This is a genomic window from Paenibacillus sp. NPDC056933 (assembly GCF_042674385.1).
GTDB lineage: Bacteria > Bacillota > Bacilli > Paenibacillales > Paenibacillaceae > Paenibacillus.
Genome location: NZ_JBHUQN010000001.1, coordinates 1,164,098 through 1,279,440 on the forward strand (window position 1 = coordinate 1,164,098; position 115,343 = coordinate 1,279,440).

Consider the following 115,343-nt stretch of genomic DNA (forward strand, 5'->3'; position numbering starts at 1 on the left):
AACATGCAGATTGAACCGTCCATACTGGCGTATCTGATCGCAGCAGGCACCTTTATAGCATTGGGATTGACCTTGTTCGGTATATTTATTAATCAGCGCCTGTCTCAGAAAGATCGGCGTATTCGTGAAAATGAACAGTGGTATCAGGCTCTGTACGACAACCATTCGGACGCTATCATTTCGGTGGACAAGCAGGGTGCTATCAAGGGAATTAATGCTGCTGTCACACGAATTACGGGCTACCAGGAGAAAGAGGTTATTCATCGTTCGATCGATGAGATTACACAGCATGTGGAAATATATTGGACAAGTGAAACGCATGGTGTGTTATGGGATGATGATAGCCGCGACCAGCAGCATTTTATGGGGAAGATGAAAAATGTCCAGGGTAATGATCTTGATCTGAGTATTACCGTTGTACCCGTACTAATCGATGGCAAACATCAGGGCAGCCACATTCTGATTAAAGATGTTACCGAGGAGAAGCAGGCTCAGGAAAGCATACGTCACCAGGCTCTGCACGATCCGCTCACGGGCTTGCCGAACCGTCGCAAGCTGGACGAGGTATTGGAAGAAACAATCCATGCTTCCGCGGCAACAGGTAGCTCATTTGCTGTTATGGTAATGGATATCGACCGTTTCAAAATGATTAATGACTCATTGGGGCATTCCGTAGGTGATTTGTTCCTAAAAGAAGTGAGTGGCAGAATTATGGGTGCCATACAGGAATTCGGTCCCCAAGCAGCAGATAATGTCATGCTTGCTCGTATGGGAGGCGACGAGTTCACATTGGTTGTAACCAATGAGCAAGGATCGGAAGAACGGGTAGCTGAGCTTGCGAAACAGATTGTCGGAGCCATTCAGTTGCCCTATCGTTTAAAGGAAAATGATTTTTACGTTACAGCCAGTATTGGAATGGCCATGTATCCTGTTCATGGAACAGAACCAGACGCTCTGATGAAACATGCGGATTCTGCCATGTATGAAGTCAAGAAAAACGGTAAAAACGGTTATCAGTTCTATACCGCCCAACTAGATTCGGAATTATATGAACGAATTGAACTGGAGGGTTATTTGCGTAAAGCACTGGAACGAGATGAGATGGTCCTGTACTACCAGCCCCAGATTCGGACAGAAGACAGCCAGATGATCGGTGTAGAGGCTTTGATACGCTGGAATCATCCACTTAAGGGTGTTCTGGCTCCGAATGTGTTCATTCCGATTGCAGAAGAGACCGGCATGATTTACGAAATCGGGAATTGGACGCTGCGCGAAGCATGCCGACAGATGAAGCTTTGGCACGCCAGTGGCGGACCACTGATTCCGGTATCGGTTAACTTGTCCAGCCAGCAGTTTCATCAGTCGAACCTGGTGGAGCAGGTCAAAAATGCACTCGCGGAGACGGGACTTGATGCCACTTATCTGGAACTGGAGATTACCGAGAGTATGATGATGGACGCATCCGTATCTACGAGTATTCTAAATGAGCTTACAGCGCTCGGGGTCAAAATCAGCCTGGATGATTTCGGGACGGGGTACAGCTCGCTGAGTTATTTGAAGCATTTCCCCATTCACAAGCTGAAGATTGACCGTTCATTCGTGACAGACATTACCGATAGTCGGAGTGATCAGGCCATTGTGGCGACAATCATATCGATGGCTCAGCATTTGAAGATGGACGTGATTGCCGAAGGGATCGAAACCAAAGGACAGCTCGATATTCTAATGCAAAATGATTGCCGCGAAATCCAGGGATATTATTTCAGTCGTCCATTGCCAGCCCATGAAGTGGAACATGACTTTTTCGTGCCGCTTAGGATGCTCGGAACTCCGTCCGTTCTCTAATATGCATGAAATGCCAAGCGGCAAGTCCCCGCCAATGCCAGGGACTTGCCGCTTTTTTTGTGTTCTTATAATGATGAGAAGATGTCTGTATGGCGTAGGCGTAGTAAAGGATGATTATAGAAACTTGCGATGGTGCTTCTTGCCATCATATGTGAACCAGATCGGCTTATCTTCGACCCTTGTTTCCACATGGACGGTACGCCCCCAAAGGCGATACAGATAGGGAAGGGTCCGTTCCATATATTTCAGATCCAGCTCGATGCCTTCATATTGATGTTTGAGCACGAGTTCTCCTGTCCGCAGATAGTCGGCATCCTGAACGACCAGATATGGAGAACCACCGTTGATGCGTGAAAATACAAGTTGATCCCGTATGTTTTCCCAGGACTTGTCGGTAATTTTCCAGTCCGGGCCTTTTTTCTCGAATACATATAGGTCGAGGTCTTCGGTTAATTGCTTGGTCATGTAATTGCGGATAAACGAGGTATCGGAATCGAATTCGCGCACCTCGAACATTTTGGCACGACCTTGGCCTGGTATGCGGCCCCAACGTTCCTGTTCCTCCCGGGAGGGGTTATCCCAACGACGTTCAATATCCTCGAAAATTTTCAGTCCCAAATAATAGGGATTCAGACTTTGCTTGGATGGCTGCACGACGGAGGAGTTCAGTTTGGCGAATTCAATCGTATCCTCACTGTTCAGATCGAGTTCGCGTATAATGCGTTGATGCCAGTAGGAGGCCCAGCCTTCATTCATGATCTTGGTTTCCATCTGCGGCCAGAAGTATAACATTTCCTCACGCATCATGCTCATAATATCCCGCTGCCAATCCGTTAACACTTCGGAAAATTCCTGAATAAACCACATGACGTCTTTTTCCGGTTCAGGCGGGAAGTGATGCACCTGAATTCCTTCTGCAGGTGTTTCTTCGGTCCGTACATCATCCAGTGACCACAGATCATCATAGCGACCTTCCGGTCGTGGTGCTTTCTCCCCGCGCTGTTCCCGCATTTTCATCTCCATATATCGTTGTTTGTCCAAATGGCGGGGTTTAATCAGTTGGGGATCGACATGTTCCTGAATGGCGATGACCGCATCGATAAACGCTTCAACGGCCTCTGTTCCATATTCCATCTCATAGTTGCTGATCCGATCAGCGGTGGCGGCCATGCTTTCGACCATATTGCGATTGGATTTGGAGAACCGGGCATTGTTTTTGAAAAAATCACAGTGCGCGAGCACGTGTGCGACAATCAGTTTGTTCTGGATCAGCGAGTTGCCATCCAGCAGGAAGGCGTAACAAGGATTCGAATTGATGACAAGCTCATAGATTTTACTGAGTCCAAAATCATATTGCATTTTCATTTTATGAAAAGTTTTCCCGAAGCTCCAGTGACTGAACCGGGTTGGCATCCCGTAAGCCCCAAAGGTGTAAATAATGTCTGCCGGGCATATTTCATAACGCATTGGATAATAATCGAGGCCAAATCCATCGGCAATCTCCATAATTTCAGCAATGGCGTATTCAAGATCGCGGATTTCATCTGTCATCCTACGCTGCCTCCTTCCCGTTTTTGGAAAAAGCTGCGCAAAGCTTTGTACACTTCGCCTTTTTCTTTGATCACATAATACATGAACTGGTCGATCTTGATATGGCGATAGGCGGACATCAGTGTACTGCTGCGATTGTACTGGTTCACCTCGCCATATCCAAACATGTTGCTGCGCTTCATCAACTCACCAATCAGTTTGACACACCGCTCATTATCCGAGGTCAGGTTATCCCCGTCGGAGAAGTGGAAAGGGTAAATGTTGTAGCTGGAAGGGGGATAACGACTGTCAATAATATCCAATGCTTTCATATATACAGAGGAGCAGATGGTACCCCCGCTTTCGCCGCGAGTGAAAAATTCCTCTTCAGTCACTTCTTTGGCCTCGGTATGATGAGCGAGGAAAACAATCTCCACTTTCTCATACTGGCGGCGCAGGAAACGGGTCATCCAGAAGAAAAAGCTGCGGGCGCAATATTTTTCAAAAGAACCCATGGACCCGGAAGTGTCCATCATGGCGATGATGACCGCATTGGACTGTGGAATGATTTTGTCTTCCCACGTCTTGTAACGCAGATCATCCGGACTGATATGGTGAATGCCTGGATTGCCCGTTGTAGCATTGCGACGCAGATTCTCCAGAATGGTACGTTTCTTGTCAATATTGGACTGCATGCCTTTTTTGCGGATATCGTTGAAAACAACAGTATGAGTCTCGATCTGATCCTTGTCTTTTTGTTTCAGATCCGGAAGTTCCAGTTCGGAGAAAAGCATATCTTCCAATTCCTCGATACTCACCTCGGCTTCGACGATGTCATGCCCAGGCTGGTCTCCGGCCTTTTCACCTTTTCCTGGTTTCTGTGAAGCGGGATCACGTCCGATGACATCTCCGACCTGACTGTCACCATCTCCTTGACCCACATGTTTTTGCTTTTGGTAATTATACACAAAACGGTACTCATCCAGACTGCGGATTGGTACCTTAATGATTTGTTTTCCATCAGACATAATGATGTTCTCTTCGGTAATCAGATCAGGCAGATTCTGTTTGATGACATCTCTAACCTTTTGCTGATGGCGTTGCTGGTCCTGGTACCCTTTGCGGTGAAGCGACCAATCTTCCCTAGATACGACGAACGAGTAAGGCTGGTTTGAATTTGACATGTAGGCACCCCCCATTGATTACGCGGCACAGTTTGGCCTGTCGGTAATTAAGTATATTCACGGGCGGGGACGATATGTGATGCATGAGTAGATAAAATGATACAATTACGCGAGTTTTCCTTTCAGGGCCATCTGAATTGTAGAGATTGTCGTGAACTTTTTTTACAGAAATAATGAACAGGTGTGACGAACTTCCTTTACAATAGGGAAAGGCATTCACTCTGACATCCTTCGGAAGGATGTGTGCAAAAGGAAGGATACCATTTGGATAATCGGGCAGTTAAGGCATGGATTATGTATGATTGGGCCAACTCGGCCTATGCGACGACGGTTCTTGCAGCCGTTCTTCCCGTCTTCTATGCTTCAGTGGCTGCAGCCACACTGGATGCAGATACTGCCGCATCTTATCTGGCGTATACGCATTCCATGGGCATGTTATGCGTAGCGCTGTTAACACCTTTGCTGGGAACATTAGCAGATTTATCGGGACGCAAGGGAGACTTTTTGCGAGTGTTCTCCATCATAGGCATCATCGCTACACTCGGGTTCAGCTTTATCGGAGAGGGCGACTATATACTGGCTTCTGCTCTGCTGGTCATTTCAACGATCGGTTTTGCGGGCGGCAATACCTTCTACGATGCGATGCTGCCTGATCTGGTATCTCCAGACCGAAGGGACATGATCTCATCCAAAGGGTATGCCTATGGTTATATTGGGGGCGGGTTGCTGCTTGCGGTCAATCTGCTGATGATTCAACAGCCCGGTTGGTTTGGAATGGGCAGTACACTTGCTGGAACAAGACTTGCTTTTATCTCCGTAGCGCTGTGGTGGCTGGTATTCTCCATTCCTATATTTCGCTATGCTCCAAGTCGGCCTGCAGCATCGGATATACCTACGTCCTGGAGAGGATATGCCTCGGTGGGCGTGCGCAGACTTCGCCAAACTTTTCGCCAGATACGGCGATTTCCCCAATTGATGCGTATGTTGGTCGCTTTCTGGTTTTTTAACGACGGAATCAATACGATTATCCTGATGGCAACGATCTATGGCACAAGCATTGGGATCGGGACAACGGACCTGATGTTGGCCTTGCTGCTTACCCAGTTTATCGGTTTCCCTTGTACGTTACTGCTGGGTTCATGGGCACAACGCTCGGGAGCAAAGCGGGTGTTGATGGTGAGTTTGTCTATCTACATATGTATTGTGATCTTGGGCTATTTCATGACGGAAGCTATCCATTTCTATCTGCTCGCCGGACTGGTAGGTGTAGTACAGGGCATAAGTCAATCGACGGCACGTTCCATATTCAGTAATTTGATGCCTGCCGGCAGAACAGGAGAATATTTCGGGTTCGTCAATATTACCGGCAAATTTTCTTCGATTTTTGGACCGTTTGTATTTGGTTGGGTAGGCCAAATCACAGGTTCAACCCGGTGGGGAATTCTGTCTCTGATCTTCTTTTTCGTAGCAGGAATTACAGTATTGTTGACCGTTAAGGTTCAGCAGGGAATGTCCGATGCCACTCAGGCAGATGACGAGGATCGGAAGCATCGTATTTCATCAAAAGGCTCAGAAGTAAGTTCAATTGGATAAGTGTTAACACAGAGGTGCAGCTAATGTTCCTCATTAATAATAGAAGCTCCGTGGGCCTGTTAAGTACAAACAGTTCTCGGGGCTTTTTCCTGTTTATGCAACTGTCATAAATCGAAAGAGCAATCGAATATGTTTATAGTGCTGAAACGACAGAGAGCCGAATAGAGTATAAAGAAAAATATTATGAAAAGGTGAAAATAAAAGATTGACATGATACATTTTGTATCATAGAGTAAAACTATGAATACATATCGTATCTAGAAGTTGTCGAAAGTATATAATCCATTTCAACTGATATATAGCTTAATCAAGTGTCACGCTTATTTTAATTTTCAGAGGAGAGGCTGCCATTGGTAGATGTTCAAGGTAACGGACTTGTCTTTTTACTCTGTGTACCTCGTAGTGGAAGTTCGCTATCCACCGTGATGCTACAAAATCACAGCCGGATTTTTGCTACACAGGAAATGTGGTTTCTGATGAATCTTGTAGATTTGCAAAAGGCTGATTCCCGCCCCTATGGCGGAAGCGCGATCATCCGTCAATTTTACAGCGCTATGGTATCTGACGAAGGTTTTGAGAAGGCCTGCCGAAGCTTTGCTCTTGAAATTTATAACGGATTTCTGGAAGGAAGCGGTGCTGACTTCATCGTAGATAAATCTCCTCGTTACTATTATATGTTGGAGTGGTTGGATCGCCTGTTTCCACAATCCAAACGTATTCATCTCCAGCGTAATCCCCTAGCCATAGCTGCATCTTACAAAAAGGTAAATCGTCATACAGGAGAAGGGTTTGAACTGATTTATAGTTTGCAGAGTCCGAATCTCAATATGAAAGCAGTCGATCTCACGCTGGGTTTGCTCCGATTGAATGATTATTTTGCAGAAAAACATGAGCATGCCTATGAAATGCAGTATGAACAGCTTGTCTCCAGCCCTCAAGAAGAAATGGAGAAACTGTGCGGATTTCTTGGCATCGAATATGAACAAGGTATAGAGCAATATGGACAGTTTCTGGATAGTGCAAAATCCAACATGTTTTACAGTATGGGGGTCGGTGACCCGTTCCTGTCTTCACATCAGGAAGCTCATAAAGGTTCTGTTAACAACTGGAAAAACATATTGGTTCCGAAGGAAGTGGAACTGTACTGCCGTGTAGTTGGTGCAGATCTGTTCCATCGGTTGGGATACAGTGAACAGTTAGAGGAGGCAGAGCAATGGACCGGTGTCCGTTACGAAGCGAGCCCGGATAAGGATGTCATACAGCGGCTCACCCGTCAATTGTCTGAAGCAACCGGATGTAATTGGCAGGAAGGTTACCGGATAAAGCCTGTAGACGTCATAGGGAACGAGCATCCCGGAAACAGGAATGATCGAACAACGATTGAACCGGAAGCACCAGACCCGACACTGGCAGCACTGGCAACGATCAGGCAGCTGGAAGCTGCATTGCGGGCAGCTGATAATCGGCTGGAGCGAGGGTACAATGAGCGTGAACGATTGAAAGTACAGCTGGCATCTGCTCACAGCAAGATTCAGCGTATCAAATCCTTGATTCCGTTTGGTAACCAGATAAGCGCCTGGGCATCACAGCGCAAGATACTCCGGGGGGGAAAGTCATGAGCGCTATAGCAGGAATTGTTCATACCGATGGTCAGCAAGCGTTATGGGAGGACAGTTGGCGCCTATATGCCAGTCTGGGCCACGTTCCAGCGGATACAACAGGGGTCTGGAAAGGCAATGAAGCCTTTCTGAGCTGCCATGCCCAATGGATTACCCCGGAGTCGGTCAGCGAGCAATTGCCTTTGTATGATGAAGTGAGCGGTCTGACCATCACGGCGGATGCCATTTTGGATAATCGGGAACAGCTGGCAGATCAACTGTCCATTTCGAGAGCGGAGTTAGCAGGATTGTCGGATAGTGAACTGATCCTGCGAGCCTATCAGCGGTGGGATGAACATATGGCCGAGAAGCTGCTCGGTGATTTTGCCTTCGCAATCTGGGATGATCGCAAACGCAGACTCTTCGCTGCCAGAGATATTACGGGCATGAGATCCTTTTATTTTCGGCATGATGGTGAGCGGTTTGCCTTCTGTACCTTAATGAATCCGTTGCTGCAATTGGAAGGTGTACATAAAGAACTGGATGAAATCTGGTTGTCCGAATTTCTTGCCATTCCCGATATGCATGACTCGGCAGATATCCATTCTACCGTCTATCGCGGAGTGAGCCAGCTGCCCCCTGCTCATACGCTTAGCTTCAGGGATGGAAGGCTGGAACGAAAACAATACCATCGTTGGGACGAAGTGGAGCCGTTAAGGCTTAAGTCCGATGGGGAGTATGTGGAGGCTTTCCGTGAGGTATTTGGTCAAGCTGTCGGATCGCGTTTGCGGACACATAGACAGGTATCTGCGGCGTTAAGTGGGGGACTGGACTCTGGAGCCGTTGTCGGATTTGCCTCAGGAACATTGCGAAGCCAGGGGAAGAGGTTAAATGCGTACAGTTACGTTCCAGTAGCTGATTTTACGGATTATACATCAAAAACACTGTTAGCGGATGAACGCCCGTTTATCCAATCCACGGTTAATCATGTCGGTAATATTGCAGAGAACTATCTTGATTTTGAGGGAAGAAGCCCTCTTAGTGAAGTGGATACCTGGCTTGATATTATGGAAATGCCCTATAAGTACTTTGAAAACTCATTCTGGATTCGCGGTTTCTATGAAAAAGCAAGCCAGCAGGATGTTGGTGTTCTATTGACTGGAGCACGTGGTAACTTCACCGTTTCCTGGGGACCTGCATTGGACTATTATGCCAGTTTGCTGAAAAGCGGACGCTGGTTCCGGTGGCTTCGGGAAATGCAACAATACAGTGAGCGTACCGGGATGAAATTCTCGCGTATTGCTAAAATTACGGGACGAAAAGCGTATCCGGAATGGTTTAAATCGATGTCCAAAGGGGCTGCCCAGGCCGCATCTGTACAATTAATCCACCCGGATTTTGCAAGGCGGACGGGTGTATTGGAACGGCTCAAATCAATTATCGTGTTACAAGGCGGTGCTCAGGCAGATGCGCTCAAAGTGCGAGCAGAGAAGTTCAACAATCTGGCCATTGCAAACAAAAACGGCGCAGTAGCTACCAAATGCTCGCTTCGTTATCGAGCATGGGAGCGAGACCCTACCAGTGATGCGAGAGTGATTCGCTTCTGTCTGTCCGTGCCGATAGAACAATACGTTAATCAGGGGACGGACCGGTCCTTAATTCGTCGGGCTACCTCACCCGAGCTGCCTGACAAAGTAAGATTAAATCAGCGAGTACGCGGTGTCCAGCCGGCAGATTGGTTACATCGCATGATTCCGAATTGGAATGCCTTTACAGATGAATTGCGCACGTTATGTTCTGACAGCCGGGTCGCTGGCATATTGAACACAGAGCGTATCCAATCGGCACTGTCCAAATTTCCTAATCCCCGCCCTGAGCTTGCTTCCCACCCGGACTTGCGTTTGATGATGCATAGCCTGATCGTATATCGATTCATACAAAAGTTTTGATCTTGCCAGTGGATGATTGATGTGAACTGGAGTAAAGGTTCGTTATTCCGTTGAATCATGAAGGGAGGTGAATACGATGCAAATGCAAAAGAAAGAATGGCAAGCACCAGCACTGGAAGTGTTGGAAGTGAACCAAACCATGGCGGGAACAGGGTACAGACAAATTGACTGGGTAACTGTTCACGATGCTGACATGTACGATCCGCCTACTTCCTAAGTTATTAAGCTTTAACCTGTGCCATTATACTTAAAGGGCGGAAAGGCAACAAATCCATCTTTTCGCCTCCGCCCTTATATTTGAGCAATATGAATATAAGGGCTTTTTTATTTACATGAAGAATTGCAAAGGAGGAGTCATTCATTGTTGCCTGTGCAGTATGAAGCTTATGGCTTGCGTTGGCTGAGCCAAATTCCATTGCCCGAACTCCAAATCGTGCAGGGTGGTGCAGATTTAGATACCGCCACTGTTGATGTACACATCCAGATAGCTGATTTAAAAACACGTTGGAACGAGTGGGACGTGGGGAGAGACAACTTTGTTGCCAGGGATGGAAGTCTTTTTTTTAGAATTGAAGATAGCGGTCTTTTTTTTATGGAACAGGGAAATAGAATCATAGTATCTCCTGAACCGGGAGCTGACATTAAAAAGGTACGATTATTTATCCTAGGCACATGTATGGCCATCATTATGATGCAACGCAGCATTTTGCCTCTACATGGAAGCGCAGTGGTCATTGATGGATGGGCGTATGCATTTGTTGGGCATTCCGGTGCAGGAAAGTCCACATTATCCGCAGCACTTGCTTCGCGTGGTTATCCGCTTTTGACGGATGATGTTGTGGCACTGACGTGGGATGCAGGCGGTAGAGCGATTGTATCGCCAGGGTATCCGCAGCAAAAGTTGTGGCAGCCCAGCCTGGACGGATTCGGCATGAAGGAACAGGATTATGCAACCGTGCATGCGGAGATTACGAAATACGCGATTCCTGTCCAGCACTATTTTCATGATAGATCTGTTCCGCTTGCTGCTGTATTTGAGCTTGATCCAAAGCCGGAGGAAGTACAAATACCCGTTCAATTGATGGAAGTCGCCGGATTGGAACGCCTGCATATGTTGTGTTCTCATACCTTCCGTAGTGGGCTTGTCTCCAGACAAGGTCTGGCGCAGTGGTTATTTGAGACGGTTTCACGTTTGTCCGCAAGTATCGAAGTCTTCAGAATCACAAGATCAGGACCTGATTTTACTGCCTTTGAGATGGCAGACCGGATTATCGATCAAGTACGTAAAGGAGTGTATACAGGACAATGACAACAACTAAACCAATGAATGGCGAAGATCGTGTAATGCGCAAGGAAGGCAACCTGGTCAGTGATATGGGCGGAGAGAAAGTCATGATGAGCATTCATACCGGAAAGTACTATAACCTGGGCAGCACCGGTGGACGCATCTGGGATCTGCTGAGTGAAGAACAAACTTTGGCTGCGTTGGTAGAGGTGTTAGCCTCAGAATATGATATTGAACCAGCAGTATGCCAGGATCAGGTTGTACAATTTCTTGAGCATCTGACGCAAGAAGGTTTAATTGAAGTTACCCGCGGAGAATAGAGTCATGTTACGTAAAATAAAAGCTTATTTCTCGTTGCCACGTGAAATTCGTGGATTGGTGTGGGAGGCTTACATCCATCTTGGATGGGCACGAATCCTGAAGGCGATGCCCTTTGCCAAGATTGCTCCAGGTTTGGGTACACCAATGTACGAAACGCCGATGAGTGGACTTCAAAGAAATGAAGTGAAGACGATACGAAATATCTCCAAAGCCATACTGGTAGCCAGCAAATACACATTATGGGAAAGCCGTTGTCTGGTGATGGCTATTGCTGCGATGAAGATGCTGGAACGTCGTAATATTGACAGTACTTTATATATGGGAACTGCACGGAATGAACAAGGGCAAATGATGGCTCATGCCTGGCTGCGAAGTGGGAAATTGATCGTGACCGGAGCTGATACTATGGACCAATATACGGTTGTCGGCGTGTTTGGCAAGCGGTGTCCTGAGAAGGGAGCTGGGGAGATTGTCTACGATACATGAGTGGGAACAATATACAGCGGATTTTCCGCAGGAGCTTAAGCTGATTTTGAGCATGATTAAAGGCGATCTAACAGCAATAACCTCTGAGGACGCCCAAATACGAATGAAGGGTATGGACTGGCAGCTCTTTTTGCAGCTCGCCCATCATCATCGACTGTACTCTGTTCTCTATCTGAAAATAAAAGAGTTGGACTTAGCGCTTATTCCCGCTTTTGTTGTGGAAAACCTGAGGCAGCAATATACGGCGAATACATTCCGCATGTTACATCTGACTGCCGAGATGGAGCAGGTTTGTGGTGCATTCCGCGAACGGGGCATTCGCAATATTACGCTCAAAGGCCCTGCACTGGCTCATGATCTATACGGGGATATCTCATTGCGGACATCGAAAGATCTGGATATTCTCATTCCTTTTAATGACGTGGAGTCCGCTGAAGAGATCCTTGAATCACTTGGTTATGAATCAAAGGAAGGCAAACGAACACCCACTGTATCCAGCTGGAAATGGCGGGAACATCACATTTGTTACAAACATCCGGTCAAAAGAACCCAAGTAGAGATTCATTGGCGGCTTAACCCGGATTCCGGCAGGGAAACCGATTTTGAAATATTGTGGAAACGAAGCCGATTCAGCACCTATACCCAAACGCCTGTCCGTATGCTGGAAAGAGAAGATCTGTGGGCATACTTGGTGACGCATGGCGCAAGACATGGATGGTTCAGGCTGCGCTGGTTACTGGACATTGATCAGATGATTCGCAGCATGCCCCTGGACGTGAACAAAGTGGAACGGCGCCTGAAAGCAGAAGGAAGGTTACCCATCGGTTCACAGGCTCTTCGTCTTGCCTCGGTATTGCTGAACACCCCTCTGGATGCCAATTATCTTGCTTTGTTGTCTTCTCACGAACGTGCGGGAGAGAAATTAGCCAGACGCGGCGTATTGTTCATGAATGAGATGATTGAAAGTCCGGCCGATGTGAAGAGTTATCGTTCCTATTTGTTTGCACTGCGCAGCACAAGGCAGAAACTCTTTTTCTTTATAGAACGGTTATATCCAAGTACCTGGGACGTAGATCAATTGCCGCTTCCACGTTCAATGCATTTTCTGTATTTTCCGTTACGTCCGTTTCTCTGGTTCTGGCGGCGAATAAAAAGGAACACGATGACGGAGAGGGGACAAGGATAACGCATGATTTCGGAACTTCAATTTTTTATGCGGAAGCTGCATCGGGTAACGGGTCCAGTGTTATATTGGAACCTTCTAGGCATGATCTGCATCAGTCTTATGGAGGGAATCGGCATTTATATGCTTGTTCCAATGTTAAGTCTCATTGGTGTTTTTGAGATGGGTTCTACAAGTCTGCGCTTACCCTGGGTTTCAGAACTATTAAATCGTTTTCCCGAAAACGGTAGACTGTTGTTAGTGCTGCTGACCTTTGTAGTTATTGTCTCCGGACAGGCGTGGCTTCAACGCCTTCAGACGATTCGAAACACTCGGATCCAGCAGCAATTTGTTCGAACGTTACGTATGGAAACCTACCGAGCCATCATTATGGCGCAGTGGTCTTTTTTTCTCCAAAAACGAAAATCCGACTTTAATCATATATTAACAACCGAGCTTGCACGAGTCAGTCAGGGAACGAACATTTTGCTGCAAATGGCGGCTTCCTTGATCTTCACGGGCATTCAAATTGGTCTGGCTTTCTGGTTGTCTGCCAAGTTAACCACTCTTGTACTGGTCTGCGGGTTGGTATTGTTTATTTTCCTGAGAAAGTTTGTGAGGCGGGCAAAACAAATCGGGGATCAGACGTCCGAATATTCCCAAAGTTACTATAATGGCATTACGGAGCACTTTAATGGTATCAAGGATATCAAAAGTAACATGCTCGAAAAATCACATATTAGCTGGTTTGAGCGAATTTGTGGGCGGATTGAACGTAACGTGATACAGTTCAGCCAGTTAAACAGTGGTACACAGCTGATTCACCGGGTATCGGCCGCTGTCATTATTGCCGCTTTTATCTACTTATCCCTGCATGTGCTCGCTGTTCCTCCGGCAAGTTTGTTGCTCATTATCCTTATTTTTTCCCGATTGTGGCCACGATTTACGTCCATTCAATCCAATCTGGAGTATATGAGTTCCATGCTGCCCGCGTTTCGGATTGTGAGGCAGCTGCAAATGGAGACCGAGAAAAGCCGTGAAATTGGTGGTAACGTCGCTGCTTCCGGTGAAATAAAGGATCAGGACTTGACGGTACCTGGTTCCCGTACATTCAGAAATAAGGCTAATACAGAGTTGAATGGACAAGATGAGGCTCGCCCATTTGAACCGCTGGTTCTTAAGGAATCCATTGAGTGTCAACGTGTCAATTATCGATACGAAGGCAGTGAAACCTATTCGTTGCGCGAAGTATATGCATCCATCCCTGCGAAAGGCATGACAGCCATTGTAGGTAAGTCCGGTGCCGGAAAGAGTACGATGATCGATCTGATTATGGGACTTGTTCGTCCAGAGAGTGGACAGATTTTAATTGATGGGGTGCCTTTGACTGAAGATAGATTGCTTGCCTGGAGAAGTTCAATCGGTTATGTCTCTCAAGACCCTTTTCTGTTCCATACAAGCATTCGTGAAAATTTGCGCCTGGTGGATCCGGATGCCAGTGAAGAACAGATGTGGCAGGCATTACAGTTTTCTTCCTCAGCAACGTTTGTCCGCAAGTTGCCACAAGGACTGGATACCATGATTGGTGATCGGGGAATCCGGTTATCTGGAGGCGAACGTCAGCGTTTGGTGCTTGCCCGTGCCATGCTCCGGAATCCTTCTGTACTGGTATTGGATGAAGCGACGAGTGCGCTGGACAGTGAGAACGAACAGCACATCCAAGAGGCCTTGGAGCGTCTGAAAGGGCAAGTAACCATTATTGTCATAGCCCATCGACTCTCAACCATTCGTACAGCCGACCGGGTGATTGTTCTGGATGAAGGGCGGGTTATTCAACAAGGGGGATATCAGCAGTTGGCCACTGATCCGGTAGGCACCTTCAGCAAACTGTTGAATATGCAGGCAGAGGTAGTAGGGCACTAAAACATCACCGTTAATCCGGGAGTGTAAACTGCATTGCACAAATGAAAAAGGCGCACCATTGAGGCTGCGCCTTTTATGTCTCTTTTTAGTAACAGGAATCCATATTTTTAACCAACGATTTAATGAACCATTGCATTACTGACAGGATTCGTTAGCTTAAGGGCCCCGATCCGTTCCAGATGCTGCACGATTTCATGCACAGCTTCATCTATGGACAACTCCTCGGTATCGATGATAAGTGAAGGGTCCTCCGGAATGTCATAGGGAGCAGATATTCCTGTGAAATGCGGAATGTCACCGCTGCGGGCTTTTTTGTAAAGACCTTTCGGATCCCGCCGCTCACACTCTTCAATGGAGCAACGAACATAGATTTCAATGAAATCACCCGCTTCAAAGAGTTGTTTAACCATCTCCCGATCCTGTGCATGAGGTGAGATAAAGGCAGAAAGAACGAATAACCCGGCATCCACCATCAGCTTGGATACTTCACCGATTCGGCGCAGATTTTCCTGTCGATCCTCGGCCGTGAAGCCCAGATCCCGGTTCAGTCCATGTCGAATGTTATCTCCATCAAGAACATAACTATGAACTCCTTTTTCGTACAGGTACTGCTCCAGAGCAAATGCTAGAGAGGATTTTCCTGCACCAGATAACCCGGTGAACCATAAGGCACGACTTCGATGTCCGTTATGTTTCTCCCGATCCTGTCTGTTTAAGCTGGATTGCTGCCAGGTAATGTTACGTTCTTCCTTCGACATGGATACCCGCCTCTTCCTACACATATTATGTATAATATTTTAACATATTTACAAGATTATAGCACCTTGTGATTTTGAAGAATTTTAGCGTGAGTCATCGACATTTAGGGTATAGATGTAGTACATACATAGCAGGAGGAAGACCAACATGAACGATAACATACACAACATACAGGTTTATTTCCAGTGCGCGGATTGCGGTGAGGACATCCGGGCGAGCTTTGCTGAAGAGCAAGTGAGTGCGGTTCGTTGCTCCGGATGTGGCAGGGCATATACATTGATGAAGCCTACCATTGGTGATGAGATCTTGCTGGATTGGGAGCAGGAAGCCTTGTACCATAAACTGCGGGCAGATCGATCTGAACACGATAACCATAACATGTCTGCCCTGATTATTAAGGTTATTGAACTGCTTACCTGGCGTGATAGCGGAGACGGGCAGACGCGCGCCATTGAAATGGTTAGAGAGTGGCTCGCTTCCAGCGGGAAACCTCAGACATTACTTGAATTGTTTCATCATCCTGAACGAGACCATAAGCGCTTTTAAATGAAGAAATAGGGGAGTGGGAGCCCACGGTTCTTGATGTGGAGTGATTTGTGTTTCAAAATTACATACATTAGCTGTTCCTGTGGCATATTACCTGAAGGTGTTCGTGATGGAAACGACAAACCAAATTTTCAGGAACAGGAGCGGATAGCCATGAAGCGAATGGTTCTTTACATGTTGCTGGCGATATTGACTTTCGGTATATTACCGGCACAGACTGAAGCATCGCCAATAAACGGAGCGTATCACTTTGGCTTCAAAAAAAGTCAAAACGGCCAGTTGCCTTCCATTGACCAGGAAGGGTTTAAACAGATTTTACAAAATAATGATGCCATCTTCCTGGGGGATACAAAACAGAAAGAATTGTACCTTACGTTTGATAACGGTTATGAGAACGGGTTTACCCCGGCCATTCTGGATGTTCTGCGTGACAAGAAAGTACCCGCTGCTTTTTTTGTTACCGGACATTATCTGAAGGATCAGCCCGAACTGGTAAAACGAATGGCAGCAGAAGGGCATATTGTCGGTAACCATTCCTGGAGTCATCCCGATATGACCCGGGTATCCAATGAGAAATTGAGAACGGAGCTTGATCAGGTTCGGTCAGAGGTTAATCGGTTGACGGGTCAGCAAGCGACTTTTTTGCGGCCACCACGCGGAATTTTCAATAACCGTACGCTCGCGGAGAGCCACGCCCAGGGTTATGTCAATGTATTCTGGTCCGTTGCGTATAAAGACTGGGATACCAATGTGCAAAAAGGGGCAGACTACGCGCGTCAGCAAGTTTTGAAACAGCTGCATCCGGGTGCAGTCATCCTGCTTCATTCTGTGTCAAAAGACAATACGGAGGCTCTGGGCTCCATTATTGATGAGGCTCGCAAACAAGGATATGCGTTCAAAAACTTGAATGATCTAAAAACAAAAAGTTACTAATGTTCTGTTAAAAATATAAAAAAGGGTATCCTAGGCTCTTGTAGCCCGGGATGCCCTTTTGCAGGTTTCTTGCATGTACAGAAAGTGTCATTCAGAAACTTAGGGGAAACTTGCTGTATTCTTGAGGAACGTATTTTATAGTAGAGTGTTATAAATGATACCGATGGTTTTGGGACCACAGTGACTGCATATTACGCAACCGGCTGTAGTTAACTCCACCCGTGCTCCTGTCTGCTCCTGCAGTGACTTCTGTAAACCAAGTGCATCATCCTCCGCCATGGTATGGACGACAATAACGAGATCGGGATCGATCTGTTCCTTGTGGCTAAGTGTGTTTTGGAGCATTTGTTCGAGTGCTTTTTCACGTTTGCCACGGACTTTGTACGCAGGTGACATTTTGCCATCAGCTACCCGAATGACTGGCCTTATTTTCAGCAGGCTGCCAATGAGATTTTGCATACCAGAGCAGCGTCCGCCCTTGTAAAGATACTCCAGTGTATCGATGACAAATTCAGTTCGGACATTTGGTTTAATCGCTTCAACGAGATGGGTGATCTCCCTGAGACTCTGTCCTTTTTCTGCTGCATGTACAGCTTTCATTACCATCAAAGCAATTCCGGAAGACAGATTCAGAGAATCCACGACAGAAATGCGGCCTTCCGGAAATTCAGAACTGGCCAATCTTGCATTTTGGTAAGTTGACGAAAGTTCAGAAGACAAGCTGATATATAAAATATCATGTCCTTGTTCTATGTAAGGTTGAAATGCTGTCAGGAAATCAGCAGGTGAAGGTGCTGCCGTTTTGGGAAGACGCCCATCCCTGCTTACACGTTCATAGAGCTGCTCTGGCTTGATTTCAACACCGTCCTTCAGTGATTCCTCACCAAACACGACATATAAAGGGATGATACCAATATCGTGCTGCTGGATCCATGCTGGGGCCAGATCACTTGTGCTGTCCGTGAAAATTTTGATTCGTGACATGTCATTCTCCTTTGGATACGAAAATTTGTATAAGCTTTTATATCATATAGATGCCTGCAATAACAAGTCCTACAAAGGCCAGAATCATGATCCCACTAAGGATCGTTCCGATAATGGCAAAGACCTTCTTCCGGTTTTTCAAAACAAGACCGATCACGCCTAGTATGAGTCCGGCCAGGTTAAGCACGAGACATACAAGAATGGACAGTAAAGCCAGAACGACTGCTGGATGCAACGCAATTTCTTCCACTTGAATCGGTGTGGTTACAACGCCAATGGCGTTGTTTATAGCCAATGTGGCAATAAAGATAGTTAATATGTAGCCAATGATCGAAACCAATCCAATCACAAAGCTTGCAATGCCAGGGCCGGAATGCTTTAGTCGATCCAAGGAACGATCTTCCGGAGTTGGTGGATAAGGCGTAAAGGAATGGTTGGGATCAGAATGATCCGGGCCCGAGCCCGAGGGATAAGAATTATAGTTATTCTGGTTATTCTGGTTATTCTGGTTATGATGATTATCCATAAATGTTTTTCCCCCCTTAATCGTCGTTATGAATGTAATTAACCCAATCGGGACGTTGTGATTCTCATCAGAGAATGAAGACACACCTTTTTACTTTTCCATAATTATCGATAAAAATCAAGGTTTTACGCCAGTTGTCACCGAATTCGTAGAAAAAAATGAACTGAGTATATATAAGCTGACATATGCTTGCTCTCACACACGGTAGCTCGCTGGTAAACACGTCAAGGATTCGCTAAAATAATAGTGAGAGATTGAATTGAGGGAGAGAAGCACATGCAACGGAAATGGATGATGTTTGGTGCGGTACTGACAATGCTGTCTGTCGCTATAGGTGCATTTGGTGCACATATGCTCAAGGATAAAATTGGAGCAGATGCCATAGCAGTGTATGAAACTGGAGTACAGTATCACATGATACATGCAATCGCACTGCTCATTATTGGTCTGACCGCCGGTCAGCTGGGACCGTCCGCCAAGCTTAAATGGGCAGCGCGCTTACTGTTCGTCGGAATTATCATCTTCTCGGGCAGTCTGTATGTACTGAGTATTTCAGGTATTAAAATGTTGGGAGCAATCACACCAATCGGCGGGGTAGCCTTTATTGTCGGATGGTTGTTATTGGCAATGGACGTATGGCAACGGGGCAAAGATCGCTCCTGATCATCTCCAATGCCTATGTACCTGTAGAATTTGTGAATGTGCCAGTTAGTTGTTACAAGAATGAGAATCAGAAAAAGCAACTTCCGTGGGAAATGTGTGAAATTCCCTCGTAAGTTGCTTTTAGATTAAATGATCATTAACTTAGAGAAACTCATCAATTTCATTGGTTCGGAACGAATATACTTGTTTTTCGTCCACATGGTAGACGCTCACAATACTGTTTTCCCGATCAAAATTCAAAATACGACAGGGAATGCTCTGATGTTTGCCGTTCTTGTTGTTCACAACAATCCGCGTAAGCCGGTTCTCTTTGATAAGGGTATCAATCCACACGTCGAATGAATTTCCGCTGGTGGTGTTGAGTGCTTCAATTGAAGGAGTTTTCTGGGAAGCAGGTGTTTCTGTCTGGTTCTGCGGTGCGGCAGGAACAGTTAAAGCCGTCGTTTGTGTTGGAGAAGACGTTTTCTGTTCTTCAGTGGCTTGTGATTTTTTTCGTCCTTTATGAAGTGAGGCAAAGGCGTCCTTCTTGGACTGGAGTGTCACTTCGATAATTTTGCCAAGCTCTATGCCCGATTGAATCCGAAAGTCTGCAATTTGTTCCTCTTTGTTAATGAACTCCAACAGGGACTGCAGTGCCAATGCATTCGAGCGGCTCTTAATAAGAATATCGACATTAAATAAAAAGCCGATTTCTTCTTTGTTGGATATGGTTTCTTTCATTCATCCCAGCCCCGTTAAAAGATATGTCAGCTTATAAAACGCTTCAATACACTATATCATTAAAATGCCAATAATCATAGTGCTAGAGACATAGAAAATGGATTGCCGAATCGGTGACTTGAAGCAAAATATAAGCATTTCCCTCCATTTTCCGCAGGTGTCCACACGACAATCTGGAATGAGGCATACAATTATCGTGAACTGTGGAAGAGGAGGTGTATCGGGAAATTATGGTGACGATGGAGCCGATTGTGGTTGGAGAGCATGTCTTGGTCGGGGTAGAAGTGAAGCTGCCCAAAACGACATTACTGACGATTAATACATCCAAAGGATATATCATGTGCGGAGCACTCGACGTGGGATTACTTAATGAGAAGCTCGGGGATCGCAAAATTATTGCAGCTCGGGCGGTTGGCGTGCGCACATTGGAACAGTTGCTGCATGCACCTATGGAGTCGGTGACAACGGAAGCCGAAGCGATGGGTATTACAGTTGGCATGACGGGTGTAGAAGCATTACTCAAGATGATCTAATCCATGAATAATTGATGATGAAAAAGGGCTCCCCCATTGGGAAGCCCTTTTTAACTTTCATTACATAAAATGAAATCTAACTGTACAACCGTGACTTCATCCCTGTGACTTTTGCTTCCGTAAATTAAGCTTCATCCTTGGCGAACAAGGCAGCCAGATTCTCTTGGAAAGGAGCTCGAACGACCCCTTTTTCCGTAATAATGGCCGTTACATATTCATTAGGAGTGACGTCAAATGCCGGGTTGAATACTTTCACACCTTGCGGAGCAGTACGTTTGCCAAATCCTTCGGTTACTTCTTCCGCAGCACGTTCCTCAATCGGAATGAGATCTCCGGATGGCGTAGACAAATCAATGGTTGACAGTGGGCTGGCTACATAAAACGGAATGTTGTGCGCTTTGGCAAGGACCGCTACGCTGTATGTTCCGATTTTATTAGCTACATCCCCATTGGCAGCGACGCGGTCTGTACCGACGATAACGGCCTGAATCCAGCCTTTGGACATGACCATGCCTGCCATGTTGTCACAGATCAGAGTGACGTCAATGCCGGCTTGCTGGAGTTCGAATGCCGTAAGGCGTGCGCCCTGAAGGACAGGACGCGTTTCGTCTGCAAAAACTTTAAGGTTGATGCCGCGCTCATGAGCGAGGTACATCGGTGCAGTCGCCGTTCCGTATTTCGCCGTTGCAAGTCCGCCTGCATTACAGTGCGTAAGCACACCCATTCCGTCTGTGAACAAAGGAAGAGCGTTTTCACCAATCAAGCGGCAAACTTCTTCGTCTTCTTTTTGAATCAAGAGAGCTTCCGCTTCAAGAGCGGCATTGCTTTCTTCGATGCTTGTACTGGATTCAGCGAGGTCACTTGCTTTTTGCATCATGCGATCCAGCGCCCAGAATAGGTTCACTGCAGTGGGACGGGAAGTGGCAAGATGAGCACAGGTGGATTTTACATGATCCAACCAGCCTTGAATGGCAAGTCCGTCATATGCCTTGGCGCTTAGTACGACGCCGAAAGCAGCAGCAATTCCGATGGCGGGAGCGCCACGTACTTTCATGGAGTGGATGGATTCCCAAACTTCCTCAGGCGTATACAGTTTCAGCATCAGAATCGTTTCAGGCAGCAGACGCTGGTCAAGCATTTCGAGCTTGTCCTTTTTCCATATAAGGGAGGACAGAGGCTGATGTTCAGGGGTTGTCATGGATGTTCCTCCGTTCCTAGAGTTAAGCTAAGCTTTATGAGTTCTTTAAATTAGACTTTGATGGTAGTAACCGCAGTAGCTACAGTATCGAGAAGTTCACCAATCGTATTCAGATTGCGATTACGCTTGATAAGTGCTTTACCGATCGCCAGCGCTTTGCGCTGAGCACGTTCACGTTCTGTTGCATCTTCAATCGTATCGATATCTGCGACATGCGCGAGTCCGACAATACGGCGAACCATTTTGGCACCAGCAAAGCCAGCAGAATCTCTGAATAATTGTTGTACATAAAGGTCTTCGTACCCAGGCGCTTTAGCCATAGGATCAACCAGGTCGGAAGTCCACAGAGCGCGGAAGCGGGATTCGAATTCAGTCCATACGTCATGAACCATATCCAGCAAAATCGTTTCACGCTCACGAAGAGCCGTCTGATCCTGAATGCGACCTGGCAAGGAAGCGTAATGGAGAAGTAGGTTAGCAAGCACAGCGCCTACATCGAATCCCATCGGGCCGAAATAGGCAAATTCGGGATCAATAACTTTTGTGGATTCAGGTGTGACAAAAATACTGCCTGTGTGCAAGTCACCATGAATTAGAGCTTGTCCATGGGTGAGAAATTTCTCACGCAGTAAAGCTACTTCAAGATGAAGTTCTCCATCTGTACGAAGTGCTTCAGCTTCGTCTTCAATGGAAGCCTCATAATTATTTTTCTCTGCAATTCGATAGGGTTCATCAAAGATCAAATCTTCGGTTATTTTACATTGATCCGGGTTAACAAATCTGCCTTGTTTTTCCTTTTTCAGTTGCTGATTCATGCCAAGGTCTGATGTGAAAAATAACGTTCTTGCCATGAACTCCCCAATATGTTGTGCAAAAAGAGGATAGGTCTCACCATCAATGAGACCTTTGCGCATAATCACATGATCGCTCAAATCTTCCATCACAGTTAACGCAAGATCGTCATCATAATGGTACACTTCAGGCACCATTCCCGGACATAGACGATACTCTTCCTGTAGGATTTCCCTTTCGATTCTGGCACGTACCAGAGACAGAGGCCAAGATTCTCCGACCACTTTCGCATAAGGAAGCGCCTGTTTGATAATGATACTTTTATCGGAGTTCTGATCCGTGATATGGAAGACCAAATTCAGATTGCCGTCGCCAATCTCACGACATGCGAGATTTGCATCTGCCGCAAATGGACCCGGTAATGTTTTGGCCAGTTCAATTGCTTCCTGGGGGGTTAAAGGGTGATATTGGGACAAAGAATGCCACCTCCATATATATGAAGAAACAGGAATACCCACTTCTTTGCTTGGTATATGTCAGTATATCGGAAATAGTTGTGGAATTGTACCCTTTTTTTGAGACAGTCTATACGGGACTTGTTTCGAACATCCGGTGTACGGGTAAAAACAAATAGGCCGGACGGTTGACAGAAATACCGCCGACAAGGTTCCCCACCATCAGGTGGTGCCGAAATGTTAAATCTCTGTCATTTACAGCAGAATAACCTGCTTATAGTGAATGTCAGACTAATTTATAATAAAAGGATGGGATTAAGATGGCTACAAAAAACAAAACAGATCAAGCAAAATCGGTGGAACAAGTACTTAATCGTCAGGTAGCAAACCTGAACGTCCTGTATGTTAAAATCCATAACTATCACTGGTATGTAAAAGGACCTAACTTTTTCACACTGCACGTGAAATTCGAAGAATTCTACAATGAAGTGACTGTACAAATGGATGAGATCGCTGAGCGTATTCTTACCCTCAAAGGCAGCCCTGCGGCTACAATGAAAGAGTATCTTGAATTGTCTTCCATCCAGGAAGCAGCGGGTGGCGAAGACGCAAAAACAATGGTGCAGAACCTGATCGAGGACTTTGCTACATTGTCGAATGAGTATCAGGAGGGTATTGAAGTAGCAGAAGCTGCGGAAGACCAACCAACATCCGATATGCTAACCGGCTTCAAAGCTGATCTTGAGAAACATATGTGGATGCTTCGGTCTTTCCTGGGCTAATACCAGCGTTACCAGCCGTTTAGTTCGTCGCCTTGCAAATAGAGATTTGCTATTATCCCTTTCACATTGTCAGGATATCGTCAAGCGTCTATACTGCTGACAAGACTGATTTCGGGAGGACAACTTTATGATAGGCACAACGATACCGGCATTAAAAGAATGGGCCTCCGCAATCCGTGCATTGGAAACGGGTCGCCAGATTATGGTGATGCGCAAAGGCGGGATTGTGGAGGAAACCAAACGTTTTGAGTTGAAAAGTCCAGCGTTCTACCTGTATCCGACTTATGAACATCAGCGTAAAGAACTGATAAAGTCTTCTGATCATTCCTTTGTTGAGGAATCACTGGCCGAATGGGTGCCTGAAGCTTCGACGATCCGTCTCACGGCATATGCGGAAGTGATACAGGATTTGGAGATCAGAGATCAGGAGATGCTGGATCGACTTCTTGACTTTCATATGTGGACTGCGGATTTTGCTGAAGACCGCCTAAAGTGGAAACGCAAAGATCCACTCCACGTATTGATACTCCGAGTGTACCGTTTGAAGGAACCGATGGAGATTCCCGTATTATCTGAATACAACGGATGCCGTTCCTGGATTTCCATTCCGAATGGTCCGGTGCCGCGCGAAATGACGCCGGTGGTGGACGTTGCGGATTTTGACGAACAGGTACAGAAGATTAACGAGACGCTCAAAATGTAATGTTATTTATCGAAAGGACTTGTCCATGATATGGATAGGTCCTTTTTCGGTTGAGAGGAGCAGATTTGATAAAAGATTGATTCCTGTGATTTTTCTCACTGTCTATTTACGACGAAGAAGTTTTGTCATTTGATTCAATCTGGCTTTTATTATAGAATCAGATAGAATAATGTTTCCTGTAAGGGACAAGAGTTCTTAGGAAATGACTTGATAATCATTGAGAATCAGTTTAGAATTATTCTAAAGTGATTCTTGCTTTGGAGATTGGAGTACAGGAGAAATTCAGGGGAAGCCCTGTTCAGATATTAATAGGTGCTTTTTCGTTTTCGACAGTAAACATCAATTTAATCAATGGAGGGAAACAATACACATGGCTACGAATTTCGTCATTGAAGGTCTGAAAGCGACGATCGAAGGTAAGGAAATCCTGAAAGGCATTAACCTGGAAATGAAAGGTGGAGAAATCCACGCGATCATGGGTCCGAACGGAACTGGTAAATCCACACTGGCTTCTGCACTGATGGGGCACCCTAAATATGAAGTAACAGAAGGTACGATTACACTTGACGGTGAAGATGTACTGGACATGGCTGTCGATGAGCGCGCTCGTGCAGGTCTGTTCCTGGCTATGCAATACCCGAGTGAAATCGCTGGTGTAACGAATTCTGACTTCCTGCGTAGCGCAATCAACGCACGTCGTGGTGAAGGCAACGAGATCTCCCTGATCAAGTTCATTCGCCAAATGGAAGGTAAAATGAAAGAACTGGACATGAATCCTGAATTTGCTCACCGTTACCTGAATGAAGGTTTCTCCGGTGGTGAGAAAAAACGGAACGAGATTCTGCAAATGATGCTGCTGGATCCAAAAATCGTAGTACTCGATGAAATCGACTCCGGTCTGGATATCGATGCACTGAAAATCGTTGCAAACGGTGTAAACGCAATGAAGAGCGAAGATCGCGGATTCCTCATCATCACTCACTACCAACGCCTGTTGAACTATATTACTCCTGACTATGTACACGTAATGATGCAAGGTCGTATCGTGAAGTCTGGCGGACCTGAGTTGGCTCACCGTCTGGAAGCTGAAGGATATGACTGGGTTAAGGAAGAGCTGGGAATCACGGACGAAACAGTAGGTCAAGCGTAAAGACAAAACGGAGGAGGATAATCAATGACTACACAAACAATTCTTCCGGTTGAATCTGAAGCGCTTCGCGCCTTGTCGGAAAGCAACAACGAACCCGGCTGGTTGACCGAGCAGCGACTCGAAGCCCTTAAACTTGCAAGCGGGCTTGCGCTTCCCAAACTGGAAAAACAAAAAATCGAACGCTGGAATGTCAGCGAGTACGGCACATACAAAACTAACGAAGCCATTGCTTCCCTTGAGGAAGTACCAGCTTCCATTAAAGATCTGGTTCAAGACCAAGCCGAAGGCAGTCTGGTTATCCAGCGTAATTCCGGTACAGTATATTCCAAGTTGTCTGCAGATCTTGCAGCAAAAGGAGTTATCTTCACGGATCTGGCTACAGCCGTTCGCGAACACAGCGATCTGGTAAAACCATATCTGAATACGGCTGTGAAAGCAGATGAGCATTCTCTTGCAGCTCTGCACGCAGCACTATGGAACGGCGGGGTATTCCTCTATGTTCCAAAAAACGTTGAGATTGAAGTTCCGCTTCAAGCGGTATTGCTCACAGATGATGCGTCTGCAACATTTGCACCGCACGTGCTTGTAATTGCTGAGTCCAACAGCTCCGTTACTTATGTGGATAACTATGTATCCGGCGAACTGTCTTCACCTGTATTCCATAACGGTGTTGTGGAAGTATTCGTGAAAGCTGGTGCCAAAGTCCGCTTCGCTTCGGTTCACCAACTGAGTACAAATGTTACGGACGTATCTTTCCGCCGTGCAGTAGTGGACAACGACGGTTCGATTGAGTGGATCGTTGGCGAGATGAACAATGGTGATACCGCGAGCAACACGATGACGGTTCTCAAAGGGAATGGCTCAAGCTCCGATTCCAAAGTAATCGCAGTGGGCTCCGGTTCCCAAAAAATCAACTACACAACAGAAGCTCGTCACTTCGGCAAAAACACGCCAAGCCAGATGATTACACGTGCAGTTATGCGTGAAGAAGCTTCTGCCATCATTAACGGAATTACGAAGATTGAGAAGGGCGCTACCAAAGCGGACGGACAGCAAACAGAGAAAGTACTGATGCTGAGCCCGAAAGCTCGTGGAGACGCCAACCCAATCCTTCTCATTGATGAGGATGATGTAACAGCAGGTCACGCTGCTTCTGTAGGTCAAGTCAATGTAGAGCAGATTCACTACTTGATGTCGCGCGGGATTAACCGTACGGATGCGGAACGCCTGATCATTTACGGCTTCTTGGCTCCGGTGGTGGCGGATATTCCTCTGGAAGCACTGCGTACCCAATTGCAGTCTCTCATCGAACGGAAACTGGGACAATGAACCCTGCCATTCGCGAGCAGTTCCCGATCCTCCACCAGGAAATCAACGGACACCCGCTCGTATATCTAGATAACGCAGCGACTTCCCAGAAGCCGCTGGCTGTAATTGAAGCAATTAAGCATTATTATGAATATGAGAACTCCAATGTGCATCGTGGTGTTCACACGCTTGGAAGCCGCGCAACGGACGCTTATGAAGGCGCACGCGAGAAGGTCGCCAAGTTTATCAACGCACGGCGCACACAGGAGATTATTTTCACTCGTGGGACAACGACTGCTTTGAATTTGGTGGCTTCGTCTTACGGACGCGCAGTTTGCAAAGAAGGCGACGAAATTGTTATTACGCAGATGGAACACCATAGCAACTTGATTCCATGGCAGCAGGTTGCCAAGGAAACAGGTGCTACATTGAAATATATCCCGCTTCAGCCGGATGGAAACATTGATTTGGCTGACGTGGAAAAGACGATTACGAATCATACCAAAATTGTAGCAATCGCGTATGTATCCAATGTTATGGGTGTTGTTCATCCGGTAAAACAAATCGCTGAAATTGCACACCGCAATGGTGCTGTCATCGTTGTGGATGGCGCACAGAGCACACCGCATATGAAGGTGGATGTGCAGGATCTGGACTGTGATTTCTACGCATTATCCGGCCATAAAATGTGCGGACCAACTGGGATCGGTGCACTTTACGGCAAAAAGGCGCTGCTGGAGTCCATGGAACCGGTTGAGTTCGGCGGTGAAATGATTGATGAGGTTGGCCTCTACGATTCCAATTGGAAAGAGCTTCCCTGGAAGTTCGAAGGTGGAACCCCGATTATCGCAGGAGCGGTTGGATTGGGTGCTGCTATCGATTTCCTGGAGCAGATTGGCATGGATGAGATCGCTCATCATGAAAGTGTGCTGGCAGCTTATGCAACGCAGCGTATGGCCGAGATTGACGGACTGACCATTTATGGACCAGCCAAGCGTCATGTCGGAGTGGTTACATTTAACCTGGGTGATGTACACCCGCATGATGTGGCAACCGTGCTGGATGCGAGTGGCGTAGCCATTCGTGCCGGGCACCACTGCTGCCAACCGCTGATGCGCTGGCTGGAAGTCAGTTCAACAGCTCGTGCCAGTTTCTATCTATATAACAACGAACAAGATGTGGACCGACTTGTCAGCGCCTTAATCCAGACAAAGGAGTATTTTGGCGATGCAACTTGATGATCTGTACCGGCGTGTCATAATGGACCACTACAAAAACCCGCGCAACCGCGGAACGTTTGATAATGAAGCTGTCACGGTGAATTTGAATAATCCAACGTGCGGCGACCGGATTTCACTGCAACTTTTGCTGAAAGACGGAATCGTTCAGGAAGCCAAGTATACGGGGGAAGGTTGTTCCATCAGCATGTCTTCGGCATCGATGATGACGGAGGCAGTCAAAGGCAAAACGATGGATCAGGCACTCGACATGGCTAACCGTTTTTCCTCACTGATGAAAGGGGAAGAAGTCGATTTCGACGATTATGAAGATCTCGAAGCCCTATCCGGTGTGAACAAGTTCCCTGCACGCATCAAATGTGCCACATTGGCCTGGAATGCATTACGCAAAGGAATTGACGAAGAGGACAAAGTACAATAACGATAGGGAGGTAGAGCAAGATGGCTAAAAAAGCACCAGAAATGGAAGAGTATAAATATGGTTTTCGCGACGAACACAAATCCATCTTTCAAACCGGTAAAGGTCTGACTGCAGAAGTCGTTACCGAGATTTCCAAGATTAAGAACGAACCGGAATGGATGTTGGAGTTCCGTTTGAAATCCCTGAAACAATTCGAAAAGATGCCGATGCCAAAATGGGGCGGAGATCTCGACGGTTTGGATTTCAACGAGATCCAGTACTATGTTCGTCCTTCTGAAAAACAAGGGAAAACATGGGAAGAGGTACCTTCCGAAATCAAGGAAACTTTCGATAAATTGGGTATCCCTGAAGCGGAGCAAAAGTTCCTCGCAGGTGTATCGGCTCAGTATGAGTCCGAGGTTGTATACCACAACATGCAAAAAGAATTGGAAGATCAGGGCGTAATCTTCATGGATACGGATACTGCACTTAGAGAGCATCCGGAAATCCTGCGTGAATATTTCGCAACCGTTATTCCACCAGCAGATAACAAATTCGCTGCATTGAACAGTGCCGTTTGGTCCGGAGGAAGCTTCATCTACGTACCTAAAGGCGTAAAATGTGAAGTGCCTCTGCAAGCCTATTTCCGGATTAACTCCGAAAACATGGGACAGTTCGAACGTACACTCATCATTGCGGACGAAGATAGCTTCGTTCACTACGTAGAGGGTTGTACAGCTCCGATCTACAGCACGAACTCACTGCATAGTGCGGTTGTTGAGATCATCTGTAAGAAAAATGCCCGTGTTCGTTACACAACGATTCAAAACTGGGCACCAAACATCTACAACCTGGTTACTAAACGTGCCGTTGCTGAAGAAAATGCAACGATGGAATGGGTCGATGGCAACATCGGTTCCAAACTGACGATGAAATATCCAGCCGTTGTACTGAAAGGCCGCGGAGCTAAAGGTTCAGTTCTGTCCATCGCTGTAGCTGGTAAAAATCAGCATCAGGATGCAGGTGCGAAAATGATTCACTTGGCTCCAGATACAACATCAACGATTGTATCCAAGTCGATCAGTAAACATGGCGGTAAAGTAACCTACCGTGGTCTGGCTTCCTTTGGTCGCCAAGCGGAGGGTGCGAAATCCAATATCAAATGTGATACGCTCATTCTGGATAATGAGTCCACATCCGATACGATTCCTTACAATGAAATCATGAATGATAACATCATGCTTGAGCATGAAGCTACCGTATCCAAAGTGTCCGAGGATCAACTCTTCTACCTGATGAGCCGCGGTCTGACCGATGCAGAAGCAACACAGATGATCATCATGGGCTTCATTGAACCGTTCACGAAGGAACTGCCGATGGAATATGCGGTAGAGATGAACAGATTGATCAAATTCGAGATGGAAGGCTCCATCGGTTAATCCGACTGTCATAGCCCGTTTCGGAAACGTAGATTCTGATTACGCTGTTTCTATGCCCAATCCGTTTCACGTAATCTTATACAGAGTCAAGGAAAGATCGAGGGAGTTATTCCCCTCGATCTTTTTTTATGATCATTAACTCCCATGTCACTCTGGCTGGAAGGTGCCATTTTGAACGGTTGGTTGAAAGGAGGAATAAAGGTAAACTTTACAGAACATTTGGTTTTAGTGTAACTGCACCGTATAGAAGAGATTGGAGAGGCCAGAGGTTTCCCTTGCGATTCTGGGCAGTGCTTTTTAGTAATAAAATATGATCAATAGCACAAACTATTTACTAGACTTGCGCATCTAATGATAGAAAAGGATGTGAATGTATGAGCTTAAATCCATTTGAAGGCTACCGCATTACCAGTTCATTCGGCTATCGTATTCATCCTATTTCTGGCGGGCAGACGTTCCATCGCGGCGTTGATCTGGTCACAGAGCCATGGAATGGCCCTGTACATGCATTTATGGATGGGACTGTACGTTTTGCCTCGGAAGGTGCTACAGGCTCAGGATTCGGCGGTTACGGGCTTACGGTTGCGGTACAGGATCACCGAGGCTACTTGCATTGTTATGCTCACCTTTCCCGAATTGCAGTGCAAGTTGGACAGCAGGTGAGGCAAGGGCAGCTCCTTGGCAACCAGGGCAGCACAGGCGAAAGCACCGGTCCGCATGTGCATTACGAGGTACGCATATCCAGCACCCCTTCGTATGGATATACGGCGAGTGAGAACGGTGTTGTTGATCCAGGAAACTATTTGCAAAAAGAATATAGTTCAGCTGACGGAGAAACGAAGGAGATGCTTATGACAGCGGACGAGAAGAAGCGCTTTACCGCGATGGAAAAGACACTGGAAGTCCAATCAGCATGGATTCAGCAGCAGAAAAAGACATCCAATATGGCTTGCCCGCCTTGGGCAGAGGAAGCATACCATTACTACCAGACGTTTATGATGAACGATACAGGTAGTTATGATTTTTGGAGAATACTTGTCATTATGTACCGCAAGGAAAAGGGAATTGAGGTCTCACCCCAATCGGAAAGTTAACTAACGGATCAGGAGTAACCACTTCACAATGCTTCAATCCAGGCAGACAACCATTTATTGAATGTTGCCGATTCGCCCGGTTCATCGAAACTGCCAACGTCATATGTTAGGGTATACCTGATGAAGAGGAGGCAATCACATGAGCGAAGTAGGATATGGCTGTGGGGGCAACGTAGGCGGTGTAGGTGGATACAATATGTTCACAAGCACTGGCGCGATCTTGGTACTGTTCATTCTGTTGGTTATCATTACGAAAGCATTCTGCGTGTAATCCAGCATGCACGAATGGGAAGACACAAAAGGGAAGCCTTCACGGCTCCCCTTTTTTCTGTGTATCCAAACGCATTATGTTCCTGGTGTTGACTTGCTCTGACGACTACTTCGCATAACCGTGCAGTTCATGCTACTGTACATAAATTTCAACGATAGCGATGTCTCTTTCCTTCGCTAGATCAATAAAGGCTGTAGAAGTCTGTACGAGTGGTCGGAAGTAATCCGCAGGATTATTCATCACAATCAGGCCGGTTTCGCCAGTAGTAAGCAGAACCCGTTTGCCGATAAAATTGGGCAGCATATGTTTGATGAGTTCCTGAGTAGCTTCACCGTTCAGTTGACCGAAGCTGAGGCTGTACAACTCACACAGAACGGAGATTAGCTCCTGTTTGGTCTGATATACCCGGTTGGTTGTCATGGCACTGTAAACGTCTGCTACGGCTGTTATACGGGCATAAGGATGAATCTCATCTCCTTTGAGTCCATGAGGATAACCGCTTCCATCTTCTCGCTCATGATGCTGGAGCGCGACTGTGGCAAGAAGTTCATCCTGAGTGGATTCCATAATAATATCATACCCGTAGAATGTATGTTTCTTCATCTCTTCGAACTCTTCCGGGGTCAATTTACCCGGCTTATGTAACATTTCATGAGGAATCTTGGACTTGCCAATATCATGAAGATACCCTGCTTTCGCCACAATGAGACATTCTTCAGGATTGTAGCCCATCCAACCAGCAATATAAAAAGCGAGCATGCCGACTTGCAGGGAATGGTTGTAGGTATAATCATTGTCCCCGTCAAGCATCAGCAGCAAGGAGACAACATCCTTTTGTTTTTCAAGCTGTCCCGTCAGGGTTATCAAAATCTCATCGACCTGAGTCTCATCAATAAAACCCTTCTCAATCGCTTGTTGAAACAGAGATTCGGTACCTTTGATCGTATCGTTAAACAAGGTCGTTAACAAACGGGTTTGATCGGAAGGTAAGGTTTGTGCATCAGAGTGTAGGTCGGTTGTTGTATGCTCTACATCTGCATAATCAATCCCGTGCTGCAGCAACTTGGAAATATCATCGTCGCTGAGCGTGGAACCTTTCATCAGCATGTGGAGACCCGAACGGTTGTACACATCATTTTTTAACAGGTCGCCAGGTTTAAGATCAGTAACATGCACTCTCACGTATAAACCACCTTTTCCTCGACTAATATCGACACATAGAATTATAATAACAAGAAAAAAATGGGTTGACAACGACTTATTTACTAATTTCGCCACTGCTTCAAGAGGTTTAATGACTAATTATTTAGTTGTCCATGGGGTTCCAGGGTCCTAGCTGATGACCTTTCCATTCGGAGCCATCTTCCCATATTTCTTTTTTCCAGATGGGGACAGTCTGTTTGAGTCGTTCAATTGCATAGCGGCTTGCATCATAACAGTCATTGCGATGAGGTGAAGATACCGCGATCACGACGCTGATCTCTGCCACGTCCACCTTGCCAATTCGATGGCTGATCGCACAACGCACGCCTGGCCAGCGTTCGGAGATCTCACTGCCAATCGTCGCCATCTGTGAAAGCGCCATGGGAACGTAGGCCTCGTATTCCAGATAGACGGTTCGTTGTTCCCCGGTCATTTCACGGGTAGTGCCTACAAACGTAAGGGCCGCTCCATGGTTTGCAGTGATGACGAGCCCGGTTGTTGCTTCAACGGACAATGGGGACTGGGTGATAAGAAATAATCCGTCATCGGTTCGGTGCTCAGGATAAGAAGACTCATGTTCATGATCAGTCGAATCAGTGCCATCTCCTCCAGACACAGGAGGAATTAAGGCGATTTCGTCCTGGGCCTTGATAATAATATCGGCAGGAGCATACTGCTGATTTACTGCCAAAAAGGAAACACGTATTAAAGCAGCCGCTTCAGGATGAGCGACACTCAGATTTTCTTTTAACTGTGCTGGTGTCGGATCAGTCCCCGGGTACTCATATTCAAGCAGGGATGTGCCCAGTCGTTCAGCAATTCCTGCAAATAGTTGAATGGTCAATTTCATGCGAATAGCTCACCTCTTTTTCATCTCTAAACCCTTTAAATATATCATAACGACACGGAAAATGTTATGCTTATCCATTAGAGGAATGTACGTTAAGAAGAGGATAAGGAGGAGGCGGTGTGATGAGTACCATGAAGACACAAACGTTAACAATTCTGCATACGAATGACATCCATAGTCATTTTGGCACCATGAGCTCCATCGCCGCCATGATCGGACAGGAGAGGGAACAGGCCGAGGATGTTCTGGTACTTGATATCGGGGACCATATGGACCGGATGGCGGTTGAGACGGAGGGGACTCTAGGGGCGGCCAATGTAGATGTGCTCAATCTGACCGGATATGATGCCGTAACGATTGGCAACAACGAAGGACTGACCTTCACATCAGAGCAGCTGTCGCAATCTTATGGGGGTCTGCTGTGTCCAGTGGTATGTGGAAATGTTGTGGAGCAGGCGACGGGCCTGCCACCTGACTGGATGAAATCATCTGTTATTGTGGAAAAGGGTGCATTTCGTATCGGTTTGCTTGGAGCCACAGCGCCCTTTACTGCTTTTTATGAGTTGCTGGGATGGAATGTATTGGATCCAGTGGAGACATTGCGTGAGCAAGTGGAAGCCTTGCGCCCTCAAGTGGATGTACTGGTTGTTTTATCTCATTTGGGGCTTTCAACCGATCAAAGAATGGCTGAACAGATCCCTGGCATAGATGTCATCCTGGGCGGACACACACATCATGTTCTGGAAGAACCATTAGTTATTGGGCAAACAGTCCTTGGAGCGGCAGGCAAGTTTGGCCAGTGGCTCGGTAAAGTGGTATTGGAGCGGGATTATGGAACAAATGAACTTCGACTGGTGAGCAGTGGCTGTGTTCCTGTTCAGAACATGATGCTTGAAGAACAGGTTTCACTGGCTATAGCCACACATCGAACCGAAGCCGTACATTCACTTGGTCAGACAGCTGTTATTACGGACAGAACCCTAACCATAGATTACGATCGAGAATCTCCGTTTGCTTCATTGCTTGCCCAAGCGGTTCGCCAGTTTACGGGCGCACAGGTGTCGCTTGTTAATGCCGGGCAGCTTCTTGGAAATCTACCGGAGGGGGATGTTACAAAAGGAATGTTACATTTCCTATGTCCATCTCCAATTAATGCCTGTACAATATGTTTGAATGGAAGTCAAATTCGTGAAGCACTGGAACAGTCCCTGTTGCCAGAGTTTTCACGTAAACCCATTATCGGATTTGGATTTCGCGGAGAGATTCTTGGAACATTATGCATGGATGGGATGGAGGTTGAATATCATCCGCATTTGCCTGCGTATGAGAAGATTAGTGCTATATATATAGGTGGCAAACGGGTTCATGATGAAGATGAATACGTTGTTGGGACTCTCGACATGTTTACATTTAACGTGGGTTATCCTTCACTTGCACTTGGAACCGGCACTTCTTATCGTCTACCGGAATTCATACGTGATCTGCTTGAAATAGAACTGAAAAGACCAGGGGCGCTGGATGACAGTCTGCGATCCCGCTGGCATGCAAAATAACAAGTACTTGCCTTCTGCTGAAGCGGCGGCTAGTGGAAATTACATCTACGGAGCGGGAGAGGATAGGCTGTGCGTTTAGTACATATAAACTTATTGCAGCCTGGCATGAAGCTGGGGAAACGAATTTATAGTGAAGAGGGTCTGGTTCTGCTCAGTGAGGGAGTGGAGCTGACCAGCCGGTTGATTGGACGTTTGAAGGATTTGGGAATTGGATATGTATATGTCAATGATGCAGCCACGGAAGATATTATTATTCCGGATATGCTTCGGGAAGAGACCAGGCGCAAAGCATTGGTTGAGATCAAACAGCAGTTTCAGAACATGTCGGGTCTAAAAACCAAAAGTCGAATTCCGCACTTTGGTAAAGCACTCAGTGGAGTAATGAATACAATTCTGGAGGACATCGGCAGTCAGAAGGAAGCCATGATTATGCTGATGGACATGAATTCCAGTGATTTTGACTTGTATAATCACTCTCTCAATGTATGTGTGTATACGCTGGTTCTTGGTGTGGCATCGGGCTATACTCGGCAGCAGTTAATGGAGATTGGATTAGGAGCTCTGCTGCATGATATCGGTAAAACGCAGATCGCTCCAGAGATTTTGCAAAAGCCTGCCCGATTGAGCGATGAGGAATTTAAAATCATCCAGCAGCATACTACATATGGACATCGTATTCTCAAAGATGAACCGGGTATACCGCTCCTTGCTGCGCATTGTGCATTACAGCATCATGAACGAATTGATGGCAGCGGGTATCCATTTGGTTTGAAAGACAATGAAATTCATGAGTATGCCAAATGGCTGGCTCTTGCTGATTCGTATGATGCGATGACGACCAATCGGGTATATAAACAAGCCCTTTTGCCACATCAGGCAGTGGAAGTATTATACACGGGTTCAGGCACACTGTATGAACAGTGGATGCTGGAGAAGTTCCGAGACTGTGTAGCTATCTACCCTCTTGGCCTTTCTGTCACATTGAGTACGGGAGAGATCGGGGTGGTTGCGGACATTCATTCACGTATTCCGCAGCGTCCGCGCATTCGTGTTCTGAAGGATGCTGACGGCCAGATGCTAAGTGCACCTTATGAGATCGATTTGTCTACAGCCCTGTCTATTATGATTACAGGGGTAGAAGGTGTCGAAGACTTACCGCCAGCGAAAGCAAGCACTGAATTTTTTGATGGCTGACGTCTATCTGAACTTAAGTCAGCGCTCATATCGTAATCTGCGGGTCAATTAAACTCGCAGATTACGGGGGCGTTCTTTGTCATGTAATGGACAGAGCATGTTCATGCCAGAGTACAGGCAATTGTGCTATGATTAAAGATAACTCCAAAAAAGATATTGACGGAGTATGATGTAAAAAAAACTTTTTAGGTTAATAAAAGGAATAAGGTGAGGAACAATGACCATGCTAAACTCAGGATCGGTACAGCCGATGCCTTTATCGCCGACTAATGATCCTTGGGATCCGATCGGCTCTTTGCGTACATATGGACGCCATGTGCTGACCAGTGTAGAAATGACCGTGACGCATCTGTGTAATATGCGCTGTGAGCATTGTGCGGTAGGAGATATGCTAACGATGCGCGAAGCGCCTGCACTTCCCCTGCCTTTGATGTTGAAAAGGCTGGACGAGGTAGAGCATCTTCAAACGATTAGTCTGACTGGGGGGGAGCCGAGCTTCAGCCAAAAGACTGTGGACGAGATGATCATTCCATTGCTCAAATACGCCAAGGAACGGGGTATTCGTTCTCAGATCAATTCGAATTTGACGCTCGATCTCCATCGTTACGAGCAATTGTTGCCTTATCTGGACGTGATGCATATTTCATTCAACTATCTGAATGCCGATGACTTTCACCAAGTCGGGTTTGCCAACAGTGGAAGACCGGTAAAGCGCGAAGTCGCGGTGAAGATGTACGAGAAAATGATTGAAAATTCCCGCAAACTCAGTGAAGCGGGCATGTTTATCTCTGCGGAGTCCATGATTAACTTCCGTACCCACGACAAGCTTGAGGGCATTCATCAATTGATTCGCGAGATGGGCTGTGTCCGTCATGAAGTGCATCCGATGTATAATTCGAACTTTGCTTCTACGCTGCCCGTGCTATCTCTGGATCACATGAGAGCAGCTATTCATCGTCTGCTGGATGTGCGTGACAAAGACATGTGGATGTTGTTTGGTACACTCCCGTTCTTCGCATGCAGTGCAGCCGATCAGGACCGAGAACTGATCAATCGCTTGTATAACGAGCCGAATGTGACCGTTCGTAACGATCCTGACGGTCGTAACCGGGTCAACGTTAACATGTTTACAGGTAACGTGTATGTGACCGATTTTGCGGATATCCCGGCGTTTGGCAACATTCGTGACCGGAAGTTGGATGATGTGTTCCATGAGTGGTCGGCGGAACATCCTCTGAATCAGACCGTGAACTGTCATTGTGATGCTGCTTCCTGCTGCGGACCGAATCTGCTGGTGGCAGATATGTATTACAGAGGTGTGGATTTCAAATCGAGAAAAGCAATCACACGTTGATATTCCAGGTGTATTCCTGAAATAGATCAAAAAGGGGAGTTTCGACTTGGGTATTCATACCGAATTTCATCTTGGACAGTTGGTATTTAATCTGGTCTGTGTGTTTTTGCTCGTATTTTTGAACGGCGTATTTGTCGCAGCGGAATTTTCCCTGGTTAAGGTTAGACAAACTCGCCTGACTCAATTGCAGAGTGAAGGGAATAAGTTGGCTGGTTATGCACTGAAGGTGAATGGGAAGTTGGATGCTTATTTGTCGGCAACCCAGTTCGGGATCACGCTAACATCGCTGGGCCTTGGTTGGCTTGGTGAGCCGGCCATTTCCGAACTGCTCGTGGAGCCGTTGATGTTTAAACTTGGTGTGGCGGATACGGGGCTTATATCCACGGTATCGGTCATCATCGGTTTCTGTATCATAACGTTTCTGCACATTGTGTTAGGCGAACTTGCGCCTAAGTCTCTGGCGATTCAAAAAACAGACGGAGTAGCCTTGTTACTGTCGGCACCGTTGCTGTTATTTTATAAAATCTTCTTCCCGTTCATCTGGGTATTAAATGCATCAGCCAATGCATTGCTTCGATTGGCAGGGATTGAACCTGCTGGTGAAGGAGAGGCCCATTCAGAAGATGAACTTCGTATTTTGATGAAGCAGAGCGCCAAAAGTGGGGTTATTGATAAGGACGAAATCAAACTGATGGACAATATCTTTGATTTCTCGGACATGCTGGCACGTGAAATTATGCTGCCGCGTACGGACATGGACTGTCTGTATACTCACATGTCTCTGGAAGAAAATCTAAAAATCATTAACGCAACGAAGCATTCACGTTACCCTGTGGCGGTAGAGGATAAGGATGAGATTATCGGGTTTATCCATATAACCGATCTGCTGCTGGCCGAACCGGAGCAACAACATGATCTGGCTTCACTTGTTCGTCCGATCTTGAACGTCCCTGAATCCATGGAGATCAGTCATGTGCTGCGTCTCATGCAGAAGAAACATTCCCAGATGACGCTGGTGGTTGACGAGTATGGCGGCACAGCGGGTTTGCTGACTGCTGAAGAGATTCTGGAAGAGATCGTTGGCGATCTGTATGATGAGTTTGAAGATGAGCGTCCCCATATGGAGCGCAGCGGAGAGGCGTTTTCCATTGACGGCCGTTCCCTAATTGAAGAGGTCCATGAATGGACTGGAGCGATCATCGAGGATGAAGAAGTCGATACGATTGGCGGCTGGCTGTTTAAGGAGCTTGAAGGCAGTCCGGCCAAAGGGAAAACGCGGGAACAGAACGGATATATCTTTGAAGTGGAGGAATCAACTCGTCTCCGGATTACCCGAGTGAAGGTGTACAAGCGACCTGTGCCCGAACATGCCGAGATTAATGCCGGAGAACAGGAGCAACGTTCCGATCAGGATGAGCAGAATCGTCATACGGACTAGGGATTCTTGGAGTATACATGGCTGTAATTTGCCGCGATAGAACAGAGTGACCTTCGGAGACGCCCAGTGGGGTGGGTGAGCCGAGGGTCTTTTTTTTGCGTTAAGCTGAATTTGGGATTAACTTGGGAGATTGCGACATATGGTTATAGAGACGGAAAATGAATGCTTTTAATACTTGCGATGTGCATGAACCAAATCCGTGAAGAAGGAGGCGCTGTTTTGTGAAAGATCCACAGCTTCGTGCTTATGCTCCTTTTATAGGGCCGTTTGATCCTTGTCCACCGAAAGAGATTCGAACGTATCTGGTTCCTCCGCAATTATTTATCCCTTTTCAGCCGATGGGCTGGCCTCAGTACAGTCCGGCAGAAGCCTTAAGAATCGGAACGTTGTGGCCTGCTTTGTACAGTCCATATACACCTGCGAGATCGAAGGGGAGGAAGGTGGAAGCGGATGGAACCTGAAACACCAAAAGTCTGTGATGCAAAATACTATGAGTTGTTGGAGGAACTCCAGGCCTTGGATTTTGTATTGGTTGAGCTGAACCTGTATCTGGACACCCATCCGGGTGACTATCAGAGCATTGAGCAGTATAACAAATTCAGCCAGGAGCGCATGAGAGTGGCGCATGAGTTTCAGCAATTGTACGGACCGCTGATGAACTTTGGTCATGCGTTCTCCAAATATCCTTGGGAGTGGTCCCAGACACCATGGCCTTGGCAAGTGTGAGTAACAGCCCTGAGCTTCCTTGCAAGCTATCCTGACGGGAGCTCGGGGAAACGTAAGCAGGTTGATTTAAATTCTAAAGGGGGCGTCTGTATGTGGGTGTATGAGAAAAAACTGCAATATCCCGTTCGGGTTAGCAAATGTGATCCTCACATGGCAAAATTGCTGGCGGAACAATATGGGGGCGCAGATGGGGAACTGGCGGCTGCCCTGCGGTATTTGAACCAGCGGTATACGATTCCTGACAAGATTATCGGGCTATTGAATGATATCGGTACGGAGGAATTTGCACACCTTGAGATGATTGCCACGATGATCTACAAGCTAACAAAGGATGCCTCGGTGGAACAGCTGGAGGAAGCGGGACTTGGGCCGAACTATGCACAGCGCGATTCTGCCCTGTTTTATACGAATTCTTCGGGTGTGCCTTTCACCGCAACTTATATTCAAGCGAAGGGAGATCCCATCGCGGATCTGTACGAGGATATTGCAGCGGAAGAGAAGGCCAGAGCTACATATCAGTGGTTGATCGATCTGACGGATGACGTTGATCTTCAGGATAGTCTCAAGTTTCTGCGGGAACGGGAGATTGTGCATTCCTTGCGTTTCCGGGAGGCGGTGGAGATTCTGAAGGATGATCGGGAGACGAAGAAAATTTTCTGAAAAGGACCACAAATCATCCTTATTACCGTTCTCTTCCTAGAGGGCGGTTTTTGTTATGGATCTGTTTTATTATCGTGAAAGTCACCATTCCAGAGCATTACAAAAAAAGCAGGACAACCCTTTTTGGGTACAAAAGGTCTGCCCTGCTTCTTTGAATTCGGTGTATCATGCTCTCAGTATTCAACCACCATGGCAACATTTTGCCACCCAGCTCCAACAGTCCAGAACAGCACTTTATCACCACGCTGAATTTGGCCGGATGTAATGGCTCGATGTAATGCAATAAACGGACTGCTGGTTGAGGTGTATCCGAACTCGTCTCCGATGTACACGGCAATATCTTCAGCAATGCCAATATTCTTGGATACTGCATGAATATTACCGATGGATAGTTGGGAGAAACAAGCGGCTTTGATCTCTTCTGCTTCAATCTCGTTACGACTCAGCAGCGTGCGAATCGATTCAGAGGCTGCACCTACACAGATGGAATCATCAAACGGTATAAACTTTACATGGAAGGCACCTGCGTCAACGCCGGTTTGGCCCAGTTTTGCCAGACCTTGTGCCGGGAAGAGGGAATTGCCGTACACACAGGTATCGGTCTGATAGATCGAGTCAATAAAACCGACAGCCTGCTCGTCCCGCTCAACAATCACTGCTGCTGCTGCATCTCCGAAGTTGGCAAAGTATACAGGATCGTCTGGACTGGCATGCGGAGCTACGTAATCCGAGCCGATAATCAAAGCACGACGAATTCTGGGATTACCCAGCATCTGGCGGCTCACCTGTTCAAAGGCTGCGGTCATACCCGCACAGTTGGCATTGCTATCAATACAGATCGTATGGGATGCCCCGTTAATCAGGCGATGAATCATCAAGGAATTCGTAGGAAAGATGTATTCCGGCGTTTGACTTGCATAAGCAATCAAATCGATATCGGAACCGGTGAGTCCGGTCTTTTCGAGCAGATTACTGGCGGCCTCAAAGGCCATGCTTAGTGAATTTTCATCATCATTGTCGATTTTGTAACGTGTATCACGTCCAAGCGCCTTTAACAATCCTCGAATATCTACACCTCTCGCATCAAAATGTTCAATGTAAAAGTCATTGCCCACCTTGTTCGTTGGATGATAGATATCGATATCTACAATACGAATTCCTGCCATCTTCATTCTCCTCTTGAGCGGATGGGTGAACCCTCAGCTTGTCCGCCTGGTTTATTAGGTCGTAACCGTGGAGATGATCTCAAGGTTGTCCAGTCCGACAGACCGTCCAAGACGGGACAGCTGCATTTTCAGAATGGCATTATTCTCAAGCGTCAACACCACTTTTGTATATTCATCTTTTTTGAACATCTGCAGGCAGCCCTCGAGAAGAGGCACAATTTCCGGAGCAGTTACATTTAACCTTTTGCAATCAATATTCAGCGCATACTCCTTGGTGTTAATCGGAGCGATCGTGTCCTGATATGCCGAGATGGAACGTAAACCATCTTCTTGAGAGAAAGAGCCCTCCAGTTCAATGTTCAACACCTTGTTCGGAACGTCAGTATTCAGTATAAAACTTCCCATGATTGTTCTCTCTCCTTTAAATGAGTTAAGGCTATCCTGCTAACCAAGACATAGGCCTTGAGGCCCTTGTTGACTGCTTCTGAGATGTAGACGGATTCGAAGGATAATTTAACCATATTATAAAGGTAGAGATGTAATAAGATCAATAAAAAAGTCGAATCGTGTATAAAAATGTAGAAGAGTGAATTATTGGATTTCATCCAGTGTAGCGAGCAATATATTAAAAGCACTGATGATCCGCGGAGCACCAACACACGGTGCCAAGTGCAGCAGAATTCCTTTGAGCTGATCCACGGTCACCCCAACACTGAGCGCCATCGTATAATGAACCCCCAATTGCTCATACTGCCCCTGTGAGATCAGTGAGGAGATAATCGCAACTTCCTTCCACTGATCCGTAATGGTTGTTCGCTGAAAAATATCCCCGTAAGCTGTTCCCATAATAAACTCGGCGAGCTCAGGAAACTGATCCTTTATCGGTGCCAGTGCTTTGGCACCATATTCACCGGAAAGCTTTGCAAAACGCTCCAAACCTTGAGTCACTTGTTCACTCATGCCTTGCTCCTCCTAATTCAAAGTCACGGTACGGTGAGCCGTGGGTGGAATCTCGTTGCGATCGGTTAAAAGCTCAATGACGGTAACGCGGTTTAGTTGCTGCGCTGTCTGGAGAGCAGAGGAGAATTCATCGCGAGTTTCTGCTCGAAAAGCAACAGCACCAAGGGATTCAGCGAATTTCGCTGCGTCCATGGGAACTTCAAACAAGGTGCCATCGATTCTGCCTGTTGTTTTCTCCATACCTTTGAGTGCCATATCCAGCTGTTTATTGTTCACAACGATGAAGATGACCGGCAGGTTGTTGCATACAGCGGTGTTGATCTCGGTTCCAAGCATCATGAAGCATCCATCACCTGTGATACATACAATGGTTTCTTCCGGTGCGGCGCTCTTCGCTCCGATAGCCATGCCGATGGCATTGCCCATGCAGGCAAAGTAGGCATCAAACACAAAGCTGCCGGGTTTCTTAACCTTATATCGTTGCACTGCGTGAAAACCATGGCTGCCATCATCGACAAATAGCTTATGATCATACGGCAGTAACTCACTCATCTCGTCCAGCACGGAAGCCAGAGACAGATTCGGCAGATCCGGCAGGGGAACGGTGTAATCAACCGTTGTCGTTTCCATTTGCAGAGCAGGTTGGTCTGTCATCGTTCCAAGTAAAAATTGCATGTTGTCCTTCAAATCGCCGGTGATATGTAAGGTTTGAGATTTCAGGATTTTGCCAACGAATGTAGGATCGGCGTCGAATTGAATAAGATGTGCAGGATGGTTTTCAGCCTTCAAATTACAGATCGTCATATCACTCAGACGTGAACCGAGCACGATGTAGAGATCACTTTGATTCAGCAGCTCATCTGCATGAGGGAAGCCGCCAACACCGCAAGGCCCATGGTAGAGAGGATGATCCCAGGCAATGACCCCTTTTCCACCTGGAGAAGTAATGACAGGAATATGGAAACGTTCGGCAAAATGGACCAATTCATCATAAGCTCTGGCGCGACTGACGCCTTTGCCTGCAATGATCAAAGGATGACTGGACTGTTGAAGTAAGGGGAGAACGCGATTCAGGTTGGATACGCTAATCAGGGGCTCAGGCTCCGGGACTACAACCCGGAAATCAGTGAGTTGTTCGGTCTGTACATCAAACGGAAGACAGAGATGGACCGGACCTTTGTTGGGGCCAAGTGCAATGGAAAGGGCGTGATTCAATATGGTGCTAAAATGATCGCCGCGTTCCACCAGCTTGCTGAATAGCGTGGCAGGACGGAACATGTCAGCCAGATCGGCCAAGTAGGAAGAGGAGTCCTGACACTGTGGCAGCCCCAATTCCTGAATGGATTGGTGGCCAGTAATAAACAGGACAGGCAAGTTGTTGGCCTTGGCATGGGCTGCTGCGGTGAGCAGGTTGGTTCCGCCCGGACCTGAAGTGGCGAAGGCGACACCCAGTTTCCCCGTTTGGAGGGCATAGCCAGAGGCGGCAAAGCCTGAACTGGATTCATGGCGACCTGGAATGAATTCCAAGCCGTAATCTACCATTTTCAGGACAGCAGGGCATATAGATTTTCCGATAATACCAAAGACATGAGTAACGCCTAAATTACGCAGAGCTTCCGCCAAATAGTCCGCAACTGTTCTCATGCGGGACACCTCGCTTCACAAAATAGGTTTGTAGACCCACAGGTCAGATTCCGTTTTTGGAGTGTATGTCGTTGTCTAAGGTTGTAAAAGGAAATGAATCCTTGTTACTAGGAAGAGTATCTTTTTTTGTGGTTTTTTGTCAACTCATTTTATGAGTATAAGTTCCTGATTCTTAGGTTGTAAGCGCTTAATGACTTGTTGGATATAGGAAATCAAATAGGTTATATATTCCCGCGACAAATTACCTACAAAACAAATGATATAGAATTAAATGTAAAATAATGTAGAATGTGATAGGTTGTTTCATGTGTAGATCAATTAGAGTCGTATGTTTCCCATTTCGCATCAGTGCAAAGGATTGGCAAGTATTGGCTTTCTGTTATACTAGAATCCGATTGGAGTGAGTTGAATGACAACGATAAAAATGGCTGTTGTTGGGCTGGGTAAAATGGGATTACATATGATACATCAGGCGGAACAGACGGAATTGTCCAAAAACGTCGAGATCGTAGCCGTATGCGATTCAAGTGAGGAGCATTTGATCACGTTTACTGTCTCTCATCCGGCTACAAAAATGTATACGGATTACAAGCAAATGCTTGATGAACATTCGGTTGATCTGCTCTATATTGCAGTACCGCCCAAATTTCATTATCCCGTCGTAATGGAGGCGTTGAAGCGTCAGATTCACGTGTTCTGTGAGAAGCCGCTCGCAAACAGTGTGGAGGAAGCTAAGGCGATGCTGGAGGCAGCCGAGAAGGCTGGGGTAGTACATGCCATCCATTTCTCCATGCCGCATGAACCATCCGTTGTGAAGCTACGAGAGTTGATCGAGCAGGAAACGATAGGAACGATTCGCAAAATCGATCTCATCCTGCAATTTCCCCAGTGGCCACGGGCGTGGCAACAGAATGCATGGATTACCAGCAGAGAGCAGGGCGGTTTCATTCTTGAAGTCGGAATCCACTGGATTCATATGATCCAAAACGTGTTTGGTGCTATTCGTGTGGTCAGCAGTCAGGTTCAGTATCCTCCAAACACAGGTGAATGTGAACATGAAATTCAAGCCGAGATGGAGCTGGCGGATGGGACCCGAGTCCAGTTGAGCGGGATAGCACATTTTGCAGGTGAGGAACGTGTCTCCATGATTGTATATGGTACGGAAGGGACGATTGCTCTGGAAAACTGGGATCAGCTGTTGAGCGGACCTGTTGGACAACCCCTTGGCTCGGTTGAAGTACAGGAATCTTTAAGTCAGCTGCCTGTACTCAAACATGTCATCTCGCGTATTCTGGGAAAACCTTCCAGAATATACGATTTCAACGATGGCTATCAGGCACAACTTGTCCTTGAGGCGCTGCGCAATCCGAATCAATCCCAATCCTAAAATGATGCTGAGGCTTGAAGTGGACTTGTGTTCAGTTTTCTTTCATTAAATTGTTTTACATTGCGCGGTTTACACTGCCAATCGTTTATGTTTATCATGGAGGGGGAACGATTCCGAATACATATCCCAATCGGAAAGGAACATTGGACATGACGAGAGAGACGGTATTACGTAAACCGGAAGCGATGATATTTGATATGGATGGTACGTTGTTTCAGACAGAGACCCTGTTGCTCCCAGCCTATCAGCAGTTGTTCGATACATTGCGAGCTGAAGGGCATTATGAGGGAGAGACTCCGCCTGAAGAACGGATGTTGGGAAGCCTAGGAATGTTACTTGAAGATATATGGAAAGTGGTTATGCCTGAAGCTTCAGTTGCAGCACATCGACGGGCTGACGAACTGCTTCTTCAGTTGGAGATTGAGGGGCTGGATGGAGGAAGCTCCCAGCTGTACCCGCATGTAAAAGAGACGTTGGAAGCATTGAAGGAACAGGGTGTGCGGTTGTTTGTTGCCAGTAACGGACTGGAGGATTATGTCAAAGGTGTGGCCTTTGCTCATGAGATTATGCCGCTTTTTGAAGGCGTGTATAGTGCAGGGCAATACAAGACACCATCGAAAGTTAACCTGGTTCAAATCCTGCTTAAAAAGCATCGGATTCAGGATGCATGGATGGTCGGCGATCGCTCTTCTGATGTGGAGGCAGGCAAAATGAACAATCAGACCGTCATCGGCTGCGCCTATGCGGGGTTCGGTCGAGACGAAGAACTTGCCGGATCGGATGCACTGATCTCTGATTTTACGGAACTACTTCGTTTATATCGGGAAGCAGAATAGAAAAACCTACCGCTCCCACGTCCGAATGGACGTGGAGTGGTAGGTTTTCTGTTTATGAATTCGTTTAAATGTTAATCATCAGCCAATTATAACCGTGGTTTTCTGGTCCTCTTGAGGGTTGATGCTTTACCTCTTACGCGTTTGACAGGTTTGGTTATCTTTACTCCGCGAGGGGGGCGATTCGTATGTGGATGGTTGCGGTACACCCACAAGGCGTACTCCAGTGGTTGGGTAATCGCTTTGGAGTAGATATCTTGCTCACCAATGCGGGCAAACACCTCTCGAGCAGGTTTTGGATTCACTTCCAGCAAATAGATACGTCCATTCTTGTCTATCGCCAGATCCAGAGCCAATTCACACAAGGCTCCATAGGTGTTTTCCAGAAATGTGGCAACGTCAATCCCGAATTTCTCTGCAGTGGCATTGATTTCAGCCCGTTCCTCCTCATCGGTAATCCACTGTTTCAACAATTTGTGCATCGCAACGGCCTGACCGCCACCATGCAGATTGGAAGTAACACTTTTCTCTGCACCCATCCGTCCTGCACATCCAGTCAATTCCCACTGTCCTTCACCGTTTTTCTGAACCAGCATTCGATAATCATGAACACGGCCATTCGGAAGCTGAAGTTGTATACCTTGCTGAACAAGGTATTTATCTTTCATATTCCAATGCTGGAGTAGTGAACCAAGGCGTGACAGATGGACTTTGCGCGGGGTAATGATCCGGCGTTTTTGGTCCCGTCCTTGCACTAAAACCGTGTTGGCCTCGCTACCGCTGCGTTCGATACGGAGAATACCCCGTCCTCCCGTTCCATTAATGGGTTTCAGATAGATGAGCGAAGAGGATTTCAGCATTCGATTCACATCGGACATATCCTGAAACAGAACGGTATCTGGCAGATGCTCACGAAAGGCTGATTTCGCAGAGAGCGTCTGATGAATCGTCCATTTATTACGTAGCGGACGGTTTAAAAAGAGCAGATGTCCATATTTTTCCCGAAAGGCAAGCAATTGCTGGAATCTGCGATTGCGCTGTATACGGCAGCGATCGAAGATCATATCCGGGAATGAACGCCATTCCCGGGACCAACCTTTTTCCGAATGAAAGACCAAAGCCTCAATCTGCTTGCCTCCTGAATGTACATCGGCAGGTGTGAACACATAGATATCGAGTCCCCGCTTGCGCCCCTCAAGGATCATTCTGCGGTATATACTCCGTTCTTCCAGAGCGCGATGTTCATTTAAGTACAACGTCATAATGCCCAGAACAGGTGAGGACACAAACAATCACCTTCTTTAGCTGTTATTCCTGTTCATCATCGTTTGGACTGACGGGCAAGGTAGGCGCTGTACTGAAAAATGCGTTCCAGAGACCTGCGTCGAATCTGTGGTTCATCAAATTTCATCGGCTTCGAGTTCGCTTCAAAGAACCAGATCCCCCCAAGATCGTCAATACCGAGGTCCATGGACATCTCGCCAAGGGTATGACCTGCGCCTCGTTCGACTTGTCTCGCAATCAACAATGAAGTGGATTTCACACGTTTCATCAATGAATCCGACATTTCTTCCCCAAACAGATCCGTGAGCAGCTTTTCCGGGTCCTCCACCGTACCTCCGCGCGGAACGTGGGTGGTAATGCTTCGAGAGCCGGCGAGACGGGCGCCAACGCCGGTTACGCTCCACTGACCCTTGCCGTTTTTCTGCACGAGTACCCGCAGATCGAATGGGCGCTTGTGTGATGATGCCAGTTCAATGCCCTGTTGCATGATATAAGGTGTGTGTCCGGTCTCCTTGCGAATCCGGGCCCATAACTTGGCGAGTGTAGTTGTTTTGTATGTGGTACTCTTGCGGGTGCTTTGTATTTTAAGTCGGTAAGGCAAGCGCTCTTTTTCCTGAAACTTGAGCATCATGATGCCTTTTCCTGCCTTCCCGCTTTCGGGTTTCAGATACAGGTAGGGATGTGATCTAAGCACCGTACCCAGAGCGGAGGCTGTTCGCATCCGGCGAGTATAGGGAATCAGTTGCTGGGTGGATTTGGATTTCTTAAGCCATTCGAACAGATTCCATTTATTAAAGAAAAAAGGGTTATACAGTTCGATGCCGGAGTGCATGCATTCTTCAATCTTGCGCTGAACTGAAGGTTTGCGTTCGTCTTCCCGGTTGGGAATCCGATTGTAGAGCACATGGGGAAGAGGGAAGGACTGTGAAGTCCATTTCCCGCTTCCATTGTCGTACGTGTATCCTTTCACAGTGGGGCCGCTCACGTTTAAATCACGTACAGTCACGACGTACACCACATATCCCATAGTTTCACCCGTCTGCACTATATCCAGGAAGTTCTGATGGTTTCCTCTGAACATCCGTCGATCATCATGCATGGTCAGGATAGCAATAACGGGTCTGAAATCATCCTGCAAGCCCATCAAATGTCGTCTTTCTTCCGGAATTTGCTCAAATACAGGCAATGTTCCAGGATGTGCTCCACCGATGATTTTCCTTCCAGCCGCAGCGAAGGGTGACGGAAAATGGAGCGGCCGGGTTTGGCGTTCGCTTCGAACATCCATACATGTTCCTCCTGATCAATGCCCAGATCAAAGCCAATCTCACCAATCAGATGCTGGTGCTGGGTTTCAATCGCCTGGGCCAGTGTTATTGCGACAGATTTGGCATGCTGAAGCACTTCTCCGGAGCGGTCACCAAAGTTGCGCTTGAGAGCCTGCTCAGGTGTCATCAGAGAGCCGCCGTTTTTGATATGAGTGGTTACACTGCCGCGACCAGCTTTTTTGGCGCCGATGCCAACGACGACCCATTGATTGTTGCCATTTTTGTGCATGTGAAAACGAAAATCAATGGGGCATTCATCAATCTCGATAAGCCGGATACCTTGTTGAACAACATAACCTCGAAGCTGTTTCCCATGTCTGCCTTGAAGCATGCGCATCAGGCTGTTAAATGAGCCGAAGCGCAGAAGTGCGTTACCGGTTTTTTTGCGATATCGGGCAAAATATCCACGTTTGGGCGAGTAGGTCAATCGGTAGATGCCATTGCCCAGACTGCCTGCTGTAGGTTTATAGTAAACAAACTGATGGCGCTCGAGCATCTCTCTCATCTGTTCCACCGTCGGATTGGTGATGGACTCAGGAATATATTTTCCTGCTGCCGGGTCGTTCTCCAGCAAAGTGTAGATATCTGATTTGTTAAAGAAACTCCAGTTAAAGAAAGGGATTTTACGCCGAATGAATCGCTCCCTCAGTTGGTTGATCGCTGGTGAGAAGTCGGAGCGGCGGCTGGGCAATCGATTGTACACGACATCTGGCAGTGGTACTGTTTTCCGACTGAAACTTCCATTGTCGTTAAGGAAAAAACCGGATACTGTTTCATTCTGCCAGTTAATATCTCGTGGGGTAAACGCATAAATATAGGATTTGTGCCTGCCTTCACGGAGCAGCTGTTTAATGAAACCCGTACGGGAGCCAAAAGGGCTGGTCCCCGTAGCAGGTCCGTCAGACAATACGCCAATCAATGGACCCAGTTGAACTTCATCATTCTGAAGATTGCGAAGGTAGATGCTGCCTCTTTTGGGAACGTTCATCAGATTACGTATTCCTGAGGCGAGATAGAGATGTTTACCTGCTTTTTTGATTGGTTTGATGGTTGCGGGTACCCGGTCACGTCCAAACCGCAGATGTATCGTTTTTTTGCCGGATAGATTTAGGCTTTTCATTAATGCGTTGGATACATAAACCACTTTATCCGGCTGCTTTGTGAAATGCAGTTTGCAAAAGGTCAAACTCATGATTTATCCTCCTATCCTGAAAAGATCCTTTGTTCCATGGCAAGCAGGGCGATGCGGCCTCAGCCGCCGTGAATCGGGATGGGTTTCAGGCCAGCTGTGCTGGGTGTATTCGGCATTTTCAGTGGACGTATCACGTCCGTTAGAACATGTTGTTGCAGCAAATAACGGGCATAGGCCAGCGGCCGGGTGTAGGTAAGAGCATGCATACGTCGGTCACCTGCTTCTGCAAATGAGGAGCGGCCCGGTCTTGAATTCACTTCAAGAAGCCAGAGTCGTCCCTGGACATCTGCTCCGAAATCAAGCCCCAATTCGGCCAGCCTGCCAAAGTGGCTTTCCAACAGGGTGGGGATGAGGGCTGCAGCATGCCTGATCTTCTCCAGCAGAGCGTTGGTATGAATGCTTCCGTAGCGTTCCAACAGATAAGGAAGCGCAGGGTGAGCCTTTCCCCCTCCATGCAAATTGGAAGTGAGTGAACCTTTGGGTCCTTCCCGTACCATACATCCGGTTAGAGACCATCGTCCGTGCCCATTTTTTTGCACCAAGGCCCTGATGTCAAACGGTCGTCCATGATGACTTAGCTCCAGATACGGCTGCACAATCATCTTTTTTTCGGCCTTCTGTAAATCCAACCAGGCTGATACGTCCTGAGGACGATCAAATGTACGGTGAATTAGTTCGTTGCGTGTATTTCTTCCCTCTATGATCCATGAGGAATGATGGTCTCCGCGATAGAGGCGAAAAGTATCTTTACCATGAGTGCCCGACACAGGTTTGAAGAAAATGCCTTTGGGCCATTCCTCCAGCCAGCGTTGCCATAAGGTATTGGATTGAAGCATTGTCGTGGGTGCAAGAAGCGCACGAAGTCTGTCATCACCAGACAAGATGCGGTGCACTTTCCATTTACCAGGCAAGGAAGCAGACCAGTAATGGCGAGGATGTCTACCGTCGGAAGGAACAAGTTGCTGAAGTTGTTGTCTGAATTTTCTTGGGAGCGACTGCAGACAGCGGTCCATCAACAGGTCCACTACAGGAAGAGGCACCATATCCCATTGTCCTCTAATGTATGCATAACCCTGTTTCAGCGGGGATACATGAGGATCATTCGGTACGGCCAGCACGATGATCTTCAGGCCGTATCGATAACTTGCCAGACTGAGACGACGACAGAAGAGTTCATCCGCGAAAGGAGGCGAGCCTTCTGTTGCCCGAACCAGGATGGCTACTGTTTTTGTCTGAGCTTGCGGGAACATCGTTCTGCACCTCCTTTAAATGGGTGACTCTTCAGAATCCAGCCAGGTAGGTGGAGTATTCCAGCATCGCCTTGACCGAAGGTCTGATTTTGCTCTCGCTGAGCGGTGTATTATCGTTCTTGGATGGCTTCGAATTGACTTCGAGCAGCCAGACTCTACCCGAAGTATCCAAGGCCAGGTCGATGCCGAGTTCACCAAAATGGGCGGGGATAGCTCCCTCAATACCTTTGGCGATATCCAGCGCAGCTGTATGCAGACTTGGATAAGCCGCAGCTTTGGCTGCCCCGGACAACTGAGTTTTGGCTACAGCTTCCTTGACAGTACTGAGACTTCCACCCCTTGCCAGATTGGATACGTAATGGCTGCCCCCTGCAATACGTGCGACGATGGAGGTAACACTCCATTTGCCCGTACGGTTTTTTTGCACAAGTGCACGGAAATCTACGGGTCTGCCGCTATTATCGATAAGAGTCAGACCCTGTTGGATCTGGTAACGCGTCGTTTTCATTTTCCCTGACAGACTGGCATACAGTTTATCCAGAGAGGTATACGTTTGTTTGCGGGTACCTCCAACGCCAGTGGCGAGGGTGAGGAAGCTTCCATCGCTTTGACGGGAGACCCGGATAATTCCCTTGCCAAGTGACCCACGAACCGGCTTGAGAAACACAACCGGATATCGGTTACACATCGTTTTGAGTGTAGCCGAAGCTTTGAGCAAATGGGATTCGGGAAGGACTCTCTTCAGCGACGATATGGACTTTAGGGCATCGAATACTTCGTTTTTGTCCAGAAATTTTTCGTTGAAGGTTTGTGTGCCGTACAGCGATTTTACTTCTTTCATGAAATGCTGTACGCTAGGTTTGTTCTCAAGCTTACGGGACGTCAGCCGGTTATTGACGACGTCTGCTATAGGCAGAACGGTCTTTTTCCAGCCGTCATCATACATCCAGCCTTTCATATAACCCGTTACCGCTCCAATATCCTCCGGTGTGAAAAAGGATACATAGGCGCCCTGCTTACGACAGGCATGCACCAGTTCTTGACAGAACATCGTGATGGAGCCAAAGGGCCGATCGGTCTGATCGGGATAATCCTGGCTGATCATTACACTGATGTAGGGTCCCAGGCGAAGCGTACGGCTGGCTGAACGATAGGATACGCGCAGGACCGAACGAGGAACAAGGCCGGTCTTGCTGGCGACCGTCTGATTAATGCGCAGCCCGTCATACCGTGGTACCGGAATGACTGTGACTTCACGGCGGAAAGAGCCGAATTGCAGCTGAAGCGGCCTTCCCGAAGGGATTTTAAGCGCCTTGAGTACCCCTTCGCCCAGCATGATGACGTCGTCCTGCAGGATGCCCGAGCCGGTAACCTGAATCGTTACTTTTTTAGTGGACATCACGGATCTCCTTCCGGGCGGCAACTTGATGTCTGATCTTGAAGTTGAACGGCATCTAAACATGGCATGTGCTTCATCATATGAGGACATATAACCCTTGGTGATTGACCCATTTGGATTAAATGCATTAATTGCTGGCAGGTGATAAGCAGCCTGTTCCCGCCAGCTTTGTTTGATGGAACGGAAATGCGTGTATTAACACGGGTGAACGTCGCGCTGAGAATTTAATGAATGATAAAAAAATGACAACCCAATTTCGAGGAGGAATAATAGTGAACATTTATGACAAAGCAAATGACTTGGCGAAAGCCCTGAGAGAAAGCAGTGAGGTGGAAGAAATTACTTCTGCAATGAAGCTGATCGAAGTGGACCCGGAAGCAAAGGCGATGCTGGATAACTTTCGCGATCAACAGATGGAACTGCAGCAACGTATGATGAGCGGGGATATGCCTGCTCCGGATGAGATGGAGAAAATGGAAAAATTATTTGAAGTACTGAGTTTGAACCTGAACATTCGTCGTCTGTTCGATGCTGAACGTCGTCTAAGTGTCATTATCGAAGACGTGAACAAAATTATTGCAGACAGCCTGGGTCATCTGTACGGTGGCGCTGAAGCTTAAATACCTGTCCCGATTATTTACCTGAACCTTTCATATTACCGCATTTTCGTTCATAGACTAGACATATAGAGTCGATCAAGAACGAAGGAGCTGTGAATGGTGAAAAGGTTGAAAAAGGCAAAACATGTGATCTATCTGCTTATTGCGCTGTCTATGCTGATTATCGCACTGCCGCGAATTTCGTTCGCTGGTGGAATGGACTGGGTTACTGTTTTTGGCATCGTCTGGGTGCTGTTCTCATTATTGATCGTTGGTGCACATCTTCATTTTATTCTAGGTGTGGATGAAGAGAAGAAGCGTGCACTGGAAGCTGTTCGACGGGCAAAGCTCCGGCAATGGGAGATGAAACTGCTGGACAAGCAGGAGCAGAGCAAGTCTGTATAAGGTTTGGATCACATGCGACATGGTGATAGAGATGGTTCTACCTGTCTAAGTAAGGCCGGATTCCCTTTTGTATGAAAGGGGCCGGTCTTTTTTAGTACCCTTAATTCGATGTTCCGATTATTTGATCCATTTAGCGCGGTTCTTTAGGAGAAAGGTGCGAGGGATGGGGTTATTTTCCCAAGGCCGTGATATAATAGATACAGAATAGTACAGATGCATCTTCGGGGGTGGTACAGATGGACGGTCAGGAAGAAAACGTGACGAAGCATGAACAGTTACTTCAACATATCGAACAACTGAAGGTAGGCAGCAAAATTTCGGTACGCGGACTGGCACGGGAGCTGGGGGTAAGTGAAGGGACAGCCTATCGTGCGGTAAAAGAGGCAGAGAACTTTGGGCTGGTCGTGACCAAGGAACGAATTGGAACGGTGCGGATCGAGAAAAGACCCCGCGGCATGACAGAGCAGCTGACTTTTGCCGATGTGGTAACCATCGTCGAAGGCCATGTGCTGGGCGGAAGTGACGGACTCGCCAAACCGCTTCACAAATATGTGATCGGTGCGATGAAAGAGGAGGCGATGGCACGTTACATTGACGCGGGAAGCCTGCTCATTGTTGGAAACCGGGATAATGCGCATTCCCTTGCGCTTGAACAGGGTGCAGGCGTGTTAATCACAGGTGGCTTCGGTACAAGCCGTGAAGTGAGATTGATGGCGGATGAACTCGGGCTGCCCATCATTTCTTCCAGACATGATACATTTACGGTGGCTTCAATGATCAACAGGGCAATCTTCGATCGGCTGATTAAGAAAAAAATTATGCTGGTTGAGGATATTATCGGGCAGAAACCTCGTCTGCAGGTGCTAAAGGTCACCAGTTCGGCTGCAGATTTTCATATGCTGGTTTCGGAGACGGGAGAACATCGTTTCCCGGTGGTGGATGAATGGAACCGGGTAATTGGCATTGTCAGTCTGAAAGATGTCAGTGAAATAAAAGAAGATCGGAGTATTGAGAAGTGTGTTGTACGCCGCCCGATTACGGCTTCGCTGCAAACCTCTCTGGCCTCGGCTGCCCAGATCATGACGTGGGAGGGCATTGATTTCCTGCCCATTGTGGATCGGAACCGTAAACTGATTGCATCTGTTACACGCAAGGAAGTATTGCAGGCAATGCGCGATGCACAGAAGCAGCCGCAGCTCGGAGAAACGTTTGACCATCTGATCTGGAACGGCTTCGCTGAGGAGCGCGGAGAGCATAACGAATTGTTTTTCCATGGATTCATCATTCCGCAGATGGCGACAGATCTTGGCACCATCTCGGAAGGAGTTCTGTTGAATGTGATGACACAGGCGGGACGGCGTGCTGCCTGGGATGTTACAGGGAACGACCATGTGGTGGATAATGTGACAACATATTTTGTTCGTCCCGTGCAGATTGAAGATCAGATTCTGGTTCGTCCCATTATTCTGGAGACGAGTCGTCGGACTTGCAAAATGGATATTGTCATTACCCGTGACGGGAATGTGGTATGCAAAGCGGTGATGACGCTGCAATCCATTGACCATGCCTAGAACATGGGTAATCTTGGTTCGAAGAAAAGGATGAGTTCAGAAAAAAGAGAGTACCCTCTGATCGATACAGTCACTCTACCCCGAAATGGATGAGGGTCAGGCTTGTTCGATAGATGAGGAATACTCTCTTTTTGGGGTGAAAGGAAACCTGTTGAAGCGTCTCAGGCAGATTGACCGGATGTCTTCTCGGTTCCATCACCCGCATGAAGCTGAAGCCGGGCATAATAACTGCGGTTACGTATACCGGCGAACAGGTTATACGCTCCCATAATTAGAAATAGCGCTTCCACAACCACGGATAGGGTTGAACCGGTAAAGACGAACATCAGGATAAGGGCAAGAATAATCAACATGCCGCCCATCCAGATATTGGTCCATGAACGATAGAGGCCTACGGCGACGGGATCCGTTGTCCTGCGCGAACGAATGCTGTTCAGGGCTGAGAAGACCATGGCAAGGGCAAAGATGGCGATCAGGGCATATTTGAGTACATCGATGAACACGAAGACGCAGCTCCTTTTCTGGAAAGCATTTACTGCCTTTATTGTACCATGCAGGCAGAGGGCAAGGGCAGTTTTTTTCCGGGGCTGTTATCCATTTCCTAAGCCGGAACGTGCATCCGAATCTGTACCCAAACTTGCAGCACACCTTCCATCACCAGCATCGTTTTTACCTGGACGGTATATTCCTTTTCCCTGACCGTATACACTTTCTGGTTCAGCATGATCCGCGTCATTTTGCTGTACTCGTCGATATTGAAGACATCGCGGCCCCGGAGAACCTCAAGCTCATCCCCCAGTTTCTGCAACATTACTTTCAGGGAGGCCTCGTCCGGCCCTTTGTCAGAATCTTCTGCACGGACCTTGATTTCCTTGATGACGGTTTGGCGTTTACTATATTTTTTCAGCGTTTTAATATCCTCCTCATTCTGATGCAGCTGAAGCTGCAGCTCCTGATTGTTGAGCCACAATTCGTTGTAGCTCAGGTGAAATACACCGTTGTACACGACACAACCGGCGATCATTCCCAGAACAAAGACAGCAGTCATGCGCATAAGCGGGCGGTAACGTGAAAAAGGCGGGATTCTCATGGGCGCTGTCCCGGAGTCATGCTAACCCCGCCCTCCGCCACAGACCCATTTCACCAGCTCGGTACCCATGTGGGCGCCCATAAAAGCGGATATCAGGTACAGAATTTGTTTGACCGCAGGTGACAGATTGCCGTCCAGCACGTTGCTTTCGATCACCCGCATCGGATCGATTGTACCGCCGACGGCCGCTGCGAGCGCCCAAATTTTAATTTTCCCGGCGACATCAAGCATTGTCTGTGTCGGAGGCTGGAGAGAGACAACCGCTCCTATACCTCCAATCATCGCGCCGCCCAGCACGATCCCAAACGCAATGAAGAAATCAAGAATGGCTTTGGACAAAAATGTGCTCATCCGGCAACACCCCTTTCAGACCCAGCAGCACACCTCCTGTCTACAGTCCGTAACAGGGGGAGCGGCTTGTACTTCTATTGTATGGGCGTGCCCCCGAACGTTATGATAAAATAGAATAATAAAGCATTCTTTCTTTATAAGATGAATCCATATTTTTATTCATTTATAGATATAAGAGCATTCTGCAATATGCGGATAGAACATAGATAGTGCAGCAACTGATCACAAGCTTGGTGCTGTATTTATCCACGGCGAAAGGGAGAAAAAAACATGAGTTCTTTTGTGCATTTGCACGTTCACAGTGAATATAGCTTGCTGGACGGCGCTGCGCGTATACCGGATCTCGTGAATAAGGCCGCAGATCTTGGAATGACTACGCTCGCGCTGACCGACCACGGTGTGATGTATGGCGCTATTCCCTTTTATAAAGCATGTATGGCGCGAGGCATCAAGCCGATCATCGGGTGTGAGGCTTATATGACTGCTGGGTCTCGCAAGGAACGGGGAAGCCGCAAGGATCAACCGATCCATCATCTGATTTTGCTGGCCAAAAATATGACGGGTTATCGCAATCTGATGAAACTGTGCTCGATAGGACATTTGGAAGGCTTCCATTACAAACCGCGTATTGATATGGAGAGTCTGGCTGCCCATCACGAGGGTATCATCTGTCTAAGTGCTTGTCTGGGCGGCGAGGTCCCCCAGCATTTGCTGCATGGACGAGAGGAAGAAGCAAGGCGTGCGGCGCTGCGTTACCAAAATATCTTTGGTGCCGATTTCTATCTGGAGCTGCAGGATCACGGGCTATCTGAGCAAAAAAGAGTGAATCCCCAGCTGATTCGTCTGGCTGCAGAGCTTGATATTCCACTGGTTGCCACGAATGATGCCCATTACCTGTCAGAAGAAGATGCCGAGCTACAGGATGTGCTGATCTGCATCGGAACAGGGAAAACGGTAGATGATGAGAACCGGCTGCGCATCGGAACCAATCAGCTCTATCTCAAGAGTGAACAGGAGATGGCGCGGTTGTTCCCCCATGTGCCTGAGGCCCTTGAGAACTCGGTCCGCATCGGGGAGTCTTGTGAATTGCAGCTGGAATTTGGCAAATCGATTTTGCCGGAGTACAGACCGCTTCCTGAAGGGAAAAGTCCTTCTGGATATCTGCGTCAGCTGTGCGAAGAAGGCATGGAAGAGCGCTATGCCGATTCATCACGTTGGACGGACACGGAGCTTAGAGCCGAACTTGAACAGCGACTGGATTATGAGCTTCGGGTTATCGACAGTATGGGGTTCTCGGATTATTTTCTGATTGTGTGGGATTTTATCGCCTATGCTCACAAACAAGGAATCGTTACCGGTCCAGGACGGGGTTCTTCGGCGGGAAGTCTCGTGGCCTATACCTTGCGTATTACGGATGTTGATCCCATGAAGTATAACCTGCTCTTCGAGCGGTTTCTGAATCCGGAACGGGTCTCCATGCCGGATATCGATATTGACTTCAGCGATGAACGACGGGATGAAGTTATTGACTATGTCGCGCAAAAATATGGAAAAGCCCATGTCGCCCAGATTATTACGTTTGGTACAATGGCTGCCCGTGCAGCCGTTCGGGATGTCGGACGTGCATTAAATGTGCCTTACAGCGAAGTGGACAAGGCAGCGAAGCTGATTCCTGCACAGCTCGGCATTAACATTCAGCGTGCCATGGAAGCCACCCCTGAACTGAAGGCTCTGTATGAGACCAAGCCGAAAACACGTGAATTGCTTGATATGGCCATGAAGGTGGAGGGCATGCCTCGTCATGCTTCTACGCATGCGGCGGGAGTTGTCATCTCCCGTGATCCGCTGACGGATGTTGTTCCACTTCAGGAGGGCAGCGAGGGAACGGCCTTAACGCAATATTCCATGGAAAACCTGGAGTCGATTGGATTGCTCAAAATGGACTTTCTTGGCCTGCGAACCCTCTCGATTATTGAGCGCTGCCTGCGCTGGATTGGCGAAAACGGTGAAATTCCAGATTTTCGGCATATTCCGGACGATGATGCACTGACGTATGAGATGCTTGGCCGAGGCGATACCATGGGCATATTTCAGCTGGAATCCGCGGGGGTGCGCCGCGTTCTTAAAGAGTTGAAGCCCAGTGTATTTGAAGATGTAATCTCCGTAGTTGCCCTGTATCGTCCAGGTCCGATGGAATTCATCTCCAAATACATTCAGGGCAAGCATGGACAGATCGAAGTGGATTACCCTCATGCTGATCTGGAATCCATTCTCAAGGACACGTATGGCATCATTGTATATCAGGAACAAATCATGCAGATTGCTTCCCGGATGGCGGGTTTCTCTCTCGGTGAAGCGGATTTGCTTCGAAGAGCGGTCTCCAAGAAAAAACGGGAAGTGTTGGATCTGGAACGCGGTCACTTTGTTCAGGGCAGCCTTAAGCAAGGATATAGCGAAGCGGAGGCAGACCTGGTCTATGACATGATCGTTAAGTTTGCCAACTACGGTTTCCCGCGTGCCCATGCCGCTGCGTACGGCGTGCTGGCTTTCCAGACGGCTTATCTGAAAGCCCATTATCCCGTTCATTTTATGGCTTCCATGTTAACAGCCGTGATGGGCAGTCACCGGAAAGTAGCGGAGTACGTGGTGGAATGCCGACGAATGGACATTGATGTACTTCCTCCGGATGTGAATGAGAGCGGCATTCTGTTCACGCCTGTTCTTGCATCATCCAGCCGGACGGGAGACGGTCAGTCGGCTGAGTCCAATGGACCAGCGGGAGAACAGGGTGAGGACGGTAACGGAGGAAATCCCTTAAAAGAACAGTTTGAGCCTGATGATCGTCATTATTCCGGACAAGCGGAGTACGGCGAAGCACCTCTACCGGATGATCCCGGTCCTGCCCCCGAAGAAGATGGTGGTGCATATGAATGGCAGGCAGCAACGCCTATGCCAGAGCAGTCCGAGGATCGGATTAATTCGGGCATGGTGACGGTTTCCACAGCAGAACGTCTGCATGGGACTGGGGGAGAGGAGTCCTCGCACGCTGTACAGCGTGGAATGTCTGCTGTACAAGAGCCCGATGGTTTGTCGAATCAGAATTCGGATCCAGACAAAGCAGCCGGGGCCATCCGATTCGGGCTGGCTGCGGTGAAAAATGTCGGGACCCAGGCGATGGAAAGCATCATGATCGTTCGGCAGGAACGACCATTCGACAGTTTGCTCGATTTTTGTCGGCGTGTCGATTTGCGTGTATGCAACAAACGAGTGATTGAATCGCTGATTCAAGCAGGGGCGTTTGACACCTTGCCAGGGCACCGGGCCCAATTGCTGGCGATGCTGGATGAGACTGTGGAAGCGGCGCTGAAATGGCGGAAAGAGCGTGAGGATCTGCAGATTCAATTATTTGATTTTGTCGAGACGCCGAACTGGGAGATTGAATATCCCGAAATTCCGCCATATTCTGCAGGTCAGCAGTTAGAACTTGAGCGTGAGCTGTTAGGCTTGTATCTCTCCGGTCATCCATTGGATGATTATGAGGATGTACTCGAATCCAGCGGGGCCGACCGGATTATGGAACTGACAGAAGCGGCTGACGATACGATGGCCGTCGCAGCCGGGATGGTTGTGTCTGTGAAGTCGATTACGACGAAACAGGGCAAGGCTATGGCGTTCATGGAGCTGGAAGACCAGATTGAACGCTGTGAAGTGGTTCTCTTTCCCGAAGTATGGCGGCGCAGCCAGCAGCATGTCGGGAAAGGTGAACTGCTCGTCGTGCGTGCCAAGGTGCAGCAGCAGGACGAAGGGTTCAAGCTGCTGGCTGAGGAAGTGTCGCCGCTGACACCGGCGGCACTGGATCAGCAGCTGCGCAGCCGCGAGCGGCGCGGCAAGCCCGGCAGCGGCAGTGCTTCGCGCCCGGCGGCTCCGCCACGGCAGGCGGCCAGCGCTGGCGCTGGAGCACAGCGCAGCAGCTCAGGCGTGAATGCTGGAGCTGCACGCAGCAGCGGAAGCCAAGGCCCGGCAGCGACGCACAGCGCTGCTGGTGGGCCTGGGGCGGCGGCCCATGCCCATGGGGCCGCTTCCGTGGCTCGCCGGGCCGGTGAGACTGCTGGCGGTACGGAGCAGAGCCGTGGGGCGCGGGCGGTAGAGCAGCGGGTGTTCGTGAAGATCACCCCGCAGGCGGAGAAGCAGGAGCTTCTTACCCGTCTGAAGCAGTTGCTTCAAGAACATCCAGGTCCTGTGGCAACGGTGCTCTTCTATGAGCAGCAACAGAAGCTGCTCGCATTGAGTGATGCCTACCGGATTAAACCTTCGCCCTCTTTGTTCTCCGAGATGGAGAAGATGCTGGGAGAGGGCACGGTCAAAATAAAATAATAGGTTGTCACGTAAGTGAGTGTTTCCTCGCCTCAAAGCGCTAACGAATCTATCGCGCCTTAAAAGGCGGATGATTGGTTAATACAAATTGTAATGAACTTCAGTGACGTTATTCCGGTACAAAACTGCGGAACGGCCTATAGAATGTCGAAATAACATCTCTGTGATTCGTTAAACCGCAGATTAATGGTGATGGGGGGCCAATAGCACGCGCTTGATTCGTTAGAACCGAATTGAATAATATTAAAAAGATGTCGCGGGCATTGCTCATGACTTTGTGACACCCTCATATTCCCAATGATAAAACCTGTTCGGCCAATTTGCCGAGCAGGTTTTTGTATTTCTTTTACCAATTGCACCCTGTATGGCAGGCGAAAGAGATAGTGAACGCAAGCATGTCATATGTGAATATTTTTACATAATTTACAGGATAAGCAGGATGCCAAAGTGAATGCGCCTTCCTCACTTTTTATGAACATTTTGCGAGTTTGCTGCATACACTTGAGAACACCGTAGGACCTGAGGGTCCTCCGGGGAGCGATGCGGGAGGTCGAGATATGTCATATGAAATCGTAGAAGCCATGCTGGCCCGGCGGGGTGTACAGATTGATGCAATCGCGGAAATTGTATATCGTCTGCAAAAAGGGTACCACCCGGAATTGACCATGGATGATTGTGTAACGAGCGTAAAATCGGTACTGCAAAAACGCGAGGTGCAGTATACGCTGTATACAGGCATAGCCCTTGACGAACTTGCGGAAAAACGCCTTTTGCCGCAACCTTTGCAGGCCATCATGGAGGCGGACGAATCCCTGTATGGAGTGGACGAGACTCTTGCGCTTGGCATTACCCATGTATATGGCATGATCGGTTTAACCAGCTTTGGTTATCTGGATAAAGAAAAGATAGGTGTCATTCACGATCTCAACGAGGCAGGACCGGCCATACATGTTTTTCTGGACGACCTGGTTGCCGGGCTCGCCGCGGCTGCTTCTGCCCGAATTGCGCACAAAAATATTAAAGCTAAAAAATATCCAGCGGATATCTGATTCCCTCAACGTCTTTTTTTATTATTTTCAGTCTGTTGAATTGTTCAATTGAAGGTCATCAAGGGCGGCTGCAGCTGCCCTTAGGGGCCTGGGATTCCTTTTTAAGAGAGGAAAACCCAAGAACATTGTATCAACCGTATCGGTTATCCTCATGGGACAAATGTCCCTTTAGATCTCGATTTCTCCCCCAAGGTCCCGAACCCTTCCTTGCAGAAAAAAAGTGAGGTATGTTATCATTAGTCCAATATACGGGCTCTGAACATTAGCTTAGGGGGCGGACATGGCATGTGGACGGTGATTTACATTGCACCGACAGCAAAGGTTGCGGACAAGATCAAGACCAAGCTTTCGGAAGAAGGTTTTCTGGTACAGACCCGTCCCATCAGTTTATCCAAGCAGCAATTTGAGATTCGCGTCCCTTCAGGGGAATTGGAAGAGGTTCAGGAAGTGCTGAATTCGATTCTGCATTCCTGATTCCTTCGATAGACGTGCCTTGGCAGAGGAAGAATTACCATCGGTACATAGGGACTGACCGCGTAAGCGGAAAGAGGAATCGACTTGCATGTTTTGTATACTGCTGTCCTTCCTTCTTTTTTTGTTAGGACAAGGACCGACTAGGTTGCTCCCAGAGACCCTACCTAAGACAGATTATTCAAGCATCGGCGCAACAATCTTTCGGTTATTGCAGGTAACATCAATCGTGCTGACAGAAGCCGCTGATCTTTGCCTTATACCGGCGGATTTTTTTGTTGTGAATGCTGGACAAGGCCCATGGCAGCACGTATGGGTCGTAAGCGGTTTACCGCAGCGCGCGGGTGAAGTTGCTTTTGGCAACGGACTGCAGGTTGCGACCATCAAATCAACGGCTGGAGAGGTGTAGTTGTGTTCAAAGATATATTCCAAAAAAAACGGAAGTACGCTACCATACCTTCCGAGCGTGCGCTTCGTGGCGAAGGTCAGGAAGCTGGAGAACGTCCAAAACGTGAAATACCCGAAGGGCTTATGAACAAGTGCAGCAAATGCGGCACGATTCAATATAGCAAGGAATTGGAAAAAAATCTGAAAGTATGTCCAGCCTGCGGCTATCACATGCGTCTGAACGCAATGGAACGCATTGCCATGGTTCTGGATGAGCAAGGGTTTGTGGAGCATGATGCTGATATGATATCGGTTGATCCGCTTGGCTTCCCTGGATATAGCAACAAACTGGAACAACAGCGCCTGAAGTCAGGACTGAAGGAAGCTGTGATTACAGGCGAGGGAACGATTGAAGGTCTGCCTGTCGTTGTCGCAGTCATGAGTTTCGACTTCTTCACAGGTAGCATGGGTTCGGTTGTAGGGGAGAAAATCACTCGTGCGATCGAGCTTGCGACGGAGAAACGCTTGCCTTTGATTATTTTTTCTACATCTGGCGGTGCCCGAATGCAAGAAAGTATTCTTAGTCTGATGCAAATGGCGAAAACAAGCGCCGCTCTTTCCCGTTTGGATGAACAGGGTGGGTTATATATTTCGGTCATCACCGATCCGACAACAGGTGGAGTCTCAGCCAGTTTTGCGAGTCTAGGTGATATCAATATCGCTGAACCGGGAGCCGTATTTGGCTTTGCCGGCAGAATTGTCATTGAGCAAACGATCCGTCAGAAATTGCCTGATGATTTTCAGACGGCAGAATTTAATATGCAGCACGGCCAGCTGGACTTGGTGGTCCACCGTAAGGAACTTCGAACCACCCTTGGCAAGCTTCTGGATATGCATAGTGAAAAAGGAGGGGTCTGAATGGCGGGTGAGTTGCCATATGAAGCGCCTCTGGTTGAGATGCGCAAAAAGATTGAAGAGCTTGTACAGTTTGGACAGGAAAAAGGCATCGACTTTACGGACGAGATTGCCCGCCTGGAAGAACGTTATCATAGACTGGAAGAAGAGATTTACACCGGCATAACAGCCGCACAGAAAATGCATCTGGCGCGGCATCAGCAGCGTCCGACGGCACTGGATCTGATCCAGCTAATATTTACGGATTTCATTGAGTTGCACGGCGACCGCATGTTCGGAGACGATCTGGCGGTGGTTGGCGGACTTGCGAAGCTGAACGGTAAGACAGTAACGGTCATCGGCCAACAGCGGGGGAAAGATACGAAGGATAATATCGCCCGCTTTTTTGGGAGCGCTCATCCGGAAGGTTTCCGGAAAGGGCTGCGTCTCATGAAGCAAGCGAACAAATTTGGTCGCCCAATTATTACATTTATTGATACTAAAGGGGCGTATCCGGGTAATACTGCGGAAGAGAGAGGTCAATCGGAAGCTATTGCCCGTAACTTGCTGGAAATGGCGAAGCTCTCGGTGCCAGTTATTGTTGTGGTCATCGGCGAAGGAGGAAGCGGTGGTGCCCTTGCCATGGCTGTGGGTAATCGTGTGTTGATGCTGGAGCATGCGATCTACTCAGCGATCTCTCCGAACGGGGCTGCATCGATTCTATGGAAAGATGCATCCAAGGCAGATCAGGCGGCTGAAGCAATGAAAATAACGGCGAAAGACCTTCTGGAGATGGAGGTCATCGAAGAGATCATCCCTGAGCCACGTGGTGGTGCTCATCGGGATTATGAAGCATCTGCGGCAGCCATCAGTGAAGCTCTGGCTCGTCATCTCGATGAGATGAAGGGCTGGAGTGCAGACCAATTGAAACAGGATCGGTATGAGAAATTCCGTAAAATTGGATCTGTCACTTTTGAACCTGTGGTGCCGATTGAAGTCCCTCAAGTGCCTGTAGAAGTCGATACGGCGAGTAATTTGTCGGGAAATGCTGAATGATGTGATGAATCTCCTATACAAATGAGCAAAAGTATAGTAAATTTAATAGTTGGAAAAAGAAAAAGAGATATAAGATAGACCTTTAAAATCGGAGGAAACCCAAAATGCGCAAAACGAAGATTGTATGTACGATTGGTCCATCCAGTGAATCACTGGAGAATACCAAAAAATTGATTATGGCCGGTATGAATGTGGCCCGTCTGAACTTCTCCCACGGTGATTTCGATGAGCACGGCGGACGGATCAAAGCGATTCGCCAAGCATGCGAAGAGCTGAACAAGACAGTAGCGATCCTGCTGGACACCAAAGGACCGGAAATTCGGACAGGTAAACTTGAAGTTGAACCCATTGAATTGGTTCAGGACGAGTACATCACTTTGACAACAGAAGAAATTCTGGGCACCAAAGAACGTCTCTCCATTACGTATACCGATCTTCCGAATGATGTTGAACCGGGATCTACAATTCTGATCGACGACGGTCTGATCGGACTGACTGTGGTGGAAGTGCAAGGCGCCGAGATCAAATGCCGTATCGTTAACGGCGGTTCGATCAAAAGCAAAAAAGGTGTTAACGTTCCGGGCGTTGCCATTTCTCTGCCGGGTATCACTGAAAAAGATGCCAATGATATCGTATTCGGTATCGAGCAAGGCGTCGATTTCATCGCGGCTTCTTTTGTTCGTAAAGCAAGTGACGTTCTTGAGATTCGTGAATTGCTTGAGAAACACAATGCCGGACATATTCAAATCATCTCCAAAATTGAGAACCAACAAGGTGTGGACAACCTGGATGAAATCCTTGAAGTATCCGATGGCCTGATGGTTGCTCGTGGAGACCTGGGTGTAGAGATTCCTGCGGAAGAAGTACCATTGGTACAAAAACGCATGATCGAAAAATGTAACGTTGCAGGCAAACCGGTTATCACAGCTACACAAATGCTGGATTCCATGCAACGCAACCCGCGTCCAACTCGTGCGGAAGCAAGTGACGTAGCCAATGCGATCTTCGACGGTACAGATGCGATCATGTTGTCTGGTGAAACAGCTGCGGGTAAATACCCGGTTGAATCCGTTCTGACGATGTCCCGTATTGCCGAAAAAGCAGAATCCGCTCTGCCTTACCAAGAGCTGTATCTGAAACAACGTGTTGCTCAACAAACAACAGTTACTGAAGCAATCAGCCAATCTGTTGCCCTGTCAGCTCAAGATCTGAACGCTAAAGCGATCATTACTTCGACTGAATCCGGTCATACAGCACGCATGATTTCTAAATATCGTCCAGAATCTCCAATCATCGCGGTGACAACGGAAGACAGAACTTCCCGTCGTCTTTGCTTGGCTTGGGGGGTAACACCAGTCAAAGGAAGACTTGTTGATTCCACTGATGCTTTGTTTGAAAATGCAATTGAAGGCGGCGTGAAATCCGGACTTGTGAAAGAAGGAGACCTGGTTGTCATTACAGCAGGTGTACCTTTGGGTCGTTCCGGTTCCACGAACCTGATCAAAGTAAGCCAAATTCCAAACAACGCGTAATAGCGTTTGGATGAGAAGCAACAGGAATGAAGCAATGGGGCGTTTGCGTCCCGTTGCTTTTTTTCCATCTTTATGACACTTTATAGCCGTTACATACGTACTGATTGGTATATCGAAGGAGGCCGGTAACATGCAACAACAAAGCAATGGCAGCTGGTACACGGCACGCCTTCGCGTGCGTTATCAAGAGAGCGACCAGATGGGTGTGGTCTATCACGCCAATTATTTGAATTGGTTTGAAATCGGTCGAACCGAGATGATTCGCCAAATGGGGTATACCTATCGTAAAATGGAGGAACAGGGGTTACTGCTTCCCGTAACCGGACTGGATGTGAAGTATCATAAACCTGCCCGGTATGATGATGACATCATCATTTTCACCCGAATTGCTGCATTTAGTGGTCTGAGATTGAACTATGAGTATGACATTAGGCGCATGACTGCAGACCTTGTTGAGCAGATGGGTATCGGAGAGCGGGTATGGTCATCCGAAGAGTCCCTTCCTGGTGAACGATTGGTAACAGGCTCTACCCAGCATGTATGGGTTAATGGGGACTGGAAGCCGGTCAGGCTGGATAAGACAGCTTCTGAGCTCTACAGCGCGCTTGAGAAAGTGTGGCTTTCAGGAAAGGGGTAAACGTAATGCGAAGATGGATGTGGGCTTTGTTATTAATCATTCCGGTGATTGAACTATTTGGTTTTATCCTTATGAGTGACTGGATCGGAGCCGGAAAAACACTGCTTCTTATGATTCTCACGTCCTTGATTGGTATAGCAATGTTGCAATTTGAAGGGCGCAAAGTTCTCATTGATGCCAAATCCGAGATGGAGCGCGGTAAGGTGCCCGGAAGAAAAATGGTGGATGGGCTTTTCATTTTTGTCGGAGGTTTCTTGCTGCTGATTCCGGGATTCATCACAGATCTGATCGGTTTTACACTGTTGTTTCCGTTAACACGTTCAGTGTATCGTCTATTCTTCCTGGGCTGGCTGGAGAAAAAAATGAGAAACGGTAGTATCAAGTTTTATCGCGGTCCAAAACGATAAGATATACCAGGACAGTTAAAGAGAGGCACCGACCACCAGATTCAGTCTGATGAGCGGTGCCTTTTTTAATCTTGATTATATGTGCATGACAGAAAACAGAAATCATGCATGTTTCACCGAATTTTATCGGACGCGGCCGTTAATAATGTATGTTCTAAGATCACGAAACACATTTGCGCGATTGAATGCATCAAGGATAACAAGGCTGACAGGTCCGATGATCAGACCGAGCACACCGAACAGCTTCAATCCGACAAACATGCCAACCAGAGTGGCCAGTGGGTCCAGGCCGACACTGCTGGCAAGTACTTTGGGTTCAATGATCTGCCGGGCAACCAGCACAATGAGATATACAACGCTGATGCCAATCCCCAGGTACAGATCACCGTTCATAAACAGATATGCCGCCCAAGGAACCATGACGAGACCAACGCCGAGATAGGGTAGCAGATCCACGAGGCCAATAAGCAAAGCAATCGTGAAGGCAGACTTCACCTGTAAAATAAGCAATCCGATCATGACAAAGAGTGCAGTGATAGAGATCATGATCAACTGAGCCCGTGCATAGCCGAACAACGCTTTTTTCAGATCGTTCCATATGTCACTTATCGGCTTACGAATGGATGAAGGTACCCATCCTGATACGGTAACGGTGTGCCGAGCCCAGCTTTTGCTTATAAAGAACGTCGACAGAAGGACAACGATTAATACCGCTCCCATATTAGGGAGGGAAGTGAGCAGGTTCAGGATCATGTTGAAAAATCCAGTGACCAGGTCCGTTACTGCTGTACCTACCGTTTCGGTTGTTTTGCTAATATTGCTGTTAATGGTTTCCTGATAATTCGGATTTTCCTTGTAAAATTCATTGATCTGTCCAATCAAACTCTGAATCGTATCATTCTGAGTCCAGCGGACGAACGTTGCCTTGATCTCATCGACATGAAGATCAAAGCTTGTCGTCAAGGAAATGACTTCTTTCACCATGCGGGTTACAGCAGCGGACAACACGACAACAATGGCTCCGCAATATACGATCAGTGAAAAGGTTACGGCCAACCAGCGCGGGAATCGGGCCTTATGCTGAAGCAACTTTACCAACGGATTCATTGCATAGGCGATAATCCATGCGATGGCGAAGGGATATAACAGCGGAAGCAGCAAGTATATAGCAACGGCAATCAGAAGGGTAGCAACAATCACCCATATGCCGCGTAATAAGCGTTTCATAATGATTCTATCCAAGCATCAACTCTCCTTAATCCTTTTCAAGCCTGCCCAAGAAAGAAGCAAACAGGCTATCTAGTTAATATAGAGCAAATACAGTGATTTGAAACGCAAGGATGTCATCGGATAATCTCGTTTCTTTTGCCTAGAGTATGCCTCATGTGGATAAAATATAGCAATAGAAACTTGATTAATAGCACGGAATTGTATAAAAAGAATAAAATGTAAACCTTGTTCTTGTAAAGGTTTTCAAAAATGCTTTATCGGTCTGATAAAGAAGTTTGATGTGCGAATGACCTTGCTTCATGTTCACATAAACGACAAAATCCAGTATGATGAGATAAGAAAATGCCGATTGACAGATATGAAAACCGGACATTGTGATCTTTATTCATTTTAAAATGTAAATGGTTACAAAAGAAGGACGAGTGCGTTGAACATGTTGATGGCACTCTGGATGGGTTCTTGATTTCGTTTATTAAAGGAGAGATGTAATATGACAGCTACCAAAGGTCTGGAAGGCATCGTTGCAACAACCTCTTCGATCAGCTCTATTGTAGACGGTGTGCTCACATACCGTGGTTACGATATTGATGATCTGGCTGAAAACGCAAGCTTTGAAGAAGTGGCCTATTTGCTTTGGTTTGGTAAATTGCCGACTACGGATGAACTGAAATCCCTTCGTAAAAGCCTGAGCGATTACGCGCCGATTCCGAGCGAGTTGATTGCACAAATCCAATTGTATCCGAAAAACATGAGTACCATGGCAGCACTGCGTTCAGCAGTATCCGCACTGGCTCTGTATGATGAACAGGCTGATGAAATGACAGCAGAAGCGAATGAAAACAAAGCAGTTAAGCTGCAAGCTCAGCTGCCAACGATTGTTGCAGCCATAGCCCGTATCCGTCAGGGCAAAGAACCTGTGACTCCAAAAGAAGGCGCTTCCATCGCGGAAAACTTTTTATATATGATGACGGGTGAAGAACCATCCGAGACGGCTGTTAAAGCTCTTGATCAGGCTCTGGTCCTTCATGCAGATCATGAGTTGAATGCTTCCACATTTGCAGCCCGCGTAACGGTAGCCACATTATCTGACATCTATTCCGGTGTAACTTCAGCTATTGGTGCATTGAAGGGGCCATTGCATGGTGGTGCAAACGAAGCCGTTATGAAGATGTTGAATGAGATTGGTACACCTGACCGTCTGGAGGCAGCTATTCAGGAAAAGTTGAATAACCGTGAGAAGATCATGGGCTTTGGACACCGTGTTTACAAAAACGGAGACCCACGTGCGAAACATCTGCAAAAGATGTCCAAGGAACTGGGAGAAATGAACAACGATACACGCCTGTACGAAATGTCAGTGAAGATCGAAGAACTGGTGACAGGACAAAAAGGTCTGAAACCAAATGTAGATTTCTATTCCGCTTCCGTATATACCCAATTGGGTATTGAAGAGGTACTGTTTACACCGATCTTTGCGATTAGCCGGGTATCAGGTTGGACCGCTCATATTCTGGAACAACTTGCAGATAACCGTATTATTCGTCCGCGTGCCGAGTATACAGGTCCAACAGATCAGAAATACGTTTCGATTGAACTTCGCTAATGGCATCAAAACCAGTATAATAAATAAGGACGGGAGGAAGGGATAAACCTGCTGGCTAATAAACGTGCCACACGTTCACACCCCTTTCTCCCTATAAGACAAGCGGTATGTTATCATACTGCATATACGAATCCAAGGAGGAATTATACTAATGAAATTAGAAAAATTTGCTCATCCAACTGAAGGCGAAAAAATTCAAATTGATAACGGTACACTGCAAGTACCTAATAACCCGATCATTCCATTTATCGAAGGTGACGGTACAGGCCGTGATATCTGGAAAGCTTCCAAGCGTGTATTGGATGCAGCTGTTGAAAAAGCATACGATGGCAACAAAAAAATCGCATGGTACGAAGTGTTTGCTGGCGAGAAAGCATTCAATACATACGGGGAGTGGCTGCCAAACGACACACTTGAAGCCATTCGCGAGTATATCGTAGCGATTAAAGGACCACTGACTACGCCAATCGGCGGCGGAATTCGTTCCCTTAACGTGGCACTGCGTCAAGAACTTGACTTGTACACTTGCTTGCGTCCTGTACGTTACTTCGATGGTGTACCTTCTCCGGTTAAACGTCCTGAGCTGGTAGATATGGTCATTTTCCGTGAGAACACGGAAGATATCTATGCAGGTATCGAGTATGCAGAAGGTACCGAAGAAGTGAAAAAAGTGATCCAGTTCCTGCAACAGGAGATGGGTGCAAACAAAATCCGTTTCCCTGAAACTTCCGGTATTGGTATCAAACCAGTTTCCTCTGAGGGTTCCAAACGTCTGGTACGCGCAGCAGTGCAATATGCCATCGACCACAACCGTAAGAGCGTTACATTGGTACACAAAGGCAATATCATGAAATTTACGGAAGGTGCCTTCAAAAACTGGGGTTATGAAGTTGCTGAAGAAGAGTTCGCTGACAAAGTGTTCACTTGGGCACAATACGATATCATCAAGGAAAAAGACGGTACGGATGCAGCAAATGCAGCTCAAAAAGCAGCTGAAGATGCTGGCAAAATCATCGTGAAAGATGCAATTGCCGATATCGCTCTGCAACAAGTACTGACTCGTCCAGGCGAGTTCGATGTAATCGCAACGTTGAACCTGAACGGTGACTATCTGTCCGATGCACTTGCTGCACAAGTTGGTGGAATTGGTATCGCTCCAGGAGCGAACATCAACTATGTAACAGGACATGCCATCTTTGAAGCTACACACGGTACTGCACCGAAATATGCGGACAAAGACGTCGTGAACCCTGGTTCTGTTATTCTGTCCGGTGTTATGTTGCTTGAGCACTTGGGATGGCAAGAAGCAGCTAACCTGATCTACAAAGGTATGGAAACATCCATTAACAATAAAACCGTTACCTATGACTTTGCACGTCTGATGGACGGCGCTACTGAAGTGAAATGTTCTGAATTTGCTGATCAAATCATTAAAAACCTGTAAGGGGAGATGTGAATCGTGACTATTCAGCGCAAAAAAATCACAGTAGTCGGCGCCGGATTTACCGGAGCTACAACCGCTTTGATGCTTGCCCAAAAAGAACTCGGGGATGTTGTACTGGTTGATATTCCTCAATTGGAAAACCCGACTAAAGGTAAAGCACTCGACATGTTGGAAGCCAGCCCTGTTCAGGGTTTTGATAGCAACATCATCGGTACTTCCAACTACGAGGATGCTGCAGGTTCAGAGATTGTTATCATTACAGCAGGTATTGCTCGCAAACCGGGTATGAGCCGTGATGATCTGGTCAATACGAACGCAGGAATCGTGAAGTCGGTTTGTGAAAATGTGAAAAAATATTGCCCTGATTCGATTGTCATTATTCTAAGTAACCCGGTAGATGCAATGACTTATGCAGCCTATCAGACGCTTGGTTTCCCTAAAAACCGCGTAATCGGTCAGTCCGGTGTCCTGGATACGGCACGTTATTGCACATTCATTGCGCAAGAGCTGAATGTTTCGGTCGAAGATGTCCGTGGATTCGTTCTTGGCGGCCACGGAGACGATATGGTACCACTCGTTCGTTATTCCAGCGTCGGCGGTATTCCAATTGATACCCTCATCCCGGCAGATCGGATCGAATCCATCGTACAACGCACTCGAGTTGGCGGCGGTGAGATCGTAAACCTGCTTGGAAACGGTAGCGCATACTATGCACCTGCAGCTTCATTGGTGCAAATGACAGAAGCCATTTTGAAAGACAAAAAACGAATCATTCCGGTTATTGCTTACCTTGAAGGGGAATATGGCTACAACGACTTGTTCCTTGGTGTGCCAACTGTTCTGGGTGGTAACGGAATCGAAAAAATATTTGAACTGGAACTGACTGTTGAAGAAAAAGCAGGACTCGATAAATCTGCGGATTCGGTTCGTAACGTCATTTCAGTAGTAAATATCTAAGTTTGAAAACTTTTTGAACAGCAACAAAGCGAAAACCTTCGGAAACCCCGGAGGTTTTCTTTTCTTTGGATAAGTTCCCCAGTATAATGGGATGTGATGTATAACACACTGAACTGAAATTTTTGAGGAGGATGGAAATTTTGACAATGATTATGTATCTGCTTCATATTATTGGAGCGCTGGCCATGGGATTCTATCTGATCTTGCCATTCGTGGTTGGCAAAATCCGTACCCTGAGTGCTGCGGCCCAAGAAGGAGCATTTGCGTCGCTCCGCTCATTGAACCGTATCGCGCAGTATGGACTTGTGATTCAGCTTCTTACGGGTGGTTACTTAATGACCAAGGGTGAGTATTCCTATCTGTGGATGGGCGTAGTAGTCGTTCTGTTGCTTGCTATTGCGGCAATTGGTGGCATTATGGGTAAACCGCTGCGTCTGGCAGCAGAGGCTGTGAAGAGCAATCGTGATGTTGGTCCGGAGCAAAGCAAGATTCGTACATTCAGCACACTGCTTGCCGTGTTCCTGCTCATCATGGTATACCTGATGGTAAATAACCAGGTTATCTAGAAAACTCCTCGCACGTTTATCTGAGGGCTAAGCGTAAAGCGTTTGCACAGCAGGTGCGGGGACAAGCTGGATGAGGAACAAATTTTATACGCACACAAAATAGACAGCCCAGAGGCTGTCTATTTTGTGTGCGCTCAGTTTGAAGGCAGTTTGCCAATCAGCAGCACGAGGTAAAAGGTTGAGTCAGCAGCATATAGGGAGGGCTATAGAATAGTTATATGCTGTAAATTGCTTAACTCAAGCTGAGCGCATGGGTGAAAACGGTGTTTCTCCCGTTACGCTTGGACTCGTAAAGGGCTGTATCGGCATCGCGCAGCAAGGACTCCAATGAATCTGAACCTCCATTGTATTGTGCGACCCCGAAGCTAGAGGTTAGTGGAATACGAATGTCTTGTACATCCAGCGGATTGTGGAGCAGTGCAACGCGCAGCTTCTCGGCAAGCTGCTCGCCATCCTTAAGCGTTGCATGGGGCACAGCTATTACGAACTCCTCTCCCCCATAACGAGCGAACAGCATCTCCGGACTGAGATAACGATTACACACAGAGACCACATGAATGATGGCCTGGTCGCCCACATCATGTCCGTAGGTGTCGTTAATCCTTTTGAAATAATCAATGTCAAATAAAATAAAGGCCGCGGGCCGAAGGTTAAGCTGGGCTTCACTCAAAATTTCCCGGCCTTTGTGCAAAAATTGTGTCCGGTTGTATATTTTGGTGAGGCCATCGAAATAAGCCATTTGTTTCAGTTGTTCCTGGAGGAAACGCTGCTCGGTAATATCAATCAGCATAATCAGAGTACCGACGGTCTGTCCATCCTTGTTATAAACATAAGATGTTCTGACTTGGTAACAGACCGTTTCGCCTTTCAACTGCCAGTACAAATCCATTTGCAGACCTTCTCGATCATATTCCACAGGGAAAGGCCCTCCGCCCAGCGAATGCCAAATATCGTTCAGATGCTGGCCCACCATGCTTAATCCAAGCTCTGGCAGCATATCACGCAAAGACTTGTTATAATCGACGAGCCGATGGGAGCTATCCAGCACGATAACACCTTCACGCATGCTTTCAAAGATATGATCCTTGGCAATAGGCACGATGGTTAGAAGACGAGAGGACAGGATAGCCCATATGTACATTGCAGATGTAAGACACATGAGAACCGGGACGGGGTCCATTCCATTTGGAGTCAGACCTAGCAAATAGACAAAAGCCGCTACCATCGGAATGATCTGTGAGGTAATCAGTGTGAGTAGTTGGCGACGATACATTTTTTTGGTGTGTTTCCACTGTTTGATGAGAATCAGGCAGGCACATAACAGACAGGAAAAGGTGAAAGCTCCGTGAACTACGTACCACTGCCCAATGGTAATATCCATCAGAGGCACGGCACTGTTTTCTCTCAGCCATACCCTTTTATAGAAAAGGTGATGAAAGTCATTGGTTGCCACCATACACAGGGTAATGGAAGGAATTACAAAAAGCGCAGCAGTAGCTCGTTTGGATAACGTTTTGCCAGTGTACTGTATCATGAGCATTAAACCAAGGGAGGCGGAGAAAGGCATCCCGATGTATTCCACAACTGTCCAGAACTTCATTTGCTCCAGTGTGCTGCTGGCGAGCTCGATCGCGTATCCAAATGTGTAAATGGATAGTGCTGCTGTATATAGAATAAATATTCTCGAACTGGGGATCTCGACTCTTCTAAAATACGTATATAAACATAGAAAAACATTCAGCACTGCTGAAGTGGTAACAAGTGTTATGTAAGAATTTATGTGCGATTCCATGGGTTAGGTCTCCATATTCATTCAGAATATTTGTTGGGTTGAGATACTTGGTAACGATGAATTCAAACTAAGGAAATCAGACTTAATGTTACGGTATACTGTACATTGTACATCAGCCTATACGGCATAGGAATACAATTCAGGTACTGAAACAGTCTATTTTCGAAAAAAAATCGAATTTATTATAGTATCTAATTTTTGTTTGATCTTCCAGGGAGAGTGGTAAGTAAGTATCGAGCAACAGACAGCAAATTTGGAAGACAGTCGGATTTAGGAATAATCTGTACTGTTCATGCCATCCTACAGAATGAGACTGGAACAGAAAACATTTTGAGAGGAGAAAAGCCAGATGTCAACGGATACACAAAACAAAAAGACGATGCCACCCCAACAACAGAATCAGCGTCCTGGGATTGAATCGGAGATGCACCCCAAGCCGGAGTTTGAGAAACCTGAATATAAAGCAGCCGGCAAATTGCTGGATAAGGTTGCATTGATTACGGGTGGAGACAGTGGAATTGGACGTGCTGTTGCCGTTACGTATGCAAAAGAGGGTGCCGATGTAGCGATTGTATACCTGAGTGAACATCAGGATGCAGAAGAGACGAAGCGCCAGGTTGAACAGGAAGGACGCAAATGTATCCTGATTGCCGGAGACATTGGTGATGTTGCATTTGCCAAGAAATCGGTACAGCAGACGGTGGAACAACTGGGCAAGCTGGATATTGTCGTGAACAATGCAGCAGAGCAGCATCCACAGCAGCAGATTGAAGATATTACGCCAGAACAGCTGGAACGTACGTTCCGCACAAATATCTTTGGCATGTTTTATATTACACAGGCTGCCCTGCCACATCTTAAGAAAGGCAGTACGATCATCAATACGACGTCCATTACCGCATATCGCGGTAATCCAACGTTGATCGATTATTCTTCGACAAAAGGAGCCATCACCTCATTCACACGCTCCTTGTCGATGAACGTGGTTGAGAAGGGCATTCGTGTCAATGCCGTTGCTCCAGGGCCGATATGGACACCGCTCATACCATCCACGTTTGATAAGAAAAAGGTGAGTGAATTTGGCGCTACTCAGCCGATGAAACGTCCGGGTCAACCGGATGAGCTGGCTCCGGCCTATGTATATCTCGCTTCTGATGATTCGTCCTACGTGAGTGGACAGGTCATGCATATCAATGGCGGCGAAGTGGTTAACGGATAGTATTTAACACAATGAAAATATGTTGAGCGAGTTGATAAAGACGTTTCGTTTCCAGATTGCTGGACGGAGCGTCTTTGTGATTTATCCAATTCAATCGTCCGTTTACAAAAGTCAGGATCCAAATTGATATTTACATGATATTTTATTAGTACGACTGTCCAAGCTGCATGGTATTCATCATTGTCACCTGAATGGAAACGGCATGATCCCTGTAGAATCTGTGATATGATATATGGAATATGATATATATCTATCGGGAGGTTTCACATGACAAAGATTAGCAAAGAGAATGCAGTACATTACATATAGGGCGGGAAGTGTGATGGTTGGCATCTCGTTCAAAACGAAACCTTGAGCATTATTCATGAAAGAATGCCTGCAGGAACGACTGAAACTCGGCATTATCATTCCATAAGCCGTCAGTTTTTTTTCGTCCTCCGCGGTGAAGCTTGTATGGAACTCGACGGAGAAGAGTATATTCTGGAGCTTCATGAAGGGATAGAAATTGCACCAGGAATGCCGCATCAGATGCAGAATCGGGGGAGAGAAGAGGTTGAGTTTCTGGTGATTTCCCAGCCAGGTACCCGCGGTGATCGAACAGAGCTGAATACGTAAATATTAATATAACAAAGGAAGATATAAATGAGACCGTTCCGAATTCGCCTTGCCATCATCATGATGGTGCTGATCGGTATCTCCGTCATAGTAGCGGGTTATACGATGGGCAGAGTGTTTAAGACTACCCACATTAATGCACTGGAGCAAACGATGGTGCGTGAGATCAATTTGCTGAAAGCAACGTTTCCGTTTCATGATGCAACCGATCCGACGAATGCAGAGACACAGAAATATTACTCAGACCGGGCTGTTGAGCTGGATCGGCTGACGGATTCACGGGTAACCTTTATTAATAAAGATGGAACGGTCATTGGGGATTCGGAGAGCGATCCCAAATCAATGGACAACCACTTGAACCGTAAGGAGATTAAGGAAGCCAGTGAGCAAAATTACGGTCATTCGATTCGTTATAGTGAAACATTAGGGCAGGACATGCTGTATGTGGCGCTTCCTGTGAATTCGGATCAAAGCGACATGATCGAGTTATCCAATGGAAAATTTGACGGGTACATCAGGCTATCCATGAGTCTTGAGGCGGTGGATCAAGGTCTTCAGCAGGGATGGATTTTAATGTTTTTCACCTTGGGGCTTCTGTTCCTGATTGTAGCTCTGGTCAGTTATAGGGTTGCGCGGGGACTGACATCACCTATTGAACATATTACGAAGGTGGCACATCGGATCACCAAGCTGGATTATGATGCGAGAGTGGATGTAACCCGAAATGACGAGATTGGCCAACTGGGACTTGCCATTAATGGGATGGCAGACAGCCTTCAGATGCAGCTGAAAACGATCAGGGATAATGAAGCACTGCTGCAAAGTGTCCTGGCCAATATGACAGGCGGAATTGTCATGATTGATGCAGGTCAATCCATTGCGCTGGTCAACCGGGAAGCGGAGCGTATGCTTGGCATTCAGGCAGACCGGGTGACTGGCAAGCCGTATATTGAATTGAAGCGGCATTATGAGCTGACCCGAACCATTGAAGAAAGTGTTGCCATGCGAGAGGCCATGCACGAAGAAGTAAGTGTATTCAACCCGGTGGAAAAATTGATTCGTATTGACGGGGTACCCATGTCAGAAGATGATGGTGCGTATCGGGGGATGCTATTCCTCCTCCAGGACGTAACAGCGATCCGCAGCCTAGAGACGATGCGCAGTGAGTTTGTAGCTAATGTATCTCATGAACTGAAGACTCCCGTGGCCGCAGTCAAAGGTTTTGCTGAAACACTTCTCAGTGGCGGGGTTCAGGATAAAGAAACAGAGCGTTCATTTTTGCAGATTATATACGATGAGGGCGACAGACTGAATCGATTAATTGGTGATATTCTGGAGTTGTCCAAAATTGAATCCAAACGTGCTCCGCTTCAGTGTTCACCTGTGCATGTGCATTCGTTCTTCGAGATGGTACTGGGTACGCTGTCCAAGGTGGCGGAGAAGAAAGATATTCGTCTGGAGATGAATGTTCCCGAGGAATTATATATTGAAGCTGATGAGGATAAGATGAAGCAGATTTTTATTAATTTGTTATCCAACGGCATTAACTATACCCCTGAGGGTGGACGGGTAAAATTACAAGTGATGGTTGAACATAACGAGGACGCAGAACAGGTTGTATTTGCAGTTTCGGACACGGGGATTGGCATTCCAAAGAAAGATTTGCCGCGAATTTTTGAGCGTTTCTATCGGGTGGACAAAGGCAGATCCCGTAACTCGGGAGGTACCGGACTGGGACTTTCGATTGTTAAGCATCTGGTTGAATTGCATCATGGCAAGCTGTCTGTAGAGAGTGAACTTGGCATGGGAACAACGTTCCGTGTTATTCTTCCATTCATTCAGGATGAAGAAATCTAGAGCGATGGAAGTGAAATGTAAAAAGGAATGCGTTGTTTTACACAGAGTTAACAATTAAGTGCTATGATAAACAAAGTGTTGTGGCAACAGACAACCTATGAGGAGAGAAGGGGTATCATGGCTCAGCGTTTGCTTGTTATTGAAGATGAACCAACATTATCAAGATTACTTACGTACAACCTGACACAAGAAGGATATGATGTTATTGCTGAGGATCATGGATCTGCAGGATATGACAGGGCCTTGTCCCAGGAATTTGATCTGATTTTGCTGGATCTGATGCTTCCAGGAATGAATGGTCTGGACATTCTGAACAAGTTACGAATTCAGGGTGTGAGCACACCGGTTATTATTTTGACAGCCAAAAATGGTGAAGCCGAGGTTGTACAAGGTCTGAAATCAGGTGCTGATGATTATATCACCAAGCCATTTGGTGTATCCGAATTGCTTGCCAGAGTGGATGCCGTGTTAAGACGTTATTCCAATGGTGAAGATCTGCCGCAACCCGAGGACAAAGACGGTTCCCGTATTATACTGGGAGAACTGGAGATTTATCCATTGAAATATGAAGTTACACTGGGTGGACAATCCATCAGTTTACGTCCCAAGGAATTTGAAGTTCTGCTCTATCTCGCCAAGAAGCCTGGTGTGGTTCTTACACGGGATGACCTGATGAATGCGGTCTGGGGCTTCGATTATATCGGAGGTCAACGAACGGTGGATGTTCACGTCAGTTCATTACGGAAGAAGCTGGAACTGGACCCGGAATCAGTCCATATCGATTCCATTCGCGGTGTAGGTTATAAATTGGTTGTGAAAAGAAAAACTCCCCATCATTCAAGCTAACATTGATCGGGGAGTTTTATTTTACATTCTGTTAACATAAAGAATTATTTTCCTTTACGTATAAGGAGTAGGATGAAGCTGTCCGAGTGATACTTTGGACCTACATATCCCATCTCAGGACGGAGCTCATACGTAAAGGAGATTGCGCATTTATGCCCATGTTGCTCGAAGTGAAACCTGATCAACGAGAAGAAACGATATATACGCAAGAGGTAATAGCAACCAGATTGGGTCAAGAGGAAAAGGTAGCAGTTGCTTCGAGAAATCAAGTTCACTTAAGGGACTATTGTCGTAAAGTTCCCATGGTTGGGATTCACACAACTTGTGGGGAAGCGGCTGGCATGCTAAATAAGGATCAGGAGTATCCCTGTATTGTATTATGTGACGATCAGATGCATCCGCTTGGTCTATTAATGCGGGAAACATTATACAAGATTCTGAATGGGCGCTTTGCTGCGGATTTGTTTTATCACAAGCCTATTTCGCGTATTGCTGATTCATCCCCAGTTATTGTAGATGTTGGCATGGATGCTTTAGGTATTATTGATATTGCTCTGTCTCGAAGTGAAAAGCAGTTCTACGATTGTTTAATCCTAACGGAAGAGCATAAAGTATTGGGCGTGCTTACGATGCGGGATGTGATGTCCTTGTCTCGCAGACTTCAGCACAAGGCTGGTGAAGAGCGTACACACATCATTGAAGACAGTCGACAAGAAATTTCCGGAATTAATGATTCGATCACCCATCTCGTTCAAGCTGCATGGAATGCAGGAGAAGAAGCCCGACAGATTATGAAATGGTCAGAGCAAGGGGAGAAGAGTCTGTTGCTGGTTGAGGCTTCGTATAACCGCGTGCATCAGCATATGGAAGGACAACGACAACATGCCAGTGAGATGTTGACTTCGATTGAAACAGGAGCCAAAATGGCGCGTTCCATTCGCTCTCTCGCAGATCAGAGTGGGTTGCTTGCCATGAATGCTTCAATTGAGGCGGCTCATGCGGGTGAGTATGGACTTGGGTTCCAGGTCGTCGCAGGTGAGATTCGTGCTCTGGCCAGACAAACCCGAGAGGTTGCGGGCAATATGTCTTCTTTGCTGGAGAATATAAGTGAATTGACTCAACAGACTGTGGAACTTGTTAGGGCAAGCTCAGCTGAAATCGACGACAGTTCGGTACATGTAACCGCAGGAGGGAGGGCATTTAAACAACTGAGCACCTCAGTGGCTGGCATGTCCCGCATTGCAGAGGGGATTGCCACTGAAGGCAAGAAAGCCGGAGAAATGGCAGAACATATTAACAGGAAGCTTCAAGATATGGTAACTGATTCGTAACCATTGATTCCTACGGGAACGGATTTAGACATTTCAGACATCATTCATCATCTGTGATTGGATCAATCATGGATGGCTGTGAAAGATGTCTTTTTTACATTCCGTTAACATGAAAGTGATACTGTTTTTACAATGAGAAGGTAGGATGTTATAGATGGCCAAAAGCCAAGTTCGAATATTGGCATCGGTCAACGTAAAGGGAGTCTGGTTGTCCCTGCAGCGAAGGAGAAGTGAACATCCATGAAGGATCTCATTCATATTGATGGACTAAATCTATACTATGATACGCATCACGCGCTTAAAAATATATCGATGGATCTGCCCGAGAGAACGGTTACTGCGTTTATCGGACCATCAGGTTGCGGTAAATCTACCTTGCTTCGTACGCTGAACCGGATGAATGATATGATTCCAGGCGTGCGTGTGGAAGGACAAGTTATGTTGGACGGTTCCGACATTTATAGCAATGAGATTGAAGTCGAGACGCTGCGCAAAAGGGTTGGTATGGTGTTTCAGCAGCCTAACCCTTTTCCAAAATCCATTTACGATAACGTAGCTTATGGACCACGCCTTCATGGGGTGACCAACAAGGCCGAGCTGGATAAGCTGGTTGAGCAGAGTCTTGTGCATGCTGCACTGTGGGATGAAGTGAAAGATGTGCTCAAAAAGTCGGCACTCAGTCTGTCCGGTGGACAACAGCAGCGTCTTTGTATTGCACGTGCCCTGGCCGTGCAGCCTGACGTTTTGCTGATGGATGAAGCGACGTCTGCACTTGATCCGATTTCGACGCTCAAAATCGAGGAACTGGTCAAGGAGTTGCACCATAAGTACACGATTGTGATGGTAACTCACAACATGCATCAGGCAGCAAGGGTATCAGGTCGCACTGTTTTTTTCCTGAATGGGGAAGTGGTTGAGGCAGCTGATACAGAAACTTTGTTTTCCACACCGCAGGATTCCCGAACCGAGGATTATATATCCGGACGGTTCGGATAATCAAGCCAAGTTCGAACGATCCCGGTGTGTCCGGAGATGATGGATAAGGAGGACATGAAACCTATGATTCGCAGAAAAGAATTTGATCAAGAGCTAGAGGAACTGCGCACACTGCTTCGGCAAATGGGTGAGCATGTAGGGACGGCACTGGATGGCGCCATTGAAAGTTTACAAACGATGGATGCCGAGAAAGCTCAGGTCATCATCAAGAATGATGCGAATCTGAATGCCCTGGAAGACAAGATTATGGAACTGGGTTCCAAGCTAATCATTACGCAACAGCCAGTAGCGAAGGATCTGCGACGTATTATCGTTGCTTTCAAAATCTCAAGTGATCTGGAACGGATGGGCGACCTTGCACTGGATGTAGCGAAGGTGACCCTTCGTATGGAGGGACAGCAGCTTATTAAACCTCTTGTAGACATTCCAAGAATGGCGGAAATCGTCAAAGCGATGGTTGATGAATCCATTGAATCCTTCCTGAAGGAAAATACGGACCTAGCCTACAAAATGGCTCAAACGGATGACCAGGTTGACCAATTGTACAGTCATATGATCAGTGACCTCTACTCGTTCATGACAGACCATCCGAATAAAGCGTCCCAGGCCATGCTTCTAATGATGGTTGGACGTTATATCGAACGGATTGGAGACCATGCAACGAACATCGGTGAAAGTACAGTGTATCTGGTAACAGGCAAACGCCCGGATCTCAATCAGTAGTTAACGGAGTACAGTATAATTATAGAATCGTTTGTTCAAAACCAAGGAACTTTCTTCCGGCAGCCTGTGATCAGGTTGTCTGTGGAGAGGTTCTTTTTTTTGCTGGTAAGAAATGACGTGAAAAGATGGCTAATCTTTTTGTTGTAACTGGTGTGTATGGTATCATTAGAGTAGATGTAATTGAAGGTTTGACCATACGATACGCGAGGTGCTGGAATGGACAAGTTTATTCTCATAGATGGAAATAGCATTATTTACCGGGCATTTTTTGCAATGCCGCCTCTGACCAACTCGAAAGGTCTGCATACCAATGCGGTGTACGGTTTTACGACGATGCTGCTGCGATTGCTGGAAGAACACAAACCGACTCATGTGATGGTCGCATTTGACGCGGGGAAAGTCACGTTCCGCCACGAAGGTTACCAGGAGTATAAGGGTGGCCGGGAGAAAACCCCACCGGAGCTGTCTGAGCAATTTCCACTGCTGAAAGAACTGCTGCAGGGTTTCGGCATTGCCCAGTTTGAGCTTGCTGGATTCGAAGCGGACGATATTATTGGAACGTTAACCAAACGTGCCGATGAAGCAGGAAGACAGGTACTGGTTGTATCGGGTGACAAAGATATGCTGCAGCTCGCCTCTGATCATGTTCATATCGGCCTTACGCGCAAAGGCGTCACCGACATTGAATTGTATGATCCTGCTCAGATCAAGGAGCGCTATGGCTTGACTCCGTTACAAATCATTGACCTCAAAGGTCTGATGGGCGATACGTCCGATAATATACCGGGCATTCCCGGTGTTGGTGAGAAAACGGCGCTGAAGCTGCTGCACCAGTTCGGATCGGTTGAGGATGTTCTTAACGGCACAAGTGAGCTGAAAGGTAAAATGAAAGAAAAGATTGAGGCTCACGCCGAAGATGCACGGATGAGCAAGCAGCTTGCCACAATCCACCGGGAAGTTCCATTGGAACAAACGTGGGATGATATGCAGTTTGCCGGGTTGAAAGAGGAACTTGCAGGCCCGGCCTTGGCGAAGCTCGAATTCAAATCTCTGCTCGAACGTCTTTCATTCCGTGGAAGTATAGTCTCTGAACAGGAGGCTGTTCCCGCCGCAGAGGTGCAGTCCTCCATCGCCACAGAGGAAACGATTGGTGAGCTGTTTGGCTCACTTGAATCCATTGATGTGCTGCATGTGGAGACACATGGCGATAACCCGCATCAAGCGAAACTGGTTGGACTCGCATTAGGTTCAGCTGGAACCTACACATTCCTGTCACCCGAATTGCTTCAGTCCAGCGCAGCCGCTCCGGTACGGGAATGGCTCGGTAATCCGGAACAGCCCAAGCGCGGCTATGATCTGCATCGTGTCGATTTAGCGCTGCATGCGCATGGCATTGAGTTCGCAGGAGCGTCTTTCGATGTGCAGCTGGCTGCCTATTTACTCGATCCAACCGAATCCAATCAGACCATCAGTGGCTTAACCACGAAATATGGCCTGCCTTCCCTTGTGGAGGATGATACGGTGCTGGGCAAAGGTGCAAAATACAAAGTGCCTGACCAGGATATACTAGGTGATTTCCTGTGCCGTAAAGCGGCAGCCGTAGCAGCCATTATTCCACTTCAGGAGCAGGCCTTGGAGAGCAATGAGATGAATGCACTTTTCCATGAACTGGAGATGCCATTGTCACGTATTCTTGCGGATATGGAGAAACAGGGGATTAAGGCGAATACGGCAGATTTGAAAGCTTTGGGCAGTGAGTTCGAAGAAAATATCAGCAGATTGATGGCGGAAATCTACAAGCTTTCCGGTACGGAATTCAATCTGAATTCACCGAAGCAGCTGGGTGAGATTTTATTCGATAGACTCGGTCTGCCTGTGGTCAAGAAAACAAAGACAGGTTACTCTACAGATGCCGAAGTATTGGAAAAACTGGCTCCATATAATGATGTGGTTAAGCACATTCTGCAATATCGTCAACTTGCCAAGTTGCAGTCCACATATGTAGAAGGGCTGCTCAAAGAGATTTCAGACAAGGATGGCAAGGTGCATACGTATTACCGTCAGACGATTGCGGCTACCGGACGTCTGAGCAGTCAATTCCCGAACTTGCAGAACATTCCGATTCGGATGGAGGAAGGCCGCAAAATCCGGAAGGTGTTTGTCCCTTCAGAACCGGGTTGGTCCATTCTGGCAGCAGACTATTCACAGATTGAACTGCGTGTTCTTGCACATATTTCGGATGACGAGCGACTGAAGGAAGCTTTTGTCAACGATATGGATATCCATACGAAAACCGCTTCGGATGTGTTTGGGGTAAAGCCTGAGGATGTGGATGGAGATATGCGTCGTTCAGCCAAGGCGGTAAACTTCGGTATCGTGTATGGAATCAGCGATTACGGTTTGTCCCAGAACCTGCATATTACCCGTAAAGAGGCTGCCCAGTTTATCGATCAATATTTCGAAGTATTCCAGGGTGTTCGCCGATATATGGACGATATTGTGAAGGAAGCGCGTCAGGATGGTTATGTCAAAACCATGCTGGAACGTCGTCGCTATCTGCCAGAGATTAATGCGAGCAACTTCAACCTTCGTTCTTTTGCAGAGCGTACAGCAATGAATACACCGATTCAGGGAACAGCGGCTGATATCATCAAGCTGGCCATGGTTCAGATGGACGAAGCGCTGCGTGAACGCAAGCTGAAGAGTCGTATGCTGCTTCAGGTACACGATGAGCTTGTATTCGAAGTACCTGCCGATGAACTGGAGCTGATGAAAGAGCTCGTACCTTCAGTGATGGAAAAAGCATTAAAGCTGTCTGTACCGCTGAAAGCGGAAGTCAGCTACGGTGAAAACTGGTATGAAGCCAAATAGCAGGCCCTGCAAGGACTTTCCGTTATTTTACAATATGTTTTTCAACTGCTTTTGACACAAGAAGGGTCCCGCTGAGCGCCATCTTCCGTTATAATATAGGGGAGGTGAGAACATCATGCCGGAATTACCGGAAGTCGAAACAGTCAGAAGAACATTGAATCAACTTATTGTGGGCAAGACCATTGACTCAGTTACCGTTAGCTTGCCGCGGATTATTCAGCGGCCGGACGACATAGATGCATTTGCACTGGAACTTGCGGGTCATACCGTGATTGGTGTGGAGCGCAGAGGCAAGTTTTTGCGTATTTTGCTGGACGGGCTGGTGCTTGTCTCCCATCTGCGGATGGAAGGAAGGTACGGGGTATACCAACAACATGAGGAAGTGGAAAAGCATACCCATGTGATCTTTCACTTTACCGATGGTACAGAATTACGTTATAAGGATGTACGTCAGTTTGGTACAATGCATCTATTCAGCGCAGGCGAGGAACTGGTATCCAAACCATTGTTAAAGCTGGGCCTGGAGCCGCTCGATCCTGCCTTTACCGTAGATGCATTCCGTGATGCTGTTGGCAAGCGGACAACCAAAATCAAGGCCGTGCTGTTAAATCAGGCATATGTGGTCGGGATCGGGAATATTTATGTGGACGAGGCTTTATTCCGCGCAGGCATTCACCCGGAGACCATTGCCAAGACGTTAACAGAAGCCCAGTTAACCGTTCTGCATGAGGCGATCGTGGCTACGCTTCAGGATGCGGTGGATGCAGGTGGATCTTCCATCAAATCATATGTGAATGGACAGGGCGAAATGGGGATGTTCCAGCATCAGTTGAAAATATATGGACGCAAGTCCGAACCCTGTGCAACGTGTGGTACATTAATCGAGAAGAGCGTAGTAGGCGGCAGGGGAACACATTATTGTCCGAAGTGTCAGCCGCTGCGTTGAATCGGTACCGGGTATGGTAGCATGATCGAAATCGTTAAATTGTAGCACCCTTGGATTACTCCCTCCATATACTGATATGGCAGAAATAAGCGGGCGTATACCCATACTGGCAGCTGCCAGTTGGAACGAGTTCGCACAGGGGAGGAATCCGGGGTGCTGCATCATTTTATTTCATTGCTGGCGCTTGCTTTGGCGCTTAGTTTAGATGGTTTTGGAGTCGGGATTACATATGGGCTGCGGAGGACCAAAATTCCGCTGTTATCCATTGCCGTCATTTCTATCTGTTCGGGTCTGGTTATTGCGTTATCCATGCAAGTGGGTGTGCTTTTGTCTCATGTGGTATCTCCGGACGTGGCTTCGATGGTTGGGGCAGTCATCCTGATCGGTATTGGCGCATGGTCATTGCTGCAGCTTATTCGTAAACAAGGCAAGGAACAGCTGGAGATGGACAATGGAACGGATGAGGGAGCCGAAGCAGGAATTATTCGAAGTGGGAGTAGAGCAGCACCAGAGGCTCTGTCAAAAGGCAGAAATCAGGTGCTTGCGCTTGACCTTGAGCAATCTTCCTCCGGTAGATCTCTGGAACGAATGGTCTTTACAATCGAGCTGAGAAAATTGGGTGTTGTGATTCAGATTCTGCGCAGCCCCTCGAAGGCGGATATGGATAACTCGGGAAGTATATCCGTACAGGAAGCGATGTGGCTTGGCATAGCTCTGTCTCTGGATGCTTTTGGTGCAGGACTGGGAGCGGCATTACTAGGATTCCCCACGTTGTGGACGGCATTAATTATTGCATTGTTTAGTGGGGCATTTCTGTTACTGGGTATGAAGGTTGGCTTGCGCTTCGCTGCTCTGCGTTGGATGCGAAGATTATCTGTACTGCCGGCACTTTTATTAATGATTATGGGAATAATGAAGTTGTTGTGAGGTGAAATAATGAATATTGGCTTAACCGGCGGGATCGCGACAGGCAAAAGCAGTGTGTCTGCCTTTCTCGCCAGTAAGGGAGCGTTGCTCATTGATGCAGATGTTATTGCCCGGGAAGTAATGCTGCCCGGGCATCCCGTTTTGACTGCGGCTGTTCAGCGGTTCGGACAAGCCATTTTAAATGAGGACGGAACACTGGATCGGAAGAAGCTGGGCAGTATTGTTTTTCAGAGTCCGGAAGAACGGAAAGCGTTGGAGGCTATTACGCATCCTGCGATCCGTAAGGAAATGCGCGAGCGTGCTGCTGCATACGAACTGGAGCACCCGGACAAGCTTGTCGTATCCGATATCCCTTTATTGTATGAGTCAGGGCTGGAGGATGGCTTCGAAGAAGTGATGGTTGTGTACGTCCCGAGGTCTGTACAACGGGAACGGCTAATGAGCCGGGATGGAATGACGGCGGAACAGGCTGAGGCCCGAATGGACACGCAGATGGACATTGAAGATAAGAAGCAGCGTGCTGACATTGTCATTGATAACAGCGGCTTATGGTCAGAGACGGAGACGCAGATCATTTCATTTTTGCATCGTAAGGGCTTATTATGAGATTGCTGCGTAAGAAACGAGTTTTATTGTTGATGTTTGTGTCTTTTGTGTTGGTCCTGTTCCTGAATACAAATTGGATGGCCTGGTTCTACCCCATTCATTACAAGGAAGAAATTCGCGCCCAGTCGCAGAGTTATGAGGTCGATCCGTTTCTCATCGCTTCCATCATCAAGGTGGAGACCAATTTCAAGACAAGCAAGGAATCGAAGAGAGGTGCCATTGGGCTGATGCAGCTCATGCCGGACACCGCGAACTGGATTATGGAACAAGGCAAAATTCCAGGCACATCGCTGGAAGAATTAAAGCATGAACCTGAAAGAAATATTCAGTTAGGTACTTGGTATTTACGCAATCTATCAGACCAATTCGATGGAAATGAAGCGGCAATGATTGCCGCATACAACGCAGGTCCAGGCAAAGTAAATTCATGGCTGAGGGATGGTGTATGGGACGGCTCATTCGAGAACGTCAAGGATATTCCGTTTGGTGAGACCCGGCACTATGTACAACGAGTCATTTATTATTATAATCAATATGTAAAGATCTATAATACGTTCTAAGGTAGACATTTTAGTGATATAGGTTTGGATGGATTTTTAAATGTTCTTATCTTTGTCTGAAAATCGTTGTCTGAAATATGTAGAAGCACAGAGCAGGCCGGTTGTTCACCGGCCGCCCCATGCTCCTCTGTATTACAGTATTACGATGCAGATATTATTGGTATTGACCTGCCAATTGCTGTTCTGCAATTGTTACCAGACGCTTCGTGATGTATCCACCGATCGAACCGTTCTCGTAAGAAGTCATGTTACCTTGGTATCCGTCTTGTGGGATGCTGATTCCGAGTTCTTGAGCAACTTCATATTTCAGTTGTTCGAGAGCTGCGGAAGCTTTAGTTACCACCAGGTTGTTGGAGTTACCGTTGCTTTGTGCCATTGCTGTTCACCTCCTCGCGGTTGGTAAAAGTATTATGTGTCGGCAATACGATTTTCATAACTATTGATAACAGGGAATTTGTGGTAAAAGTAAAACATGGGAAGTGATCTGAATTGAAATGTCCTTATTGCGCGTATCTGGGCACAAAAGTGCTTGATTCAAGGCCAGCCAATGAATCGAAATCGATTCGTCGTCGTCGGGAGTGTGAGCAATGTAGCCGTCGATTTACAACTTTTGAAATGGTGGAAGAAACACCGCTGATCGTGATCAAGAAAGATGGCAGTCGGGAGGAATTCAGTCGGGACAAGATCCTCCGTGGACTGATCCGGGCATGTGAAAAACGTCCAGTCTCCGTAGAGACACTGGAGATGATGGTATCCGAAACGGAAAAGGCTTTGCGGAATACAGCCGATGCTGAAGTCGAGAGCCGCCAAATTGGCGAATTGCTGATGGAACAGCTGTTTCCGGTGGACGAAGTAGCGTATGTACGTTTTGCTTCGGTGTATCGTCAATTCAAAGACATTAATATGTTCATGAAAGAATTAAAATCTCTTTTGTCCAAAGAAGACATCGAGGATTAATGGAGTGCATAAATGGAGAAGAGCAGTCTGGGTTACGGTCATCTGTTCCAGGTAAAAGGTTGTTCTTCTCCAATCACTTTAAGTTCATGAAAAAGTGGTTGACAGCAAAAGCTGTATTTTATATGATATAGAAGTCGCCTGCGGAGTGTTGCAAAAAAGTAGGCCAACTTAATAAGGGGCCTTAGCTCAGCTGGGAGAGCGCATCGCTGGCAGCGATGAGGTCAGGGGTTCGATCCCCCTAGGCTCCATAAAAACTAAAGAACCCGCTAAACACAAGGATTTCCGAGTGTTTGGCGGGTTTTTGCTATGAGAAAATGATTTGATTTTAAGGTCGTGGTCACATGAATGGTCACAGTGAAGGATTTTTTGGTGATTTCCTGATGAGTGGCTCTAATATAACACATGTGTATTCCCCGTAATAATTAGATTATAAATGAACGAACAGTGACATAAAACAAGGTAAGAATTTGATATTAAATTTTAATGTAAACGCTTCAATTAAATTATAGACAAAGCGATAACCGGATGTTATATTGTTTCTGTAAGAAACAATATAATTTTCTGTGAGTATAATCTCGTTCATGAGTCATAACAAAGCATAGCAAACTAAACATGCTCATAGTCCAAAGGATGTAATCTTTCAGCTAACATGCTTGTACTTGAGCACCTTGGAAGGGGAAAATAAATATGGACAAAATCGAGACAACTATTGAATCCTTTGATGGTACTCAGCTTTATTTTAGTAAAAATTCAGTTCGTGATGCGAAGGCAGCCGTGGTTATTGTTCATGGTTTGTGTGAGCATGCCGGGCGCTACGATTATTTGACGGAGAAGCTAAACAAACGTGGGTTTAATGTATATCGCTTCGACCATCGGGGTCATGCCAGATCAGAAGGACAGCGTACGTTTTACAGTGACTTTCATCACATCATTGAAGATGTGAATGTCATTGTCGAAGCGGCACTGCAAGAGAGTGGTAACATCCCTCTTTATGTCATTGGACATAGTATGGGAGGCTTTGCTACTTCATCGTTCGGAACCAAATATCCAGGCAAAGTGAAAGGCATTGTTTTATCAGGAGCACTTACCCGTTATCATACGAAAGTGGCTGGCGAACTACCGCTTGATCTTCCGTTGGGTACGTATTTTCCAAATGAACTTGGAAGCGGCGTATGCAGTGATCCTGAAGTTGTATCCGCTTACGCAAGCGACCCATTGGTAGAAAAACAGATATCCGTAGATTTATTTAATAGTTTGGGCTACGGAGTAGCGTGGCTGAAAGAACATGCGAAGCAATTCGTCGATCCGGTACTTGTACTACATGGAGCGAATGACGGGCTGGTGAGCGAACAGGATTCTCGTGACTTTTACGGGGATATCGCTTCGACGGATAAAACATTGAAAATCTACGCACATCTCATGCATGAGATCTTTAACGAACCAAGTCGCGATGAAGTCATCGAAGAAGCCATCGTATGGATTGAAAAACATATCTGATTTCAGTACATTAGATAGAGAGAGAAAGCCTGAGAATATGAAGGTGAAAGGGATTACGCATGAAATTAGATTGGATGGGCGACCATCGGGATCTTATTGAGAAGATCATTAAGTACGGAAATGCATACTCAAACACGTATAAGTTGCAGCGAAGTTACGGAACAGATATGACGTTCTCTGCTTCACAGATTCAGACGCTCGAATATATTCTGGAAGCGGAGGATCAAGAAGAGAAAATGTCCGAAATGGCTGCACGCCTCGGCGTAAGCCGCAGTACATTCTCCAAAAACGTTAAAAACTTAAAGGAAAAAGGATTGCTTGAGAAATATCATTTAAGCGGTAACCGCAAAGATATCTACGTAAAACCTTCAGACAAAGGTCGGGAGGTATATGCAAATTACACTGAATTTGTCCGCAAGCTTTGTTTTGATGACATTTTTAAACAGGCAGACCAAATCTCAGAAGCAAACAAGGAGAGCTTTATTCGTATCTTGGATCTGCTCGCAGATGTGCTCGTCTGGTATGGTGAAAAAGAACAGGAACCACGCAAGCTCATTAAAATGGATGATGGTGATGCGTGAGTAAATTCAGTTTAAATTTACAAGTTGATATCATTATAATCATCGCACGTCCGAAAGAGTTCGCCCTCAAGCTGAATAGCCTGAAGGTAAACTCTTTTTTTATTTCACACATTAGCCCATTCCCTCCGCTAATGTCCTTCATACAGTATATGGTGCTTATGTTGAATTGCTGCCAAGGAATTAAGAATTCCGGGCCAGTGTACTATGGTACTAACTATGCCAGATTGCGGAGAGTAAAAGCCAAATATGATCCTAAAAATGTGTTCAACAATCCAAAGTATTAAATCCGGCGCGAAGCGCAAAAGGTTAGATAATTTTCTTGCTGGGGCAGGCCGTCCTCGCAAGATAAAACGTGACTTCTTAGTTTCATTATGGACTTCGGTTGTGCGGTCAGCCGTTTGTGAGGCGGAACCGAAGTCTGATGGTGGAAGTCAAATATGAAACCACTCTTCGTTCACTGAGCTAATGGAGCCAACACACCGTGCAGAGTTATAAATGCTACTAACCTGCCATAAATTGGACTACGTATAACCAGCGGGTTAAACTGGATGGAGATAAGGACTATGTCTACTATGTTGTGCCACGTACCGCAATTTTAGAATGGGGGTTTTGGTCTTGCCTGTTCCTATTTTATTTACCAAATTACATAGTCCTGTGCTCCGATCCAAACTGGTCGATCGACCGCGTCTGACCGAGCTTCTAGACGAAGGGGTGCAACGCAAGCTCACTCTGGTCTCCGCCGCTGCCGGCTCTGGCAAAACAACGCTAGTCAGTCAGTGGCTCGAAACTAGTCCCCATTCGATTGTCTGGATCTCACTGGAAGAAGCAGATAACGATCCGGCACGATTTCTAATGTATCTTTTTGCTGCCATGAATCACATCGTCCCCTCACTTGATGAGGGAATCACTATGTCTATCCAATCCCAGCAGCTACTTCCAACGGATACGATGATTACCTATCTTCTGAATGAAGTCTCTGTTATATCAAATTCTATTGTTCTTGTGCTTGACGACTATCACTTTATTCAATCGGAGCAGATTAACGACATCCTTGGCTATATGCTGGACCATATGCCATCGCATATGCATCTAATCATTACTACTCGTCAGCAGCCGAGAATGTCCCTCCCACGTCTGCGAGCAAGGAATCAGGTAATTGAGATTGGCGATAGTGATTTGCGTTTTACCTCTACGGAAGCAAATATGTTTCTAAATCAGGTCATGGGAGTGATCCTTTCACAGGAGGACTCGATGTTACTTGAAGCCCGGACAGAGGGTTGGATTGCAGGCTTGCAATTAGCTGCCTTATCCATACAGCGATCTTCTGATCCAAAGGCTTTCATGGACTCTTTTAATGGCAATCATCCGTTTATTCTGGACTATCTGGTCGAAGAAGTTTTGGAGCTTCAAACTGAAAGGATACAGACCTTTCTGTTGCGAACCTCCATTCTTGATCGGTTATGCGGCCCTCTGTGCGATGCTGTATTTCAGGCTGGCAATAACAAAGAGTCTCTGCCAGTTGATTCATCTGGACAACACATGCTGGAATGGCTTGAGCAATCCAACCTGTTCGTTGTACCGCTGGACAATGAGCGGCGCTGGTATCGGTACCATCATCTTTTTGCAGATTTGCTTAGAAAAAGGCTTCACCAAAGTTTGGTGAACGGAACAGTTGACCCTGAGAATAGTATTGCAGAAATACATAAACTGGCCAGCATCTGGTATGAGGATAATAATTTCGAACTTGAATCTTTCCACCATGCCGCAGCCTCGGGAGATATTGATCGAACCGCACGTTTGCTGGATGGAAAGGGGATGCCACTGCTCTTTCGGGGGGCGATTGCTCCTGCTCTCCATTGGTTACGTTCCTTATCGGCAACAGAGATGAATGCCATGCCCTCACTATGGGTCATGTATGCTTCTGCATTGTTAATGGCAGGCCATCTGGCAGAGGTTGAGCCAAAATTGAAAGCTGCTGAACAAGCCATTCAGCTCAGAGGTAATGCCGGGGTTGACCCCGACATTATTGGTCATATGGCCTCCATACGGGCTACACTGGCAGTCAGCAGGCACGAAACAGATATCATTATTGCGGAATCACAACTTGCGCTGAAAAGCTTGCATCCTGACAATCTACCAGTCCGTGCAGCTACAGCCTGGACGCTGGGTTATGCTTACCAGCTTCAGGGAAAAAGAGATGAAGCCGGATTATCTTATATGGAAGCTTTGTTGAACAGTGAAAATATAGGGCATCACATCATTACAATCATGGCTACGCTTGGTCTGGGAAATATACAGGAAGCGGATAACCAGTTGCATCTGGCGGCAGAACACTATCGCCGTGTGTTAAACCTGGCAGGCAATCCTCCGTTGCCTATTGCTTGTGAGGCTCATCTGGGACTTGCACGAGTGAATTATGAGTGGAACGAATTGAACGCTGCCACGCATCATGCCCAACAGAGCGTACAGTTGGCCCATCAATTCGGGCAGACAGACCGAGTTGTTGCCAGTGAGGTAATTCTCGCGAAGGTAATGGTTGCTGCCTCGGATATATGCCGAGCTGCTGCTATATTGAAAAAAAATGACGTTATTGCCCGTCAGCAAAAATATGTGAAACAGATACCAGGTATTACGGCTGAATATGTTCTTGTATTGATTCACCAGAACAATCTGCAGGAAGCTGAACGATTGTCACAGGAGAGTGAGCTTCCTTGCAGTCAGGCCAGGGTACTTTTGGCACAAGGCAAGATTTCGGATGCGCTATCTATAATGGAATCCCTTCTTGCAGATACAGAAGCCAGTAACTCTAAGGATGATCAACTCAAGGCAAAGATTTTCTTGGCAGTTATATTCCATGAACATGGGATGATTGAAAGAGCCAAAAGCCTTCTGGAGGAATCTCTGGTGATAGCTGAGCCGGCAGGCATGATTCGGATGTTTATAGATGAAGGTGTACCCATGTACAACTTGTTAAAGAAAATGATGCCTCATGGAAACGTACAAAGTTATTGGCACCAATTGTGGATGGCTTTTGAAGCAGAACGGTTGAGGAAGGGACTCACTTCGGATGAGAATCGAAACATGAAGCAATTGCAGTTAAATGTATCTGAGCTGAAAAATGATCCTCTGAGCGAGCGAGAGCTGGAAGTGCTGAGGTTAATTGATCAAGGACGATCCAATCGTGAGATTAGTGAGAAGCTTCATATTGCACTTCCTACGGTCAAAGGGCATAATCGGGCTATTTTTGACAAGTTACAGGTGAAGCGTCGTACCGAAGCAGTAGCTCGGGCACGTGAATGGGACCTTTTGTAAGATAAAAGGGACAAATGTTTGCGAGTATTGGTCGGAGACATATGTTAAAACCATACTTTAGTATCTACGTCCACATACCTCTTTTCGGATATACTGATTCCAAATCGAGGTAATGGAGGAGATGTATGAAAGCTATCGTATGTACCAAATATGGATCACCAGATGATGTTCTTAAGCTCATGGACATTGCCAAAGATTCCCCCAAGAATCGGGAAATACAAATTAAAATCCACGCAACCACGGTAACATCCGGGGACTGCAGGGTCCGAGGTTTCAAGAGTCCGTTATTGTACTGGATTCCCATGCGTCTGTTTCTTGGCATCAGCAAACCGAGGAATTCAGTTCTGGGTGTGGAGCTGGCAGGAGAGGTTGTAGCTATAGGCGAAGATGTCAGAAGATTCAAGAAAGGTGATCAGGTGTATGCATTAAACGGAATGCGATTTGGTGCACATGCGCAATATATATGTCTGTCCGAAGACGCGCCAGTCGCTCTTAAACCGGTTAACGCGACATATGAGGAAGCCGCAGCCATTCCGTTTGGCGGAACAACTGCGCTACATTTTTTGCGAAAAGGAAAGATCCAGAGCGGACAAAAGGTTCTGATTTATGGTGCTTCAGGAGCGGTAGGCACGGCCGCTGTCCAGCTAGCCAACCATTTTGGATCAGAAGTTACTGGAGTGTGCAGCGGAGCAAATGCCGGGTTAGTGAGATCGCTTGGAGCACATCACGTTATCGATTATACGATGGAAAATTTCGCTGAAAAAGGCCAACGTTATGATTTGATTTTTGATGCTGTAGGGAAAATTTCAAAAGCTCAATGCAGGAAAGCAATGGAGCCCAGCGGTAGATATATAACCGTGGATGGGCAGGGCATTGCCAAGGTAAGTGAAAAGGACTTGTTGCTCCTCAAAGAGCTGACAGAAGCCGGAGACATCCGGTCAGTTATCGATCGACGGTACCCTTTGGAGCAAATTGCCGATGCGTACCACTATGTGGAGAAAGGACATAAAAAGGGGAATGTAATTATTACGGTTGGACACGACGGTGGAGAATGAAGATAGGTCCAACATAAGACAACGGCTTAGCGAACACGCCATAGGGCGTGTTTTTGTGTTGAATAGGCCCTATATTAATCCGGTTTGTGACTAGTTCCGGAGACAATCGTTAAGCTATGTTACCCGAAATGCGGGTATTCTGAAAGTTGCAACTTTATTTTTCAAAAAAGTTCAGATCATACATTGTTAATTTGTTCTCTCTTTAGAAAAAAATACCCTTGAGCACTGAAAAACTCAAGGGTATTTGAATTACATTTCGATCTGAGTTTGGGAAGTGTTTAAATTGGAACTTTTCTTTGCCAACCATTTCATCATGATAAGCAAGATGGAGAAAGAAACGGCAATGGGCATATCGGTAATCATTTGAATGACCTGGTTGGAAATACCACCGGTAGAGCCTGCTTATTCTATCGTGTAGATTAGCGTAACAGGTATAGATTATGCTTTTTGTCCATGCTGCATCGTCTGTTGTTGTATGGAAGTAGGCATCTCTGAATATGTCTTTTGGCACATCATGTTTGATATGCGCGGGATATACACGATTTCTCCTGGGCTCAATTGACTTGGGTTAGCAAGGTGAGGGTTAGCTTCCTCTAGAATGGAATGAGGCATGTTATATTTATGGCCGATCGAGGCAAGTGTGTCACCTGGATGGCAGCTATGTTGCGCGAATAACATGTCGTCTGAATTACCATCCCTAAAGAATGGAAAGAAAAAGGGTGAAAAGAAGAAGAAAGGGAACAAGAAACGACGGGGGAAAAACGGATGGGGAAACGGTCGAAAGAAAGGACGCCCGAACCCTCCTCCAAATCCACGATCCATAAAAAAAACCTCCTAAGAAATAGTCATTTGTCTATTCACTATATGACCCAGATAACAAAACGTTACTTAAATTCTTCTTCGCTACTCTGAGTAAATCATCAGGGCTTGCGATTTTTGGGAACGTATGGAGTCCGGTTAAAGAATTTAGAGTGTCGTCTGTAACTTGGGAACAGATAGCTACCGTCTTCCTACAGAAGTGGAATGGCAGTATGCATGTAAAGCGGGAACAACCAGGTATCGCGAGCTTGATGAGATCGCTTGGTATGAGAAAAATTCGGAGGGCTTGGTCCGTGAGGTCGGCAAAAAGGAACCCAAAAGTCACAGGATGAGATTGTGAAAGCCGATCACGTTCTGTACCTTTGTCACGGAATATCTAATTCATGATTACGTTTTCTGTTAATAGTTAAGGAGTCAATCCGGGCGGGTTGCTCTGATTGATAGTATTCTGCAGGAAGACACGATGTTAAAATAGTCTTATACATCCGATAACGGAAATATCTATTTGCTACCCGCTAACAGGCATAACAGTCACGGAGGATAAGAAAATGAACAACTCGGAATGGGCAGAGTCCTATTTTCCAATATATACAACAGACAGCATTCAATCATTGTATAGCACATCATCGATGCCGATACATAGAATCCATGAGAACCTAAGTGTTCTGCTGGTCGTTTCAAGTGGTAAGGGCTCGCTTTATCTCGATGATCACATGTATGAACTCAACGATGGCATGGTAATCCTTATTCCGGCGAAAAGTGATGCTGTTATACAGGGGGATCCTATGCATCCTCTTCATATATACACCCTATCCATTAGTACGCAAGAACAGAAGAGGTCACTGCCCGTGAAAGCCATGGGAAGGTCTAGTGTGCTTACAGCAGGAACCCATATTGAGTTCTATGAACCTACGATTGCAGCACAGCTTGAGGAGCTGTATATGTATCGTTTACCTGGCAACGAAGTCAGGCATATGCGCAACCAGATTTTGTTTCATCAAGTTCTGATGAGTCTGTTGGAACGAATGGAAGCAAGATACATTGCGAGTGAGCAGCCATCCATGGAACGCAGCATTGCATTTATGGAGAACCACTTTAGTGAGAAAATAACAACCGAAGGACTTTCCGAAATTGCGGGGGTCAGCCGCTCTCACTACTCCACTCTATTTAAGCAGCTTACTGGATTCTCGCCGAATGAATATCTTTCGCGCCTACGTGTTCACCGGGCCAAAGAGTTATTGATTAACGAGTCCGCTTCACTTCGTGAGATTGCGCTGAAGGTTGGATACAAGGATGAATTTTATCTCAGCCGCCGCTTCAAGCAGCAGACAGGAGAAAGTCCTTCAGGTTATACGCGCCATAAGCCATTTCAACGTGTAGCTGTGTGGTGTGCACCATATGCGAGCCATATGATGTTACTTGGCTTGGAGCCAACGATTATCATCTCGGAAAGCAGCGAATATGTGAGTACAGAGGGGATGCCCTCCCCTCAAACGATACGTTTTATCCATTCCGATAGTTCACCTGAGCTAGTAAAATCCGCTCTGCTCGAAGCTGATATTGAACTTATTATCGCAGCAAATCTGCATCTGGCCCTTAATGAATTAAGCCCTGAACGCCTGCGATATATCGCCCCTATTGCCGAAATAGCATGGATGGAGCTCGGTTGGAAAGAGCATCTGCGTTTGATTGCACAGGCGATTCAGAGAAGAGAACAGGCAGAACAATGGCTTTCGGAATTTGAAAGGGAGGAACAGCAGGCACGGGAAGCCATTCAACAAAGCCAGATTGTGAATGAGACGCTGACCATTCTTGTCGTAAAACCGGATACCTTACAAATATATGGAATCAGAAATGTCGGTTATGTGATGTATCAATCGCTCGGATTACGTCCTCCGGCTAAGATTGCCCAGGAAATACAGAGGTTTGGCGATCAATTTCATTCGGTATCTATCCAACTGTCGGAACTTAAGGATTACGAGGGCACTCGTATACTCGTCATTGTTTTTCCAGATGAAAAAGGGTCAAAGGCTCATTCAGAAGGTATATTTAACTCGGAATACTGGAAAGGGCTCGAGGCAGTGAAGCGAAATCGGATCTATCATCTGGAGCAGGAAGAGTGGATACCCTACAATCCGGTTTCCATTCGTTTGCAGCTTGGAAGGGCTGTATCCTTATGGACTGGCATCCAATAATCCAAAGGTTTTCTCAAACAAAAAGGCATGGTTAGGTTCATCCTGCATGCCTATAATTAGCTATTGTAATGAGAATGATTTTCATATTCAAAGAGAAAAGGGAGAGAGTCATCTAATGAGAAAACTTTTTGTTCCATTTATATTGGTTCTGGTTTTATTGCTTAGCGCTTGTGGAAGCAACTCAGCCAAAGATACAACGGAGAATACAGCTGCATCCAACGAATCCACTTCTTCGAACACGGATTCCGCAGGTTCTTCATCCGAATCAGATTCGGACACGTTCACTTATCAATCGGAGACAGGCCCTGTGGAAGTTCCTTCCCACCCGCAACGTGTGGTTGTGCTGACCCGATTCCTGACAGGAAACGTGATGGCACTGGATGTGCCGCTGGTTGGTGTGGATGAAATGTCCAAGGAGAACCCGAATTTCAAAGAAAAACTGGCGAATACAGAGGCGGTTACCGACGAAAGTCTGGAGAAAATTATTGAATTGAACCCAGATCTGATTATCGGCCTGTCTGATATCAAGAACGTAGATAAACTGAAGCAGATTGCTCCAACCGTCACCTATACATATGGTAAGGTGGACTTCCTCAAGCAACAACTGGAGATCGGAAAGCTTGTGAACAAAGAAAAAGAAGCACAGGCTTGGGTTGACGATTTTGACGCTCGAAGCAAAAAAGCAGGGGAAGAAATTAAAGCTAAAATTGGCGCTAATGCGACTGTATCCGTTATTGAAACGTTCAATAAGCAACTCTATGTGTATGGCGAAAAATTCGGACGTGGAACGGAAATACTGTATGATCAATTCGGCTTAGGTATGCCAGATAAAGTCAAGGAAGCTACCAAGAAAGACGGATTCTTTGCTGTATCGAACGAAGTACTGAAAGACTACATGGGTGACTATGTAATATTCAGTAAAAATGCCGATGAGGACAATTCGTTCCAAAATACCGAAACATACAAAAATATTGATGCTGTGAAAAATAATCGAGTATTCGAAGCCGATGCCAAGGCATTCTACTTCAATGATCCACTGAGCATGGAATACCAGCTGGAATTCTTTATCGAACATTTTCTTGGCAAGTAAGCACTGAATGCGATGAAAAATAAAAAACTTCCTTTTCGGTTTGCAACCAAGCTGCTGGGCAGTGTACTCGTACTTATCGCGTGTTTCATCATCGCCATGATGTTTGGCGCAGAAGAAACGACATTCCGCAATCTGTGGCTGACCCTGACCTCTGCGACTAAGAGCGATAATATTCTTATTCTGCGAGAGATCAGGCTTCCACGGGAACTCGCTGCCATGCTGATCGGAGCGGCTCTCGCCGTCTCCGGAGGCATCATGCAGGGAATTACTCGCAATCCACTGGCTGATCCTGGACTGCTCGGTCTGACTTCAGGTGCCAATATGGCACTCGCCCTGGCTTTTGTTTTCATGCCATCACTCGGATATTTTGGGATTATGGTTGCATGTTTTGTTGGTGCTGCACTTGGAGCCGCATTGGTTATTGTGCTTGGCTCGATGCGTATGGGGAGCTTATCTCCTATCCGGGTAGTGCTTGCTGGGGCAGCTGTATCCGCTTTTATGTATGCCATCTCGGATGGCATCAGTATCTTTTTCAAAATTTCCAAGGATGTATCCATGTGGACTTCGGGAGGACTCATCGGAACGACATGGGGCCAGATTCAAGCCATTGCGCCTGTTATACTGGTTGGTCTAGTCATTGTTCCGTTCCTTTCCAATCAGATCAATATTCTTAGTCTGAGCGATGAGGTAGCGACTGGATTGGGGCAAAAGCTTGTACTCATCAAAACCATTCTGTTCCTGCTCGTCATTGTGCTTACCGGAGCGTCGGTTGCATTAATCGGAAATATGGCGTTTGTCGGATTAATGATACCCCATATTGTTCGTAAAATGGTCGGTACGGATTATCGGTATATTATTCCAGTATCCATTTTTGCCGGAGCATCATTTATGCTGCTTGCCGAAACGCTGGGTCGAACGATAAATGCACCTTACGAAACACCTGTGGTTGCCATTGCTTCTATGCTTGGTTTACCGTTCTTCCTGTTCGTTGTGCGTAGAGGGGGCAAAGCGTTCTCATGACGATGTCTGAACGAATTCGCAAGCAACGGCTGATTCTGCTCGTGTGTTTGCTGCTGATTCTCATCACGGCTGTGGTAGGTATGAGCTGGGGATATTCTTCATTGTCCTTTAAAAGGGTAATTCCGGTGTTATTTGGCCAAGGTACATTCAAAGAGGACTTTGTTCTGTTTTCGGTCCGATTACCTCGAATTTTTATAACATTACTGGCTGGTATGGCGCTTGCGCTGTCAGGCTCCATTTTGCAGAGTGTTACGCGTAATGACTTGGCCGATCCAGGTATCATCGGGATCAATTCCGGTGCAGGTGTAGCCGTTGCGATCTTCTTTCTGTATTTCCCGATCGAACCTGGTACGTTCGTCTATATGCTGCCGTTAGCTGCTTTTATCGGAGCATTGCTGACTGCGGCGCTCATCTATGTGTTCTCCTACAGCCGGACCAAGGGACTTGATCCCATAAAAATGGTGCTAGTCGGGGTTGGATTCTCGATGGCGCTGTCTGGCATCATGATCGTCATCATATCTTCGGCGGAACGTTCCAAGGTTGACTTTATTGCCAAATGGATATCCGGAAACATATGGGGGGCAGACTGGCCATTCATATGGGCTTTGCTGCCTTGGCTGATTGTGTTAATCCCGCTTACTTTATTCAGAACAAGAAGGCTTGATCTGATGGGGCTTAACGAAGAAACGGCGATCGGAGTGGGGTTGAAGCTGGAATGGGAACGCTTGGTACTCATGGTGATTGCCGTTGCCGCTGCGGCTTCTGCTGTATCGGTAACTGGTGGGATCGCGTTTATCGGTTTGATGGCTCCTCATATCGCCAAAGCGTTGGTCGGTCCACGTAACTCGTTATTCATTCCTGTTGCCGTTCTGCTTGGGGGCTGGCTTCTGTTAATAGCCGATACAGTTGGGCGTAATCTGGTTGATCCTGACGGAATTGCCGCAGGAATTATGGTCTCCCTGATCGGTGTGCCTTATTTTGTTTATTTGTTATTGAAAAAGTAATCCCCAAAAACGTTACTGTTTGAACAATCAGCTAACCAGGCTATCTTTTGTCGTCAAGACAAGGGATAGCCTTTGTTTATAGTTTTTGACCAATTGGAAAAGGGTGACAGTGTGGAGGATGCAACGCTCATCTCAAATTGGACTTCGGGGCCAACCCAAGGGTGGTTGAATTACTGGTTATGCTGCAGGAACAGCTACACGCGCAAGGGGGAATTGGCAAACTTCGAGTCAAGGAATTATTTTTAAGCCTCATGGTTCAGGTTTTTACAGGCTGCAGTCAACAGGAAGTGGAACTTCGCCGAGTGAGAAGGTGATTGAGCAGACCATCTCTTATATTCATGGACATTACATGAATCTGCTGACACTCGATGAGTTAGCAGAGTTACATGGCATGAGTTCAAAGCGTTTCTCCTACTTATTTCACAAATACACGGGATTCCGTCCCATCGAAGAAAGTGCATGTGTATCCTGAAAAAATGATCTGGGATATAGGGGGGTTACAACCCGTTCCGGGCGCACAGCTGATCGAACAAATGGTCAATCAGGGGCTGACTTTCCAGCCAGAGGTTGTTCTTGGAGAAAAGGTCATATCCAAGGATGAGCAAGGATATTTCGTAGTGCACACCCTCTGAGGAAGAGCATTACTCCAAAACTGTGATTTTAGCTATTGGTGGAGGAATTCTGAAGCCGATTAAACTGGATATTGAAGGCGCAGAACGTTTTGAGGTTGCGAACTTACATTATACAGTCAAATCGCTCTCCCGCTTCAAGGTCAAAACGGTTCTGATCTCGGATGGTGGTAATGAGGCAATTGATTGGGCGAACGAACTCGCCCTTATTGCCAAGCAAATCTATTTAACGTATCGGAAAGATATGCTGAAAGGTCATGAAGCTGAAATATCACGGTTGGATAATAGTCCAGTCGAATGCTTGCTCAATACAACGATTGAGAAGCTGGTCGCCACAGATGATCATCAACAGATTGAGACGGTTGTGCTGAAACGTAATCAGGACGGAGCTTTACTGGAACTGGCGGTGGATGAGGTTATCATTAACTACGGCTATGAGCGCGGCAAGGAATTGCTGGTAAACAGTCATATTAAGATAGATATGAAGGATCATTGGATCGCAGGCACACCAGTCAGCGAGACATCCGTACCCGGCATTTATGCTGCGGGAGATATTTTGCACCATGAAGGAAAGCTTCATTTGATCGCAGGAGTGTTCCAGGACGCTGCCAATGCTGTGAACAAGCCAAACTGTACGTGGGCACCAGAGGCCAATACACACGGGATGGTGTCCTCTCACAATGACTTGTTCACACAAAAAAACCGTGAGCTGATGAAACATCTATACACAAAATGAAATACAAAAACTAAATTTGTCATCATAAATTTTTTTCGAAAATCCCAAAAAGCCGCTCACCCGTCAACTTGACGAGGAGCGGCTTCTGTTTCACAAGCCGACGATTTTGTCGGTCTGCTTAATTAATGTACGGAGTCGTTTTAATGTTTAACCGCTTCTCCAGCGAATACTTCAACGTTCATTGGAGCGGCCATGAATGCTGCTGCTTGTTGTACGAAAGTCTGGAAATGGGCGCTTGCATTATGGGAAGCTGTAGCAGCCTCGTCTTTCCATAACTCAATCATCGTGTAATGATGTTCGCGTTCTGTACTTTTGGCTAGATCATAGCTGATGTTGCCTTCTTCATTGCGTGTTGCAGTGATCAGCACTTTCGTTGCTTCCAAAAAAGCTTGTTCCTGATCTGGTTTAACTTGCAAGTGAGCGTGAATGATAATCATAATATTCAACCTCCATTAGTGTAGTTAGAATGTGGTTATTGTTTCTGAACATAAAGGTGCTGAAGAATGTAAAAAAATCCAAATGTTATGCCCAGGTCGTAATTTTCTCAACAGGAAGACGGTAGGAAGGATGACCTTCTTTGGCCGATTTACCGATCGAGATTAGCATTACTGGTTGGTAACGATCTTTATCCATACCGAAAGTTTCAGCAATGTGATCTTTCTCATAACCACCGATTGGGTTAGTATCATACCCATGAGCACGTGCAGCCAGCATCAATTGCATGGAAGCCAGACCTGCGTCAATCAGATTGACATCGCGAAGAGCAGAAGCGGGCATGTTGTCGTAGTGAGGTTTAACAGCTTTCATTTGCATATCTTTGACTTCTTGTGGCATGTAACCAAGCTCAACCGCTTTGCTGAAGATTTCGTCCATATGTTCCGCATTGTTCATGTCAATGAACACACCAATAACAGCGGCAGAAGTCAGTACTTGATTCTGATTGAATTTGGCAAGGGGAGCAAGCTTTTCTTTCCCTTCAGCCGTATCTACGACCAGAAAACGCCATGGCTGCATATTAACCGAAGAAGGTGCGCGTGAAGCTTCTGCCAGAATTTCTGTCATTTCTTCACGGCTGATTTTCACTTCGGGGTCGTATAGTTTTACAGACCGGCGGCCGTAGGTAATTTCGTTAAAATCATTTGTCTTTTGAAAAGTGCTTTGGAATGTACTCATGTAATGGTTCTCTCCTTTATATTTGGGTTTAGAAATTGTTTTGCATACGTTCCAGGAAATCAGCAAGCAGATGAATCTCTTCTTCGCTAAAATCCTGTAGAATCTGATGGATAAAGTTGGTTTTCTCGACCTTATAACCTTCGATTTGCTTCCGTCCTTCGTCCGTAAGGCGGACAAAGGTGACTCGGTTGTCTTCCGGATTTTTACGTCTGGTGACCATCGAATCGGCTTCAAGCTGCTTCAGATGGCGAGTGATCGCCGCACTGTCGATATTAATGATCTTTTGCAACATGGACTGATTAATCTCGTCAACCTGATCCAACTCATGCAAAATCTCAAAGCGAGATGAGCTGATGCCCGTACAGCGTTCGAACTTGGGGCTGATCTTGTTGCCCAGCCCGTTAAGCAGATTGATGATCTGCTCTTCCTTGGAAAAAACACGTGTCATGACTAGACCTCCCGGGTGAATCTCGACCATGAACAACGGCTTATGTGAACAAAATACATAAAGTTGCCATTATACAGTGCCATTACCTTAGTCAGTATCAGTAATATCTGCTAAATTAATCATTGACGTCTCAATATTTGATGCATCAATCATTGATGGCTCAATTAATATATCACGGCTGTTTTGATTTTGCAACAGGGTAGAAATGAGAAGAATAATCCATTCTGAAGCGATAGTCTTCTGGAGAGCAGATGTCTCTTTTGCAATGAATTATAATTTCCTATATACTTCAAGCTATTGATCAATTAATAACTATGGAATGGAGGTTATTTCTCATGGCTAAAGATGCAACAGTTTCCGTTAATCGTCGTGACGATATCATATCCGCTGCTATTGAGGTGTTTGCAGAGATCGGCTATTTCCGGGCGACAACAGCTCAGGTGGCTGAAAGGGCCAAAATTTCGCAACCGTATATTTTTCGTTTTTTCAAAACCAAGGAAGCTCTATTGCTAACAGCACTGGAGGTATCCTGGACAAGAGTGATTGATTCGTTCCGAATTGTGGTGGAGACATCTGCTCCAGATCAGTTGGAGAACGAATTGATTGAAGCCTATGAAGAGATTCTTGAATCTCACAAGAACGAAATTTTGCTGCAAATGCAGGCGCAAACGGTTCAGGAAGAAGTTATCCGTCAGGCGATGCAAAAAGGGTTTGGTGAGGTTCGATCCATGGTGTTAGAGGCTTTCACAGCTGCAGGCATTGCCAATCCGACGCAAAGAACGATGATATTTCTGGCAATAGGCATGTTATGTAATGTATCGACTGCGCTGGATATGCCAGAGCTTAAAGATAGATAGAAAGGGAGAAAGAGCCCTTTTTAAAATTTAGTTATTGATCAATCACTAATTATGCGTTATATTGTTTTTAGGTTAGTGATTGATCAATAACTATCTGAATATGAAAGAGGTCGATTTGAGATGAAAAAAGCAATCGTTATTGGTGCGACAGGTGGTACAGGTGCTGCAATTACAGAAGAACTGGTTAATAGGGGGATTCCAACGATCGCCTTTGGTCGTTCACGTCAAAAGCTAATGCAACTTGCAGAAGAGCTGGGTTTACCGGATCATCTTCAGATTGCTGTTGGTAATGCTTTTCAACCGGAAGATATCGTTGCTGCTGCTCAAGAAGCGGATATGATGTTTCATTGTGCGAATGTACCGTATCACGAGATGGAGAGCAGATTGATTCCGCTGGGTGAATCTGTGATGCAGGCAGCCGAACTATTGGGGCTGAAGATCGTGGTGATTGACGGGATTTATCCTTATGGCAGAGCACAAATGAAAGAGGTAACGGAGGAGCATCCGAAGCAACCCCATACTCGAAAAGGGAAAACCCGACTGGCATATGAGCAGATGTTATTTGCTAACAAGTGGACTAAAGCTCAAGTGATGATTGTTCGATTACCGGATTATTATGGGCCAACGGCCAATCAGGCTTCCTATTTGGGATCTACTCTTGAAGCGATAGCGAAAGGAAAGATGGCCTTTTTTATCGGAAATATGAAGACTCCACGAGAATATATCTATTTGCCCGATGCAGCTGTTATGGTCGTGGAATTGGCAGGGAAGGACCACGCTTACGGGCAGAACTGGAACATCCCTGGCTCGGGAACGATATCTGGCAAAGAACTTGTACGAATTGCGCAAAAGGCAGCGGGTACATCCAAACCAGTGATGGCCTTAGGAAGGATCGGGCTGTCATTGATTGGGCTGGGGGAGCCGGTGATGAGAGAAATTGTGGAGATGTTATATTTGACACGAGATCCTCTGGTATTAAGCAAAACGAAGTATGAGCGAAGCATCGGTCCGATTGAGGCGACGTCTTTTGAGGATGGAATTACACGAACTATCCAGGAATTACAAAAGAGATAGCTTAATTATTTGCTCGATTGTAATTGATTAATCAATAAATGCTAAATAATTTCACAGACAGGGTCCTATTGACATTGGGATGAGAATCAATTAGATTTACGGATATTCCTCATCATTAAATGGCAAGCGAGGTGATTCCATGATTCCTATTTTGGGACGCATTAACGAATTAAGCAGAAAGCAACGCAGCACTGGACTGACAAGCATAGAACAAGCCGAGCAGCACGAGCTCAGACAACAGTATTTGAAGGCCATTCGAGGTCAGGTGCTTACAACGATGATGGGTATGTCCGTTGTGGACCCTTTGGGCAACGATGTTACGCCTGAGAAATTAACGAATGAGAAATTACAGCGTCGTGAACAGGAAGGCAAGTAAATTTCTCTTTTGCAGCTTATTCATGAGACGATGTTCATATCGTTTAACCCTCTTCAGACAGAACGGGATTAGTCCCCGCTCTGTCTTTTTGCATTTTTTTAAAAAAATGAGCCAATGGATGAGGGGTACATATGTATTGTAAACACCAACCATTTAATATGAGATGTTTCGTTAAGATGAACAAGTATGTTAGTTATTTTTAGGTAAGATGACAATAAACCTGCCGTTAACTTCAAAATGAGAAAGAGAACTCATATAATAACGCTAATATATCTAACGTAATTCATGGTTAGCATGAAAATAATTGTCTTATTGCTAATTAATTTACACCAATATGACACGTGATTCCGAAACGACCATACAACAAAGCAACCTGATCCACAAACTAAAAAAGAGAATTACTTGATCATATCGTGCATCTTGAAAGGGCTGATGAATAATGAGTCTCGAATCTTTGAACCAACGTGTAGCACAGGATCTCGCTTTTTTGGCGTATGGTGGAGCAGATTGGATTCGCCCGCGAGAACATGCTGAAGGTCACATCTATGATGTTGTTATCGTAGGGGGTGGGCAGAGCGGGTTGGGAGCTGCTTTTGGATTCCTGCGTGAGCGAATCTCCAACATTCTGGTCATCGATGAAAATGCCGCGGGGTTGGAAGGACCTTGGGAAACTTACGCCCGAATGGTAACGTTGCGTACACCGAAACATCTGACCTCCATAGATTTGGGAATACCATCTCTAACGTTCCGTTCGTGGTGGGAAGCGAAAGCTGGTTCTGAGGGATGGGCAGAGGTTGATAAAATACCGCGAAGCGAATGGATGAACTATCTGCGTTGGTACAGGCAAGTGCTCAATCTGCCAGTGTTGAATGAAGTGAAACTAACATTGATTGAACCTGCGGATGAAGGGATACACAGACTGCACATCTCCGGTGCAGGGGCTCCTTCCAATGAACTGCTGGCTCGCAAGGTTGTCTTGGCCACTGGCATTCAGGGAGGTGGAGAGTGGCATGTACCGCCTCTGATTGCAGAGAAGCTCTCTAAACATCTGTATGCACATACGTCGGAAATAATCGATTTTGAACAGTTGAAAGGTAAAAGAATTGCCATACTTGGTGGTGGGGCTTCTGCCTTTGATAATGCGAACCATGCACTTGCGGCAGGTGTATCTGAGGCTCACGTATTTGTACGGAGAGAACAATTGCCAAGTGTAAATCCAATTCGTCAGATGGAACAATCCGGTATGATTGAGCGATTTCATGTTCTCTCGGACGAGGATAAGTACGCGGCCATTTCACATTTTTTCAAGTATAATCAGCCACCTACGAATGATACCTTCAATCGGGCAGCTGCATGGTCCGGTTTCCAATTACATCTTCAAGCACCTTGGCTGGACGTGGAAATGAAAGATGGAAAACCGGTCGTGACTACACCGCAGGGCCGTTTTTCCTTTGATTTTCTGGTCATCAGTACAGGCATGGTGAGTGATCCGGCTCTCCGTCCTGAGCTTCGGATGGTCGAAGCGCACATTGCACGCTGGGCGGATCGTTATGAGGCCCCGACCGAACAACGGAATGACTTGCTGGACGCACACCCATATCTTAGTCCCGGATTCGCATTGACCAGCCGAGATGAAGAAGGAGAACATAAGTTGCGAGGATTGTTTGTTTTCAACTACTCTGCACTTGCGAGTTGCGGTCTGTCCGCTTCAGCGATATCGGGGACACGTAATGCCGTACCGAAATTGGTTTCGGCTGTAGCAGACCAATTGTTTCTGGACGATCGTGAGCAGATTATGCAGCAATTTTTCGAGTATAATGAGCAGGAATTTACCGCAACCTGGACGAAGAGCGGAGTTGGAATTTGAAAATAAAGAAACAAGGTACTCGAATGAAGATGTACCTTCATATTGTGTTCCATAAATGACCGTACAGCATGTTAATACGCTGTACGGTTTTATTTTTATCGATGTACATTTACGGTTGCTTGCATAATGTTGTAAAATGTCGAATTATACAGCGTTAAGGCAGGCGATAGATTATTGTGAGAATCATGGATTATGAGGGGTATAGAACTCATCTGAAGAAAGCATCACGTCAACGAAATGAACCTTTGATCAAAATTGTGGCTTTTCAGGAAAGGTATATGAAGATTGAAGAAATCCAATATTATGATGTAGAGCAGAACTACATGAGCATTCAGGCATGTAATACACTATGGATGAATCTTAAAAATAAATCTTTCCGCAATCTGGTGTCTCATGATTTGAAGTACTTTCAAACCATGGACAACCTTGGACGTCATTCATTGGAAAATCTAATCAGGGAACTGTATGACACGGCTGTTCCTATTTTTCTGGATTACGATCCAGACGACTATTATAATCTACAGCAATTGTCCGAGATTCTGGTAATGGATGAGAACAAGCTAATCGAACAATTGGAGATGGGACGTTTCAAGGGGGCGTTCATCAATGAAGAAGGAAATTGGATAAAACCTAAGCCGGGTAAGGTTGAGCTATTCTATAATTGAACGTATGAATGCTTGCCAAATAGCGAACGAATATTCATTCTGCAATGGTACGCCGATAGGGCCGTTGCAGTTTTTTTCTTTAACTGAGTGGTTAACGGAGTACCGTTAAAAGTCGGGTGTTGACTGTTTTTGGAGGTTTGTAAATTATTTTGAATGAAAATGATTGTTTTTTGTGGATTATGTGGTACTATAGAAGCAGTTGGAGGAATGAATATGCTGACTGAAGAACGATATGCTGCAATTATAGAGCGCTTACAACAAAGAGGGATTGTGAAACTGCAAGAACTTGTCGATGTAATTGGAGCCTCTGAATCAACGATTAGACGTGATTTGATTGACCTGGAAAATCGACAGATGTTAAAGCGTATACATGGTGGTGCTTCTCTGGTGAATGAAAAGACACCGGAACCAGGCATGGAAGAAAAAACGTTCAAAAACATTCAACAAAAAACAACCATTGCTCGTTTAGCAGCACAGGAGATCAACAATGGCGAATGTATCTATCTGGATGCGGGGACAACTACATTAGCGATGATTCCTTTTATTGAAGCTAGGGATGTTACAGTTGTGACGAATGGTCTTTCACACGTAGAGGCACTGGTGAGCAAACGAATACGCAGTTACTTGCTTGGCGGAATGATGAAAATTCACACCAAAGCAGTGATTGGCAGTATTGCATTACAGAACATGGATAATTTCCGTTTTGATAAATGTTTTATTGGAACCAACGGGGTGGATGCCGAAATGGGGTATACGACTCCTGATCCAGAGGAAGCCTTGATTAAAAGGCGTGCACATCAATTGTCCGGGAGATCTTATGTACTGGCTGATTCCAGCAAGATTGGGGAAATAACTTTTGCCAAACTGTTTGACCTGGAGGAGGCGGACTTGATCACCGAGCATATGCCGGAACATTGGCGTTCTGTAATCACCCAGAAAACTAAAATAATTGAGGGATAACCATGATATATACCGTGACACTTAATCCTTCCATCGATTACATCGTGGAAGTGGATGATCTGAAGCTAGGTGAATTGAATCGCATGAACCGGGACCTGAAACTTCCCGGAGGAAAAGGAATTAACGTATCAAGAGTGCTTAATCAGTTGGGGGCAGATAACACTGCACTTGGGTTCCTGGGAGGATTTACGGGTCGTTTCATTAATGACAAGTTGCAGGAAGATCAGATCCAGACGGACTTTATTACCATTGCAGATGATACCCGCATTAACATCAAGCTGAAGCATGGAGACGAGACGGAGATTAACGGGCTGGGGCCAGCCATTCGTCCAGAGGAAGCTGAGCAGTTGCTAAACAAGCTGTCTTCATTGCAAAAAGGAGATATCGTCATTCTTTCCGGAAGTATACCGCCTTCGCTTGGAGCAGATTTCTACGATCGTCTCATTAACGTATGCAAACGAACGAGTGCGGAATTTGTAATCGATACGACGGGACCTGCATTAATGGATGCTCTGGTATATGGACCGCTGCTGGTGAAGCCGAACCATCATGAACTGGCTGAGCTGTTCGGAGTAAGCATCGAGACACAGGAAGAACTGGTGACGTACGGTCGCAAGCTCTTGGAAGCGGGAGCCAAGCATGTGCTGATTTCTATGGCAGGAGAAGGTGCGCTGTTGATTACCCAAACGGATGTGTATCACGCGAACGTACCAAAAGGCGTCGTGAAAAACTCCGTTGGTGCAGGAGACTCCATGATCGGCGGATTTGTTGGAACATTTGTATTGAACGAAGATTTGCTTGAAGCATTCCGCACAGGAGTTGCTTCAGGGAGTGCGACAGCTTTCTCGGATGATCTGGCAACACGGGAGCTGATCGAAGCGCTGCGTACTCAAGTTACCATAACCCAAATATAGTTTGGACAAAATAAATGGAACGGATGCCCCTTCTTCGGAAGGGGGAATGGATTAATCGCAGATAACAGCGCAACTAGTACAATTATAATCCGGTCTGCATCATGCAGACCGACTGAACTTAAGGGAGTGTACCAAAATGAGAATAACAGACCTGATGATCCAGGATACGATGATCATGGACCTGCAAGCCACAACGAAAGAAGAGGCTATCGATGAACTCATTGCAAGTTTAAACCGAAGCGGACGAATAAATGACCCGGTGCTGTTTAAGGAAATGATCTACAAACGCGAAGCTGAATCAAGCACAGGAATTGGTGGCGGTATTGCCATGCCTCATGCGAAGACCACAGCCGTGAATGAACCTACAGTTGTATTTGCGAAGAGTAGAAAAGGACTTGATTTTGAAGCGCTTGATGATGAGCCGGCTCATATATTCTTTATGATTGCAGCGCCTGAAGGGGCAGCCAATACACATCTGCGCACGCTTGCGGCTCTTTCCAGGCTGTTGATTGATAGCGATTTCATATCTCAGCTGATGAGTACGGATACGCCGGCAGAAGTGACTGCATTATTTGATGCCAAACAGGCTGAGGAAGCAGAAAAGAAAGCAGCCAAAGAGAAAGCGGAAGCGGAGAAGGCGAGTAGTGCTTCCGGTAATACGAATGGTCAGAAACAGAACACATCAGGCGTTATTGTTGGCAATGCAGCATCAGAAGATTTTGTCGTTGCGGTTACTGCTTGTCCAACAGGGATTGCTCACACGTTTATGGCTGAAGACGCTCTCAAAAAGAAAGCGCAGGAAATGGGCATCAATATTCGAGTGGAGACCAATGGTTCGGAGGGAGCGCAAAACGTTCTGACTGTTGATGAAATTGCTCGGGCCAAGGGAGTCATTATTGCCGCAGATAAAAATGTGGAAATGGCCCGTTTTGATGGCAAACCGGTTCTGCAAAGACCAGTCAGCGACGGTATCCGCAAATCCGAAGAGCTGATCCGCAAAGCGGTTAACGGGGATGCTCCGATCTATCGCAGCCAGGAGGGCAGCGGTGGCAGGGCCGAAGGGGAGAGCAAAGGCAAAATGAACATCGGTAGCAAAATTTATAAAGATTTGATGAACGGGATCTCCCACATGCTTCCATTTGTTGTGGGTGGCGGTATTTTGCTGGCGATCTCCTTCTTGTTTGAGCAGCTTGCAAGCCCCGATAATCCGATCGTTCAATTGTTGCAGACCATTGGTGGCGGAACCGGTGCGTTCCACTTCCTGATTCCTGTCCTTGCCGGATTTATCGCAATGAGTATTGGTGATCGTCCAGCACTGATGCCGGGTATGGTCGGTGGATTGATGGCCGTGAATTCGAACGCGGGTTTCCTTGGTGGTCTGGCTGCCGGTTTCCTGGCCGGTTATGTTGTTATCGGCTTGCGCAAACTGTTTAAAGGATTGCCTAAAGCCATTGATGGTTTGAAACCGATCCTGCTGTATCCTGTGTTCGTATTGCTAATCGTTGGTGCTATAAGTTTCTATGTATTCGATCCAATCTTCGGTTCCCTGAACACATGGCTTGTGGATGCACTTGGAAACCTGGGTACTGGAAATGCCGTGCTGCTTGGGTTGCTGCTTGGCGGTATGATGTCCATTGATATGGGTGGACCGTTTAACAAAGCGGCCTATACATTTGCGATTGGGGTATTCACATCCAGCGGTAACACAGATGGTGCCTGGATGGCAGCTGTTATGGCAGGCGGTATGGTTCCGCCACTGGCCATTGCGTTGGCTACTACGTTCTTCAAATCCAAATTTACGGAGCAAGAACGTAAATCAGGTTTGACGAATTACGTGCTCGGGTTTTCCTTTATCACCGAAGGTGCCATTCCATTCGCTGCAGCTGACCCGCTGCGTGTTCTGACTTCCTGTATTCTGGGTTCGGCTGTGGCTGGCGGATTGACTCAATTGTGGAGCATTAATGTACCAGCACCGCACGGTGGAATTTTCGTTGCAGCACTCGCCAATCACGCATTGCTCTTCCTGCTTGCTGTAGCGATCGGTTCGGTAATCTCGGGTCTGATTCTGGGCCTGTGGAAAAAATCACCTTCCCTCGTGAAATAAATTATGAATGTTTGATCCTGAGGATAATAAATCAGGCTAATACACATCGCTTCCCCAATAAAGCAGGGCATCTTCTGAGTGAAATTCACTGAGAGGATGCCTTTTTTATTTTGCTTTATGCAGATCTGTGGTAAGATCAATACTATACTAATTAATGAAACCATGTTCCATCTAGTGAAACTGAACCCACACTTCATTATAAGGAGGATTTAGAATGTCGGATGTGATTAAAGATGAGGTGCAGAAACAGTTTGCCAAAAATGCACAAAAATATGTAACGAGTGCCCGTCATGCCAAAGGAGAAGACCTAGCTTTGCTTGTCGCTTCGTCACAAGCAAGTCCGGATATGACTGTACTGGATATTGCCACTGGCGGGGGACACGTTGCCAATGCTCTGGCACCGCTGGTTAAGCAGGTGATAGCTTTGGATTTAACGGAGACAATGCTGGAGGTGGCCGAACGCTTTATTCAGGGTAATGGGCATCTGAATGTAGAGTTTGTCGCGGGTGATGCGGAGAGGCTCCCGTTTAGTAACGATTCCTTTGACCTTGTTACTTGCCGGATTGCCGCACATCATTTTCCGGACGTACCTTCTTTTATATCCGAAGCGCTGCGAGTAACGAAGCCGGGTGGCAGCTTGTTGCTGATTGACAATGTGGCGCCTGAACGTGATGAGAATGACCGATTTTACAACGAAATAGAAAAGCGTCGTGATGCAAGCCATGTTCGTGCATGGCGCAAATCGGAATGGATTCGAATGGTGGAGCTTACAGGATACCGGATCGAAGGGATGATTTCCTTCGAAAAACCGTTTTTGTTCGAAGATTGGTGTGAGCGGGCAGGGATGCCAGAGGAGGAGAAGAGAGCACTTGAGGCAAGCATGCTAAGCGAATCGAATGAGATCAAAGCCTACTTTAAACTGGAAGAGAGCGGGCGTGGCAGAATTCTTCGTTTTGAGGGGGAGAGTATATTCATTCAGGCAGTAAAATCCAGATAACGCTAATCCAACTCAAAAGGCAGACTTACTCAGAGGGGTAAGCCTGCCACTTTTTGAATTAAGGTTTTAGTATAACTTTGGTACATTCGTCTTCGTGTTCGTAAAAAATCCGGTAAGCTTCCTGAGCATTCTCAAGCGCCATGCGGTGGGAGATGATCTCGGTAGGATTGAATTCGCCTGCTGTGATCTTGCGGAAAAGTTCAGGCATATAGTGAATGACAGGGGCTTGTCCCATTCTTAGATTAATGTTTCGTTCAAACAAATTCCCCAGGGGGAACATATTACAAAACGAGCCATATACACCTGTCAGCTG

106 protein-coding genes, 1 tRNA gene and 5 pseudogenes (2 of these 112 running past the window's edge) are annotated in these 115,343 nt (G+C 46.7%); 82 read left to right on the plus strand and 30 right to left on the minus strand.

What is annotated here, in order from left to right; genetic code table 11:
- Nucleotides 1-1,845, plus strand: partial view of an EAL domain-containing protein gene (locus tag ACFTRD_RS05330; protein ID WP_379378049.1) — the 3' portion only. Its footprint begins 627 nt before the window's first position; the window shows 1,845 of its 2,472 coding nt (coding positions 628-2,472); its start codon lies beyond the left edge, outside the window; it ends in the stop codon at nt 1,843-1,845.
- 114 nt (nt 1,846-1,959) lie between these two features.
- Here the strand turns inward: ACFTRD_RS05330 and ACFTRD_RS05335 are convergent, their stop codons facing one another.
- Complete coding sequence (locus ACFTRD_RS05335) at nt 1,960-3,396, minus strand: SpoVR family protein (RefSeq protein ID WP_379378050.1); 1,437 nt, start codon at nt 3,394-3,396, stop codon at nt 1,960-1,962.
- Nucleotides 3,393-4,559, minus strand: coding sequence for a sporulation protein YhbH (yhbH, locus tag ACFTRD_RS05340; protein ID WP_379378051.1), 1,167 nt, complete (start codon nt 4,557-4,559; stop codon nt 3,393-3,395). Before yhbH ends, ACFTRD_RS05335 begins: the two co-directional genes overlap by 4 nt.
- Before the next feature lie 264 nt (nt 4,560-4,823).
- Here yhbH and ACFTRD_RS05345 point away from each other — a divergent pair, with 264 nt between their 5' ends.
- The 9 genes from ACFTRD_RS05345 (at nt 4,824) to ACFTRD_RS05385 (ending at nt 14,876) form a co-directional block, all read left to right on the plus strand.
- Nucleotides 4,824-6,152, plus strand: coding sequence for an MFS transporter (locus tag ACFTRD_RS05345; protein ID WP_379378052.1), 1,329 nt, complete (start codon nt 4,824-4,826; stop codon nt 6,150-6,152).
- A gap of 350 nt (nt 6,153-6,502) precedes the next feature.
- On the plus strand, nt 6,503-7,771 hold the full coding sequence (locus tag ACFTRD_RS05350; RefSeq protein WP_379378053.1) for a sulfotransferase family protein: 1,269 nt from the start codon (nt 6,503-6,505) through the stop codon (nt 7,769-7,771).
- Nucleotides 7,768-9,699 (plus strand): asparagine synthase-related protein, encoded by a 1,932-nt coding sequence (locus tag ACFTRD_RS05355; protein WP_379378054.1) that lies wholly within the window; start codon nt 7,768-7,770, stop codon nt 9,697-9,699. Before ACFTRD_RS05350 ends, ACFTRD_RS05355 begins: the two co-directional genes overlap by 4 nt.
- An 82-nt stretch (nt 9,700-9,781) precedes the next feature.
- A complete protein-coding gene (locus ACFTRD_RS05360; protein ID WP_379381193.1) occupies nt 9,782-9,916 on the plus strand; it encodes a paeninodin family lasso peptide in 135 nt (44 codons plus the stop codon).
- 144 nt (nt 9,917-10,060) lie between these two features.
- Complete coding sequence (locus ACFTRD_RS05365) at nt 10,061-11,008, plus strand: aldolase (protein WP_379378055.1); 948 nt, start codon at nt 10,061-10,063, stop codon at nt 11,006-11,008.
- Complete coding sequence (locus tag ACFTRD_RS05370; RefSeq protein WP_379378056.1) at nt 11,005-11,304, plus strand: lasso peptide biosynthesis PqqD family chaperone; 300 nt, start codon at nt 11,005-11,007, stop codon at nt 11,302-11,304. Before ACFTRD_RS05365 ends, ACFTRD_RS05370 begins: the two co-directional genes overlap by 4 nt.
- Nucleotides 11,305-11,308: 4 nt before the next feature.
- Entirely contained in the window at nt 11,309-11,791 is a 483-nt protein-coding gene (locus ACFTRD_RS05375; protein ID WP_379378057.1) for a lasso peptide biosynthesis B2 protein, read from the plus strand.
- Nucleotides 11,775-12,977, plus strand: a complete 1,203-nt coding sequence (locus tag ACFTRD_RS05380) for a nucleotidyltransferase domain-containing protein (RefSeq protein ID WP_379378058.1) — start codon at nt 11,775-11,777, stop codon at nt 12,975-12,977. Before ACFTRD_RS05375 ends, ACFTRD_RS05380 begins: the two co-directional genes overlap by 17 nt.
- 3 nt (nt 12,978-12,980) lie before the next feature.
- A complete protein-coding gene (locus ACFTRD_RS05385) occupies nt 12,981-14,876 on the plus strand; it encodes an ABC transporter ATP-binding protein (protein ID WP_379378059.1) in 1,896 nt (631 codons plus the stop codon).
- Nucleotides 14,877-14,995: 119 nt separating this feature from the next.
- Here the strand turns inward: ACFTRD_RS05385 and cysC are convergent, their stop codons facing one another.
- On the minus strand, nt 14,996-15,634 hold the full coding sequence (cysC, locus tag ACFTRD_RS05390) for an adenylyl-sulfate kinase (protein ID WP_379378060.1): 639 nt from the start codon (nt 15,632-15,634) through the stop codon (nt 14,996-14,998).
- A gap of 148 nt (nt 15,635-15,782) precedes the next feature.
- Between cysC and ACFTRD_RS05395 the strand changes: the two genes are divergently transcribed.
- Nucleotides 15,783-16,181, plus strand: coding sequence for a hypothetical protein (locus ACFTRD_RS05395; RefSeq protein ID WP_379378061.1), 399 nt, complete (start codon nt 15,783-15,785; stop codon nt 16,179-16,181).
- A 153-nt stretch (nt 16,182-16,334) separates the two neighbouring features.
- Nucleotides 16,335-17,114, plus strand: a complete 780-nt coding sequence (pdaA, locus tag ACFTRD_RS05400) for a delta-lactam-biosynthetic de-N-acetylase (RefSeq protein WP_379378062.1) — start codon at nt 16,335-16,337, stop codon at nt 17,112-17,114.
- 135 nt (nt 17,115-17,249) lie between these two features.
- Here pdaA and ACFTRD_RS05405 read toward each other — a convergent pair whose 3' ends face one another.
- Nucleotides 17,250-18,098, minus strand: a complete 849-nt coding sequence (locus ACFTRD_RS05405) for a DegV family protein (protein WP_379378063.1) — start codon at nt 18,096-18,098, stop codon at nt 17,250-17,252.
- 37 nt (nt 18,099-18,135) lie between these two features.
- The gene (locus tag ACFTRD_RS05410) at nt 18,136-18,624 is read right to left on the minus strand and encodes a hypothetical protein (RefSeq protein WP_379378064.1); all 489 of its coding nucleotides are present in this window, start codon (nt 18,622-18,624) and stop codon (nt 18,136-18,138) included.
- Nucleotides 18,625-18,900: 276 nt separating this feature from the next.
- Between ACFTRD_RS05410 and ACFTRD_RS05415 the strand changes: the two genes are divergently transcribed.
- Complete coding sequence (locus tag ACFTRD_RS05415; RefSeq protein ID WP_379378065.1) at nt 18,901-19,287, plus strand: DUF423 domain-containing protein; 387 nt, start codon at nt 18,901-18,903, stop codon at nt 19,285-19,287.
- 141 nt (nt 19,288-19,428) lie between these two features.
- Here the strand turns inward: ACFTRD_RS05415 and ACFTRD_RS05420 are convergent, their stop codons facing one another.
- Nucleotides 19,429-20,007 carry a hypothetical protein gene (locus ACFTRD_RS05420; RefSeq protein ID WP_379378066.1) on the minus strand — a complete coding sequence of 193 codons (579 nt, stop codon included), beginning with the start codon at nt 20,005-20,007 and terminating at the stop codon, nt 19,429-19,431.
- Nucleotides 20,008-20,237: 230 nt separating this feature from the next.
- Here ACFTRD_RS05420 and ACFTRD_RS05425 point away from each other — a divergent pair, with 230 nt between their 5' ends.
- Complete coding sequence (locus ACFTRD_RS05425; protein ID WP_017689545.1) at nt 20,238-20,540, plus strand: YunC family protein; 303 nt, start codon at nt 20,238-20,240, stop codon at nt 20,538-20,540.
- A gap of 124 nt (nt 20,541-20,664) precedes the next feature.
- Here the strand turns inward: ACFTRD_RS05425 and mtnA are convergent, their stop codons facing one another.
- Together mtnA and mtnK are read right to left on the minus strand one after the other, a co-directional pair.
- Nucleotides 20,665-21,738 carry an S-methyl-5-thioribose-1-phosphate isomerase gene (gene mtnA / locus ACFTRD_RS05430; protein WP_379378067.1) on the minus strand — a complete coding sequence of 358 codons (1,074 nt, stop codon included), beginning with the start codon at nt 21,736-21,738 and terminating at the stop codon, nt 20,665-20,667.
- Between the two features lie 50 nt (nt 21,739-21,788).
- Nucleotides 21,789-23,006 carry an S-methyl-5-thioribose kinase gene (gene mtnK, locus ACFTRD_RS05435; protein ID WP_379378068.1) on the minus strand — a complete coding sequence of 406 codons (1,218 nt, stop codon included), beginning with the start codon at nt 23,004-23,006 and terminating at the stop codon, nt 21,789-21,791.
- A 299-nt stretch (nt 23,007-23,305) separates the two neighbouring features.
- Between mtnK and ACFTRD_RS05440 the strand changes: the two genes are divergently transcribed.
- From ACFTRD_RS05440 to ACFTRD_RS05480, 9 genes are all read left to right on the plus strand, one after another.
- Entirely contained in the window at nt 23,306-23,767 is a 462-nt protein-coding gene (locus ACFTRD_RS05440; RefSeq protein ID WP_095359041.1) for a Dps family protein, read from the plus strand.
- Between the two features lie 127 nt (nt 23,768-23,894).
- Entirely contained in the window at nt 23,895-24,470 is a 576-nt protein-coding gene (locus ACFTRD_RS05445; protein ID WP_192265647.1) for a DUF1802 family protein, read from the plus strand.
- 370 nt (nt 24,471-24,840) lie between these two features.
- On the plus strand, nt 24,841-25,620 hold the full coding sequence (gene sufC / locus ACFTRD_RS05450) for a Fe-S cluster assembly ATPase SufC (protein ID WP_063564286.1): 780 nt from the start codon (nt 24,841-24,843) through the stop codon (nt 25,618-25,620).
- Nucleotides 25,621-25,644: 24 nt separating this feature from the next.
- The gene (gene sufD / locus ACFTRD_RS05455) at nt 25,645-26,949 is read left to right on the plus strand and encodes a Fe-S cluster assembly protein SufD (RefSeq protein WP_379378069.1); all 1,305 of its coding nucleotides are present in this window, start codon (nt 25,645-25,647) and stop codon (nt 26,947-26,949) included.
- Complete coding sequence (locus ACFTRD_RS05460; protein ID WP_379378070.1) at nt 26,946-28,166, plus strand: cysteine desulfurase; 1,221 nt, start codon at nt 26,946-26,948, stop codon at nt 28,164-28,166. The genes sufD and ACFTRD_RS05460 overlap by 4 nt, the downstream gene beginning before the upstream one ends.
- Nucleotides 28,156-28,587, plus strand: a complete 432-nt coding sequence (sufU, locus tag ACFTRD_RS05465) for a Fe-S cluster assembly sulfur transfer protein SufU (protein ID WP_192265654.1) — start codon at nt 28,156-28,158, stop codon at nt 28,585-28,587. Before ACFTRD_RS05460 ends, sufU begins: the two co-directional genes overlap by 11 nt.
- A 20-nt stretch (nt 28,588-28,607) precedes the next feature.
- Entirely contained in the window at nt 28,608-30,005 is a 1,398-nt protein-coding gene (sufB, locus tag ACFTRD_RS05470; protein WP_379378071.1) for a Fe-S cluster assembly protein SufB, read from the plus strand.
- A 374-nt stretch (nt 30,006-30,379) separates the two neighbouring features.
- Entirely contained in the window at nt 30,380-31,099 is a 720-nt protein-coding gene (locus ACFTRD_RS05475) for a M23 family metallopeptidase (protein WP_379378072.1), read from the plus strand.
- 139 nt (nt 31,100-31,238) lie between these two features.
- Nucleotides 31,239-31,370 carry a YjcZ family sporulation protein gene (locus ACFTRD_RS05480; protein ID WP_228469229.1) on the plus strand — a complete coding sequence of 44 codons (132 nt, stop codon included), beginning with the start codon at nt 31,239-31,241 and terminating at the stop codon, nt 31,368-31,370.
- 132 nt (nt 31,371-31,502) lie between these two features.
- Here the strand turns inward: ACFTRD_RS05480 and ACFTRD_RS05485 are convergent, their stop codons facing one another.
- Both ACFTRD_RS05485 and ACFTRD_RS05490 read right to left on the minus strand, forming a co-directional pair.
- Nucleotides 31,503-32,552, minus strand: a complete 1,050-nt coding sequence (locus ACFTRD_RS05485; protein WP_379378073.1) for an HD-GYP domain-containing protein — start codon at nt 32,550-32,552, stop codon at nt 31,503-31,505.
- A 124-nt stretch (nt 32,553-32,676) separates the two neighbouring features.
- Nucleotides 32,677-33,423: a molybdenum cofactor biosynthesis protein gene (locus tag ACFTRD_RS05490; protein WP_379378074.1), complete on the minus strand. Its 747-nt coding sequence runs from the start codon at nt 33,421-33,423 to the stop codon at nt 32,677-32,679.
- A 122-nt stretch (nt 33,424-33,545) separates the two neighbouring features.
- Here ACFTRD_RS05490 and ACFTRD_RS05495 point away from each other — a divergent pair, with 122 nt between their 5' ends.
- From ACFTRD_RS05495 to ACFTRD_RS05525, 7 genes are all read left to right on the plus strand, one after another.
- Nucleotides 33,546-34,976, plus strand: a complete 1,431-nt coding sequence (locus tag ACFTRD_RS05495) for a bifunctional metallophosphatase/5'-nucleotidase (protein WP_379378075.1) — start codon at nt 33,546-33,548, stop codon at nt 34,974-34,976.
- Between the two features lie 69 nt (nt 34,977-35,045).
- Nucleotides 35,046-36,170 (plus strand): HD-GYP domain-containing protein, encoded by a 1,125-nt coding sequence (locus ACFTRD_RS05500; protein ID WP_379378076.1) that lies wholly within the window; start codon nt 35,046-35,048, stop codon nt 36,168-36,170.
- Nucleotides 36,171-36,387: 217 nt separating this feature from the next.
- Nucleotides 36,388-37,524, plus strand: a complete 1,137-nt coding sequence (yfkAB, locus tag ACFTRD_RS05505) for a radical SAM/CxCxxxxC motif protein YfkAB (protein ID WP_379378077.1) — start codon at nt 36,388-36,390, stop codon at nt 37,522-37,524.
- Between the two features lie 52 nt (nt 37,525-37,576).
- Nucleotides 37,577-38,962 (plus strand): hemolysin family protein, encoded by a 1,386-nt coding sequence (locus ACFTRD_RS05510; RefSeq protein ID WP_379381195.1) that lies wholly within the window; start codon nt 37,577-37,579, stop codon nt 38,960-38,962.
- 221 nt (nt 38,963-39,183) lie between these two features.
- Nucleotides 39,184-39,423 (plus strand): spore coat associated protein CotJA, encoded by a 240-nt coding sequence (locus ACFTRD_RS05515; protein ID WP_192265667.1) that lies wholly within the window; start codon nt 39,184-39,186, stop codon nt 39,421-39,423.
- Nucleotides 39,413-39,688 carry a spore coat protein CotJB gene (locus tag ACFTRD_RS05520; RefSeq protein ID WP_062319980.1) on the plus strand — a complete coding sequence of 92 codons (276 nt, stop codon included), beginning with the start codon at nt 39,413-39,415 and terminating at the stop codon, nt 39,686-39,688. The genes ACFTRD_RS05515 and ACFTRD_RS05520 overlap by 11 nt, the downstream gene beginning before the upstream one ends.
- A gap of 90 nt (nt 39,689-39,778) precedes the next feature.
- Nucleotides 39,779-40,348: a manganese catalase family protein gene (locus ACFTRD_RS05525; RefSeq protein WP_062319978.1), complete on the plus strand. Its 570-nt coding sequence runs from the start codon at nt 39,779-39,781 to the stop codon at nt 40,346-40,348.
- A 173-nt stretch (nt 40,349-40,521) separates the two neighbouring features.
- Here ACFTRD_RS05525 and ACFTRD_RS05530 read toward each other — a convergent pair whose 3' ends face one another.
- The 4 genes from ACFTRD_RS05530 to ACFTRD_RS05545 all read right to left on the minus strand — a co-directional run bounded on the left by ACFTRD_RS05530 (nt 40,522) and on the right by ACFTRD_RS05545 (nt 44,118).
- Nucleotides 40,522-41,514, minus strand: coding sequence for a 3-oxoacyl-[acyl-carrier-protein] synthase III C-terminal domain-containing protein (locus ACFTRD_RS05530; protein ID WP_379378078.1), 993 nt, complete (start codon nt 41,512-41,514; stop codon nt 40,522-40,524).
- Between the two features lie 54 nt (nt 41,515-41,568).
- Complete coding sequence (locus ACFTRD_RS05535) at nt 41,569-41,919, minus strand: hypothetical protein (protein WP_379378079.1); 351 nt, start codon at nt 41,917-41,919, stop codon at nt 41,569-41,571.
- A 186-nt stretch (nt 41,920-42,105) separates the two neighbouring features.
- A complete protein-coding gene (locus ACFTRD_RS05540) occupies nt 42,106-42,474 on the minus strand; it encodes a carboxymuconolactone decarboxylase family protein (RefSeq protein WP_024629113.1) in 369 nt (122 codons plus the stop codon).
- Between the two features lie 12 nt (nt 42,475-42,486).
- Nucleotides 42,487-44,118 (minus strand): thiamine pyrophosphate-binding protein, encoded by a 1,632-nt coding sequence (locus tag ACFTRD_RS05545; protein ID WP_379378080.1) that lies wholly within the window; start codon nt 44,116-44,118, stop codon nt 42,487-42,489.
- Between the two features lie 409 nt (nt 44,119-44,527).
- On the opposite strand from ACFTRD_RS05545, the gene ACFTRD_RS05550 reads away from it, so the two are divergent.
- Together ACFTRD_RS05550 and ACFTRD_RS05555 are read left to right on the plus strand one after the other, a co-directional pair.
- A complete protein-coding gene (locus tag ACFTRD_RS05550) occupies nt 44,528-45,505 on the plus strand; it encodes a Gfo/Idh/MocA family protein (protein ID WP_379378081.1) in 978 nt (325 codons plus the stop codon).
- 149 nt (nt 45,506-45,654) lie between these two features.
- Nucleotides 45,655-46,341 (plus strand): HAD hydrolase-like protein, encoded by a 687-nt coding sequence (locus ACFTRD_RS05555; protein ID WP_379378082.1) that lies wholly within the window; start codon nt 45,655-45,657, stop codon nt 46,339-46,341.
- Nucleotides 46,342-46,427: 86 nt separating this feature from the next.
- Here the strand turns inward: ACFTRD_RS05555 and ACFTRD_RS05560 are convergent, their stop codons facing one another.
- The 5 genes from ACFTRD_RS05560 to ACFTRD_RS05580 are packed head-to-tail and all read right to left on the minus strand — an operon-like array spanning nt 46,428 to nt 52,788.
- Entirely contained in the window at nt 46,428-47,624 is a 1,197-nt protein-coding gene (locus ACFTRD_RS05560) for a YheC/YheD family endospore coat-associated protein (RefSeq protein WP_379378083.1), read from the minus strand.
- A gap of 35 nt (nt 47,625-47,659) precedes the next feature.
- Entirely contained in the window at nt 47,660-48,766 is a 1,107-nt protein-coding gene (locus ACFTRD_RS05565; RefSeq protein WP_379381197.1) for a YheC/YheD family endospore coat-associated protein, read from the minus strand.
- Nucleotides 48,766-50,139: a YheC/YheD family endospore coat-associated protein gene (locus tag ACFTRD_RS05570; RefSeq protein WP_379378084.1), complete on the minus strand. Its 1,374-nt coding sequence runs from the start codon at nt 50,137-50,139 to the stop codon at nt 48,766-48,768. Before ACFTRD_RS05570 ends, ACFTRD_RS05565 begins: the two co-directional genes overlap by 1 nt.
- A gap of 59 nt (nt 50,140-50,198) precedes the next feature.
- Nucleotides 50,199-51,389, minus strand: a complete 1,191-nt coding sequence (locus ACFTRD_RS05575) for a YheC/YheD family endospore coat-associated protein (RefSeq protein WP_379378085.1) — start codon at nt 51,387-51,389, stop codon at nt 50,199-50,201.
- A 31-nt stretch (nt 51,390-51,420) separates the two neighbouring features.
- Nucleotides 51,421-52,788 carry a YheC/YheD family endospore coat-associated protein gene (locus tag ACFTRD_RS05580; protein WP_379378086.1) on the minus strand — a complete coding sequence of 456 codons (1,368 nt, stop codon included), beginning with the start codon at nt 52,786-52,788 and terminating at the stop codon, nt 51,421-51,423.
- A 272-nt stretch (nt 52,789-53,060) separates the two neighbouring features.
- Between ACFTRD_RS05580 and ACFTRD_RS05585 the strand changes: the two genes are divergently transcribed.
- From ACFTRD_RS05585 to ACFTRD_RS05595, 3 genes are all read left to right on the plus strand, one after another.
- Nucleotides 53,061-53,408 (plus strand): YlbF/YmcA family competence regulator, encoded by a 348-nt coding sequence (locus ACFTRD_RS05585; protein ID WP_024629123.1) that lies wholly within the window; start codon nt 53,061-53,063, stop codon nt 53,406-53,408.
- Between the two features lie 96 nt (nt 53,409-53,504).
- Nucleotides 53,505-53,792: a hypothetical protein gene (locus ACFTRD_RS05590; protein WP_379378087.1), complete on the plus strand. Its 288-nt coding sequence runs from the start codon at nt 53,505-53,507 to the stop codon at nt 53,790-53,792.
- Between the two features lie 236 nt (nt 53,793-54,028).
- Nucleotides 54,029-55,363, plus strand: a complete 1,335-nt coding sequence (locus ACFTRD_RS05595) for a DRTGG domain-containing protein (RefSeq protein WP_379378088.1) — start codon at nt 54,029-54,031, stop codon at nt 55,361-55,363.
- Between the two features lie 161 nt (nt 55,364-55,524).
- On the opposite strand, the gene ACFTRD_RS05600 is transcribed toward ACFTRD_RS05595, so the two are convergent.
- From ACFTRD_RS05600 to ACFTRD_RS05610, 3 genes are all read right to left on the minus strand, one after another.
- Complete coding sequence (locus ACFTRD_RS05600; RefSeq protein ID WP_379378089.1) at nt 55,525-55,866, minus strand: YtpI family protein; 342 nt, start codon at nt 55,864-55,866, stop codon at nt 55,525-55,527.
- A 98-nt stretch (nt 55,867-55,964) separates the two neighbouring features.
- Nucleotides 55,965-56,453, minus strand: coding sequence for a sporulation membrane protein YtrI (locus ACFTRD_RS05605; RefSeq protein ID WP_063564310.1), 489 nt, complete (start codon nt 56,451-56,453; stop codon nt 55,965-55,967).
- Nucleotides 56,454-56,474: 21 nt separating this feature from the next.
- Nucleotides 56,475-56,804: a YtrH family sporulation protein gene (locus ACFTRD_RS05610; RefSeq protein ID WP_024629128.1), complete on the minus strand. Its 330-nt coding sequence runs from the start codon at nt 56,802-56,804 to the stop codon at nt 56,475-56,477.
- A 270-nt stretch (nt 56,805-57,074) separates the two neighbouring features.
- On the opposite strand from ACFTRD_RS05610, the gene ACFTRD_RS05615 reads away from it, so the two are divergent.
- From ACFTRD_RS05615 to ACFTRD_RS05655, 9 genes are all read left to right on the plus strand, one after another.
- Entirely contained in the window at nt 57,075-61,178 is a 4,104-nt protein-coding gene (locus tag ACFTRD_RS05615; RefSeq protein WP_379378090.1) for a DNA polymerase III subunit alpha, read from the plus strand.
- A gap of 557 nt (nt 61,179-61,735) precedes the next feature.
- On the plus strand, nt 61,736-62,227 hold the full coding sequence (locus ACFTRD_RS05620; RefSeq protein ID WP_379378091.1) for a phosphatidylglycerophosphatase A family protein: 492 nt from the start codon (nt 61,736-61,738) through the stop codon (nt 62,225-62,227).
- 285 nt (nt 62,228-62,512) lie between these two features.
- On the plus strand, nt 62,513-62,701 hold the full coding sequence (locus tag ACFTRD_RS05625) for a hypothetical protein (protein WP_017689496.1): 189 nt from the start codon (nt 62,513-62,515) through the stop codon (nt 62,699-62,701).
- Nucleotides 62,702-62,927: 226 nt separating this feature from the next.
- On the plus strand, nt 62,928-63,107 hold the full coding sequence (locus ACFTRD_RS05630) for a hypothetical protein (RefSeq protein ID WP_379378092.1): 180 nt from the start codon (nt 62,928-62,930) through the stop codon (nt 63,105-63,107).
- 2 nt (nt 63,108-63,109) lie between these two features.
- On the plus strand, nt 63,110-64,003 hold the full coding sequence (accD, locus tag ACFTRD_RS05635) for an acetyl-CoA carboxylase, carboxyltransferase subunit beta (RefSeq protein ID WP_379378093.1): 894 nt from the start codon (nt 63,110-63,112) through the stop codon (nt 64,001-64,003).
- Entirely contained in the window at nt 64,004-65,035 is a 1,032-nt protein-coding gene (locus ACFTRD_RS05640; protein ID WP_379378094.1) for an acetyl-CoA carboxylase carboxyltransferase subunit alpha, read from the plus strand.
- Nucleotides 65,036-65,139: 104 nt separating this feature from the next.
- Nucleotides 65,140-66,567, plus strand: a complete 1,428-nt coding sequence (gene pyk, locus ACFTRD_RS05645) for a pyruvate kinase (protein WP_379378095.1) — start codon at nt 65,140-65,142, stop codon at nt 66,565-66,567.
- Nucleotides 66,568-66,697: 130 nt separating this feature from the next.
- Complete coding sequence (locus tag ACFTRD_RS05650; protein ID WP_379378096.1) at nt 66,698-67,204, plus strand: acyl-CoA thioesterase; 507 nt, start codon at nt 66,698-66,700, stop codon at nt 67,202-67,204.
- 5 nt (nt 67,205-67,209) lie between these two features.
- Complete coding sequence (locus ACFTRD_RS05655; protein WP_062329578.1) at nt 67,210-67,611, plus strand: FxsA family protein; 402 nt, start codon at nt 67,210-67,212, stop codon at nt 67,609-67,611.
- A gap of 123 nt (nt 67,612-67,734) precedes the next feature.
- Here ACFTRD_RS05655 and ytvI read toward each other — a convergent pair whose 3' ends face one another.
- Nucleotides 67,735-68,853 (minus strand): sporulation integral membrane protein YtvI, encoded by a 1,119-nt coding sequence (gene ytvI / locus ACFTRD_RS05660; protein ID WP_379378097.1) that lies wholly within the window; start codon nt 68,851-68,853, stop codon nt 67,735-67,737.
- A gap of 478 nt (nt 68,854-69,331) precedes the next feature.
- Here ytvI and citZ point away from each other — a divergent pair, with 478 nt between their 5' ends.
- The 4 genes from citZ to ACFTRD_RS05680 all read left to right on the plus strand — a co-directional run bounded on the left by citZ (nt 69,332) and on the right by ACFTRD_RS05680 (nt 73,411).
- A complete protein-coding gene (gene citZ, locus ACFTRD_RS05665; RefSeq protein ID WP_192265788.1) occupies nt 69,332-70,444 on the plus strand; it encodes a citrate synthase in 1,113 nt (370 codons plus the stop codon).
- Between the two features lie 151 nt (nt 70,445-70,595).
- On the plus strand, nt 70,596-71,888 hold the full coding sequence (gene icd, locus ACFTRD_RS05670; RefSeq protein ID WP_192265790.1) for an NADP-dependent isocitrate dehydrogenase: 1,293 nt from the start codon (nt 70,596-70,598) through the stop codon (nt 71,886-71,888).
- 15 nt (nt 71,889-71,903) lie between these two features.
- Nucleotides 71,904-72,845 carry a malate dehydrogenase gene (gene mdh / locus ACFTRD_RS05675; protein ID WP_379378098.1) on the plus strand — a complete coding sequence of 314 codons (942 nt, stop codon included), beginning with the start codon at nt 71,904-71,906 and terminating at the stop codon, nt 72,843-72,845.
- Between the two features lie 140 nt (nt 72,846-72,985).
- Nucleotides 72,986-73,411: a hypothetical protein gene (locus tag ACFTRD_RS05680; RefSeq protein WP_157284431.1), complete on the plus strand. Its 426-nt coding sequence runs from the start codon at nt 72,986-72,988 to the stop codon at nt 73,409-73,411.
- A 232-nt stretch (nt 73,412-73,643) separates the two neighbouring features.
- On the opposite strand, the gene ACFTRD_RS05685 is transcribed toward ACFTRD_RS05680, so the two are convergent.
- Nucleotides 73,644-75,203: a histidine kinase N-terminal 7TM domain-containing diguanylate cyclase gene (locus ACFTRD_RS05685; protein ID WP_379378099.1), complete on the minus strand. Its 1,560-nt coding sequence runs from the start codon at nt 75,201-75,203 to the stop codon at nt 73,644-73,646.
- A 349-nt stretch (nt 75,204-75,552) separates the two neighbouring features.
- On the opposite strand from ACFTRD_RS05685, the gene ACFTRD_RS05690 reads away from it, so the two are divergent.
- The 12 genes and pseudogenes from ACFTRD_RS05690 (at nt 75,553) to ACFTRD_RS05745 (ending at nt 88,700) form a co-directional block, all read left to right on the plus strand.
- Entirely contained in the window at nt 75,553-76,422 is an 870-nt protein-coding gene (locus tag ACFTRD_RS05690) for an SDR family oxidoreductase (protein WP_379378100.1), read from the plus strand.
- Nucleotides 76,423-76,689: 267 nt separating this feature from the next.
- Nucleotides 76,690-77,037, plus strand: a pseudogene (locus ACFTRD_RS05695) (cupin domain-containing protein).
- 27 nt (nt 77,038-77,064) lie between these two features.
- A complete protein-coding gene (pnpS, locus tag ACFTRD_RS05700; RefSeq protein WP_379378101.1) occupies nt 77,065-78,894 on the plus strand; it encodes a two-component system histidine kinase PnpS in 1,830 nt (609 codons plus the stop codon).
- A 117-nt stretch (nt 78,895-79,011) separates the two neighbouring features.
- Nucleotides 79,012-79,740 (plus strand): response regulator transcription factor, encoded by a 729-nt coding sequence (locus ACFTRD_RS05705; protein ID WP_192265804.1) that lies wholly within the window; start codon nt 79,012-79,014, stop codon nt 79,738-79,740.
- Between the two features lie 152 nt (nt 79,741-79,892).
- Complete coding sequence (locus ACFTRD_RS05710; RefSeq protein WP_379378102.1) at nt 79,893-81,071, plus strand: methyl-accepting chemotaxis protein; 1,179 nt, start codon at nt 79,893-79,895, stop codon at nt 81,069-81,071.
- A 240-nt stretch (nt 81,072-81,311) separates the two neighbouring features.
- Nucleotides 81,312-82,067: a phosphate ABC transporter ATP-binding protein PstB gene (gene pstB / locus ACFTRD_RS05715; protein ID WP_379378103.1), complete on the plus strand. Its 756-nt coding sequence runs from the start codon at nt 81,312-81,314 to the stop codon at nt 82,065-82,067.
- A 63-nt stretch (nt 82,068-82,130) separates the two neighbouring features.
- Nucleotides 82,131-82,790 (plus strand): phosphate signaling complex protein PhoU, encoded by a 660-nt coding sequence (gene phoU, locus ACFTRD_RS05720; protein ID WP_192265809.1) that lies wholly within the window; start codon nt 82,131-82,133, stop codon nt 82,788-82,790.
- A gap of 216 nt (nt 82,791-83,006) precedes the next feature.
- Nucleotides 83,007-85,661: a DNA polymerase I gene (polA, locus tag ACFTRD_RS05725; protein WP_379378104.1), complete on the plus strand. Its 2,655-nt coding sequence runs from the start codon at nt 83,007-83,009 to the stop codon at nt 85,659-85,661.
- A 115-nt stretch (nt 85,662-85,776) separates the two neighbouring features.
- Complete coding sequence (gene mutM / locus ACFTRD_RS05730) at nt 85,777-86,607, plus strand: DNA-formamidopyrimidine glycosylase (RefSeq protein WP_379378105.1); 831 nt, start codon at nt 85,777-85,779, stop codon at nt 86,605-86,607.
- A 153-nt stretch (nt 86,608-86,760) separates the two neighbouring features.
- Entirely contained in the window at nt 86,761-87,534 is a 774-nt protein-coding gene (locus ACFTRD_RS05735; RefSeq protein ID WP_379378106.1) for a manganese efflux pump, read from the plus strand.
- A 9-nt stretch (nt 87,535-87,543) separates the two neighbouring features.
- Nucleotides 87,544-88,140, plus strand: coding sequence for a dephospho-CoA kinase (coaE, locus tag ACFTRD_RS05740; RefSeq protein ID WP_379378107.1), 597 nt, complete (start codon nt 87,544-87,546; stop codon nt 88,138-88,140).
- Nucleotides 88,137-88,700 carry a lytic transglycosylase domain-containing protein gene (locus ACFTRD_RS05745; RefSeq protein ID WP_379378108.1) on the plus strand — a complete coding sequence of 188 codons (564 nt, stop codon included), beginning with the start codon at nt 88,137-88,139 and terminating at the stop codon, nt 88,698-88,700. The genes coaE and ACFTRD_RS05745 overlap by 4 nt, the downstream gene beginning before the upstream one ends.
- Before the next feature lie 154 nt (nt 88,701-88,854).
- On the opposite strand, the gene ACFTRD_RS05750 is transcribed toward ACFTRD_RS05745, so the two are convergent.
- Entirely contained in the window at nt 88,855-89,076 is a 222-nt protein-coding gene (locus ACFTRD_RS05750) for an alpha/beta-type small acid-soluble spore protein (RefSeq protein ID WP_053783555.1), read from the minus strand.
- A gap of 113 nt (nt 89,077-89,189) precedes the next feature.
- Here ACFTRD_RS05750 and nrdR point away from each other — a divergent pair, with 113 nt between their 5' ends.
- The 7 genes and pseudogenes from nrdR (at nt 89,190) to ACFTRD_RS05785 (ending at nt 96,102) form a co-directional block, all read left to right on the plus strand.
- Entirely contained in the window at nt 89,190-89,657 is a 468-nt protein-coding gene (gene nrdR / locus ACFTRD_RS05755) for a transcriptional regulator NrdR (RefSeq protein WP_024629154.1), read from the plus strand.
- A 175-nt stretch (nt 89,658-89,832) separates the two neighbouring features.
- A tRNA-Ala gene (locus tag ACFTRD_RS05760) sits at nt 89,833-89,905 on the plus strand.
- A gap of 439 nt (nt 89,906-90,344) precedes the next feature.
- Nucleotides 90,345-91,154, plus strand: coding sequence for an alpha/beta hydrolase (locus tag ACFTRD_RS05765; protein ID WP_379378109.1), 810 nt, complete (start codon nt 90,345-90,347; stop codon nt 91,152-91,154).
- A 59-nt stretch (nt 91,155-91,213) separates the two neighbouring features.
- Nucleotides 91,214-91,735: a MarR family winged helix-turn-helix transcriptional regulator gene (locus ACFTRD_RS05770; RefSeq protein ID WP_379378110.1), complete on the plus strand. Its 522-nt coding sequence runs from the start codon at nt 91,214-91,216 to the stop codon at nt 91,733-91,735.
- Between the two features lie 173 nt (nt 91,736-91,908).
- Nucleotides 91,909-92,019, plus strand: a pseudogene (locus tag ACFTRD_RS05775) (BBE domain-containing protein); the annotation flags it as partial.
- 331 nt (nt 92,020-92,350) lie between these two features.
- The gene (locus tag ACFTRD_RS05780; protein ID WP_379378111.1) at nt 92,351-95,047 is read left to right on the plus strand and encodes a winged helix-turn-helix domain-containing protein; all 2,697 of its coding nucleotides are present in this window, start codon (nt 92,351-92,353) and stop codon (nt 95,045-95,047) included.
- A gap of 125 nt (nt 95,048-95,172) precedes the next feature.
- Nucleotides 95,173-96,102, plus strand: coding sequence for an NAD(P)-dependent alcohol dehydrogenase (locus ACFTRD_RS05785; protein ID WP_379378112.1), 930 nt, complete (start codon nt 95,173-95,175; stop codon nt 96,100-96,102).
- A 438-nt stretch (nt 96,103-96,540) separates the two neighbouring features.
- Here ACFTRD_RS05785 and ACFTRD_RS05790 read toward each other — a convergent pair whose 3' ends face one another.
- The gene (locus ACFTRD_RS05790) at nt 96,541-96,924 is read right to left on the minus strand and encodes a LysM peptidoglycan-binding domain-containing protein (protein ID WP_192265826.1); all 384 of its coding nucleotides are present in this window, start codon (nt 96,922-96,924) and stop codon (nt 96,541-96,543) included.
- 151 nt (nt 96,925-97,075) lie between these two features.
- On the opposite strand from ACFTRD_RS05790, the pseudogene ACFTRD_RS05795 reads away from it, so the two are divergent.
- The 6 genes and pseudogenes from ACFTRD_RS05795 to ACFTRD_RS05820 all read left to right on the plus strand — a co-directional run.
- Nucleotides 97,076-97,243: pseudogene (locus tag ACFTRD_RS05795) on the plus strand (SUMF1/EgtB/PvdO family nonheme iron enzyme); the annotation flags it as partial.
- Between the two features lie 226 nt (nt 97,244-97,469).
- Entirely contained in the window at nt 97,470-99,116 is a 1,647-nt protein-coding gene (locus ACFTRD_RS05800) for a helix-turn-helix domain-containing protein (RefSeq protein ID WP_379378113.1), read from the plus strand.
- Nucleotides 99,117-99,231: 115 nt separating this feature from the next.
- Entirely contained in the window at nt 99,232-100,206 is a 975-nt protein-coding gene (locus ACFTRD_RS05805) for an iron-hydroxamate ABC transporter substrate-binding protein (protein WP_379378114.1), read from the plus strand.
- A gap of 12 nt (nt 100,207-100,218) precedes the next feature.
- Complete coding sequence (locus ACFTRD_RS05810) at nt 100,219-101,226, plus strand: FecCD family ABC transporter permease (protein WP_379378115.1); 1,008 nt, start codon at nt 100,219-100,221, stop codon at nt 101,224-101,226.
- Nucleotides 101,223-102,230 carry a FecCD family ABC transporter permease gene (locus ACFTRD_RS05815; protein ID WP_379378116.1) on the plus strand — a complete coding sequence of 336 codons (1,008 nt, stop codon included), beginning with the start codon at nt 101,223-101,225 and terminating at the stop codon, nt 102,228-102,230. Before ACFTRD_RS05810 ends, ACFTRD_RS05815 begins: the two co-directional genes overlap by 4 nt.
- Before the next feature lie 452 nt (nt 102,231-102,682).
- Nucleotides 102,683-103,595, plus strand: a pseudogene (locus ACFTRD_RS05820) (NAD(P)/FAD-dependent oxidoreductase); the annotation flags it as partial.
- A gap of 140 nt (nt 103,596-103,735) precedes the next feature.
- Here the strand turns inward: ACFTRD_RS05820 and ACFTRD_RS05825 are convergent.
- The 3 genes from ACFTRD_RS05825 to ACFTRD_RS05835 all read right to left on the minus strand — a co-directional run bounded on the left by ACFTRD_RS05825 (nt 103,736) and on the right by ACFTRD_RS05835 (nt 105,216).
- Nucleotides 103,736-104,032 (minus strand): putative quinol monooxygenase, encoded by a 297-nt coding sequence (locus tag ACFTRD_RS05825; RefSeq protein WP_379378117.1) that lies wholly within the window; start codon nt 104,030-104,032, stop codon nt 103,736-103,738.
- 85 nt (nt 104,033-104,117) lie between these two features.
- Nucleotides 104,118-104,768 (minus strand): nitroreductase family protein, encoded by a 651-nt coding sequence (locus ACFTRD_RS05830; protein ID WP_379378118.1) that lies wholly within the window; start codon nt 104,766-104,768, stop codon nt 104,118-104,120.
- 28 nt (nt 104,769-104,796) lie between these two features.
- Nucleotides 104,797-105,216: a MarR family winged helix-turn-helix transcriptional regulator gene (locus ACFTRD_RS05835; protein WP_379378119.1), complete on the minus strand. Its 420-nt coding sequence runs from the start codon at nt 105,214-105,216 to the stop codon at nt 104,797-104,799.
- A 335-nt stretch (nt 105,217-105,551) separates the two neighbouring features.
- On the opposite strand from ACFTRD_RS05835, the gene ACFTRD_RS05840 reads away from it, so the two are divergent.
- The 9 genes from ACFTRD_RS05840 (at nt 105,552) to ACFTRD_RS05880 (ending at nt 115,030) form a co-directional block, all read left to right on the plus strand.
- The gene (locus ACFTRD_RS05840) at nt 105,552-106,073 is read left to right on the plus strand and encodes a TetR/AcrR family transcriptional regulator (protein ID WP_379378120.1); all 522 of its coding nucleotides are present in this window, start codon (nt 105,552-105,554) and stop codon (nt 106,071-106,073) included.
- Between the two features lie 120 nt (nt 106,074-106,193).
- Nucleotides 106,194-107,147 carry an NAD-dependent epimerase/dehydratase family protein gene (locus ACFTRD_RS05845; RefSeq protein WP_379378121.1) on the plus strand — a complete coding sequence of 318 codons (954 nt, stop codon included), beginning with the start codon at nt 106,194-106,196 and terminating at the stop codon, nt 107,145-107,147.
- Between the two features lie 139 nt (nt 107,148-107,286).
- Nucleotides 107,287-107,523: a DUF896 domain-containing protein gene (locus tag ACFTRD_RS05850; protein ID WP_379378122.1), complete on the plus strand. Its 237-nt coding sequence runs from the start codon at nt 107,287-107,289 to the stop codon at nt 107,521-107,523.
- Nucleotides 107,524-107,962: 439 nt separating this feature from the next.
- Nucleotides 107,963-109,390, plus strand: coding sequence for an NAD(P)-binding domain-containing protein (locus ACFTRD_RS05855; protein ID WP_379378123.1), 1,428 nt, complete (start codon nt 107,963-107,965; stop codon nt 109,388-109,390).
- A 278-nt stretch (nt 109,391-109,668) separates the two neighbouring features.
- Nucleotides 109,669-110,055 (plus strand): hypothetical protein, encoded by a 387-nt coding sequence (locus tag ACFTRD_RS05860; RefSeq protein ID WP_379378124.1) that lies wholly within the window; start codon nt 109,669-109,671, stop codon nt 110,053-110,055.
- 213 nt (nt 110,056-110,268) lie between these two features.
- On the plus strand, nt 110,269-111,015 hold the full coding sequence (locus tag ACFTRD_RS05865) for a DeoR/GlpR family DNA-binding transcription regulator (RefSeq protein WP_379378125.1): 747 nt from the start codon (nt 110,269-110,271) through the stop codon (nt 111,013-111,015).
- Between the two features lie 2 nt (nt 111,016-111,017).
- Nucleotides 111,018-111,929, plus strand: coding sequence for a 1-phosphofructokinase (gene pfkB / locus ACFTRD_RS05870; RefSeq protein ID WP_379378126.1), 912 nt, complete (start codon nt 111,018-111,020; stop codon nt 111,927-111,929).
- Nucleotides 111,930-112,065: 136 nt separating this feature from the next.
- The gene (locus ACFTRD_RS05875; protein WP_379378127.1) at nt 112,066-114,033 is read left to right on the plus strand and encodes a PTS fructose transporter subunit IIABC; all 1,968 of its coding nucleotides are present in this window, start codon (nt 112,066-112,068) and stop codon (nt 114,031-114,033) included.
- Nucleotides 114,034-114,247: 214 nt separating this feature from the next.
- Nucleotides 114,248-115,030 carry a class I SAM-dependent methyltransferase gene (locus ACFTRD_RS05880; protein WP_379378128.1) on the plus strand — a complete coding sequence of 261 codons (783 nt, stop codon included), beginning with the start codon at nt 114,248-114,250 and terminating at the stop codon, nt 115,028-115,030.
- A 58-nt stretch (nt 115,031-115,088) separates the two neighbouring features.
- Here ACFTRD_RS05880 and ACFTRD_RS05885 read toward each other — a convergent pair.
- A pseudogene (locus ACFTRD_RS05885) lies at nt 115,089-115,343 on the minus strand (MDR/zinc-dependent alcohol dehydrogenase-like family protein); its annotated part runs 478 nt beyond the window's last position; the annotation flags it as partial.

Bases quoted from the DNA above. Each gene is read 5' to 3' on its own strand.
- ACFTRD_RS05335 (WP_379378050.1), bottom strand. From the start codon at position 3,396: ATGACAGATGAAATCCGCGATCTTGAATACGCCATTGCTGAAATTATG.
- yhbH (WP_379378051.1), bottom strand. From the start codon at position 4,559: ATGTCAAATTCAAACCAGCCTTACTCGTTCGTCGTATCTAGGGAAGAT.
- ACFTRD_RS05355 (WP_379378054.1), top strand. From the start codon at position 7,768: ATGAGCGCTATAGCAGGAATTGTTCATACCGATGGTCAGCAAGCGTTA.
- ACFTRD_RS05360 (WP_379381193.1), top strand. From the start codon at position 9,782: ATGCAAAAGAAAGAATGGCAAGCACCAGCACTGGAAGTGTTGGAAGTG.
- ACFTRD_RS05370 (WP_379378056.1), top strand. From the start codon at position 11,005: ATGACAACAACTAAACCAATGAATGGCGAAGATCGTGTAATGCGCAAG.
- ACFTRD_RS05375 (WP_379378057.1), top strand. From the start codon at position 11,309: ATGTTACGTAAAATAAAAGCTTATTTCTCGTTGCCACGTGAAATTCGT.
- ACFTRD_RS05385 (WP_379378059.1), top strand. From the start codon at position 12,981: ATGATTTCGGAACTTCAATTTTTTATGCGGAAGCTGCATCGGGTAACG.
- cysC (WP_379378060.1), bottom strand. From the start codon at position 15,634: ATGTCGAAGGAAGAACGTAACATTACCTGGCAGCAATCCAGCTTAAAC.
- ACFTRD_RS05395 (WP_379378061.1), top strand. From the start codon at position 15,783: ATGAACGATAACATACACAACATACAGGTTTATTTCCAGTGCGCGGAT.
- pdaA (WP_379378062.1), top strand. From the start codon at position 16,335: ATGAAGCGAATGGTTCTTTACATGTTGCTGGCGATATTGACTTTCGGT.
- ACFTRD_RS05405 (WP_379378063.1), bottom strand. From the start codon at position 18,098: ATGTCACGAATCAAAATTTTCACGGACAGCACAAGTGATCTGGCCCCA.
- ACFTRD_RS05410 (WP_379378064.1), bottom strand. From the start codon at position 18,624: ATGGATAATCATCATAACCAGAATAACCAGAATAACCAGAATAACTAT.
- ACFTRD_RS05415 (WP_379378065.1), top strand. From the start codon at position 18,901: ATGCAACGGAAATGGATGATGTTTGGTGCGGTACTGACAATGCTGTCT.
- ACFTRD_RS05420 (WP_379378066.1), bottom strand. From the start codon at position 20,007: ATGAAAGAAACCATATCCAACAAAGAAGAAATCGGCTTTTTATTTAAT.
- ACFTRD_RS05425 (WP_017689545.1), top strand. From the start codon at position 20,238: ATGGTGACGATGGAGCCGATTGTGGTTGGAGAGCATGTCTTGGTCGGG.
- mtnA (WP_379378067.1), bottom strand. From the start codon at position 21,738: ATGACAACCCCTGAACATCAGCCTCTGTCCTCCCTTATATGGAAAAAG.
- ACFTRD_RS05440 (WP_095359041.1), top strand. From the start codon at position 23,306: ATGGCTACAAAAAACAAAACAGATCAAGCAAAATCGGTGGAACAAGTA.
- ACFTRD_RS05445 (WP_192265647.1), top strand. From the start codon at position 23,895: ATGATAGGCACAACGATACCGGCATTAAAAGAATGGGCCTCCGCAATC.
- sufC (WP_063564286.1), top strand. From the start codon at position 24,841: ATGGCTACGAATTTCGTCATTGAAGGTCTGAAAGCGACGATCGAAGGT.
- sufD (WP_379378069.1), top strand. From the start codon at position 25,645: ATGACTACACAAACAATTCTTCCGGTTGAATCTGAAGCGCTTCGCGCC.
- ACFTRD_RS05460 (WP_379378070.1), top strand. From the start codon at position 26,946: ATGAACCCTGCCATTCGCGAGCAGTTCCCGATCCTCCACCAGGAAATC.
- sufU (WP_192265654.1), top strand. From the start codon at position 28,156: ATGCAACTTGATGATCTGTACCGGCGTGTCATAATGGACCACTACAAA.
- sufB (WP_379378071.1), top strand. From the start codon at position 28,608: ATGGCTAAAAAAGCACCAGAAATGGAAGAGTATAAATATGGTTTTCGC.
- ACFTRD_RS05475 (WP_379378072.1), top strand. From the start codon at position 30,380: ATGAGCTTAAATCCATTTGAAGGCTACCGCATTACCAGTTCATTCGGC.
- ACFTRD_RS05480 (WP_228469229.1), top strand. From the start codon at position 31,239: ATGAGCGAAGTAGGATATGGCTGTGGGGGCAACGTAGGCGGTGTAGGT.
- ACFTRD_RS05490 (WP_379378074.1), bottom strand. From the start codon at position 33,423: ATGAAATTGACCATTCAACTATTTGCAGGAATTGCTGAACGACTGGGC.
- ACFTRD_RS05495 (WP_379378075.1), top strand. From the start codon at position 33,546: ATGAGTACCATGAAGACACAAACGTTAACAATTCTGCATACGAATGAC.
- yfkAB (WP_379378077.1), top strand. From the start codon at position 36,388: ATGACCATGCTAAACTCAGGATCGGTACAGCCGATGCCTTTATCGCCG.
- ACFTRD_RS05520 (WP_062319980.1), top strand. From the start codon at position 39,413: ATGGAACCTGAAACACCAAAAGTCTGTGATGCAAAATACTATGAGTTG.
- ACFTRD_RS05525 (WP_062319978.1), top strand. From the start codon at position 39,779: ATGTGGGTGTATGAGAAAAAACTGCAATATCCCGTTCGGGTTAGCAAA.
- ACFTRD_RS05530 (WP_379378078.1), bottom strand. From the start codon at position 41,514: ATGGCAGGAATTCGTATTGTAGATATCGATATCTATCATCCAACGAAC.
- ACFTRD_RS05535 (WP_379378079.1), bottom strand. From the start codon at position 41,919: ATGGGAAGTTTTATACTGAATACTGACGTTCCGAACAAGGTGTTGAAC.
- ACFTRD_RS05540 (WP_024629113.1), bottom strand. From the start codon at position 42,474: ATGAGTGAACAAGTGACTCAAGGTTTGGAGCGTTTTGCAAAGCTTTCC.
- ACFTRD_RS05545 (WP_379378080.1), bottom strand. From the start codon at position 44,118: ATGAGAACAGTTGCGGACTATTTGGCGGAAGCTCTGCGTAATTTAGGC.
- ACFTRD_RS05550 (WP_379378081.1), top strand. From the start codon at position 44,528: ATGACAACGATAAAAATGGCTGTTGTTGGGCTGGGTAAAATGGGATTA.
- ACFTRD_RS05555 (WP_379378082.1), top strand. From the start codon at position 45,655: ATGACGAGAGAGACGGTATTACGTAAACCGGAAGCGATGATATTTGAT.
- ACFTRD_RS05565 (WP_379381197.1), bottom strand. From the start codon at position 48,766: ATGGGCTTGCAGGATGATTTCAGACCCGTTATTGCTATCCTGACCATG.
- ACFTRD_RS05570 (WP_379378084.1), bottom strand. From the start codon at position 50,139: ATGAGTTTGACCTTTTGCAAACTGCATTTCACAAAGCAGCCGGATAAA.
- ACFTRD_RS05575 (WP_379378085.1), bottom strand. From the start codon at position 51,389: ATGTTCCCGCAAGCTCAGACAAAAACAGTAGCCATCCTGGTTCGGGCA.
- ACFTRD_RS05580 (WP_379378086.1), bottom strand. From the start codon at position 52,788: ATGTCCACTAAAAAAGTAACGATTCAGGTTACCGGCTCGGGCATCCTG.
- ACFTRD_RS05590 (WP_379378087.1), top strand. From the start codon at position 53,505: ATGGTGAAAAGGTTGAAAAAGGCAAAACATGTGATCTATCTGCTTATT.
- ACFTRD_RS05595 (WP_379378088.1), top strand. From the start codon at position 54,029: ATGGACGGTCAGGAAGAAAACGTGACGAAGCATGAACAGTTACTTCAA.
- ACFTRD_RS05605 (WP_063564310.1), bottom strand. From the start codon at position 56,453: ATGAGAATCCCGCCTTTTTCACGTTACCGCCCGCTTATGCGCATGACT.
- ACFTRD_RS05610 (WP_024629128.1), bottom strand. From the start codon at position 56,804: ATGAGCACATTTTTGTCCAAAGCCATTCTTGATTTCTTCATTGCGTTT.
- ACFTRD_RS05615 (WP_379378090.1), top strand. From the start codon at position 57,075: ATGAGTTCTTTTGTGCATTTGCACGTTCACAGTGAATATAGCTTGCTG.
- ACFTRD_RS05620 (WP_379378091.1), top strand. From the start codon at position 61,736: ATGTCATATGAAATCGTAGAAGCCATGCTGGCCCGGCGGGGTGTACAG.
- ACFTRD_RS05625 (WP_017689496.1), top strand. From the start codon at position 62,513: ATGTGGACGGTGATTTACATTGCACCGACAGCAAAGGTTGCGGACAAG.
- ACFTRD_RS05640 (WP_379378094.1), top strand. From the start codon at position 64,004: ATGGCGGGTGAGTTGCCATATGAAGCGCCTCTGGTTGAGATGCGCAAA.
- pyk (WP_379378095.1), top strand. From the start codon at position 65,140: ATGCGCAAAACGAAGATTGTATGTACGATTGGTCCATCCAGTGAATCA.
- ACFTRD_RS05650 (WP_379378096.1), top strand. From the start codon at position 66,698: ATGCAACAACAAAGCAATGGCAGCTGGTACACGGCACGCCTTCGCGTG.
- ACFTRD_RS05655 (WP_062329578.1), top strand. From the start codon at position 67,210: ATGCGAAGATGGATGTGGGCTTTGTTATTAATCATTCCGGTGATTGAA.
- citZ (WP_192265788.1), top strand. From the start codon at position 69,332: ATGACAGCTACCAAAGGTCTGGAAGGCATCGTTGCAACAACCTCTTCG.
- icd (WP_192265790.1), top strand. From the start codon at position 70,596: ATGAAATTAGAAAAATTTGCTCATCCAACTGAAGGCGAAAAAATTCAA.
- ACFTRD_RS05685 (WP_379378099.1), bottom strand. From the start codon at position 75,203: ATGGAATCGCACATAAATTCTTACATAACACTTGTTACCACTTCAGCA.
- ACFTRD_RS05690 (WP_379378100.1), top strand. From the start codon at position 75,553: ATGTCAACGGATACACAAAACAAAAAGACGATGCCACCCCAACAACAG.
- pnpS (WP_379378101.1), top strand. From the start codon at position 77,065: ATGAGACCGTTCCGAATTCGCCTTGCCATCATCATGATGGTGCTGATC.
- ACFTRD_RS05705 (WP_192265804.1), top strand. From the start codon at position 79,012: ATGGCTCAGCGTTTGCTTGTTATTGAAGATGAACCAACATTATCAAGA.
- ACFTRD_RS05710 (WP_379378102.1), top strand. From the start codon at position 79,893: ATGCCCATGTTGCTCGAAGTGAAACCTGATCAACGAGAAGAAACGATA.
- pstB (WP_379378103.1), top strand. From the start codon at position 81,312: ATGAAGGATCTCATTCATATTGATGGACTAAATCTATACTATGATACG.
- phoU (WP_192265809.1), top strand. From the start codon at position 82,131: ATGATTCGCAGAAAAGAATTTGATCAAGAGCTAGAGGAACTGCGCACA.
- polA (WP_379378104.1), top strand. From the start codon at position 83,007: ATGGACAAGTTTATTCTCATAGATGGAAATAGCATTATTTACCGGGCA.
- mutM (WP_379378105.1), top strand. From the start codon at position 85,777: ATGCCGGAATTACCGGAAGTCGAAACAGTCAGAAGAACATTGAATCAA.
- coaE (WP_379378107.1), top strand. From the start codon at position 87,544: ATGAATATTGGCTTAACCGGCGGGATCGCGACAGGCAAAAGCAGTGTG.
- ACFTRD_RS05745 (WP_379378108.1), top strand. From the start codon at position 88,137: ATGAGATTGCTGCGTAAGAAACGAGTTTTATTGTTGATGTTTGTGTCT.
- ACFTRD_RS05750 (WP_053783555.1), bottom strand. From the start codon at position 89,076: ATGGCACAAAGCAACGGTAACTCCAACAACCTGGTGGTAACTAAAGCT.
- ACFTRD_RS05765 (WP_379378109.1), top strand. From the start codon at position 90,345: ATGGACAAAATCGAGACAACTATTGAATCCTTTGATGGTACTCAGCTT.
- ACFTRD_RS05770 (WP_379378110.1), top strand. From the start codon at position 91,214: ATGAAATTAGATTGGATGGGCGACCATCGGGATCTTATTGAGAAGATC.
- ACFTRD_RS05785 (WP_379378112.1), top strand. From the start codon at position 95,173: ATGAAAGCTATCGTATGTACCAAATATGGATCACCAGATGATGTTCTT.
- ACFTRD_RS05790 (WP_192265826.1), bottom strand. From the start codon at position 96,924: ATGGATCGTGGATTTGGAGGAGGGTTCGGGCGTCCTTTCTTTCGACCG.
- ACFTRD_RS05800 (WP_379378113.1), top strand. From the start codon at position 97,470: ATGAACAACTCGGAATGGGCAGAGTCCTATTTTCCAATATATACAACA.
- ACFTRD_RS05805 (WP_379378114.1), top strand. From the start codon at position 99,232: ATGAGAAAACTTTTTGTTCCATTTATATTGGTTCTGGTTTTATTGCTT.
- ACFTRD_RS05810 (WP_379378115.1), top strand. From the start codon at position 100,219: ATGAAAAATAAAAAACTTCCTTTTCGGTTTGCAACCAAGCTGCTGGGC.
- ACFTRD_RS05815 (WP_379378116.1), top strand. From the start codon at position 101,223: ATGACGATGTCTGAACGAATTCGCAAGCAACGGCTGATTCTGCTCGTG.
- ACFTRD_RS05825 (WP_379378117.1), bottom strand. From the start codon at position 104,032: ATGATTATCATTCACGCTCACTTGCAAGTTAAACCAGATCAGGAACAA.
- ACFTRD_RS05830 (WP_379378118.1), bottom strand. From the start codon at position 104,768: ATGAGTACATTCCAAAGCACTTTTCAAAAGACAAATGATTTTAACGAA.
- ACFTRD_RS05835 (WP_379378119.1), bottom strand. From the start codon at position 105,216: ATGACACGTGTTTTTTCCAAGGAAGAGCAGATCATCAATCTGCTTAAC.
- ACFTRD_RS05840 (WP_379378120.1), top strand. From the start codon at position 105,552: ATGGCTAAAGATGCAACAGTTTCCGTTAATCGTCGTGACGATATCATA.
- ACFTRD_RS05845 (WP_379378121.1), top strand. From the start codon at position 106,194: ATGAAAAAAGCAATCGTTATTGGTGCGACAGGTGGTACAGGTGCTGCA.
- ACFTRD_RS05850 (WP_379378122.1), top strand. From the start codon at position 107,287: ATGATTCCTATTTTGGGACGCATTAACGAATTAAGCAGAAAGCAACGC.
- ACFTRD_RS05855 (WP_379378123.1), top strand. From the start codon at position 107,963: ATGAGTCTCGAATCTTTGAACCAACGTGTAGCACAGGATCTCGCTTTT.
- ACFTRD_RS05860 (WP_379378124.1), top strand. From the start codon at position 109,669: ATGAAGATTGAAGAAATCCAATATTATGATGTAGAGCAGAACTACATG.
- ACFTRD_RS05865 (WP_379378125.1), top strand. From the start codon at position 110,269: ATGCTGACTGAAGAACGATATGCTGCAATTATAGAGCGCTTACAACAA.
- pfkB (WP_379378126.1), top strand. From the start codon at position 111,018: ATGATATATACCGTGACACTTAATCCTTCCATCGATTACATCGTGGAA.
- ACFTRD_RS05875 (WP_379378127.1), top strand. From the start codon at position 112,066: ATGAGAATAACAGACCTGATGATCCAGGATACGATGATCATGGACCTG.
- ACFTRD_RS05880 (WP_379378128.1), top strand. From the start codon at position 114,248: ATGTCGGATGTGATTAAAGATGAGGTGCAGAAACAGTTTGCCAAAAAT.